Genomic DNA, 113887 nt, shown 5'->3' with positions numbered 1-113887 from the left:
CAGCGCCGCTTACCAGGGCGGGCCCTTGCTGCCCGAGGCATTTGCCCTGGGGACCGGCGAGGCCCTGGCGCGCTTCAACAGCGACGGCTTTGTACCCCGGGAGATCGAATGGCGGCGGATCGGCGGCCAGGGTTATCTGCTGGCCCGGGATGGCGCTGGCGCGGTGCGCCTGCTGGACGGCGACGGCCGCCTGCATCGCCGCCTGGAGCCCCAGGCCCTGGCCCGTGCCGCCTCGGCGATGTGGCCGGCCGGCACGCTGCAAGTCGACACCCTGGAGACCTACGACGCCTATTACTACGGCCGCGCCGAGCACAGCATGCTCGGCCACCTGGACAAACCCTTGCCGGCCCTGCGCTTGCGTTTCGACGACCCGGCCAGCACCTGGCTACACCTGGACCCGCGCAGCGGCGCGCTGATCGAGCAACTGGACGAGCGTCGCCGGGTCTATCGCTGGCTGTTCAACCTGCTGCACAGCTGGGACTGGCTGCCGCTGCTGGAGCGTCGACCGCTGTGGGACGGTTTGCTGATCAGCGCCAGTCTCGGCGGCTTGCTGCTTAGCCTGAGCGGCACCTGGCTCGGTTGGCGTCGGCTGCGGCCGCGCAAACCTTCGGCCAGGCGCCGGGCGGCGTCGCGACAGTAAGGGGCGTTTGCTCCCCCAGGTCGGGCTGGCGCGCCGGGGCGAAGTGGCCCCAGAACAGGACTGCTACGCAGTCCGGCGGGAGCAAGCTCCCTCGCCACGGGGGGCTAGAACGTCTGCCCCAGGTTCAGGTACAGCGCCTTCTGCTCGTCGTCGTTGACGCCGTAGCTGAAGTTCAAGGGCCCCAGGGGGGTGTCGAAGCCGAGGAAAATACTCGCCGCATTGATGTAGCCGCTGTCGAATTGATTGTCATTGTTCCAGGCCCGGCCTCGTTCCAGAGAGCCCCCGATGTACAGCGGGAAGTCCAGCGGCAGGTAGGCCCGAGGCGTCAGTCGGCGGTAGTAGACGGCCCGTGCCAGGCTGATGTTCTGTCCGGAAAGGGCGTCCTGGCGAAAGCCCGAGAGCTGGCGCGCGCCGCCCAGCACAAAGCTCGACGACACCACGTCGGCCCGGTCCAGGGTCCGGCCATAGCGGCCGCCAAGAATGAAGGTGTTGGGGCCGCTGCTGAGCGCCTTGTCCAGTTTGAATTCCCACTGCCGGTAGCGTTTGTCCGAGCCCAGGTTGGGTTCGAACTGGCGCAGCGAGAGGCCGATGTCTTCGCCGCTGTGGGGGAAGTAGACGTTGTCCAGGGAGTCGAAGGAGTACTTGAGCTGGTAGTAGCCCTCGCTGAAGTTTTCGCTGGGCAGGTCCTGCTCGCCGATGCGCACCTTGGCCTTGCCCCAGGCCTCGCCGACACCGAAGCGGATCTCGCCGCTGTTGCCGATCTGCCGCCCCAGGTTGAGGCCGAAGCCGTAGCGTTCCAGGCGGTATTCGGCGATCGGGTCGTTGTCCTGCACCGACTCGATGTTCTGCGATTCGGCGGCGATGTACGGGGCGATGAAGTAGCGCGAACCCACGTCCAGTGGTTGGTAGAACTCGCTGTACAGCTCTTGTTGATCGCCGAACTGCATGCGCGTCAGCCATTCCGCCCCGAGGCTGTTGATGCCGTTGACCCGGTAGCTGGCGCCGATATTGAAGGCACTGTCGCCGCGCAGGTCATCGGACAGGTTCAGCCCCAGGCGCAGGTAATCGGTGCCGTTGCGCTTGCCGCGGGCGGTGATCACCAGGGTGTTGTCCGCGCCCTTGTGCACCACCCGGTAGTGCACCTGCTCGAAGTAGTCCAGGCCATACAGGGTGCCCATGTCGGTTTGCAGGCGGCCCAGGTCCAGGGGCTCGCCGATGTGCTGGCGAATGTAATAGCGGATCACGTCATCGCTGACTTTCGAGTCGTTCTCGACCTTGATCGCGCTGATGATCGGTGTGCGCTGGCTCGGCGCCCGGGCTGCGCTCAGCTCGGCATCCACGGCCTGGGTCGGGCGCAGGCGGGCCAGGCGCGCATCGAGGATGCGGGTGGCGCGGTAGCCGGCATCGATCATGTCCTGGGCGCGGCCGAAATCGGTCACGCCGTAGCTCGACAGGGGCGGCTGGATCAGGATGTCGTCCGGGTGCAGGGTGGCCAGTTGTTCTTCGGAGTTGCGCCGGGTCATCAGGGTGATCGACTGGGTCAGCACATCGACCACGGTGGTCAACTGCTTGCGCGAGCGCAGCGGCGAGCCGATGTCGACCACGATGGCGATGTCGACGCCCATGTCCCGGGCCACGTCCAGCGGGATGTTGTCGGTCATGCCGCCGTCCACCAGCAGGCGGCCGTCGATCTCCACCGGGGCGAACACGGCCGGGATCGACATGCTGGCGCGAATCACCTGGGGCAGGTGGCCTTTGCTGAACACCACTTTCTCGCCCCTGGCGATATCGGTGGCCACCGCGCGAAACGGAATCGGCAGTTTGTCGAAGTTGCGGGTGTCGCTGACGTGGGCGAACTTGCTCTCCAGCAGCAAGGCCAGGTTCTGGCCCTGAATCACCCCCAGGGGCAGGCCCAGGCTGCCGTCGTCGCGGAAACTGAGCTTCTGCTTGACCAGAAAGTCGCGGTCATCCTGCTTTCGGCGAAAGGGCACGTCCTCGCGCGGCGGGGCATCGGACAGGGCTTGCTGCCAGTCGATGCCCAGGGCGAGTTTTTCCAGCTCGTCGATCTTGTAGCCCGAGGCGTACAGCCCGCCGATCACCGCCCCCATGCTGGTGCCGGCAATCGCGTCGATGCGGATGCCTTGCTCCTCCAGTGCCTTGAGCACGCCGATATGGGCCAGGCCCCGGGCGGCGCCCCCCGACAGCACCAGGCCGACGGTGGGACGGGGGATTTCTGCGGCCTGGGCCATCAATGGCAACAGGCACAGCAACAGGCAGGACAACAGGCGGCGCATCACGGCTCTCGGGACAGCGGAAAAAGGCGGCTATTATAGCGGCCGAAATCCAGGAGTCTGCCGAACCATGACTGAACGTAAACCCGAAGTGGTCATCACCTATTGCACCCAATGCCAGTGGCTGTTGCGCGCCGCCTGGCTGGCCCAGGAACTGCTGAGCACGTTCAGCGACGACCTGGGGCGCGTGGCCCTGGAACCGGCCACCGGCGGCGCCTTTCGCATCACCTGCGACGGCGTGCAGATCTGGGAGCGCAAGGCCGATGGCGGCTTCCCCGAGGCCAAGGTGCTCAAGCAGCGGCTGCGCGACCAGATCGACCCGCAGCGCGACCTGGGCCATAACGACCGCACTCAGCACCCGCCTACGCTCTAGCCTCTGTCCCCAAAGGCGCTGCGCGGCGAGCATGGGCCGTCAGTGAGAGGGGACGTGCTCGTTGCCGGCCTTGCGGGTTGAAGCCGCGCCCAGTTGGCTGGAGACCACGATGGCGACAATGATCAAGGCCCCGCCGAGCAACATGCGCAGGGTCGGGGTTTCGCCGAACAGCAACCAGGCCACGCTGATCCCGTAGACCGGCTCCAGGGCGAACACCACCGCCGCCGTGCGAGCCTTGATCACCGCCAGGCTGGCGACGAACAGGCTGTGGGCCAGACCGGTGCAGAACACCCCGAGCAGGGCCAGCCACAGCCAGTCCAGCGCCCGCACCTCGCCCAGCCCCGGCGCCGCCACCGGCAGCAGGCAGGCGGCGACCACCAGGTTCTGGCACAGGGCGGCCTGGACCGCCGGAATGCGCCCGGAACTGACCCGGTTGTTCAGCGACAGCAGGGCGAACAACAGCCCCGAGGCCACGGCCCACAGCAGGCCGGTGGTGGCTTCGCTGGCCAGGTCGAAGTCCGGCGTGACCAGCACCAGGCCGATGCTCACCAGCAACACCAGCACCATCTCGTTGAGGCGGATGCGCTCGCGAAAGATCAGGCCTTCGAGGATCACGGTGAACGCCGGAAAGCTGGCGAAACCCAGGGTCGCGATGGCCACCCCGGCCACCTTTACCGCGATGAAGAAGCTCACCCAGTGCCCGGCCAGCAGCAGGCCGCTGAGCAGCAGGCGCGAGCAGTCGCCGCGGGTCAATGGCTGCCAGCGGGTGTTGCTGGCCAGGCGTGCAAAACAGGCCAGGGCGAGGACGGCGAAGGCGGCGCGGCCAAACACGATAATCGCCGGCGAGGCGGCGGCCAGTTTGCCGAACACCCCTGTCAGGCCGAACATCAGGGCGCCGATATGCAGGGCACCGAGGGCGGTACGCGGAGTCATCTCAATCCTTAAACAATAGAGCCGGGCCCTCAGGCGGGCACTGCGGCAGGGCAGCAGTTTACGGGCCTGGCCGATGCGCTGTCTGTCGCGGGGCTCGCGTCTTTTGTCGAGGAACTAGCGCGGCTCGGCGGCGCGCCGCAGCTTGCCGGGGCTGGTGCCGTATTCGCGCAGGATGGCGGCGGCAAACGCGCTCTGGGAGCTGTAGCCCACCCGCTGGGCGATTTCACCGATGGCCAGGGGCGAGTCGCGCAACAGGTTGACCGCCATGTGCAGGCGGCGGCTGCGGATGTAGTCCATGGGCGTCTGCCCGCATTCGGCAACGAATCGCGCATGCAGGCGTGCGCTGGACAGGCCGGCGAGCCGTGCCAGATCGGCGACTTGCAGCGGGTGGGCGGCGTGCTGGTCGATGTGGGCATTCAAGGCGGCGTAGGGCAGGCGCCGACCGCCCCCGACCGGCAGCGCGCTGTTGAGGCTGGCCAGCAACAGCACCGCGCCTTGCTGGGCAATCAGCGGGTCGGTCACCGGGCTGGCGGCCAGCCAGTCGACCAGCTGGCTCTGGGCCGGGGCCAGCAGCAGGCGCCCGGGGGTGTCGAGCAAGCGCCGGCTGGCCTCGGCGTGTTCCCCCAGCGATTGCATGACCCAATGCTCGCTCGGCACATCGAGCACCAGGCAGTGGCTGCCGTCGGGGCTGCCGCAGGCATGGTGGGCGCCGGCCGGCACCACCACGAAACTCTGCTGGCCGACCTGGCTGCCCTGGCCGTCGACTTCGAAGTCGAGCCGGCCCGACAGGCCGAACACCAGTTGGGCATGGTCATGGCTGTGGACGATCAGGTCGTGGCTGTAGTGGCGCAGGGTGAGGATCGGTCGCATCCCGGTCTCCTTGGCAGAGGCGGCAGTCTACACCGGCCGTCGGCGGGGGCGGGCTGTCATCGGACGGTCGTATTTGTGTCATGGGCTATTAATCGCCACGGAGCAAGCTCGCAAAAACAGCAGGAGAGTGCCCATGACCAGCGCCGAACTCGTCAAACCCAGTCGCAAGCAGCGGGTACGTACTTTATGGATCTCCGATGTGCACCTGGGCACCCGGGATTGCCAGGCCGAGCATCTGTCGCAGTTTCTCAAGGGCTACCAGGCCGACCGCATCTACCTGGTGGGCGACATCATCGACGGCTGGAAAATGCGCGGCGGCATGTATTGGCCCCAGGCCCACACCAATGTGATCCGCCGGCTGCTGACCATGAGCAAGCGCGGGACCGAGGTGATCTACGTCACCGGCAACCACGATGAATTCCTGCGCCGCTACTCCAAGCTGATCCTGGGCAATATCCAACTGGTGGACGAGGCGCTGCACACCACCGCCGATGGCCGGCGCCTGCTGGTGATCCACGGTGACCAGTTCGATGTGATCACCCGCTACCACCGCTGGCTGGCCTTTCTCGGCGACTCGGCCTACGAATTCACCCTGACCCTCAACCGCTGGCTCAACCACTGGCGCGCTCGTTACGGCTATGGCTACTGGTCGCTGTCGGCCTACCTCAAGCACAAGGTGAAGACCGCGGTCAGCTTTATCAGCGACTTTGAACAAGCCATCGCCCATGAATGCGTCAAGCGCGGCTTGCAGGGCGTGGTTTGCGGGCACATTCACCATGCCGAGATCCGCAAGGTCGGCGACGTGGACTACCTCAACTGCGGCGATTGGGTGGAGTCATGCACGGCGCTGATCGAGCATTGGGACGGCACCATCGAGCTGTATCGCCTGGCCGATGCCCAGGCGCGCGAAGCCCAGCTCAAGGCCGAACAGCAAAAGGTGGCGGAGCCGGCATGAGCTCCGCTGGCGCGGTTCAGGCCGCGTGGTGTTCTTGCATGGCGGTTTTGTAGATCGAGTTTTTCGGCTGGGCGAACAGGCGCTCGAGCATGGGTTCGAAGAAGCTCAGGGGCAGGCTGTCGTAGTCCGGGTCGAAGGCCGCAGCATCGTACTTGGCGCAGAACTCGGCGGTGCGCTGGTACTGCGGGTGATCCTTGAATTGTTCCCGCAGGTGCCGGTCCATGCCCAGGTGATGGAAGAAGTAGTAGCCCTGGAAAATCCCGTGCTGCTGCACCATCCACAGGTTTTCCGGGCTGACGAAGGGCTTGAGGATGGCGGCGGCGATATCCGGGTGGTTGTAGCTGCCCAGGGTGTCGCCGATATCGTGGAGCAGGGCGCAGACCACGTACTCCTCATCCTGGCCATCACGCCAGGCGCGGCTGGCGGTCTGCAGGGAGTGGCTCAGGCGATCCACCGGGAAACCACCGAAGTCGCCTTCGAGCAGCCGCAAGTGGGTGACGATGCGCGATGCCAACTGCCGGGCATAGGCGCTGAAGTCGGCGGCGATGATCGCCCAGTCCTGCTCGGTTCCATCCTGCATATGGGTAAAGCGGGCGTGATCGCTCATGGGCCATCTTCTTGTTGTGAATGATGGTTCGAGTCTATGCCCTGTGATCGCCCGCGCAGTGGCTGTGGGAGACGGCTTGCTGACCAGGCGAGCCGCGTGGCCCGCAGGGGAATCTGGACTAGAAGGGCACCTTGCCGAGGATCATGTCGCGGTACATGACGAAATCCCCCAGCAGGCTGTAGAAGGGGTGCTGGAAGGTGGCGGGGCGGTTGTTTTCGAAGAAGAAGTGCCCGGTCCAGGCGAAGCTGTAGCCCGCCACCGGCAGCGCCAGAAGCAGCAGCCAGGCACCTTTGCCAATGGCCAGGGCCAGGATGAAGATCACCAGGCTGGTGCCGATGAAGTGCAGGCGGCGGCAGGTGCTGTTGCCGTGTTCGCTCAGGTAGTACGGATAGAATTCGGCAAAGCTGTTGAATCGCTTGATGTTTTCCACGCCTACGGCCTCGCTGGTAGTTGTTTTGATAATGGGATGTGCCGCGGGGAGCCTATTTGAGTCTAGAGTCATCAATGGATGTAGCCAGTGACAATGGGCGCCACTTTAGTATCCTTGCAAATCTGGCCGTAGCATGCGGCTCACCATGTAAGAAAACGCCATGAGCGAACGAACGACTTCTGCAAGCTGGGCGATGGGAATTGTCAAAGCGCTGGAGATGGACGGCCTCGACTGCCGTGCATTGTTCAAGCAGCTGGGCCTCGACTACGGATCGCTGGACGACCCTGATGCGCGTTTCCCCCAGGACTCGATGACCCGCCTGTGGCAGCGCGCGGTCGAGCTGTCGGGCAACCCGGCGATCGGCTTGAACATGGGCAAGGTGGTGCGCCCGGCGTCGTTTCATGTCGCCGGTTATGCCTTGATGTCCAGCCGTACCCTGGCCGAGGGGTTCGAGCGGTTGGTGCGCTATCAACGCATCATTGCCGAAAGCGCTGATTTGAGTTTTCGACTTTTACCTGAAGGCTATGCGCTGATTCTGACCGTGCATGGCGATCACCTGCCGCCGACCCGGCAAAGTGCCGAAGCCTCCCTGGCCTGCGCCCTGGCCCTGTGCGGCTGGTTGACCGGGCGCACTTTGCAGCCGCGCAAGGTGTTGATCCAGGGCGCTCCGCCTGCGGACCTGGAGCCCTATAAACATGCCTTTCATGCGCCGCTGGTGTTCAACGCACCCTACGATGCACTGATTTTCGAGCGGGCCGACATGGAAGCGCCGCTGCCGACGGCCAATGAGGCCATGGCCCTGTTGCACGATCGCTTTGCCGGCGAATACCTGGCGCGGTTTTCCGAAAGCCGGGTCACCCACAAGGCGCGTCAGGTGTTGTGCCGGTTGCTGCCCCAGGGCGAACCGAAGCGCGAGATGGTGGCCCAGACCCTGCACCTGTCCCAGCGCACCCTGCAACGGCGGCTGCAGGAAGAGGGCACCAGCTTCCAGACCCTGCTCGATGACACCCGCCGTGAATTGGCCGAGCAGTACCTGGCCCAGCCAAGCATGACCTTGCTGGAGATCGCCTATTTGCTGGGGTTTGCCGATCCGAGCAACTTCTTCCGCGCATTCCGCCGCTGGTTCGATGCCACGCCCGGCGAGTATCGGGCGCGGCTGTTGCAGGATTCAGCCCTGGTCAGTGACGCCAGAACGCCGGAATACACAGCACGAACACCGTAATGATTTCCAGGCGCCCGAGCAGCATGCCCAGGGACAGGATCCACTTCGCCGCGTCCGGCAGGGTCGAGAAGTTGCCGGCCGGGCCGATGGTCTCGCCCAGCCCCGGGCCGACGCCGGACACCGTACTGGCGGCACCGGTCAGGGCCGTCATCCAGTCCACCCCGAGCAGGGACAGGGCCAGGGCGATCATGCAGATGGTGATGGCAAAGAAAAACGAAAAGGTCAGGATCGAGCGCACGATCTCCTCGTCGAGGCGATGGCCGTTGTATTTCTGCTTGATCACCGCGCGCGGGTGAATCAGCTGGTTAAGGTTGGCCTTGAGCAGGATATAGGCCACCTGGAAGCGGAAGATCTTGATCCCGCCAGCCGTCGAGCCCGAGCAGCCGCCGACAAACCCCAGGTAAAAGAACAGCATCAGCGAGAAGTTGCCCCACAGGCTGTAGTCGCCCAGGGCAAAACCGGTGGTGGTGACCACCGAGGTCACGTTCAACGCCACGTGGCGCAGGGCATCCAGCCAGTGCAGGTTGGTGGTCCACCAGTACCAGGTGCCGAGCACCAGCCAGGTGACCAGCAGCAGGCCGAGCAGGCCTTGCACTTGCTGGTCCTTGAGCAGCGCCCGGCGGTTGCCACGCAAAGTGGCGACATACAGGGTGAACGGCAGGCTGCCCAGAATCATCACCACCACCGCGACCCAATGCACCGCCGGTTGTTTCCAGTGGGCCAGGGATTCGTCGGACGTGGAGAAACCACCGGTGGAAATGGCCGACATCGCGTGGTTGATGGCGTCGAACGGGGTCATCCCGGCCCACCAGAAGGCCAAACTGCCGAGGATGGTGATACCGACATAAGCCGCCACAATCAGCCGCGCCACCATGTGCGAGCGGGGCATGACTTTCTCCGAACGGTCCGAAGACTCGGTCTGGAACAGGCGCATGCCGCCGATGCGCAGCAGCGGCAGGATCGCCACCGCCATGCCGATAAAGCCGATGCCGCCGAGCCAGTGCAGCAGCGAGCGCCACATCAGGATGCCTGGGGACATGGTGTCCAGGCCGCTGAGCACCGTGGAACCGGTGGCGGTGATGCCGGACATGCTTTCAAAAAACGAATCGGTGTAGCTGATGTGCTGGGTCAGCAGAAACGGCAGGGCGGCGAAGATGCACACCACCAGCCAGCTCGACACGGTCAGCAGGTACATGTCGCGCGGACGCAGGTGCACATGCTCCGGGCGCCCGGGGATCACCAGCGCCAGGCCGGCGATAAAGGTGATCATGCTGGCCCAGAGGAACGACGGCAGATCGCCCGTGCGCTCGAAAATCACCAGGGTTGCCATCGGGATGACCATGGCGATGGCCAGGGTGATCAGGAAGATGCCGATGATGAAACCAATGATCCGTAAGGTCGGCAACGCCATGAAGTCCGCTCGGGCTGATAACTGAAGGGCGCCCATTCTACCTGCGGGGCGGGGCATGTAAACCGGGGCTCCCTCGGCGTTTGCCCGTGGGGCACGGTCGCGGCCTGTCGCCAAACGTCAACTGCCCCTAGAATGGCCGGACATTTTTTGCAGGAGGTGGCCGATGGAGGCTCTCGACGTTTTGCTCAACCGTGTTTCCGTACCGCGCCTGCTCGACCCGGCGCCGGATGCCGCCCAGCGTGAAGCGCTGTTCGCCGCGGCGCTGCGTGCTCCGGATCATGGCCAATTGCGGCCGTGGCGGTTTCTGACGGTCGAAGGCGCGGCTCGCGAGCAGATGGGCGAGTTGCTGGCCGAAGCCGTGCAATTGCAGGGCGGCGAAGTGACTCAGGCGGCCCTGGACAAGGCCCGTGCCATGCCGTTGCGCGCGCCACTGGTGGTTGTGGTGGTGGCCCGCTTGCAGGAGCACTTCAAGGTGCCCAAGAGCGAGCAACTGCTGGCTGCCGGCTGCGCCGCCCACGGTATTTTGCTGGCGGCCTACGCCCAGGGCATCGGTGCCGTATGGCGTACCGGAGAGTTGTCCTATTCGGCCCACGTCGCCAAGGGCCTGGGCCTTGGGGAAGGCGAGGAGATCATTGCCTTCCTGTACCTGGGCACGCCGCAGAACGAACCGCGGGTGGCGCCCAAGGTCGACACGGCGGAGTTTGTCAGCGCCTGGTCGGGCCAGGACTGACTCAAGCCATTGGGTTTAATGCTGCTGATCGCTGAACGGGCCCCTGCCACTCCAGGCAGGGGCCCGTTGCATTCAGCACTAGGCCACCGCCCCCGGCTCCAGTGGCAACTCCAGGCTGGCAATAAAACCGCCCTCCGGGTGATTGGCCAGGATCAGGCTGCCGCCGTGGCGCTCCGCCGCGCGCCGCGCAATGGCCAAGCCCAGCCCATGACCCGCCGCCGTTTGCCCGGGGGCGCGGTAAAACGGCTCGCCCAGTTGCCCCAGGTGTTCGGCGTCCACCCCGGGGCCATGATCGCGCACGCTGAGCACGATCTTTTCGCCCTGGCGCAACGCCAACACTTCGATCGATTGGCCATCCGGGTTGAACCGCTGGGCATTGCGCAGCAGGTTGTCCATGGCGCGCTCGATCATGGTCGGCCAGCCTTTGAGCTGCAGGTTGGGTTCGGCTTCGATGCGCACGCTTTGCTCGGGGCAGGCCAGTTGGGCGTCTTTCTGCAGGTTGCCGAGCAAGGCGTTGAGGTCCACTTCTTCAGCACTGGCGTTGTCGGCGTCGACCCGCGCCAGGACCAGGATTTCGCTGATCAGGGCTTCCAGGCGGTCGCATTCCCGAGTCAATCGCGGCCACAGCCGTTCGCGCTCCGCAGGCTCGGCGCGTTCGGCCAGGGCCAGGGCGATGCGCAGCCGGGCCAGGGGCGAGCGCAGTTCATGGGAGACATCCCGCAGCAACTGGCGCTGGCTGCCGATCAGGCTTTGCAGGCGCGAACCCATGCGGTTGAAGTCGTTGGCCAGTACGCCGAACTCGTCACGCCTGGCAGCCAGCCGGGCCAGGCTGTTCTGCTGGTAGGTGGCCTGGCCCAGGTCATGCACCGCGACCCGCAGGCGGCTCAGGGGGCGGGTGATGGACAGGGTCACCAGCAGGCTGAACAACGTCAGCACCACCAGGGCGATGGCCAGGGCGCTCAAGGGCCACATCAGGCTGTCGCGGTGCCAGGCGTCGAGCTCTGGGTGCGGAATACGGTAAATCAGCAGGTAGGTGTCGCCGGTCTTGGGGCTGGTGTATTCGTCGGTCAGGCGGCGCCACGGCAAATGCCTATCATCGCTGTTCTGACGCGCCTCGAAGGCCGCGGCACGCTTGGGGAAGGTGCCGCGTACCACCGGATCACCGCTGTCATTGAGAACCTGCACGTCGATATGGTACTGGCGCTTGCGTTGCTGGAGGATCTCCTGGGCGGCATCCTCGCCCTGGGCCTCGTAGCTTTGCGTCCACTCCTGGGCCAGGGTATTGAGGCCCGGATGACGGCTGAGAATCCAGGCGTCCTGATTCAACATGTGCCCAAGCAGGATCGACAGCCCTGCAACCAGGGCGATGGCCAGCCAGAAGCTGGCCAGGATGCGCCAGAACAATGAACGCACAGGAAATCCTCAAACAGGAAAAGCCCAGTGGGGGGGCCACTGGGCTGGGGGAAACGCTAACGCATTATTGCGCTTTTTGCGGTTGCTGCGCTTTCCAGGCCTTGAACTCGGCCCATTCGGCGCGACGCTCGGCCTGTTTCTTCTGGATCGCGTCGAACTCTTTCTGCTGATCCGGCTTGAGCACTGCCCGGATGTCCGCTTCGGTTTTCTGTTTCTTGGCGGCGATCTCGTCTTTCATAGCTTTCTGATCGGCTGGCGACAGTTTCTCCAGGTACTTCTCGACCAGTTGCTTGCGTTCGTGCATCTGCTCACCCATCAGCTTGCCAATCTGCTGGCGCTGTTCACGGCTCAGATCCAGTTGGCTGAAAGGGCCTTTGCCGCGCATGTGCTCGCTGTGGCGTGGGCCGTCCATCGGCCCCATCGGGCCTGCGCCTTCAGGCATGGCCATGGCCACGGTTGGCAGGGCAGCGGCGAACATCAGAGCGATAAGGGTCTTGCGCATGGTGTGTCTCCTTGTCTCATTCCCGGTCAGTTCCGGATGAGTTCAGGTTACGCAGATCAAGGTCAGCGGCAGTCAGCGAAGGGTAAAGCTTGGGTAAAGACGAAAATCCCCGAACCTGACAATTCTCCATCGGGGATGAACGCCTGTAGCCGCTGCCGGTAGGCTCGGGCCGCGTTCGGACGCTGCCTTCATGGGCGCCCGGAGGGAGACGGTAGTGGGTGGGGCGGGCCTATCGGCAGCGGCTACAGGGTGTGCGCCACGGCGCCCGGCAGCGCACGGTCTTACAGGCTGTAGTAGTAGCCGCGGCTGCGCAGGGCCACGATCCGCGGGCGGCCGTCGGGGTAGGGGCCGATCTTTTTACGCAGGTTGCTGACGTGCATGTCCAGGCTGCGGTCGTACAGGGTCAGCTTGCGGCCCAGGGCGATCTGCGCCAGTTCCTGTTTATCCAGCGGTTCGCCGGGCTGCTTGAGCAGGGCTTCGAGCAGGCGGCTTTCGGAGACGGTGAGGGTGATGTCCTGCTGATCGATGCTGACCACGCCGCGGATCGGGCTGAAGCACAGGTCGCCCAGCTCCATCTGGCTCGACACCGCGGCCGGATGGCTGCGACGCAACACGGCGCGCAGGCGGGCGGTGAGCTCGCGCGGGTCGCACGGTTTGGCCAGATAGTCGTCGGCGCCCAGTTCCAGGCCGAGGATGCGATCCAGCGGCTCGCCGCGAGCCGACAGCATCAGCACCGGCAGGTCAGGGTGATCGTTGCGCAGTTGCTTGAGCAACTCCAGGCCGCTGCCGTCGGGCAGCATCACGTCCAGCACCACGGCAGCCGGTGCACTGTCGGCCAGGGCGCGGCGGGCACTCTGGCCATCATGGCAGGCCCGTACCTGGAAACCTTCCTGGCTCAGCCAGCTGGTCAGGAGCTCGCACAGCTCCTGGTCGTCATCAATCAGTAACAGGTCGCTCATTCATCACTCAATTTAGCCATTGTCGACGCTTTCGATGCCCACCACTGGCGAAGATACCGCAGAGCAGGGCCAATAGCGCCACTCCTGCGCCTGTCACGAACCATTGCTGCTGATCGGTCAGCAGGCGGGGTACCGGGCTGGCCTGGGCTTCCTTGAGTTGCAGCTTGAGGCGCTGGTTCTCCTGGCGCAAGCGGGCGAGCTGGGCACTTTCGCGTTCGGCATCGGCATTTTGCAGTTGTTTGCTCAACTCATCACGCAGCCGCTCGCTTTCTTTCAAGCGTTGCTGCAACTCGGTGATCTGGCTGCCGGCACTCAGGGACAGAGGCGTGGAACGGCCCGAGTCCTGGGTTTCTTCGGCATGGGCAACGGCCCCGATCGATAACATGACCAACAGCAGACACAACGGACCTTGGCGCATCGGAACTCCTGATTCCAATCGAGTGTTGGGCAGGTTGTCGGCCGTTAAACGAGAATAATGAGCGATTGAGAACGCGATGAACCGACAAGGTTCATCGCGTGGAGGAGGATTTACGGCAGGACTTGCTTGAACGGCTTGACCGAGACACTGGCGTAGACGCCTGCCGCGATGTACGGGTCGGCATCGGCCCAGGCCTGGGCGGCGCTCAACGAATCGAATTGAGCGACGATCAGGCTGCCGCTGAAACCGGCGGCACCCGGGTCATTGCTGTCGACGGCCGGGTGCGGCCCGGCCAGGACCACGCGGCCTTCAGCCTTGAGCTGCTGCAGCCGTTCCAGATGCGCCGGGCGGGCGGCCAGGCGGTTTTCCAGGGAGTTGGCGACGTCTGTGGCAATGATTGCGTAAAGCATGTCAGTCCTCGGTTTTCGGCGTGGTGGGTTCGGTGTCATGCATATGGCGCGACAGGTAGATGCCTTGGGCAACCAGGAACAGCAGGGTCATGCCCAGGCTGCCGAACACCTTGAAATCGACCCAGATGCTCTGGAAGGTGAAGGCGACGAACAGGTTGGCGGCGCCGCAGAACAGGAAAAACCCGATCCAGGCGATGTTCAGTCGGGTCCAGACCGGGTCCGGCAGGGTCAGCGCGTGGCCCATGATGCGCTTGATCAGCAGGCGGTCACCGATGAAATGGCTGCCGATAAAGGCCAGCGCGAACAGCCAGTTGACCACCGGGGCTTTCCACTTGAGGAAGGTTTCACTGTGGAAAGCCAGGGTCAGGCTGCCGAAGACCAGGCAGGCGACCAGGGTCAGCCATTGGCTTTTTTCCAGTTTGCGCTGGGAGATGAACAAGGCTCCGTAGACCACCAGGGAGCTGATAATCAGCATCGCCGTGGCGCTGTAGATGCCGCCCAGGGTCACTTGCTGACCGGCAATGTCGACCACGCGGGGATCGATTTTGTAGACGATGAAAAACAGGAACAGCGGGATGAAGTCGATGAATTGTTTCACAGTGGCAGCCAGAAGCAGGATGTGGCGGCATAATAACAAACATCCATGGTAGCGAAAGCGCCAGCTGACTTGAGGTTGAACAGTCCCGTGAATGTTGATTTGCACTGCCACAGCACGGCCTCCGACGGCGCTCTTGCGCCTGCGGTACTGGTTGCGCGTGCGTTTGAAAAAGGCGTGCGAGTCCTGGCCCTGACCGACCACGACACCCTGGAAGGGCTTGATGAGGCCCGTCGCGCGGCGGTTGAGCTGGGCATGCAACTGGTCAACGGTGTTGAATTGTCTTGCACCTGGGGCGGCGCGACCATCCATGTCCTGGGTTACGGTTTTGACGTCAACGCCCCCGCGCTGGTCGAGGCCATCGCCAAATTGCACGATGGGCGCTGGCTGCGGTCAGAAGAAATAAGCCGCAAGCTCGCGCTCAAAGGCATGCCGGACGCCCTGGAAGGGGCCCGGGCCATTCAGCAGGAGTTGGGCGACAGCGGCAATGCCCCGGCGCGGCCGCACTTTGCCGACTACCTGGTGCGTGCCGGCTACGTCAAAGACCGCGCCGAAGCATTTCGCAAGTGGCTGGGGGCCGGCAAGCTGGGGGACGTCAAGCAGCATTGGCCGACCCTGGAAGACACCGTCGGCACCCTGCGTGCAGCGGGTGCCTGGGTCAGCCTGGCGCACCCCTGGCATTACGATTTCACCCGCAGCAAGCGTCGGCGCCTGATTGCCGACTATATTCAAGCGGGCGGCCACGCTATCGAAGTGGTCAATGGCCATCAGCCTGCGGAACAAGTGGGCAGCCTGGCGATTCTTGCGCGTGAGTTCGGTCTGCTGGTCAGTGCCGGCAGTGATTTCCATGGTCCTGGAGGCTGGTCCGAAATAGGCGAGTACCGCCCGGTTCCGGAGGATCTGCCGCCGCTTTGGTGTCGATTCAAACATGACCCAATTATTGCCGCCTGAACAGGTAGAGACAGTGAGTCAATTTTTCCAGATACATCCGGAGAACCCCCAACCGCGCCTGATCAAACAGGCGGTTGAAATCATCCGTGCCGGCGGGGTGGTGATCTACCCCACCGATTCGTCGTATGCCGTCGGTTGCCAGATGGGCGACAAGGGCGCCATCGAGCGGGTGCGACGCTTGCGTCAATTGGACGATAAGCACAACTTCGCGCTGATCTGCAGCGACCTGTCGCAATTGGGCCTGTTCGCCAAGATCGATACCGGCACGTTCCGCCTGCTCAAGGCCTATGTGCCGGGGCCTTACACCTTCATTCTCAACGCCACCCGCGAAGTACCGCGCCTGCTGCTGCACCCCAAGCGGCGCACCATCGGCCTGCGGGTGCCGCGCAACCCGATTGCCCTGGCCTTGCTGGCCGAGCTCGGCGAGCCGCTGATGAGCGTCAGTCTGATCATGCCCGGCGAAAGCGAGGCGTTGAACGATCCCTATGAAATGCGCCAGTTGCTCGAGCATCAGGTGGACCTGATCATCGATGGCGGTTTCGGCAGCACCGAATCGTCGACGGTGATCAACCTGGCCGATGGCGAGCCGGAAGTGATCCGCATCGGTTGCGGCGACCCTGCGCCGTTCATGGCCGAGGCCTAGATGTCCGCAGTACAAACCGTCGACGACCAGGCAGGCGCCCAGCAAGAACTGCCCTTCGCCATGGTCTATGGCCAGGCGGTGCTGGAAATGCCCCTGGACCTGTATATCCCGCCGGACGCCCTGGAGGTCTTTCTCGAGGCTTTCGAGGGGCCGCTGGACCTGCTGCTGTACCTGATCCGTAAACAGAACATCAACATCCTCGATATCCCGGTGGCGGAAATTACTCGCCAGTACATGGGGTATGTCGAGTTGATGCAGTCGGTGCGCCTGGAGCTGGCCGCCGAGTACCTGGTGATGGCGGCCATGCTGGCCGAGATCAAGTCGCGGATGCTGCTGCCGCGCTCCGCCGAGATCGAAGAGGAAGAAGACGATCCGCGCGCCGAGCTGATCCGTCGCCTGCAGGAGTACGAGCGCTTCAAGGCTGCCGCCGAAGGCATCGATAACCTGAGCCGGGTCGGCCGTGACGTGGTCGTGCCCAAGCTGGACGCCCCCGAGGCCCGTGCCCGCAAGCTGCTGCCGGACGTGAGCCTGGAAGAGTTGCTGATGTCCATGGCCGAGGTGCTGCGCCGGGGTGACATGTTCGAGAGCCACCAGGTCAGCCGCGAAGCGCTGTCGACCCGCGAGCGCATGAGTGATGTGCTGGAGCGGCTCAAGGGCGGCGGTTTTGTGCCCTTCGTCGAGCTGTTCACCGCCGAGGAGGGGCGCCTGGGGGTCGTGGTGACCTTTATGGCGATCCTCGAACTGGTCAAGGAATCCCTGGTCGAGCTGGTGCAGAATGAGCCCTTTGCGGCGATCCATGTGCGGGCGCGAGCCGAATAACGAGCTGAAACAATGAATCTGACTGAACCCCGCGAGCTGGCGCCGCTGCTTGAAGCCTTTCTGTTGGCCTCGGGAAAGCCCCAATCCCTGGATCGCCTGTTCGAACTCTTCGAGGAGGGTGAGCGGCCGGAGCCGGCCGTGTTCAAAAAGGCGCTGACGCTGCTGGCCAAGTCCTGCGACGGCCGGGCCTTCGAACTCAAGGAAGTGGCCTCCGGTTATCGGTTGCAGATCCGCGAGAAATTCAGCCCCTGGGTCGGGCGTCTGTGGGAAGAGCGCCCGCAGCGGTACTCGCGGGCCATGCTCGAAACCATGGCGCTGATCGCCTACCGCCAGCCGATTACCCGGGGCGAAATCGAGGACGTGCGTGGGGTTGCAGTCAACAGCCATATCGTCAAGACCCTGCTTGAACGTGAGTGGATCCGGGTCGTCGGCTACCGTGATGTACCGGGCAAACCGGCGATGTTTGCCACCACCAAGGTGTTTCTCGACCACTTCAACCTGAAAAACCTCGACGACCTGCCCCCCCTGGCGGAGTTGCGCGAGATGGAAGTCGAGCCGGTGCTCGAGTTCGACGACGCTCCGGTGCCCGAGAACCTGCAGGCCCTGGCCGATGCCAGTGCCGAGCCGGAGGAGCCCAAGGAAGAAACCAGCTTCCACACCTTGCTGCTGGAGCTGGATTCGATGGAGGAGGGGATCAAGACCGACTTCGATGATTTGCTGCGCGATGGCGCGCCGGATTCCTCCGAGTCCAGCGTCGAGAGCGGGCTCGCGCCTGACCCCGATATCCCGGCGGAGGTGGCTGTTGAAATGGCCGTCGAGGTGGAGGCGGTGCTTGAGGTCGAACCTGACGCCACCCCGGAAGTCGAAACCGATGACGACGTGCTGGGCGTGGCAGAGGCCCGCGCCAGGTTGCTGGCCGCCGTGGCTGCCCTGGAGCCCCCGGCACCCAGCCTGAGTGATGAAGAAGCCGAGGCCCTGGCCTTGGCCGAAGCCATCGAGAATGAAAGGCGCTCGCTGGAAGACTGATCCTTGTCCTGGGTCGGGCTGCCGGCCATCGCGAATACTGGAGAAGGCCCATGAGCTCCACCAAAGACCCCTGCATCAGTGTCTGCAAGTTCAGCGACGATATCTGCATCGGGTGTGGGCGCAGCAAGCGCGAGATCAAGGCCTGGAAGAAGCTCGACAAGGTCGACAAGCGCGGCGTGCTGGCCGAAGCCGAGTTGCGCCTGTTGGCCCTGGGCGCCACCGGTCGGCGGAAAAAGTAGCCCCTCGCGACATATCAACTAGTCTGTGATGCGCAACCGGCGCCATGAGCGTATGATTCGCGACCCTTTGGCGATCCCTTCGCCACAAGACCTGTTTTTACACGTTTCAGGCCACTCACCGCCTGAATCGACACACCGGGAGGTGCCCAGATGAGTGACAACGACCAGAAAGACAGCCAGGAAATCGGCCCAGCAGGCGAAAAACTGCAGAAAGTCCTCGCCCGTATCGGCGTCGGCTCGCGCCGCGACGTAGAGTCCTGGATCAGCCAGGGCCGGATCAAGGTCAATGGCAAAGACGCCACCCTTGGCCTGCGCGTCGACCTGCATGACGCCATCTCCATCGATGGCAAGGTGATCAAGCGCGAAGAGGCCGCCGAATCGGTGCGCCGCGTGATCATGTACAACAAACCCGACGGCGAGATCTGCACCCGTGACGACCCTGAGGGCCGTCCAACCGTGTTCGACAAGCTGCCACGCCCGAAAGAGGGCCGCTGGATCAACATCGGTCGCCTGGACATCAACACCACGGGCTTGCTGATGTTCACCACCGACGGTGAGTTGGCCAACCGTCTGATGCACCCTTCCTACGAGATGGACCGTGAATACGCGGTGCGTGTGCGTGGCGAAGTCGACGACGAGATGATCGAACGCCTGAAAGCCGGTGTTGTGCTCGAAGACGGCCCGGCCAAGTTCACCGACATCAAGCAGGCGCCAGGGGGTGAAGGTTTCAACCACTGGTACCACTGCGTGGTGATGGAAGGCCGTAACCGTGAAGTGCGTCGTCTGTGGGAATCCCAGGGCCTGGTGGTCAGCCGCCTGAAGCGCGTGCGTTTCGGTCCGGTGTTCCTCAATTCCGACCTGCCGATGGGCCGCTGGCGTGAAATGACTCAGTACGAGGTGGATATCCTCAGTGCCGAGGTTGGTCTGACGCCGGTGGCAATGCCGCAGTTGAACGCCAAGAGCAAGGACAAGCTGGAACGCATGCAGCGTAAATCCTCGCGCCCGGTGGGCAAGAGCGAGCGCGTGCGCACCCTGCGTCCTGCTGCTGGTGCTCCAGCCGCAGGCGGCGCCCGTCCCGCGCGTGAGCCGCACATCGAAGGCGAGCGCCCAGGGCGCAAGCCGGCAGCGCGTCAGGATGGCGAGCGCGGACCACGCACTCCACGTCCGGCGGCCGGTCGTGGTGAGTCGGGTCGCGGCACGCCCGTGGCTGACCGTCCAAGCGACACCAAGCGTCCGGCCAAGCCGGCGCCGAAGTCCAAGCGTCCGGGCATTGTCCTGGTCGACCGCGATGCGCCCTCGGGCAAGCGTCGGGGCGCACCTGCCGGTTCCGGCCAGCGTCCGGGCTTTGGTCGTCGCAAGCCGGAGTGAGGCAGGCCTAAGCCGCAAGCCTCAACGCTGCATGTGAAAAACGCCAACCTCAGGGTTGGCGTTTTTTTTTGCCTGGGCAGAGCACAGGGGCGCTGATGTCGCAGTGTCTGGCAGCAGGGGATCAGGGGTGTACAATGCGCGGCGTTTTAACTGTGACCCAACTGCGTATCCGCGCATTTTGCGTCTGATCCACTGGTGCCGACGCGGTTCGGGGGCTTGTCCTCCGCCGCCTGGCTACCAGCTCGACGAGCAATACATTCAGGGCTATCCGCCTTGTTCATTCCGCCGCGTCACAAGCGTGGCGGGTTCGATTTCGTCACAGATAAAAACAAACAGGTGACGTATGACCGTTAAACAAACGCTGAACTCCTGGTGCCTGCGCTGGGGTTTGATCTGCGCTGCTTAGCCAACGCCTTCAGCAACGCCTATCGAACATCATCAAACCTTGCGTGAGACCTTTTCAATGAGTGAACAGAACTCGCATTCAGGCGAGCTGAAACGCGGCCTGAAAAATCGACATATTCAACTGATCGCCCTGGGTGGCGCGATCGGTACCGGCTTGTTCCTCGGATCGGCCGGCGTGCTCAAATCCGCCGGCCCGTCGATGATCCTCGGCTACGCCATCTGCGGCTTTATCGCCTTCATGATCATGCGCCAGTTGGGCGAGATGATCGTCGAGGAGCCGGTTGCCGGCTCTTTCAGCCACTTCGCCCATAAATACTGGGGCGGCTTTGCCGGCTTCCTGTCGGGTTGGAACTGCTGGATCCTGTACATCCTGGTGGGCATGTCGGAGCTGACCGCGGTCGGCAAGTACGTGCACTACTGGTGGCCGCACGTGCCGACCTGGGCTTCGGCTGCGGTGTTCTTCGTGCTGATCAACGCGATCAACCTGGCCAACGTCAAAGTCTTCGGCGAGGCCGAGTTCTGGTTCGCCATTATCAAAGTGGTGGCGATTGTCGGCATGATCGCCCTGGGCAGCTACCTGCTGGTCAGCGGCCACGGCGGCCCGCAAGCCTCGGTGAGCAACCTGTGGGAACACGGCGGCTTTTTCCCCAATGGCGTCAGCGGCCTGGTCATGGCCATGGCGATCATCATGTTCTCCTTCGGCGGCCTGGAGATGCTCGGTTTCACCGCAGCTGAAGCCGACAAACCGAAGACCGTGATCCCCAAGGCGATCAATCAGGTGATCTACCGCATCCTGATTTTCTACATCGGCGCCCTGGTGGTGCTGCTGTCCCTGACCCCCTGGGACAGCCTGCTGGTGAGCCTCAACGCTTCCGGCGATGCCTACAGTGGCAGCCCGTTCGTCCAGGTGTTCTCGATGCTGGGCAGCAATACGGCGGCGCACATCCTCAACTTCGTGGTCCTGACCGCGGCCTTGTCGGTGTACAACAGCGGCACCTACTGCAACAGCCGCATGTTGCTGGGCATGGCCGAACAGGGCGATGCGCCCAAGGCCCTGGCCAAGATCGACAAGCGCGGCGTTCCGGTGCGCTCGATTCTGGCCTCGGCCCTGGTGACTTTCGTGGCCGTGGTGCTCAACTACCTGATTCCGCAGCACGCGCTGGAGCTGTTGATGTCGCTGGTGGTCGCGACCCTGGTGATCAACTGGGCGATGATCAGCTACTCGCACTTCAAGTTCCGCCAGCACATGAACCGCACCGGGCAGACCTCGCTGTTCAAGGCGCTGTGGTACCCCTATGGCAACTTTGTCTGCCTGGCGTTCGTGGCGTTTATCCTCGGCATCATGCTGCTGATTCCAGGGATCCAGATCTCGGTGTACGCGATTCCGGTGTGGCTGGTCTTTATGTGGGGCTGCTACCTGATCAAAGGCAAGCGCAGTGAGCAACCGGGTGTGCAAACCCTGAGTTCGTCGATCAAGTAAGCCCTTGAATGACTCCGAAAACCCGGCCCTGGCGCCGGGTTTTTCGTTTCTGGGGGTTGGCTTGCGGGCGCTCAGTGGTCTTGGCTGGCGTTTGCCGGCGAGCCTGCGGCGATACAAATGGGTATCCTGTGGGCCCTGAACGCGGATGGTTTTTCATGCTGGTGATTTCCAACAACGTGCATCTGCCGGATGCCGAGATCGAATTGACGGCGATTCGTGCCCAGGGCGCGGGCGGGCAGAACGTCAACAAGGTTTCCAGTGCCGTGCACCTGCGCTTTGATATTCCGGCTTCGTCCCTGCCGCCGTTCTACAAGGAGCGGCTGCTGGCGCTGCGCGACAGTCGCATCACCAGCGACGGCGTGATCGTGATCAAGGCCCAGCAGTACCGAACCCAGGAGCAGAACCGCGCCGATGCCCTGGAGCGCTTGACCGAGTTGATCCTCAGCGCGACCAAGGTGGAAAAGAAGCGCCGCCCGACCAAGCCGACCCTGGGCTCGAAAAAGCGCCGCCTGGAATCCAAGTCCAAGCGCAGCGACATCAAGGCCGGCCGCGGTCGGGTGGACTTCTAGCGGCCCGCGCGTTCCTGGCGGTACTTCGGCGCCTGACGGTACAGACAGACGCTGAGGATCAGGCCGCTGCAGGCGGCAATGGCGGCGAACAGAAAGATCGAGGCAAAACCGAAACCGGCGGCAATCGCCCCGGCCAGCGGCCCGGTGATGCCCAGGGACAGGTCGATGAACAGCGAGTAGGCACCCACCGCCGCCCCGCGACTGGAGGCCGGCACCAGGTTGACCGCCTCGACCCCCAGCGCCGGGAATACCAGGGAAAAGCCAAAGCCGCTCAGCGCCGCTCCGGCCAGGGCCCAGTGGGCATCGGGTGCTAGCCACAGCAGCAAGAGCCCCAGGGTTTCCACCGACAGGCAGGCAATCGCCACCCGAAAGCCCCCCAGGCGGTTGATCAGGTTGCCGAACAGCAGGCGCGCGCCGATAAAGCTGGCGCCGAACAGGCTCAGGCACAGCACCGCGTTCGACCAGTGCTGCGTGGCGTAATACAGCGTGATAAAGGTGGCGATGGTGCCAAAGCCGATCGAGCCCAGGGCCAGGCCGCAGCCGTGGGGCAATACCCGGCCCAGCACATGCATGAACGGCAGGCGTTCGCCGGCCACGATCGGCGCCGCGACTTTCGGCCAGGCCAGGGCCAGGCCGAGCAGGGCCAGGAGAATGATGCTGACCCCCATGCTCCACAAGCCCAGCTGACTCACCAGAAACACGCCGAACGGCGCACCGATGGCCAGGGCGCCATAGCTGGCAATGCCGTTCCAGGAAATGACCTTGGCCGTGTTCTGCGCACCGACCCGACCGATGCCCCAGCCAATGGCGCCGGAACCCACCAGGCTCTCCGCGCTGCCCAGCACCAGGCGACCCACCAGCAGGCAGGCCAGGCTCAGGCCCGGCAGAGTGTGCAGCCAGGCCGAAAGCAGCATGAACACGCCGCTCAGGCCGCAGCCGGCCAGGCCGACCATCACTGCGCGCTTGCTGCCGAGGTTGTCGATCATGCGTCCGGCATAGGGCCGGCTGAGGAGGGTGGCCAGGTACTGCACGCTGATCACCAGCCCGGCGATCACGGCGCCAAACCCCAAATCGCTGTGCACGTAACCGGGCAACACGGCCAGGGGGATGCCGATGTTGAGGTAACCGATAAAGGTGAAAAGGACGATGGAAACGACTTGCAGCGTGACCTCCATGGGTCGCTGGGTATCTGGCATGGGTAAAGGTCCACTGGCACGGCAGGATAGATAGGCTGCTTATGATACCGATGCTTGCAGGGATGCAGGGGGAGAAATCGACGTGGCGCAGCGATGTTTCTAAGGCCGGGGCGGCATCAGCGTGTTGCTGGGGCCAGCAATTGAGTGGTCACCAGGGCCGCGAGGGCGTTTTCCTGGGTGCCAAAGCGCGCCAGCAGGGCGGCCTGTTTTTCCGGGGAGAGGCGGTTCCAGATATCGATCATCTTCTCGGCGGTGCCGAGCAGCACGCTGGCCTGGGTGTCGCTGGAGGAGTCGGTCATGGTTTGGGGCTCGCGGGGCAGGGGATTCAGGCTGTGTGGAAAGCGCATCAGTTTGCGCTTTCCACACGGTCTGGGCAGTGCTCTTTAGTCTTTGCTGTCGGCCTTGCGGCTTTCGGCTTCTTTCACTTCAGGTTTTTGCGCACTGGCTTGTTGCGGGGTTGTCTGCTCAGTTTCGTGCAGGCTTGGGAAGGGGAGATTAGGAATCTCATGCATGTTCGTTGCTCCTCGCAAGGTCTGTTTTTTAAATCGCTGGGTAGATCCGCGCTTTTAAAAAGCTTGGGCAGGATACAGCAGTGCAAATGACAAAAAGATGTTTATTGCGCCTCTGGAGATGAAAGGGATTTCACCAAGGCTCGATTTCGGCATGGGGCGGGGGCTGTCGGCGGCCCCTGGAAAAGGTCATTCCGCCCGTACCTGCCGGGATCGGGCAGGCACTGGCGGATGACGAGGATCAGGCCTTGCAGACCTGAGCGATGGCGTCGGCCAGCAGGTCGAGACGGGTGGCGTCGATGCCGGCGACGTTGGCCCGGCCGGAGCTGACCATGTACACGCTGTGGTGGTCGCGCAGTTCCTTGACCTGGGCTGGCGACAGCCCGGTGTAGGAAAACATCCCGCGCTGCACACCGATATGGGCAAAGCGCTCGGCCAGCCCGTGGGGTTGCAGGGCTTCGACCAGCCCGGCACGCAATTGGGCGATGCGTTGGCGCATGGCTTCCACTTCGTCGGCCCACAGGCTTTTCAGCTCGGGGTCGCCGAGGATGGTCGCCACCACCGCCGCGCCGTGATCCGGTGGGGTGGACCACAGGTTGCGCGCGATATGGGCCAGCTGGCTGCGGATGTCCGTGAGTTTTTCCGCGTTGCTGGCGCAGACGATCAGCGCGCCGGTGCGGTCGGAGTACAGGCCGAAGTTCTTCGAGCAGGAACTGGTAATCAGCAGTTCCGGCAGCTCGGAGGCCATCAGCCGTACCGCCCAGGCATCCTGTTCCAGGCCATCGCCAAAGCCCTGGTAGGCGAAGTCGATCAGTGGCAGTAGCTCGCGAGCGCGCACCACTTCCAGCACCCGGCGCCAGTCGTCATGGGACAGGTCAAAGCCGGTCGGGTTGTGGCAGCAGGCATGCAGCAGCACCACGTCGCCCTTGGGGGCCTGTTTCAGGGTGGCGAGCATCGCCTCCACGTCCAGGCGGTTGTCACTGCCGACGTAGGGGTAATGGCTGACCTTGAGCCCGGCGGTGGCGTAGATGGTTTCGTGGATCGGCCAGGTCGGGTTGCTCAGCCAGATGCCGCGGCCGGGCAGGCATTGGGCGATAAAGTCGGCCGATAACCGCAGGGCGCCCGTGCCGCCCGGGGTCTGGGTAACACCAGCGCGTTGCTCGGCGATCAACTTGGAATCGGCGCCCAGCACCAGTTCATTCACCAGCTTGCCGAAGGCCGCGTTGCCGTGGCCGCCGATGTAGGTCTTGGTGGTCTGGCGCTCCACCAGGCGTTGCTCGGCCAGTTTCACCGACTGCGGGATTGGCGTCAGGCCCTGGGAGTCCTTGTAGACCCCCACGCCGAGGTCGAACTTGCGCGGGTTGCTGTCCGAGGCGTAGGCCTCCATCAGGCCGAGAATCGGGTCGCCGGGTACGCGGCCGATGGCGTCGAAGTGCATTACTTGCGTCCTTCTGCGGTCTGGGCCACTTGGTCGGTGCGTGCGGCCATGATGAAGTCGTTGCGGTGCAGGCCCTTGATGGAGTGGCTCCACCAGGTCACGGTGACTTTGCCCCACTCGGTGAGCAAGCCTGGGTGATGACCTTCGGCTTCGGAAATTTCACCCATGGCGTTGGTGAAGGCCAGGGCAAATTTGAAGTTTTTGAACAGGAAGACTTTTTCCAGCTGCATCACGCCGTTGCGTACTTCGATGTTCCAGTCGGGGATCTGCTTGATCAGTACCGGCAGTTCTTCGTCGCTGACTTGGGGGGCATCGGCACGGCAGGCTTCGCAATGGGCTTGGTTCAGAGCGGTCATGGTGTATTCCTGAAAACGATTCTTGTTGGAAATTACTATCTTTCGCGGCACGTCGCGAGTGTGATCTGCTCAGGCCGCCTTGGGCTTGGGCGTGAACTTGGGTGGATGCAGGCCCAACTGCATGCCCTGGTGGACCATGGCCATGATGTCTTCATGGGCCAGGTCGAACAGGCGCTCAAGGCTTGGCAGGACGAAATACAAGGGCTGCAGGATATCGATGCGATAAGGCGTGCGCATCGCTTCCAGGGGATTGAAGGCCTGGTGCTCGGGCTCGTCGGAGAGGCTGTAGACGGTTTCCTTGGGCGAAGAAAGAATCCCGCCGCCATAGATGCGTTTGCCGTGCGGGGTGTCGACCAGGCCGAACTCGATGGTCATCCAGTACAGGCGCGCCAGGTATACCCGTTCTTCCTTGGTCGCCTGCAGGCCGAGCTTGCCGTAGGTGTGGGTGAATTCGGCGAACCAGGGGTTGGTCAGCAATGGGCAGTGGCCAAAGATCTCGTGGAAGATATCCGGCTCTTGCAGGTAGTCCAGTTCTTCGCGGGTGCGAATGAATGTGGCGACGGGAAACTGCTTGCTGGCGAGCAGTTCAAAAAAGGTCTGGAAGGGGATCAGTGCCGGAACCCGGGCCACCTGCCAGCCGGTGGTTTCACCGAGCACCTTGTTGATTTCGCCCAACTGCGGGATGCGGTCGTGGGGCAGGCCGAGCTTTTCGATGCCGTCCAGGTATTCCTGGCACGCGCGACCTTCAAGCACTTTGAGTTGGCGGGTGATCAGGGTGTTCCACACCGCATGTTCTTCGGCCGGGTAGTCGATAAAACCGTGCGCGTCGGGCTCGCGGGCCACGTACTGCGTCTGCTTCATGCTGCTCTCCTGCAAGGGGCTGCGTTCTTGTTATGTATGACGCTAGAGATACTCCAAGGTGCCGCAGCCTGCAGCAGGTCGCCGGCGCCGTGCAGGCGCTTTTTAATCCATAATCGTAAAGTATTCGTTACGAATTTCCCTGGGTGGCGTAATCATGGCGGTTTTGTGAGTTGATAACGGCGATCACTGTCACATAATCTTTACGTCTATTTGCGCCAGGCCTGAAAAAAGTCGGCGCTGCCGGCCGCTGTTTTTGGCGCTCATGCCTCTCTTTACCTGTTTCGGGTCTTTTATATGCGGATCAAAGTCCACTGCCAGAATCGCATCGGCATCCTGCGCGACATTCTCAACCTGTTGGTGGAGTACGGGATCAACGTGGCCCGGGGCGAGGTGGGCGGGGAGCACGGCAATGCGATCTACCTGCACTGCCCGAACCTGATCAACCTGCAGTTCCAGGCCTTGCGCCCCAAGTTCGAGTCCATTACCGGGGTGTTCGGGGTCAAGCGGGTGGGGCTGATGCCCAGCGAGCGTCGGCATATGGAGCTCAACGCCCTGCTCGGTGCCCTGGAGTTCCCGGTGCTGTCGATTGATATGGGCGGTTCGATCGTGGCCGCCAACCGCGCGGCGGCGCAGTTGCTCGGGGTGCGGGTGGACGAGGTGCCGGGGATCCCGCTGTCGCGTTACGCCGAGGATTTTGATTTGCCGGAGCTGGTGCGGGCCAGCAAGTCGCGAATCAACGGCCTGCGGGTCAAGGTCAAGGGCGATGTGTTCCTGGCGGATATCGCGCCCCTGCAATCGGAGCATGACGACAGCGAGGCGCTGGCGGGCGCGGTCCTGACCCTGCACCGCGCGGATCGGGTCGGTGAGCGCATCTATAACGTGCGCAAGCAGGAGTTGCGTGGCTTCGACAGTATTTTCCAGAGTTCCAAGGTCATGGCGGCAGTGGTGCGTGAGGCGCGGCGCATGGCGCCGCTGGATGCGCCACTGTTGATCGAAGGCGAGACCGGCACCGGCAAGGAGTTGTTGGCCCGCGCCTGCCATCTGGCCAGCCCCCGTGGGCAGTCGCCGCTGATGGCGCTCAATTGCGCCGGCTTGCCGGAGTCGATGGCCGAGACCGAGCTGTTCGGTTACGGCCCGGGTGCGTTTGAGGGCGCGCGGGCTGAAGGCAAGCTCGGGCTGCTGGAGCTGACCGCTGGCGGCACGCTGTTTCTGGATGGGGTCGGGGAGATGAGCCCGCGGCTGCAGGTCAAGCTGTTGCGCTTTTTGCAGGATGGCTGCTTCCGCCGGGTAGGCAGTGATGAGGAGGTGTACCTGGATGTGCGGGTGATCTGTGCGACCCAGGTCGACCTTTCCGAGCTTTGCGCGCGTGGCGAGTTTCGCCAGGACCTTTACCACCGGCTCAATGTGTTGTCCCTGCACATCCCGCCATTGCGCGAATGCCTCGACGGCCTGGCACCGCTGGTGGAGCACTTTCTTGATCAGGCCAGCCGGCAGATCGGCTGCCCGCTGCCGACCCTGGCCCCGCCCGCCCTGGAGCGGCTCAGCCACTACCATTGGCCGGGCAATGTGCGGCAGTTGGAAAACGTGTTGTTCCAGGCGGTTTCGTTATGCGACGGGGCGTTGGTCAAAGCCGAGCATATTCGCTTGCCGGACTATGGCGTGCGTCAGCCGCTTGGCGATTTCTCCCTGGAGGGCAGCCTGGAGGATATCGTTGGGCGCTTTGAAAAGGCGGTGCTTGAGCGCCTGTATGCCGAGCATCCGAGCAGCCGCCTGCTGGGCAAGCGCCTGGGGGTTTCCCACACCACCATTGCCAATAAATTGCGCGATCATCAGCTCGGCAAAAACCCTGTCGACGTGTAGTTGCTGTCGATAGGTCTGGGCCGAGGTCGGACGGGTGCTGAAGTGATGCCTGAAGAAGCGGGTCGTTGCGGATGGCCAGCGCAGCCTCGTGCCTCGGCAGCGGCTACAGGTTTAGCGGTGGGTGTCGTAATACCTTGGGTTCGATTGTGTATCCAGGCCGTTACTTGCCGTTAGCGGCATAAGACCGCCGTTTTTCCGTCTCTCGCCGCGCTCCGAATTTCCTCCCAAACCCGCCAAAGCCTTGCTCCGCCTGGGGATTCATCGCTCTAAAACAAGTTGGTGCGCTTATTGCTTATGGCTCATCAGTACAGCGGTGGGCGGCAAACGTCCGGCAGACAGAGGAAAGACTGTGGACAAGTACCTTTACGTGGCAATGACCGGCGCCAGCCAGAATGCTCTGGCGCAAAAGGCTCATGCCAACAATCTGGCGAACATCTCCACCAACGGTTTTCAGCGCGACCTGGAGCAGGCGCGTTCGATGCCGGTGTTCGGTGACAGCTTTCCGGCGCGCGCCTTTGCCATGTCGGAACGTCCTGGCACCGACTTCACGCCTGGCTCCCTGGTGGAAACCGGTCGCGAGCTGGATGTGGCCGTCAGCGGCAAGGGTTGGATTGCCGTGCAGAACCCCGATGGGGGTGAAAGCTACGTGCGCACCGGCAGCCTGAATGTTGACGCCCTGGGTGTGTTGCGGGCGGGCAACGGCATGGCCGTGATGGGCAATGGCGGTCCGATCGCCGTGCCGCCCGAGCAGAAGATCGAAATCGGCCAGGACGGCACCATCAGCATCCGCGCCATGGGCGAAGGCCCGCGAGTGATGGCTGAAGTCGACCGCATCAAGCTGGTCAACCCGGATTTGAAAAGCATGACCAAGGGCCTCGACGGTTCGATCCAGACCAAGGACGGCCAGGCCGCACCGGCTGATGCCAATGTGCAGTTGGTGTCGGGTTTCCTGGAGTCGAGCAACGTCAATGCCGTTGAAGAAATGACCGCGGTCCTGGCTTTGTCCAAGCAGTTTGAATTGCACATCAAGATGATGAGCACCGCGAAAGAAGACGACCAGGCCATGGCTCGGGTCTTGCAGATCAGCTAATCACCAGTACGTAGCGCCGTAAAACAGGCGCACGAGGAGAATCGAATGCTTCCGGCTCTATGGGTTGCCAAAACCGGTCTGTCCGCCCAGGACACCAACCTGACCGTTATTTCCAACAACCTGGCGAACGTCTCGACCACGGGTTTCAAACGTGATCGCGCCGAGTTCCAGGACCTGCTGTATCAGATCAAGCGTCAGCCTGGTTCGCAGTCTACCCAGGACAGCGAGCTGCCATCGGGCCTGCAAGTCGGTACCGGTGTGCGCATCGTCGGCACCCAGAAGAACTTCACTGCCGGCAGCCTGCAGACCACCGAGCAGCCGCTCGACCTGGCGGTCAACGGTCGTGGTTTCTTCCAGATCCTGCAGCCGGATGGCACCACGTCCTACACCCGTGACGGGACCTTTCACCTGGACTCCAATGGCCAGATCGTCACCGCCAACGGCTTCACCCTGGAGCCTGCGGTTGTGGTTCCCAACGATGCCCAGACCTTCACCGTAGGTCAGGACGGCACTGTTTCCATCACCGTGGCCGGCAACCCGGCTTCGCAAGTGATCGGCAACCTGCAAACCGCCGACTTCATCAACCCGGCCGGTCTGCAAGCCGTGGGCAACAACCTGTTCCTGGAAACCGCCGCCAGCGGCGCGCCGCAGATCGGTACTCCGGGCCTCAACGGTTTCGGCACCACGCTGCAGAACACCCTGGAAACCTCCAACGTCAGCACCGTTGAAGAGATGGTCAACATGATCACCACTCAACGTGCCTACGAGATGAACTCCAAGGTGATTTCCACCGCCGACCAGATGCTCTCGTTCGTAACGCAGAATCTGTAATCAAGTCTTCGAGGCGGCCTTGAACGGCGCGCCTGCAACACCGTGAGGTAGGGTCATGAATCGGTTTGTGTGTGTTCTAACGCTGAGTGGGATCACTGTGCTCGCGGGCTGTGTCAGCCCGCCGCCCAAACCCAATGACCCGTACTACGCGCCGGTGTTGCCGCGCACGCCGCTGCCTTCGGCCGCCAATAACGGCTCGATCTACCAGGCCGGCTTCGAGCAGAACCTTTATGGCGACCGCAAGGCGTTCCGGGTCGGTGACATCATCACCATCACCCTCAACGAGCGGACCCAGGCCAGCAAAGGCGCCAACTCGGCGCTGACCAAGACCAGCAACAACAGCATCGGCCTGAGTTCGTTGTTCGGCGCCGTGCCCAATACCAACAACCCGCTGGGCGATGGCGACCTGACCCTGAATGCCGGATACAGCGGCAACCGCGCCACCAAGGGCGACAGCAAGGCCGCCCAGAGCAACAGCCTGACCGGTTCGATCACGGTCACCGTGGCCGACGTGCTGCCCAACGGCATCATCGCCGTGCGCGGCGAGAAGTGGATGACCCTCAATACCGGCGATGAGCTGGTACGGATTGCCGGGCTGGTGCGGGCTGACGATATCGCCACCGACAACACCGTGTCTTCGACCCGGGTCGCCGATGCGCGCATTACCTATTCGGGCACCGGTTCGTTTGCCGATGCGAACCAGCCGGGCTGGTTCGACCGTTTCTTCTTAAGCCCGCTGTTCCCTTTCTAGGTGATGAAAAATCAAATGCTGAATTTCAAGCACCTGATGGCGGCCGTGTTGTTGCTGTCCACCTCCCTTGGCGTACAGGCCGAGCGGTTGAAGGACATCGCCAGTATTTCCGGCGTGCGTTCCAACCAATTGATCGGCTACGGCCTGGTGGTCGGGCTTAATGGTACGGGTGACCAGACCACCCAGACGCCGTTCACCCTGCAGACCTTCAACAACATGCTGTCGCAGTTCGGCATCAAGGTGCCCGCCGGTTCCGGCAACGTGCAGTTGAAAAACGTCGCCGCGGTGTCGATCAGTGCCGACCTGCCGGCGTTCGCCAAGCCGGGGCAGGTGGTGGATATCACCGTGTCCTCCATTGGTAACTCCAAGAGCCTGCGTGGCGGCACCTTGCTGCTGACGCCGCTCAAGGGTATCGACGGCAACGTCTACGCCATCGCCCAGGGCAACCTGGTGGTGGGCGGTTTTGACGCCGAGGGGCGCGACGGTTCGAAGATCACCGTCAACGTTCCGTCGGCCGGTCGCATCCCGGGCGGGGCCTCGGTCGAGCGTGCGGTGCCGAGCGGTTTCAACCAGGGCAACAGCCTGACCTTGAACCTCAACCGCTCCGACTTCACCACCGCCAAGCGCATCGTCGACAAGATCAATGACATGCTCGGCCCTGGCGTGGCCCAGGCCATCGATGGCGGTTCGATCCGGGTGACCGCGCCGCTTGATCCAAGCCAGCGCGTGGACTACCTGTCGATTCTCGAGAACCTGGAAGTCGATCCGGGGCAGGCGGTGGCCAAGGTCATCATCAACTCCCGCACCGGCACCATCGTGATCGGCCAGAACGTCAAGGTTTCGCCGGCCGCCGTGACCCACGGCAGCCTCACCGTGACCATCACCGAAGACCCGATCGTCAGCCAGCCGGGCCCGCTGTCCAATGGGCAGACGGCCGTCGTGCCGCGCTCGCGGGTCAACGCCCAGCAAGAAGCCAAGCCGATGTTCAAATTCGGCCCGGGCACCACCCTGGACGAAATCGTGCGGGCGGTGAATCAGGTCGGCGCAGCGCCGGGTGACTTGATGGCGATCCTTGAAGCGTTGAAACAGGCCGGCGCCTTACAAGCCGACCTGATTGTGATTTGAGGTAGGCGAGCATGGATATTCGCAAGAGCGGCCTGGTGGGCGGTGGTGATTCGGGGTCGTATTCGGACCTCAACCGGCTTAACCAATTCAAGGTCGGCGACAAGAACAGTGATGCCAACATGCGCAAGGTGGCGCAGGAGTTCGAGTCGCTGTTCCTCGGGGAAATGCTCAAGTCCATGCGCTCGGCCACCGAAGCCCTGGGCAAGGACAACCCGCTCAACACGCCAGCGGCCAAGCAGTACCAGGAAATGTACGACCAGCAGTTGGCGGTTTCCCTGTCGCGCAATGGCGGCGGTATCGGCCTGGCCGATGTGCTGATGCGCCAGATGTCGAAGAATAAACCTGTGGTTCCGGGCGCGGCGGCTGCCGTGCCGGGGGCCACTGCCGAAACCAAGGCGACGCCCACCGCCATTGCCGCCGGCACCACCGCCATTGGCGGGCCGCTGACCCGGGTCAACGGCCAGCGTCCGCTGTGGGCTTCGCGCGCTGTCGATCCGCACACCTCCGGTGCCGTGCACAACGATATGGCCTTGCTCAATCAGCGGCGGATCTCGCTGCCGAGCAAGCTGACCGATCGCTTGTTGGCGGGCATCGTGCCTTCCGCTACCGGCACCGATGCCACCGGCAAGAACGTCGCGCCAGGGCGCACTACCGCCGCCACTGACGCTGTGATCAAGGGTGACTGGCAAAGTGCGCAGACCTTCGCCGCGCCCCGTGGACGAATGCAGATCTACGGTCGCGCCGTGGCCCAGCCGCCATTGGCGCCAGCCAAGAGCGCCTTCAGTTCAGCCGATGATTTCGTCGCCACCATGCTGCCGATGGCAGAGCAGGCGGCCAAGCGTATTGGTGTCGATCCGCGCTACCTGGTGGCCCAGGCCGCCCTGGAAACCGGCTGGGGCAAGTCGGTCATGCGCCAGCAGGATGGCTCCAGCAGCCACAACCTGTTTGGCATCAAGGCCGGCAGCAGTTGGAAGGGCGATCAGGCACGCGCGATCACCAGCGAATTCAGAAATGGCGAGATGGTCAAGGAGACGGCAGCGTTCCGTTCCTACGATTCCTATCAGGACAGTTTCCATGACCTGGTGACCTTGTTGCAGAGCAACAATCGCTATCAAGAAGTGCTGAAGTCGGCCGATAAGCCTGAACAGTTTGTACGCGAGTTGCAAAAAGCCGGGTATGCAACCGACCCGGATTACGCAAGCAAGATTTCGCAGATTGCCAAGCAGATGAAGAGCTACGAGAACTACGCTGCGGCGGGCGCTTCCACGAATTTATAAGGTCTGAACCATGAGTTTGCTCAATATCGGGATGTCGGGGCTGTCAGCCAGCCAATCGTCGTTGATGACTACGGGTAACAACATCGCCAACGCCGATACCGCCGGCTATTCGCGCCAGCAAACCGTGCAGGGCACCAAGGCCTCGCAGCAGTTCGGCAATGTGTTTATCGGCACCGGCACGACGCTGGCCGATGTGCGTCGGGTATACAACAGTTACCTTGATGCGCAGCTGCAGACCTCCACCTCGTTGAACAGCGATTCGGCGGCCTATTTGAATCAGGTCACGCCGCTGGACAAGCTGCTCTCCGATACCGGCACCGGCCTGAATGGCGCACTCACCAAGTTTTTCGCCTCGGTGCAGAACGTCAATGCCAAGCCAGGTGACGACGCCTCGCGCCAATTGCTGCTCAGCGATACCCAGGCCTTGAGCAATCGTTTCAACTCGATCTCCACGCAACTGACACAACAGAACGCCAACATCAACGGCAATCTGACGAACATGGCGGATCAGGTCAACAAACTGGCTACTACCGTGGCGCAGTTGAACAAGAAAATTACCGAGATTTCCAGCGCTGGCGGCATGCCCAACGAGCTGCTCGACGCCCGCAATGAAACGGTGCGCCAGCTGTCGACCTTCACCAGTGCGCAAGTGGTGGAGCGTGAAGGCAACCTTGATATTTACCTGGGCAGCGGCCAACCGCTGGTCATGGGTAGCACCACCAGCAAAATCGAAGTGGTCCCGGGCAAAGATGATCCGGGGCGCTTGTCGCTGCAACTCGATCGTGGTGCGAGCACCATCGATATCACATCGCTCATGACCGGTGGCGAGATTGGCGGTCTGCTGCGTTATCGCAGCACCGTGCTGGATCCGGCCATGAACGAACTGGGTCGTGTCGCGCTGGTTGTCGCTGATCAGATGAACAGCCTTCAGGCCCAGGGCATCGACAAGAACGGTGCCTTCGGTTCCAACCTGTTCAACAGCATCAACTCGGCGACTCAAAGTTCTCAGCGCAGCATCGCCAGCACCAGTAACGTGGGTGCAGGCAACTTTGATGTGAGCATCAAGGACACCGGCAAGCTGACCATCAACGATTACAAGGTCACGTTCACCACCGCTACCGATTACATCGTTCAGCGTCTGCCGGACAACACGTCCATGGGCTCCTTCAGCACTGCACCACCGGCAACGGCAGCGGTCATCGACGGCGTTGAGATGAAGTTCACTGCAGCTTCAGCCTCCCCCGGCGATAGCTTCAGGATCACTCCGACCCGCAATGCGGCGGCGAACATCAAGACCGAGATGACCGACTCCAAGCGTCTGGCTATCGCGGCGCCGTTGGGCGCCGCAATCGCAGCGGGCTCCAGCGGCACACTGACAATTCCGGCCAGCGGTCAACCGACCCTGACCACCAAGTTCGATATCTACGACACGGCCACCAGCACCGCGATGCAGACCGGGCTGAAAAACTCCACGCCGGCCAAGGTTGTGTTTGGAGCGGTGTCCGCCGACGGCACCAGCCAGACCTATCAGTTCCTCGATGCCAAGGGTGGACTGATCAGCAGCGGAACGATCAAGCCGGGTGAGAGCAACACGCTCAACCTGAGCATTCCGCTCAAGGACGCCACGGGTGCGCCAATGCCGCCCGCCCCAGCGACTCAATACACCGCTGACTTCAGCATGACCATCGCCGGCGCCCCAAGCGACGGCGCCGGGATCAACGTCTCGCTCAGTCAGCCGGGCACCCTGGATAACCGCAATGGCACCGCACTGGCCGGTTTGCAGACTGCGCAGACCGTGGACACGGGTTCGGCCAGCAAGGGTATTTCTCTGAACGACGCTTACGGCAAACTGGTCGAGGGCGTAGGTTCCAAGGCCGCACAGGGTAAGCTCGACAGTGCCGCGACCGATGCCATCCTGGCGAACGCCAAGGGCGCGCGCGACTCGCTTTCCGGGGTCGACCTCGATGAGGAAACCGGCAACCTGGTCAAGTATCAGCAGTACTACACCGCGTCTTCGCAGATCATCAAAGCTGCGCAGGAAATCTTCAGCACACTGATCAACAGTCTTTAAGGAGTCGTAGCCCATGCGCATTTCTACCGCCCAGTTTTACGAGTCCTCGGCTGCAAACTATCAGAAGAATTTCTCGAACGTGGTCAAGAGCAGCGAAGAGGCGAGCAGCCTGGTTCGCGTCAATACCGCCGCCGATGATCCTGTCGGCGCTTCGCGCCTGCTGCAATTGGGTCAGCAGGCTTCGATGCTCGATCAATATAAGACCAACACCAGCACCATCAAGGCGACACTGGCCCAGACCGAGTCAGTGATGACCAGCATCAGCAACGTGCTGCAACGTGCAAAAGAGCTGGCCATCGGCGCCAATAACGCCGGTTATACCGACGCCGACCGTCAGTCCAACGCCTCGGAGCTGGGACAGATCGAAGAGCAGCTGTTGAGCCTGATGAACAGCCAGGATGAAAATGGCAAATACATTTTTTCCGGCTCCAAGGGCGATACCGTTCCGTTCACCCGCAACTCCGATGGTACTTACAGCTATAACGGCGACCAGGTGACGTTGAACCTGCCTGTTGGCGACAGCATGTCGATGGCCACCAACAGCACTGGCTGGGAGGTGTTCCAGCAAGCGATCAACACCAGCCGCACTCAGGTCACCGGCTCAATGAATGATGGTCTTGTGACGTTGTCCGACGGGCACGTGACCTCGAATGTGACCTATAACGACAAGTTCCGCGCCGGCGAACCGTACGTGGTGGATTTTGTCAGCGGCACCCAGTTGCGGATCACTGACCGATTCGGTACCGACCGGACCAATGAAGCCACTCAGGGCGGCGTCATCACCTCTGACAAGAATCAGAACGTCAACTTTCGTGGTGTCGATCTGACCTTGAACTTCAACGACCCCAACGCGGCGCTGACCGGTCGTACGTTCTCCCTGGCGGCCAAGCCGGATACATTCAACGTTTCTCGTGGCCCAGGCAATCCGAGCGTGGTACAGGCGACCAGTACCAAGATTACAAATCCAAGTGCTTACCATGCCAGCTTTCCAAATGGTTCTGCGGTGCTGAAATTCACCAGCGACACCGCGTTTGATTTGTACGCTGCGCCGATCACCTCCGACAGCAAGCCGGTCTCCAGCGGCACGATGGTGGGCAATACTGCGACCGCGTCCGGTGTGGAGTTCACGCTGAACAATACGGCGGCTGACCCTCTGGCTGCCGGCGACCAGTTCAATGTGGCGGTCAATACCCACGAGACCCAGAACATTCTGGACACCGTGAGCCAGCTGAAAACAGCGCTGAACACACCGACTAACGGTGATGTTGTCGCCATCCAGAAGCAACAGGCAGCGATGACCTCAGGCATGGGCAACCTCGCCAGCGGCCTCGATCAATTGTCTTCCGGTGTCAGTTCGGTCGGCGGCCGTGGTTCGGCGTTGAATACCCAGAGCGATACCAACGAGGCGTTGGTGCTGGCGAACGCTCAGACGCAATCGGGCATCCGTGACTCGGACCCTGCCGAAGTCATGACGCGGTTAACCTTGCAGCAAACCATGTTGCAAGCCTCTCAGTTGGCGTTCAGCAAAATCGCGCAGTTGGGTCTTTTCAATAAGGTCTGATTTAGCCAAGAGATCGCGGCTGTGCGCGCGATCTCTATCCTTTCCCTTTTGTGGTTCAGGACGTTCTGCTCTCACATGAGTCGACGCCAACCGGTCGAGAGTTACGCGTGTGAAACCTACCCCTCTTGTCAGCATTGCCATCCCTGCCTTTAATCCTGAGTTCTTTCAATCAACGCTACTCAGTGCGATTGCGCAGGATTATGCGAATCTGGAGATCGTCATTTGCGATGACAGCCTGGGAGATGAGATCAGCGCGATTGTCGATGAGGTGCAACGGCAATCTCCGATAGCCTTGCGCTACGTGCGAAACCCTAGAAATCTGGGCTTTGCTCGTAACTTGCAGGCTTGCCTTGAGCATTCTCGAGGCATGTTCATCAAGTTCCTGTGTGATGACGACACCTTGTTTTCGACCTGTATCACCGAGCAGGCCAAGGTGCTCTCCACCTGTGAGCGCGTCAGTGTCGTGATCAACCAGAGGTTGTTGTTCGATGCCGGCGACAACCTGCTTCCTTCCAGGCCCATAAATTGTGTGATGTCCCCAGGCAGTGCCGTGCTCAATGGCGGGGACGTGTTGGAGGTCATGGAAGGTTCGGCGGTCAATATGCTTGGCGGCATCAGTCATGCCTTGTTTCGCAGGGAGCAGGTCGAAGCATGTCTGGCGACGCTGGTGCAGGAGGGGCAGGGGTTTGTCGCACGTCTGGACTCGGCGCTTTATATCTGCCTGATGCGGCGTGGGTTCCTGGCCTGCCTGAGCAATGTGCTGAGCCTGGAACGCATCCATCCCGGACGTCTCAGTTTCCGTGCGGCCATGACGTTGGCGTTCAAAAACGAGACCCAATGGCTCCTCCAGATGCTGGCTGCGAGAGTGGGAGAGCCAGCTCCGGCCAAGGGTTGGGTGCGTTACTTGCCACTGGATGGCTATCGAGATGGTGAAGATAAAGTCTGGGACGAGTTTGAAATGGGCCGCCTGTTCACTGCCCAGACGGCCGACTACCTGCAACAGGTGGGCACCAACAGCCTGAGCTTCGCCGAGCTGTACGATGAATGGCTGACCTGCCGCTCGTTGTCCGCCGGACAGTTGCGCGTGTTGCCAAAGCGTATTGGGCAATGGCCGAGCCAGCCCCGAATCGCCCCGGTGATCCTGGCTTCTGAGGGCGATGAACTGGCCTTGCGCACGACCTTGGAAAGCCTGGCTGCACAATCCTATGCCGCCACTCAGGTCTGGTTGCTGGCACCCGTTGATTTTCACGTGCCACCGGTAGCAGGTGTGCAGGTGCAGCACATTGCGTTGCAGGGCAATGGTTTTGGGCAGCTCAATCAACGCTTGGCGGATGAGCTGGGTATTGACTGGATTTTCCTGATGAAAGCAGGTGATCGACTGCATCCTGCTGCATTGGTCATCATGGCTGAGCGGATGGCGTTGCTGCCCAATCGCCTATGCCTTTATACCGATGAAGGTGGGCTCGACAACCTTGAAGCGAGCGCGCCGGTGTTCAAGCCGGATTTCAACTTCGATCTGATGCGCAGCTTTCCGTATGTGGGACGCCTGCTGGCATTCCAGTGCGTTGCGTTGCGTGACCTGGGCGGTTTTACCGAAGAGTTTGAGGTGCTGGCGCCCCATGACTTGCTGTGGCGGATGGTGGAAGCCAAGGGCCCGCATGTGGTGGAGCACATCGCCGAGGTGCTGGTCCAGTGCCTTTCTGGTTATGGCGTATTCCTGAACGATCCGATCGGGCATCAACAGTCATCCAAAGTAGTTGCCGCCCATTTGCAGCGTTTGGGGGTGGACGCACAGGTACAGAGCACTGAAGGCGCGTTGATCTCTCATGTGCACTACCGGCATGACGCGACGCCTCTGGTGTCGATTTTGATGTGTGCAGGCAATGATTTGCAGTCATTGGTACGTTGCGTCGAGTCAATCGTCGAGCACACGGCTTACGAAAACTATGAAGTACTCGTGATCACGGCAGGGGACGAGTCACCTGCCGTCCAGTCTTGGCTGATGGCGATGAGGCAGTTGGGTGACAGTCGATTGCGCATTGTTTCGGTCGACGCGCAGGGCACGGCGCAGCGGCTGAATGAAGTCGGTCTACACGCTCACGGTGATTATTTGTTGTTGCTCGACGCCCGGTGTGTTGTTTTCGAAAAGCACTGGTTGAGCGAACTGGTCAGCCAGGGCCAGCGTTCAGAGGTCGGCGTAGTCGGGCCGATGATATGCAAAGAAGACGGCAAGATTCACAGCGCTGGTTTGGTCCTTGGTTTGCGTGGCCCGGCTGGCACGCCTTATCTGGATAACCCGCTCGACACAACTGGCTATATGAACCGCATGCAGTTGGTACAGAACTGGAGTGCCGTCAGTCTCGAATGCTTGTTGGTTCGCCGGGATATCTTCGTTGCGGTTAATGGGTTGGATGCAGCGCATCTGGATGCGGGCCTATTTGACGCTGATTTATGCCTGCGGGTGGCTGAGCAGGGCTACCTGGTGGTATGGACGCCTTTTTCGAGGGTTGTCCGTATGGCGACGGCCGGAGATCTTGCCCCAGCGAACCACATCCTTGCTCATGATAAAGACCGCTTCTATCAACGATGGCTGCCCAAGGTGGCTCAGGATCCTGCCTACAACCGCAACTTCAGTCTCAAACTGAGTGGCTTTGGTTTTGAGTCAGGCAAGCGTGGTGGTTGGGACCCTTTCATCAGTCGTACGCTGCCTAGCGTTCTAGGGTTGCCTATCAACGTCGGTGCTGTGGGGCACTACCGTGTCACTCAACCCTTCAATGAGTTGGAACGCGCTGGCTGGATTCAGGGGCGAATCACTTACGGGGTGCCGGATACGATCGAGCTGCAGCGCCTGCAGCCGGATACAGTGATTTTTCAGTGTCGTTATAGCGCCGATTCGGTCCCCGAATTCCAAGGCGTCAAGCGTTTCTCCAATGCGCGTCGAATCTATGAGCTGGATGATTACATCATCGAGGTTCCTGAAAAGAACGCCCACGCGCGAAACATGCCGACCAATATGCGCGAACGGGTCAGCCAGGGCATCGCCCTGTGCGACCGGGTAGTGGTATCCACCGAGCCTTTGGCCGACGCCCTATCCAGCATGCACTCGGATATTCGTGTAGTCCCCAACATGTTGGCGGCGTCTTTGTGGGCTGGGTTGCAAGGGCAGCGTCAAACCTCTGCACGACCACGGGTTGGTTGGGCGGGGGGCACCAGTCACCGCGGAGACCTCGAATTGATACTTGATGTGGTCAAGACGCTGGCCGATGAAGTGGACTGGGTGTTCTTTGGCATGTGCCCGGAGTTGCTCAGGCCTTATGTCAAAGAGTTTCATCCGTCGGTTCCTTTGCAGATGTATCCGCGAAAACTGGCCAGTCTTAATCTTGACCTTGCGCTGGCGCCGCTGGAGATCAATCTGTTCAATGATTGCAAGAGCAATCTGCGTTTGCTCGAGTATGGCGCGTGCGGCTTCCCGGTGATCTGCACGGATACGAAAGCGTATCGCGGTTATCTGCCCTGCACGCGAGTGAGCGATAACTCGACTCGCGAGTGGCTGGACGCGATCCGGATGCACCTTGCCGACCCGGGCGCCAGTTATCGCCAGGGCGATGCGTTGCGCGAAGTCGTGCTTAGCGACTATGTGCTGACCGAGAACAATCTGCAGCTCTGGGCCAATGCCTGGTTAGCTGATTGAAGTCCTTGTGCTGATGCAGGGCAAAGAACAACGTGAGTATCGGGTGTGCTATGGGTGAACAGGCTGGCGAACAAAAGTGGCCACTGCAGAATGTGACAGTGGTGTTGCTCGGGCATGAAGATGAAGAGTGCCGGGCACGGGCAACCCGTTACTACGATATGCAGGGCATCCGCTGGTTGGCTGTTGAGTCACGTCTCGGCGATGGCGGTCAGGCCGCGTTACGCCAGGCTTTACAAGGCGTCGATACACCGTATGTGGTGCTGGCTCAAGCGACTGATGTGTTGTTGCCGCAGATGCTCCATGCATCCGTAGACTGGCTTCAGCAAAACCCCGGCGAACAAATGGCGCAGGGTTATGCGCTGGGTTATCGCCCGGGTAACGGTGTGGTGGCTTACTTCAAAATCGGCGAAGCGATCGCGGATGAAGTGGTTGCAGATGCTCGTGCACGTATTGATCGACATGCAGCCAGTGGCTTGCAAGCGTGGCGCGCAGTGGTTCGACCGGAGGCGCTTGATATCGCGTTGAGCGCTTTGCCCTGCGCACTGGCATTCGATGAGTGGCTGGTTGCGTTGTCCTATGCGCTATTGGCGAACGGCCCGGTGAAAGTGCTGGATTGCACCGGTGTATTGGTCCAGTGCGCCCCTGATACGGTTGATCAGGTCGCCCGGGAACAGACATTGGCCGATCTGGTTCGCACCCTTCGGCATTGGGAGGGTGAGCAACATGGGGTGTGTGCTGACGATGACGGCTTTGTCATTCTGCGCAAATTCGTCCACAACACTTATCCGGCTTGCGACGCCGTCCAGCTGTTCACCTCGCCATGGACCCGTATTGGCTCTGAGCCAGAGCGCAGCTTCGAGGCGCGGCAGTTTGTCGAGTTGCCTTACTACAATGCGCGTTTGTTCAAGCAATTGACGGTTGTTGAGTTTCTGCTGCACGCCTGGCCGGTGGGGAATCTTCACACCCACGCACTGGAAGGTGTTTGGGTGCAGGTGCACGATTTACTACAGGCCCAGGCCAGTGACACCGCCGAGAGCCTGCTGCATCGTTACCGGCAAGCGCTGAGTTTGTACCGATTCAGTCCGCATGTTTGTCGCCTGCTGTTGAATGCCTTGGATGATTCGGGCATCGAAGCGGGCACTGTCGAGCTGAGAGATTGGTTGAGTCGCCTGGAGCAAGTTGTGTCGATCGACATTGAGTCGCGCCTGGCGTCGACCCCGTCGGGAAGGATTCTTCAGGCGATCAGCGTGGCAACTCCGGACTCCGCTGAGAAACAGCGTATAGCGCAGCATTTCGCCAGCCTTCAAGTGCCCGAAATCGCGTTGGTGGTCTTCGATCCTGACGACAATAATGATGCTCTGCAAAGCACCTTCGACAGCATCCTGGCAAGCGGTCTGCAGCGTTTTCGCATCGTTGTGCTCAAAAGTGGCGATTTACCAGCTATTACCACTGCACGTGACACCCTTCACTTCATCAAGGTGACGGCTGAGAACCAGGTGTCGCACCTGAATCAACTCTTGCGTCAATTGCCCAGCGAGTGGCTCATTCTGCTTGATGCCGGAGATTTGCTTTGCGCAGCAGGTGTGTTGCGTTTGCAGGATGCGTTAGGCAACTCACCGGCGTGTCTGGCGATTGCCGCCAACGAGGTGCAGCGTGATCCTGATGGCCGCTTGATCAGCGTCGTGCGACCAGGTGCCGATATTGATCTGCTACGCAGCCGTCCCGATGTCATGTCCAGGCACTGGCTGGTTAAGCGTCAGGCGGCGCTTGAGGTCGGAGGGTACAGCGAGGTTTATCGACAGGCACTGGAGTTTGACGTGCTTTTGCGACTGATCGAGACCCAGGGACCGGCATGCCTCTCGCATCTAGACGAGTATCTGGTGATTGGACAGCAAAGCGAGGAGGCGGTGACGGACCACGCGATGTCCAGCCTCAATCGCCATCTCACTCAGTTGGGGTACCGAGCGCAGGTCAGTGATCAGGGAGAGCGTCGCCTACACATTGATTTTCGCCATTCAACCACACCGTTGGTGAGTATTCTGCTCAGCGCAGGTGCGGATCCTGCGCGACTTCAGGCCAGCCTCAACAGTGTGGTCCAGCGGACACGTTACCCTCGGTATGAAGTGTTGGTGGTGTGTACGCCTGATACCGTTGCAAGCTGCGAGCAAGCCCTGCTGGGGATGGGTAGCAAAGTCCGCCTCGTGTGTGCTGAAGACGGCTGTACTGAAGGCCAGTCGCTCAATATCGCCTCAGCTCAGGCGCGGGGCGACTATCTGGTGTTTCTCTCCAGTCGCTGCCAGGTGGTGACTCCCGCATGGCTCGAAGCGTTGCTGAATCAGGCAGAGCGCCCTGAGGTCGGTGTTGTTGGTGCCAGGTTGGTCGCAGGCAATGGTGTCATCAGCCATGCAGGTTACGAGTTGCTGAGCAGTCGCGAGGTGGATTCCGTTTGGCTTGGGTTGAAACAGGCGACTGCACGTGAATTAGGCGTGCGCGAGGTGCGCAGCTATCAGGCGGTTTCTGCCGATTGCCTGATGGTGCGGCGCGAGGTCTTTGAGCAGTGCGGCATGTTGTCAGCGGCCAACGGCGCAGATATTGAACTTTGCCTGCGAGTCGCGGCTGCTGGCTTATTAGTGCTTGGCTCGCCTTATGCACAGCTATGCAATGAAACAGTGCCGACGTTGACCGAAGAACAGATTCAGCCATTGTTCGATCAATGGCCTGAGGCGTTTTACCGTCGGCGTGTGGCACTGGCAACTTGTCACAACGGACTCGACGAAAACTGTAGCAACTAGAACATATCGATGAATAAAAGGTCGTCTCTCAACGAGCGACAGGTTCTCAGGCGTGTCGGGTTGGCCGCATTATTAGATTTGGGGGATGAACATTGAACACTGAAAAAGTAAAAGGTATGGCTCTTGCGCACAAGTATTGCCTGGGGAGCGGTATCGAACTCGGTGCGGCAGCGCACAACGCATTCTATTTGCCTGATTGCCTCAATGTGGCGCCAAGCAACGGCACGGACTATGTACATGAACGTGATCTGGCGGATTACGTCAAGTACCGCGATGCGCAACTTCAACGCACCGGCACTGTATTGCCAGTGCACTTGGTCGGGGATTTCCAATCCATTAAATGCCCCGATGAGTCCTTTGACTACCTGGTCAGCTCCCATGTCATCGAGCACTCGCCAAACACCTTGGCGGCTTTCGTCGAGTCGTCGCGCGTACTCAAGAACTTTGGCGTGTTCTTCTGCATTTTCCCCAAGCGTATTGCTGCCGCAAGTGATGCCCTGCGTGCATTGACCCCGCTGTCGCTACTGGAGCAGGCATTCGAGGAAAAACTGGATATTCACGGAATGCCGGAAGCGGACTGGCGTGAGCACTACCATGTGTTTTCCCTGCAGAGCATGCTCAAGATTGTCAATTACCTGAATACTAATGAATTGGGCAGTTGGTACATCGAGTGCGTTGAGGAAACCGACAGTAAGGTGGGTAACGGCCACACGATTGTACTGCGCAAGTTTGATGGCCTGTCCGGTTCTCGTTGGGCTGACAACGATGCTTTTGCGAAAGAGTTCACTGATCAGTACAACGCTGGGAAGCTGGGAGAGGCGCTAGTCATGCTCAAGGTCTCCTTGTCCTATGACTTTTTTGACCCGGTAAAGCTGCACCTCGCTGCGTGCCTGAGTCGTGAGTTGGACGACGAGTATGAAAGTGTCGAGTTCTTGCGCCAAGCCTTGATACTCGAGCCCGAGAACGAGGATTTCCGCAGTGACTTCTTCAGCTGGACAGGTCGTTATTACACCAATCCGGTTCTCTGAATGTAACCGCAGCCCTTTGCGGATGTGCCCTGAGCGCCAGCCACGGCGCGGTATGGGGGTGATTTGAAGACGAGCCCACCGTCATAGTGTCCTCTGGACCCCGTGCGGGTGGGCTTGCCTCGAATCAATTTTGTGGCCAGTGTGTGTGGTCGGTGATTGCGGTCTTGGGGCTACCTGTAGATTGAGCTCCGCCATTGATGGCATTTCCTAGGCGTTGTAAGAGTGACTTGGCAGTCGAAACGCGCATCTCTAAGCTAATCAGTCATCTGGCGGTGAGGTTGGTGCGGTATGCGAATTCCTGTTGCCAAGGTTCCCTGCCTCCCTGAAATTCCGCCATATCTATCGGGAAGCCACAATGATTGGCATCAAAAGCATCGCGAGTTACGTTCCTGTTGAGGGCGTCGATAATTACGCCCAGGGTGCGAAATTCGGCAAGGACCAGGATTTTATTTTCGGCAAGATCGGTTCGACCTTCCTGCCGCGCAAGGATGCAAGTCAGGAAACTTCGGACCTCTGTGTGGAGGCGGTGAATGCTCTTTTCGCCGCGAATCCGTCGCTGGATCCGGCGTCAATCGATGCGTTGATCGTCGTTACCCAGAATGGAGATGCTGAAGGTCTGCCGCATACATCCGCTATCGTGCAGCACAAGCTAGGCCTCTCAACCGGGGTTGCTGCGTTCGACATTTCCTTGGGTTGCTCTGGCTATGTTTATGGCCTTTACGCCATGAAAGGCTTTATGGAAGCGGCCGGCTTGAAGAATGGCCTGTTGATCACGGCCGATCCCTATTCAAAAATTGTCGATCCCGAAGATCGCAACACCACCATGCTCTTTGGTGACGCGGCAACGGTCACCTGGATGGGTGAGGATGCCCGCTGGAGCTTGGGCAAGTCGCGCTTTGGTACGGATGGCAGTGGTGCGGAGTTCCTCAAGGTCAACGATGGTCTGTTCTTCATGAACGGTCGCCAGGTCTTCAACTTTGCATTGCTCAAGGTCCCTGCGCATCTGCACGAGTTGATCGAGGCGAGCGCACTGGTCGAAGCAGATATTGACTTGTATTGCATTCACCAGGGCAGTGCGGCGATTGTCGATGCCGTGGCTCGACGCTTTGAAGAAGAACCGGCCAAATTTATCAAGGACATGACAGAGACTGGCAACACCGTGTCTTCCAGTATTCCGCTGTTGCTGGAAAAGCATGTACTTGGCTCGCCGCACAAGCGTGTTGCGTTGAGTGGTTTTGGTGTTGGGTTGTCTTGGGGTTCTGCGATTATCGAGCGGGTGGAGAACTGATGTACCGTCGCCTGGATAGACCCGCCTTTTAAGGAGGGCCTGTCCAGGCAGATGTCAGTTCATATCCACACTGAGCAAGCGTGTAGCAAGATTTTTGATGCTGGTCTGTGGTGCCTTCTTAAAGGGGATGTTGCCTCTCTGGAAGACGATGACGCTGTCGTAGTAACTGATGCTGAACGTAAATCGTGTGATGAAGTTCGGTTCAACGGTCCCGCGAGAGTGGTCGGCATTCAGGTCGTCGATGAAATGCTTGCTGATGTTGATGAATGTCTCTGGGTTATCCTTCCCGCCACCGTATTCCTGCCAGTAGGCGGTATGCAGGTCTTCGACGATGTAAATGCCGTTCTTCGACACTTTTGGATAGAGGAACTCGAACGTCTTGTTTATGTGCGCCATTTGATGGCTGCCGTCATCCAGTACGATGTCGAAGCTGCCAAACTCGGTGATCAGCGCCTCCAGGAATGCAGGATCCGATTGGTCGCCAATCCGCACGTGAATGCCGTCTTCCTCGAATGCCTTGCAGTTCGGGTCGATATCAATGCCGACAATCGTGGCGAGCGGTCCGAAGAAGCGCTTCCACATTTGCAATGATCCTCCCTTCGAAACACCTATCTCCAGGATTGTGATGGATTTGTTGCGCCACTCCATCAGATGCTTTTCGTAGATCGGAAAGTAATGAGTCCATTTGTGAATCAAACGATCATCGTTAGTGAGGAAATCTTGCCAAAGGTTCATTAGGGGGGCTTCGCTAGAGTCCGGTATAACCACCGGATATTGTTAGGGGGGGATTTGGCGCGACGTCGGGAAAATGCCGGCCTTGGACTAGCGTAGGCTCATAAGCAAGGTCTGTTCCAAAGACTCTCAAGCCCTTGGTTTTATTGAAGTGGCTAGGTGCCAGTAAAAAAATCTCAAATAAGCCCTAAAGCAACCTGAGTTCCCGACGATAACCATTACGAAGGTTCTCTAGGCCACACCCGGCGGATGCCAGGGCCGGAAGCCGTAGTCCCCATCCAACGAGGAATTCGTCATGGCATTAACCGTAAACACTAACGTCACGTCTTTGAGCGTTCAGAAAAACCTGAACCGTTCTTCCGATGCGCTGAGCACCTCGATGACCCGTCTTTCCTCGGGCCTGAAAATCAACAGCGCTAAAGACGACGCTGCCGGCCTGCAGATCGCTACCCGCATGACCTCGCAGATCCGTGGTCAGACCATGGCGATCAAAAACGCCAACGACGGTATCTCGATCGCCCAGACCGCTGAAGGCGCGATGCAAGAGCAGACCAACATTCTGCAACGTATGCGTGAACTGGCTCTGCAATCGGTGAACGACTCGAACAGCAAGCTGGATCGTGATGCTCTGGATAAAGAATTCAAGGCGATGATCAGCGAGATCGGCCGTATTGCTGACAGCACCCAGCTGAACGGCAAGAACCTGCTCGACGGTAGCGCTGGCACCATGGTTTTCCAGGTGGGCTCCAACACCGGTACTCAGAACCAGATCTCCATCGACATGTCGAAAGGCCTGAGCTCCGCAACTTCCGGTGCACTGAGCGACTTGGCAACCCAGACCATCTCTGGTGCCGTGAGCTCTGATGCCCAGGCAACCTTCAGCGCCGCAATGAGTGCAATTGATACTGCACTGGACACCATCAACAGTGTGCGTGCTGACCTGGGTGCTTCCCAAAACCGTCTGTCCAGCACCATCAGCAACCTGCAAAACATCAACGAGAACGCTGAAGCTGCTCGTGGTCGCGTACAAGATACCGACTTCGCTGCTGAAACTGCGCAGTTGACCAAGCAACAAACTCTGCAACAAGCTTCCACCGCAGTTCTGGCTCAGGCCAACCAACTGCCATCCGCTGTACTGAAACTGCTTCAGTAATAGCTGATGCGTTTTAGGCGGGGGAGTGCGCTAGTCGCACTCTCTCGCTTTTTTAGTTCAAGAGGTGATGGACATGGATATGAGCGTCAAGCTGAACTTGTCTTATCCTGCTGCGAAGCACGCAACGCCTGTTGCTGAGCCCGTGGCGGAGAAGCCTCAAGCCGCTGCTGCGGTTGTGGCAACGGTCAAGGATGAAGCAAAAGATACGACCAGCGAGCGAGACAAACTTAAAATGGCCGTTCAGGAAATTGAAAAGTTTGTGCAGTCGGTCAAGCGAAACCTGGAGTTCTCGATTGATGAACCCTCAGGCAAAGTCGTCGTCAAAGTCATAGCCAGTGACTCCGGTGAGGTGATCCGTCAGATCCCCAACGAAGAAGTTCTGAAATTGGCCAATAGCTTGAATGACGCAAGCAGTCTGCTGTTCAGCGCTCGAGTCTGACAGCTGGCACAAATTTTGTTGCTATGTTCTTTTGGGCGTTGTAGTGGTCAAAAGACCGGCGAGACACTAAAAGGGAGTTCCTCATGGCAAGTCCAATTCTACCAGGCACGGGTTTAGGCTCTGGTCTGGACACCGGTGCAATCGTCAAGGCTCTGGTCAACGCTGACAAGGCGGCCAAGCAAGGGCAGATTGACCGTGGCACCACCACCAATACTGCGTCCATCTCCGGTATCGGTACTCTCAAGTCGCTGATGGCGACATTTCAGACGACCTTGGCGACGCTGGGTAACACCACTGAGCCTCAGTTCAATGGGTTTGTTGCGACCCCTTCCGATTCTAAAGTCCTTTCTGCCACGGCCAAAAACTCGGCGATCAATGGTGTTTACAACATCAAGGTCGATCAAATTGCGACCGGCTCGAAGATTGCGTCGGCTGCGTTCAAGGATGGTCCAAAGAGCGCGATAACCGCCGGCACCTTGGTGATCTCCGTAGGTGCCTCCCCCGACAACGCCTATAACCTGGAAGTGCCTGAAAACGCCACTCTAGAGTCGGTCGCCAAGTCGATCAACGACAAGTATCAGTTCAGTGGCCTGAGTGCCAACATCGTGACCGACAGTTTCGGTTCGCGCCTGGTGGTCAGTTCGTCTAACACGGGTTCCGGTTCTGATATTTCTCTGAGTGGGATTCCTGGGCTGGAAGTCGATGGCACGAAGGTGATGGCCGGTACTGGCGGGAAAGATGATGCCTCGGTGGCATCGGCTACATCGTCGGGCGCTGTCGGGGCGGTCGCCAAGGATGCGAAGTTCAGCATCGATGGCATGCCGATTACCAGTGCGAGCAACAAGCTTGATAATACGGTGTCCGGGTTGTCGATGACGCTGTTTACGGTGGGTGAGTCGCGGGTTGTGGTCAGTCCGAACAATGATGGCCTGAAGGCTTCGGTGCAGAAGTTCGTCGATGCCTACAATGCCGTGGCCAACGCCATTACTTCGCTGACCAAGCCTTCTCTGGATGACGACGGCAAGCCGACTATTCCAGCGGCGCTGACAGGCGACGCTCTGCCACGTTCAATCCTCGCAGCCATCCGCGGCCCCTTGACCGAAACTGGTAGTGGCGACAAGTTGACTGTGCTTTCGCAGTTGGGTATCACGACTGATCAGAAAACCGGTGCCTTGAACTTCAATACCGTCAAGTTCGATGCCGCGATGAACGACAAGAAGCTGGGTGGTGAAGTGCAAACCCTGTTCTCGGGCGATAACGGTCTGATGAGCCGCATGACCAAGGCCATCACGCCCTACACTAAGACGGGTGGCATTCTAACCACGCGTAGTGATGACTTGAACAAGGCCAAGACCAAGCTTGCAAACGATCAATTGGCGCTGGATCGCCGCATTGAATCCCTGACCGCTATGCTGACCAAAAAGTACAACGACATGGATACTCTGGTCGGCAAGCTCAAGGCCACTGCCAGCAACATCACCTCGATGTTTGATGCGATGAACGCGCAAAAGAAAGGCTGATAGCCGCTAGTGCCAAAAGCCCGGCGGCGCCTTTCGGTGTTCCGGGCTTTTGTGTTTCAGGTCTAAAGATTTTTGACGCGTTGTCGATACACTGGTTATACGAACCACAGAATTTGCATGAGGTAGAGCATGAATCCAATGTTAGCCCTTCGCCAATATCAGAAAATTGGTGCCCAGGCGCAGACCTCCGAAGCCAGCCCGCACCGTCTGGTACAGATGCTGATGCAGGGCGGCCTGGACCGTATCGCTCAGGCCAAAGGCGCCCTGGAACGCAAGGACATTCCCAACAAAGGCATTTTGATCGGCAAGGCTATCGGTATTGTCGGCGGCTTGCGCGAGGGTCTGGATCTGGAGAACTCGCTCGAGAGTCTGGGCGAGCTGGACAACCTCTACACCTACATGATGAAGCGTCTGGCAGAAGCCAACGTGAAAAGCGATCCCCGGATTCTCGATGAGGTCGCAGGTTTGCTCCGCACGGTCAAAGATGGCTGGGATGCCATCGCCGAGCCTGGTCCGCAGTTTTAAGGAGATCGCCATGAGTCTTGTATTGCAGCGAATCGAACACACCCGTGATGCCCTGGTCGGAGCCCTGGCCGAGCGTAATTGGGAAGCCATTGGTGAGTTGGACCTGGCGTGCCGTTCCTGCATGGAAGACGTCTTGAGTGAAGCTTCAGTGGACGAGGCGGCGTTGCGCAATAATCTTGAGGAGTTGCTTGGGGTCTACAAGCAATTGCTGGAGGCGGCGAGTGGTGAGCGTCAGGCGATTGTCGACGAGATGTCGCAGATCCATCAAGCACAGAGCGCGGCAAAGGTTTACCATCTGTTCGGTTAATGTTGAGTTAATCCGAACCTGGCGCGCCATAAATTTGACTGTGCACGCTTTTTTGACTTAACTAGTGCTGTTTTCAGATTTCAGACGTCTATAAGGCAGATAATGCCTACAAGCGTCTAGCTTGCCCCTCATTCTGGGCATTGAGTTGACTAGGGAAGTTGCTATTGCATGTGGCGTGAAACCAAAATTCTGCTGATCGATGACGATAGCGTCCGCCGCCGCGACCTGGCGGTAATTTTAAATTTTCTCGGCGAAGAAAATTTACCCTGCGGCAGCCATGACTGGCAGCAGGCGGTCGGCTCTTTGTCATCAAGTCGTGAAGTCATTTGCGTACTGATCGGGACGGTAAGTGCTCCTGGCGCGCTTTTGGGCTTGTTAAAGACACTCTCAACCTGGGATGAGTTCCTTCCAGTTTTGTTAATGGGCGATAATTCTTCCATTGACCTGCCTGAAGACCAGCGTCGGCGAGTGCTTTCGACCCTGGAAATGCCCCCCAGCTACAGCAAGCTGCTCGACTCCCTGCACCGTGCCCAGGTCTATCGTGAAATGTACGATCAGGCCCGCGAGCGCGGTCGTCATCGTGAGCCGAACCTGTTCCGCAGCCTGGTAGGCACCAGTCGCGCGATCCAGCATGTGCGGCAGATGATGCAGCAGGTGGCCGATACCGACGCCAGTGTGCTGATCCTTGGCGAGTCCGGCACGGGCAAGGAAGTGGTGGCGCGCAACCTGCACTACCATTCCAAGCGCCGCGACGCGCCATTTGTGCCGGTCAACTGTGGGGCGATTCCTGCGGAACTGCTTGAAAGCGAATTGTTCGGCCATGAGAAGGGCGCCTTTACCGGGGCGATCACCAGCCGGGCCGGCCGTTTCGAGTTGGCTAACGGCGGCACTCTGTTCCTCGACGAAATTGGCGATATGCCTCTGCCGATGCAGGTCAAGCTGCTGCGGGTCCTGCAGGAACGTACCTTTGAGCGCGTGGGCAGCAACAAGACCCAGAGCGTCGATGTGCGCATCATTGCGGCGACCCACAAGAACCTTGAAAGCATGATCGAGGTCGGCAGCTTCCGCGAAGACCTGTACTACCGCCTGAACGTATTCCCGATCGAGATGGCCCCGCTGCGCGAGCGCGTCGAGGACATCCCGTTGCTGATGAACGAGCTTATCTCGCGCATGGAGCATGAGAAGCGCGGGTCGATCCGCTTCAACTCCGCCGCCATCATGTCGCTGTGCCGCCATGGCTGGCCGGGCAACGTTCGTGAACTGGCCAACCTGGTGGAGCGCATGGCGATCATGCACCCCTATGGGGTCATTGGCGTGGTCGAGTTGCCGAAGAAGTTCCGCTACGTCGATGACGAAGACGAACAACTGGTCGATAGCCTGCGCAGTGACCTGGAAGAGCGCGTGGCGATCAATGGCCATGCGCCGGACTTCGCGTCCACCGCGATGTTGCCGCCTGAAGGCCTGGACCTGAAGGACTACCTGGGCAGCCTTGAGCAGGGCTTGATTCAGCAGGCGCTGGACGATGCCAATGGCATTGTTGCGCGTGCAGCGGAGCGCTTGCGTATTCGTCGCACCACCCTGGTGGAGAAGATGCGCAAGTACGGCATGAGCCGGCGTGAGGGTGATGAACAGGCGGATGATTGACGCCTGTTTTTCAACTCGTTGAAATAGCTGCGGTTTTTTTTAGGCACGGGTATTGCTAAGTCTCTTGCAACGTTCCGTTTAACTGACGGTCAGCCAAGCGAGAGAGCACGATGCCCCAAGCCGCCCAGATGTCTCCTGTCCCTGACGCTCCGGGGCAATCGTCGTCCGTAGAGCAGGCAAGCCGGCTTGGCCTTGAGCAGGCGTTTGCCTTGTTCAACCAGATGTCGAGCCAACTTACCGACTCCTACAGCATGCTTGAAGCGCGAGTCACCGAACTCAAGGGTGAGTTGGCGGTGGTCAGTGCCCAGCGCATGCAGGAGTTGGCGGAAAAAGAACGCCTGGCCAATCGCCTGCAAAACCTCCTTGATCTGCTGCCGGGTGGCGTCATCGTCATCGACGGCCAGGGCATGGTCCGTGAGGCCAACCCGGCGGCCTGCGAATTGCTCGGCCTGCCCCTCGAAGGGCAGCTGTGGCGCCAGGTCATTGCCCGCTGCTTTGCACCGCGTGAAGACGACGGTCATGAAATCTCCCTCAAGGACGGGCGGCGCCTGTCGATTGCCACGCGCTCGCTGGATGCCGAGCCGGGGCAGTTGGTGCTGCTCAACGACCTGACTGAAACCCGTCACCTGCAAGATCAGCTGGCGCGCCACGAGCGCCTGTCCTCCCTGGGGCGTATGGTTGCCTCCCTGGCCCACCAGATTCGTACGCCGTTATCGGCGGCTTTGCTGTACGCCAGTCATTTGACTGAGCAGGAGTTGCCGCTGGCCACCCAGCAGCGTTTCGCCGGGCGCCTGAAGGAACGTTTGCACGAGTTGGAGCATCAGGTGCGCGACATGTTGGTGTTCGCCCGGGGCGAGCTGCCGCTGACCGATCGCATCACCCCCAAATCCTTGTTGCAGTCGCTGCAGGCCGCCGCCTCGACCCAGGTCCAGGATGTGCCGGTCCGTTGGCAGTGCGACAGCCATGCCGGCGAGTTGCTGTGCAATCGCGACACCCTGGTCGGCGCGGTGCTCAATCTGATTGAAAATGCGATCCAGGCCAGTGCCGGCCAGGCGCGGCTCAAGGTGCACCTCTACACCCGCGATAACACCTTGCGTCTGTGCGTCAGCGACAGCGGCAGTGGTATCGAAGAGGCGGTGCTGGCGCGCCTTGGCGAGCCGTTTTTCACCACCAAGGCCAATGGAACCGGCCTTGGCCTGACGGTGGTCAAGGCGGTGGCCCGTGCCCATCAGGGAGAATTGCAGCTGCGCTCGCGTTCGGGGCGTGGAACCTGTGCGCTGGTGACCTTGCCGTTGTTCTCCAGCGCTCACGCAACGGAGTGAAAGTAATGGCGATCAAGGTGTTACTGGTTGAAGACGATCGTGCCCTGCGCGAGGCCCTGGCGGACACGCTGCTGCTGGCGGGTCATGACTACAAGGCGGTCGGCAGTGCCGAAGACGCCCTGGACGCGGTGGCCAGCGAATCGTTCAGCCTGGTGGTCAGTGACGTCAACATGCCGGGTATGGACGGCCATCAGTTGCTCAATGTGTTGCGCTCGCGCCAACCGCAATTGCCGGTGTTGTTGATGACTGCCCACGGCGCTGTCGAGCGCGCGGTGGATGCCATGCGTCAAGGCGCCGCGGATTACCTGGTCAAGCCCTTCGAACCCAAGGCTCTGCTCGACCTGGTGGCACGCCATGCCCTGGGCTGTCTGGGGGCTGCGGAAGGCGAGGGGCCGGTGGCGTTCGAGCCGGCCAGTGCGCAGTTGCTGGAATTGGCCGCGCGGGTCGCCAGAAGTGACTCCACGGTGTTGATTTCCGGCGAGTCGGGCACGGGCAAGGAGGTGCTGGCGCGGTATATCCACCAGCATTCCGGCCGTGCCAGCCAGCCGTTTATCGCCATTAACTGTGCGGCGATTCCCGACAACATGCTCGAAGCGACGTTGTTCGGTCACGAGAAAGGCTCGTTTACCGGCGCCATCTCGGCCCAGGCCGGCAAGTTCGAGCAGGCCGATGGCGGCACTATTCTGCTCGATGAAATTTCCGAAATGCCCCTGGGCCTGCAAGCCAAATTACTGCGTGTGCTGCAGGAGCGAGAAGTGGAGCGGGTCGGGGCGCGCAAGCCGATCACCCTGGATATCCGCGTGGTGGCTACCACCAACCGGGATCTGGCCGCTGAAGTGGCGGCCGGGCGTTTCCGTGAGGATCTGTACTACCGGTTGTCGGTGTTTCCCCTGGCCTGGAGCCCGCTGCGCGAGCGCACCGCCGACATCCTGCCGCTGGCCGAGCGGCTGCTGGCCAAGCACGTCAATAAAATGAAACACGCCGCGGCGCGGTTGTCGCCCGAGGCCCAGGCCTGCCTGATCGGTTACCCATGGCCGGGCAACGTGCGTGAGTTGGACAACGCCATTCAGCGCGCGCTGATCCTGCAGCAGGGCGGCCTGATTCAACCCCAGGACTTCTGCCTTGCCGGCCCCGTGGCCTGCGCCCCGCTGCCGTCGCTGGCGCCCCGGACCCAGGTTGCGGAGCGGGCGCAGGTGAAAGAGCTCGAGGCAGGGGCGGGTGAATCGGCGGGTGCGCTGGGGGATGACCTGCGGCGGCGCGAGTTCCAGATGATCATCGACACCTTGCGCTCCGAGCGCGGGCGTCGCAAAGAGGCGGCCGAGCGCCTGGGCATCAGCCCACGCACGCTGCGCTACAAGTTGGCGCAGATGCGTGATGCGGGAATGGATGTCGAGGCCTATCTGTTTGCAACATGAATCGTTTCACACTAGGCCCGGGATGGGCTTTTGTTCGGCGTGGCCATGGAGCTGGCACCCTTGTTGCTAACACCTCACTAACCGCTGAGTGAGTGTCAAAAAATTGCGGGTCGTCAGAGAGAGTAGAGCATGAGCCAGGGTATTGAATTTAATCGATTGATGTTGGACATGCGGGCCATGCAAATGGACGCCATGTCTCAGCCAAAATCGGCCGCCGTGCCACAAATCAGCGGCAGCAGCTTCTCCGACATGCTCGGGCAAGCGGTGAACAAGGTCAGCGATACCCAGCAGGCTTCCAACCAGTTGGCCAGCGCCTTCGAGATTGGCAAAAGCGGCGTGGATCTGACCGATGTGATGATTTCCTCACAGAAAGCCAGTGTGTCGTTCCAGGCGTTGACCCAGGTGCGCAACAAGCTGGTTCAGGCGTACCAAGACATCATGCAGATGCCGGTTTAAGGACGAGATTGAGTCATGGCAGAAGCAGTCGCCGATAACGTACCGGCCAAGGCCACCCCGATAGACGGCAAACCGCCGCTGTTCGGGCTGTCCTTCCTGGAAAACCTCTCCGAGATGACCATGCTGCGTCAGGTAGGCCTTCTGGTCGGTCTGGCGGCGAGCGTGGCGATTGGTTTTGCCGTGGTGCTGTGGTCTCAGCAGCCCGATTACCGTCCGTTGTACGGCAGCCTTGCCGGCATGGATGCCAAGCAGGTGATGGACACCCTGGCCTCCGCTGACATTCCCTACACCGTCGAGCCCAACTCCGGGGCTTTGCTGGTCAAGTCCGAAGACCTGTCCCGTGCGCGCCTGAAACTCGCCGCTGCCGGCGTGGCTCCGGGTGACGGCAATATCGGCTTTGAAATTCTCGATAAGGAACAAGGCCTGGGTACCAGCCAGTTCATGGAAGCGACTCGTTATCGTCGCGGCCTGGAAGGCGAACTGGCGCGGACCATTTCCAGCCTGAACAACGTCAAGGGCGCCCGCGTGCACCTGGCGATTCCGAAAAGCTCGGTGTTTGTGCGCGACGAGCGCAAGCCCAGCGCTTCGGTACTGGTGGAACTGTATTCCGGTCGCTCCCTGGAGCCCGGCCAGGTGCTGGCGATCATCAACCTGGTGGCCACCAGCGTTCCCGAGCTGAGCAAGTCGCAGATCACCGTGGTCGACCAGAAGGGCAACCTGCTCTCCGATCTCGCGGAAAACTCCGAACTGACCATGGCCGGCAAGCAATTCGATTACAGCCGCCGCATGGAAAGCATGCTGACCCAGCGGGTGCACAACATCCTGCAGCCGGTGCTGGGTAACGATCGCTACAAGGCTGAAGTGTCCGCTGATGTGGACTTCAGCGCGGTCGAATCGACGTCCGAGCAGTTCAACCCGGACCAGCCTGCGCTGCGCAGCGAGCAGTCGGTCAACGAACAACGCACCGCCAGCAATGGCCCGCAAGGTGTGCCGGGGGCCTTGAGCAACCAGCCGCCGGCGCCCGCTTCGGCGCCGCAAACCACCGGCGGCGCCACCGCTTCGGCCGGCATGGTGCAGCCAGGCCAGCCACTGCTCGACGCCAACGGCCAACAGATCATGGACCCGGCCACCGGCCAGCCGATGCTGGCACCGTATCCGGCCGACAAGCGTCAACAATCGACCAAGAATTTCGAGCTCGACCGTTCCATCAGCCACACCAAGCAGCAGCAGGGTCGCCTCAATCGCCTGTCGGTCGCCGTTGTGGTCGACGATCAGGTCAAGGTCAACGCTGCCAACGGCGAAACCAGCCGTGCGCCGTGGAGCGCCGATGAATTGGCGCGCTTCACGCGCCTGGTGCAGGACGCGGTGGGCTTCGATGCCAGTCGTGGTGACAGTGTCAGCGTGATCAACGTGCCGTTCTCGGCCGAGCGCGCTGAAGTGATTGCCGATATTCCGTTCTACTCGCAGCCGTGGTTCTGGGACATCGTCAAACAGGTGTTGGGCGTACTGTTCATCCTGTTGTTGGTGTTCGGTGTTCTGCGTCCGGTGCTCAACAACATCACCGGCGGCGGCAAAGGCAAGCAATTGGCAGGCCTGGGCAGCGATGTCGAACTGGGTGGCATGGGCGGTCTGGATGGCGAGTTGGCCAACGACCGTGTCAGCCTCGGCGGTCCGCAAAGCATCCTGCTGCCTAGCCCGAGCGAAGGCTATGACGCTCAATTGAACGCGATCAAGAGTCTGGTGGCTGAAGACCCGGGTCGTGTGGCTCAGGTCGTGAAAGAGTGGATTAACGCAGATGAGTGATAACCGAGTCGCTACCGCCAAACTGACCCGGGTCGACAAAGCCGCGATTCTGCTGCTGTCCCTGGGCTCCACCGATGCTGCGCAAGTGCTGCGCCACATGGGGCCCAAGGAGGTCCAGCGGGTGGGTGTGGCCATGGCCCAGATGGGCAACGTGCACCGCGAGCAGGTCGAACAGGTGATGAGCGAGTTTGTCGACATCGTCGGCGATCAGACCAGCCTGGGCGTAGGTTCCGATGACTACGTGCGTAAAATGCTCACCCAGGCGCTGGGCGAAGACAAGGCCAACGGCCTGATCGACCGCATCCTCCTGGGCGGCAACACCAGCGGCCTGGACAGTCTGAAGTGGATGGAGCCGCGCGCCGTGGCGGACGTGATCCGTTACGAGCACCCGCAGATCCAGGCCATCGTCGTGGCGTACCTCGACCCCGACCAGGCCGGTGAAGTGCTGGGCAACTTCGACCATAAGGCGCGCCTGGACATCATTTTGCGGGTTTCCTCGCTCAATACCGTGCAGCCTGCCGCCCTGAAAGAGCTGAACCAGATTCTCGAGAAGCAGTTCTCCGGCAACTCCAATGCCTCGCGCACCACCTTGGGTGGCATCAAGCGCGCGGCCGACATCATGAACTTCCTCGACAGCTCGATCGAAGGTCAGTTGATGGATTCGATTCGCGAAGTCGACGAAGACCTGTCCGGTCAGATCGAAGACCTCATGTTCGTCTTCAATAACCTGTCCGATGTCGACGACCGTGGAATCCAGGCGCTGTTGCGCGAAGTGTCTTCCGATGTGCTGGTGCTGGCCCTCAAGGGGTCGGACGAAGGCGTCAAGGAAAAGATCTTCAAGAACATGTCCAAGCGGGCTGCCGAACTGTTGCGCGACGACCTCGAGGCCAAGGGCCCGGTGCGCGTCAGCGATGTGGAAACCGCGCAGAAGGAAATCCTCACCATTGCCCGCCGTATGGCCGAAGCCGGAGAAATCGTTCTCGGCGGGAAGGGCGGCGAAGAAATGATCTAAGGTCGCTTTATGTCGTCCAGCAGTGATGAATCCCCCAGCGACCTGATTCGCGCCCGGGACGTCGGAGGTTTCGACGTCTGGTCGCTGCCCAGCTTCGACCCGCATCAACCCGAACCCGAGCCTGAGCCGGAAGAAGAACCGCCGGCGCAGATGGAAGAAGTGCCGCTGGATGAAGTCCAGCCACTGACCCTGGAAGAGCTCGAAAGCATTCGTCAGGAAGCCTACAACGAAGGTTTTGCCACCGGCGAAAAAGAGGGTTTCCACAGCACCACGCTCAAGGTTCGCCAGGAAGCCGACGCGGCCCTGGGCGTCAAGCTGCAAAGCCTTGAGCTGCTGATGAGCAACCTGTTCGAGCCTATCGCCGAGCAGGACGCGCAGATCGAGAAGTCCCTGGTGGGCCTGGTCAAGCATGTCGCCCGGCAAGTGATCCAGCGTGAGCTGGCGATGGACTCCACGCAGATCGAACACGTCATGCGCGAAGCCCTCAAGCTGCTGCCGCTGGGTGTGGGCAATGTGCGCCTGTACGTCAATCCGCAGGATTTCGAGCAGGTCAAAAGCCTGCGCGAACGCCATGAGGAAACCTGGCGCATCGTCGAGGACGAAGCCATGTTGCCGGGCGGCTGCCGGGTCGAGACCGAGCACAGCCGGATCGATGCGACCATCGAGACGCGTATTGCCAAGATCATGGACCAGCTCGATGACCAGTTGCACGAGCAGGTGCTGCATCCGGCGCCGGCCGACCTGAGCCTTGAGCTGGGGGCGACGGCAACGCCGGTCGCCGAGGCCGAGCCGGCCACCGAGGGCACGCCAGCGATGCCGTCGGAGCCGGGCTCGGAGCCGGATTCGGAGCCTGCCAATGCGCCTTGAGCGCACCAGCTTCGGCAAGCGCCTTGGCAGTTATGCCGAGGCCAGCGAATTGCCTGGCCAACCCATTCTCGAAGGGCGCCTGTTGCGCATGGTGGGCCTGACCCTCGAAGCCGAGGGCCTGCGCGCCGCCATGGGCACTCGCTGCCTGGTGATCAACGACGACAGCTACCACCCGGTACAGGTCGAGGCCGAGGTCATGGGCTTCTCCGGCGCGAAGGTGTTTCTGATGCCGGTGGGCAGCGTCGCTGGCATCGCCCCGGGAGCCCGCGTGGTGCCCCTGGCGGATACCGGGCGCCTGCCGATGGGCATGAGCATGCTCGGGCGGGTGCTTGACGGTGCCGGTCGCGCCTTGGATGGCAAGGGCGGAATGAAGGCCGAAGACTGGGTGCCCATGGATGGCCCGACCATCAACCCACTCAAGCGCGACCCCATCAGCCAGCCCCTTGACGTTGGCATTCGTTCGATCAACGGTTTATTGACGGTCGGCCGCGGCCAGCGCCTGGGCCTGTTCGCCGGTACCGGCGTGGGCAAGAGTGTGCTGCTGGGCATGATGACCCGCTTCACAGAGGCCGACATTATCGTGGTCGGGTTGATCGGCGAGCGGGGTCGTGAGGTCAAGGAATTCATCGAGCACATCCTCGGTGAAGAAGGGCTCAAGCGTTCGGTGGTAGTCGCTTCGCCCGCCGACGATGCGCCGCTGATGCGCCTGCGTGCAGCCATGTACTGCACGCGGATCGCCGAATATTTTCGCGACAAGGGCAAGAATGTCCTGTTGCTGATGGACTCCCTGACCCGTTTTGCCCAGGCCCAGCGGGAAATCGCCCTGGCCATCGGCGAGCCGCCGGCGACCAAGGGCTATCCGCCTTCGGTATTCGCCAAGCTGCCGAAGTTGGTGGAGCGCGCCGGTAATGCCGAGGCCGGGGGTGGTTCGATCACCGCGTTCTATACCGTGCTGTCCGAAGGCGATGACCAGCAGGACCCGATCGCCGACGCGGCGCGGGGCGTGCTCGACGGCCATATCGTGCTGTCGCGGCGCCTGGCCGAAGAAGGTCATTACCCGGCCATCGATATCGAAGCCTCCATCAGCCGGGTCATGCCGGCGGTGGTGACCCCCGAGCACATGAATCGGGCCCAGTACTTCAAGCAGCTGTGGTCGCGCTACCAGCAGGCGCGCGACCTGATCAGCGTCGGCGCCTATGTGCCGGGCGGCGACCGGGAAACCGATACCGCAATCGCCTTGCAGCCGTCGATGGTGGTGTACCTGCGCCAAGGCCTGAACGACAGCATCAGCCTGGGCGAAAGCGAGACCCATCTGGAGATGGTCTTCGCTCCCGCGCCCGGGGGTTGATAGGCCATGGCTAACAGCCGCGCCGCGCGCCTGGCGCCGGTGGTCGACATGGCGCAAAACGCCGAACGCACCGCCGCCCAGCGCCTGGGGCACTTCCAGGGCCAGGTGCGTCTGGCGGAAAGCAAGCTCGGCGACCTTGAGCGCTTCCGTAGCGAATACCAGCAGCAATGGATCGACCGTGGCAGCCACGGCGTGTCCGGGCAGTGGCTGATGAATTACCAGCACTTCCTCAACCAGCTGGAAACGGCCGTGGCCCAGCAGCGCCAGAGCCTGGTCTGGCACCAGACCAACCTCAATCGTGCGCGGGAGACCTGGCAGCAGGCCTATGCCCGGGTCGAAGGGCTGCGCAAGCTGGTGCAGCGTTATGTCGATGAGGCCAGGCAGTTGGAAGACAAGCGCGAACAGAAGCTGCTCGATGAACTTTCCCAGCGCCTGCCCCGTCAAGATCAGTACTGATCCGCGCATTTTGCTACTGCGAGTTGTCCATGTGCCGTGGGGGTGCTAAACCTTCTGCACGTTGCCAATGACAAGGAAGCAGTCTTATGTCAGTCGTTACTGAAGTGTCCCCGGATGGGCAAACGCTTACGATCTCCATCAAGGGCCGGTTCGATTTCGGTCGGCATCAGGAGTTTCGTGAGTCCTACGAGCGCCTGAATCAGAAGCCCGACTCCATCGTGGTCGACCTCAAGGACGCCACCTACCTCGACAGCTCGGCCCTGGGCATGCTGTTGCTGCTGCGTGATCACGCCGGGGGCGACGACTCCGACGTACGGGTGATCAACAGCAATTCGGATGTGCGCAAGATCCTGGCGATTTCCAACTTCGACAAACTTTTCGATATCAGTTGATCGATATGCGTTCGATGGCGCGGCCGTTGTGTGTCCTGATTGCCGAGGACGGCGCGGCCGATCGCCTGTTGCTATCGAGTATCGTCCGCCGCCAGGGGCATGAAGTGCTGACCGCCGCCAATGGCGCCGAAGCGGTGGCGCTGTTCGAACGCGAGCGGCCGCAGTTGGTGCTGATGGACGCGATCATGCCGGTGATGGACGGTTTCGAAGCGGCCCGGCAGATCAAGCAATTGGCCGGCGAAGCGCTGGTGCCGATTATTTTCCTGACCTCGATGACCGAGAGTGAAGGCCTGGCCCAATGCCTGGAGGCGGGCGGCGATGACTTTCTGGCAAAGCCCTACAACCCGGTGATCCTGGCGGCCAAGATCAAGGCCATGGATCGCCTGCGCCGCTTGCAGGACACGGTGCTCCAGCAGCGCGACCAGATCATCCGCCACCACGACTACCTGCTCAACGAGCAGCGGGTGGCCAAGGCGGTGTTCGACAAGGTGGCGCACTCCGGCTGCCTCGACGCGCCGAATATCCGTTATCTGCAATCGCCCTACGCGCTATTCAATGGCGACCTGCTGCTGGCGGCGTTCACCCCGGCCGGCGACATGCATATCCTGCTGGGGGATTTCACCGGGCACGGCTTGCCTGCGGCTGTTGGCGCCATGCCCCTGGCCGAAGTGTTCTATGGCATGACGGCCAAGGGTTATGGCCTGGCGGAAACCCTGCGGGAGATGAATGCCAAGCTCAAGCGCATCCTGCCCGTGGACATGTTCTGTTGCGCGACCCTGCTCAGCCTGAGTTTCCAGCGGCGCGCAGTGGAAGTCTGGAACGGCGGCATGCCCGATGGCTACCTGCACTGCCTGGAAAGCGGAGTGCGCACGCCGCTGGTGTCCCGGCATCTGCCCCTGGGCGTGCTTGGGGCCGACGCCTTCGACGATCGTACCGAGGTCTGGCCCATGGCCCGGGGGGATCGGGTGTTCCTGTTGTCCGACGGGGTCATCGATACCGGCGATGCCGACGATCAATTGTTTGGCGCCGAGCGCTTGCAGCAGGTGTTTGCCGCCAACCGGCACATCGACAGCCTGTTCGAGGAGATCCAGCAGGCCCTGGCCGATTTTGGCGGCCAGGTGCGTGATGATGTGAGCATGGTCGAAGTCGGCCTGCTGGAGCCGACGCAACTGCGACCGCCGAGCCTGGTGTATTCCGACAGCGGCCAGTCCTGTCCCCTGGACTGGTCGCTGAGTTTCGAATTTCGCGCGGCCACCCTCAAGCGCTACAACCCGTTGCCGTACTTGCTGCAGTTGCTGTTGGAGGTGCATGGGCTGCGGGCCCAGAGCGGGGCGCTCTACAGTGTGCTGGCCGAGTTGTATTCCAATGCCCTGGAGCACGGGGTGCTGGGCCTGGATTCGAGCCTCAAGCGAGACGCCCAGGGTTTTGCCCGTTACTACCGTGAACGTGGCGCGCGCCTGGCCGAGTTGCAGGAAGGTTTTGTCCGGGTGCATCTGCAAGTGGTTCCACAAGCGACCGGTGGTTGCCTGACCATCCGGGTCGAAGACAGTGGCAAGGGGTTTGATATCGAACGGGTCATGGCCAGGCCTCACGACACCGACCGGCTGTCCGGGCGAGGGGTGAGCCTGGTCCGGCAACTGAGCCGCCGGGCCAGTTGGTCAGACAATGGTCGCAGTGCCTGCGTGGAGTTTTCCTGGGAGGCTCAGGCATAATCCGTCGATTCTTGATCAAGGAGTGAACAAGTGGCTGAGATTCATCTGGACCACAACGTATTGAGCGCATTGCAGGAGGTCATGGAGGAGGAGTATCCGGTGCTGCTGGAGACCTTCCTCTGTGATTCCGAGGAGCGCCTGCGTGTGCTGCGTCACGCCGACGATGCCGGCGAGCTGGTCGCCACTGCCCACAGCTTCAAGGGCAGCAGCAGCAATATGGGTGCGACTCGCCTGGCGCAGTTGTGCCATGAGCTGGAGCAGCGCGCCAAACAGCCGTCGCTTTCGGGGATCGAAAAGCTGGTCGGCGAAATCGACGGTGAATTCGCCATTGTCCGCAGCCTGTGCGAGCAGGAGCGGCAGCGCTTTCACTGCTGAAGGCTTCGTGGCTGGGGAATTTATCGGGGTAAGGCAAAAGCTGGCTCGACCTTTGCAGTCTTGTCTTCTACCTGTACCTACGATCCCAGTGCAGCGGAGACCGTGTTATGCCACTTGCCCCCAATCTGCTTCTTCAGGCCGCTACACAGGCCAAGACTCAAGCCGCGTCCGCCAATACTGTGGCGAACGCTCCTGAGCCCGGGGATAAGGCCTCAAGCTTCGCCCAGGTGTACGCCAACCAGTCCCCCAGCAAGGCTCAGAGCGCCAGTGATGGCCCGCTCAAGCCGGCGCGCGACAAGGGCGCGGACACCAGTGTCAAGAAGGATGTCGCCAGCGACAAGGCTGCCGCCCCCGAGCCTGCGGTTGCCGATAGCGGCAAATCCTTGCCTGCCGACAAGGCCGCCAGCAGTGATGACAAAGCCGCCAGCGACGATTCGAGTGCCAGCGATACGCCGGTGGCCGATGCGCTGCCCGTGGATCCGACCCTCGACCCGGCCCTGCTGCAAGCCGCGCAAGCCGTGCCTGCGGTAGTGGTGGCTGAAGCAGCGCCGGCTCCGGTGGCCACGCCGCCAGAGGTTGAAGTGGCGCCGCTGGTGGCGGCGACGGTGAGCAATGCCGCGCCGGCAGTGGCGGCCGAGCCTGCGTTCGATCCCGAAGCTGATCCGCTCGATGCCTTGCCGGTCGTGCGCCTGGCCATGGAGCAGGGTGGGCATGTGTCGGCGAGCAGCCAGGCGCAACCTAAAAACGCACCGGCGACGCCAACCGATGCCGAGCCGACGTCAGCGCAGAACTTCGCCAATGGCATGGCGGGCATGCTTGACCTGCAGTCGGCCAAGGACAGCACCGAGCAAGGCGGCGACAAGGCCTTCAGCGGCCTGATCGACGATGGCCTGAAGGACCTGAAAAGCGCCTCCAGCGATACCCGGGTCGACGACTTCGCCAACCGCCTGGCGGCACTGACTCAGGCGGCCACGCCCAAGACCGCCAATGCGATCCCGGTGAATCAGCCATTGGCCATGCACCAGAGCGGCTGGACCGAAGAAGTGGTGAACCGGGTCATGTACCTCTCTGCCACCAACCTCAAGTCGGCGGAGATCCAGTTGCAACCGGCTGAGCTGGGGCGCCTGGACATCCGGGTCAATATGATTCCGGACCAGCAGACCCAGGTCAGCTTCATGAGTGCCCACGCCGGTGTGCGTGAGGCTCTGGAAGGGCAGATGCACCGCCTGCGGGATATGTTCAGCCAGCAGGGCATGGGCCAGGTTGACGTCAACGTGTCTGATCAGTCCCGTGGCTGGCAGGGGCAGGAGCAGCAGGCCCAACAAGGCCAGAACCGCAGCAGCGGCAGCAGTGCCAATGGTGGTCGCCTGGACGCCATGGATGATGAAACGCCCCAGGGCGTCGCGGAAATCGCCGCCAGCACCACGTCCGTGGTTGGCTCCAGTGCCGTGGACTATTACGCCTGACGTCCAGCGCACCACCTTGTTCGCCGTGCGGGTCGCCCTGACCCGCGCGAGCCGCGTTGCCTGCCGAATATCACGACCGTTGTAGCGGCTGCCGAAGGCGGCGCCGGCCCGCCTGAGCACCGTCATGCGCTCGGTGGATACCGTCGTTCATCACCACCGGCGTCCGCTGCCGGCTGCGGCGATGGTGGGGCGTGTATCAAGGCAATGACCGTTCTGACAAATCTGGCATAACACTTGCTCTTGCCTAGGCGTGCAACTGTGAAAACCCGAATAGTGACGGATTATTGGCATGGCGAAGAGCGAAGCAGCAGAGAAACCCCCCGCAGGGAAAAGCAAACTCAAGCTTATCCTCTTGATTGTTGTCGCTTTGTTGTTGGCGATCGGCTTGTCCGTCGGGGCAACCTGGTACTTCATGCACAGTGCCCAGAGCAAGCCCGCGCCGACCCCGGAAGCGGCCAGCAACGTCAAGCCGGCGGCGATCTACGAGTCGATGGCGCCAGCCTTTGTGGCCAACTTCAACCAGAACGGTCGGCAGCGTTACATGCAGGTGAGCATTACCCTGCTGGCGCGTAACCAGGCCGATCTGGATGCGCTCAAAGTCCACATGCCGGTGATCCGCAATAATTTAGTGATGCTGTTCTCCGGGCAGAGCTTTGACACCCTTGCGACCCCGGTCGGCCAGGAAATGCTGCGCCAGAAGGCCACCGCCAGCGTGCAGGAAGTGGCGCAGAAAGAGGTCGGCAAAGTGGTGGTCGAACAGTTGCTCTTCACTAACTTCGTACTGCAGTAGGAACTCGACATGGCCGTGCAGGACCTGCTGTCCCAGGATGAGATCGATGCGCTGTTGCATGGTGTCGATGATGGTCTGGTACAGACCGATAGTGCTGCCGAGCCCGGCAGCATCAAAAGCTACGACCTGACCAGCCAGGATCGCATCGTCCGTGGACGCATGCCGACCCTGGAAATGATCAACGAGCGTTTTGCCCGTTACACCCGTATCAGCATGTTCAACATGCTGCGCCGTTCGGCGGATGTGGCGGTGGGCGGTGTGCAGGTGATGAAGTTCGGCGAGTACGTGCATTCGCTGTACGTGCCTACCAGCCTCAACCTGGTGAAGATCAAGCCCTTGCGCGGCACGGCCTTGTTCATCCTCGACGCCAAGCTGGTGTTCAAGCTGGTGGACAACTTCTTCGGCGGTGACGGCCGTCACGCCAAGATCGAAGGTCGCGAGTTCACCCCGACCGAGTTGCGTGTGGTGCGGATGGTGCTGGAGCAGGCCTTCATCGACTTGAAGGAGGCCTGGCAGGCGATCATGGAAGTCAATTTCGAGTACATCAACTCGGAAGTGAACCCGGCCATGGCCAACATCGTCGGCCCGAGTGAAGCCATTGTGGTGTCGACCTTCCATATCGAACTCGACGGCGGTGGCGGCGACCTGCACGTGACCATGCCGTACTCGATGATCGAGCCGGTGCGCGAGATGCTCGACGCCGGCTTCCAGTCCGACCTCGATGACCAGGACGAGCGCTGGAGCAAGGCGCTGCGTGAAGACGTGCTGGATGTCGATGTACCGCTAAGCGCCACCGTGGCCCGTCGCCAATTGCGCCTGCGGGACATTCTGCACATGCAGCCGGGTGATGTGATCCCGGTTGAATTGCCGGACGAAATGATCATGCGCGCCAATGGCGTGCCGGCCTTCAAGGTCAAGCTGGGCTCCCACAAGGGCAATCTGGCCCTGCAAGTGGTCGAGCCGATCGGGCGCCGCTAAGCGGCGCCTCACTCTTTTGCTTTTAAACGACTGCTTCTGATTGAAGAGTTGCCCGCCGAGGACAAATGATGGCTAACGATATGAATTCCCAAGACGACCAGGCCCTGGCCGATGAGTGGGCTGCGGCCCTGGAAGAAACCGGTGACGCTGGCCAGGACGATATCGATGCCTTGCTGGCCGCCGATGCCGGCAATGCGTCGGCCCCCGGCCGCCTGCCGATGGAAGAGTTCGGCAGCGTGCCGAAGAACCACGAACCCGTAACCCTGGAAGGCCCGAACCTGGACGTGATCCTGGATATTCCAGTGTCGATCTCCATGGAAGTGGGCAGCACCGATATTAATATTCGCAACCTGTTGCAGCTCAACCAGGGGTCGGTGATCGAGCTCGATCGTCTGGCCGGCGAGCCGCTGGATGTGCTGGTCAATGGCACCCTGATCGCCCATGGCGAAGTGGTCGTGGTCAACGAGAAGTTCGGCATCCGCCTGACTGACGTGATCAGCCCCAGCGAACGCATCAAGAAGCTGCGCTGAGTGAAAAGGTTTCTCGGTGTGTTGCTGGCCCTGCCGGCCATGGTCATGGCGGCCGAGCCCGTGGCGTCGACCGCGGCGCCCTTGCCTGTCGGCAGTGGCAGCGTGGCCGGGCAATTGAGTCAGCTGGTGCTGGGCCTGTTGCTGGTGCTGGGGCTGATTTTCTTCCTGGCCTGGTTGCTGCGCCGTGTGCAGCGGGCAGGGCCTGCGGGCAAGGGCCAGGTGATCGACCTGATCGGCTCCCGCGCCCTGGGGCCGCGTGATCGGCTGCTGCTGGTGCAGATCGGCAACGAGCAGATCCTGCTTGGCCTGACGCCGGGCAGCATCACCGCCTTGCACGTGATGAAAGAGCCGGTGCAGGTGCCCAGTACCGAGCAGGCGACACCCGAGTTTGCCCAGCGCCTGATGGAGCTGTTGGGCAAGGATCAGAAGGATAAGAAGTAATGGCATTGCGCATCATCTTTACCCTGGCGCTGATGCTGGCCGCGCCGTTGGTGTTCGCGGCCGACCCGCTGTCGATTCCGGCCATTACCCTGGGGACCGGGGCCAACGGCCAGCAGGAGTACTCGGTCAGCCTGCAAATCCTGCTGATCATGACCGCGCTGAGTTTTATCCCGGCGTTCGTCATGCTGATGACCAGCTTTACCCGGATCATCATCGTCTTCTCGATTCTGCGTCAGGCCCTGGGCTTGCAGCAGACGCCGTCGAACCAGATTCTCACCGGCATGGCGCTGTTCTTGACCATGTTCATCATGGCCCCGGTATTCGACCGGGTGAACCAGGATGCGCTGCAGCCTTACCTCGCGGAAAAGCTCTCGGCTCAGGATGCGGTGGCCAAGGCCCAGGTGCCGATCAAGGACTTCATGCTGGCGCAGACCCGCAGCAGCGACCTGGAGCTGTTTATGCGTCTGTCCAAGCGCACGGATATCGCATCCCCCGATCAGGCGCCGTTGACCATCCTGGTGCCGGCCTTTGTCACCTCGGAGCTGAAGACCGCGTTCCAGATCGGTTTCATGATTTTCATCCCGTTCCTGATCATCGACCTGGTGGTGGCCAGCGTGCTGATGGCCATGGGCATGATGATGCTGTCGCCGCTGATCATTTCCCTGCCGTTCAAGATCATGCTGTTCGTCCTGGTGGATGGCTGGGCCCTGATCATCGGCACCTTGGCGGGCAGTTTCGGTGGTGTCTAAACCTTGTTTTCGGGTAATGCACAATGACTCCTGAAGTTGCGGTAGACCTGTTTCGTGAAGCGCTGTGGCTGACCACCATGATGGTTGCGGTGCTGGTGGTCCCCAGTCTGCTGGTGGGGCTGGTGGTGGCGATGTTCCAGGCCGCGACCCAGATCAACGAACAGACCCTGAGCTTTCTGCCGCGCCTGATCGTGATGCTGATCACGCTGATCGTCGCCGGCCCCTGGCTGGTGCAGACCTTCATGGAATACATCCTGCAGCTGTACGGCAGTATTCCGCAGTTGATCGGCTGACCCATGTCCTTGCTGGCGTTGACCGACACCCAGATCAGTACCTGGGTCGCGACCTTCATGTTGCCGCTGTTTCGCATCACGGCGGTGCTGATGACCATGCCGATCTTCGGTACGACTCTGGTGCCGCGGCGGGTGCGCCTGTATTTCGCGGTGGCGATCACTGTGGTGTTGGTGCCTGCCTTGCCGCCGATGCCCGAGGTCCGCGCACTGGACTTGAGCGCGCTGTTGTTGATCGGCGAACAGGTGATCATCGGCGCGCTGCTGGGCTTTTCCCTGCAGCTGTTCTTTCAGGCCTTTGTGGTGGCCGGGCAGATCATTTCGATTCAGATGGGCATGGGCTTCGCCTCGATGGTCGACCCTACCAACGGCGTCTCGGCGGCGGTGATCGGGCAGTTCCTGACCATGCTCGTGACCTTGCTGTTCCTGGGCATGAACGGCCATCTGGTGGTGTTCGAGGTGCTGACCGAAAGCTTCACCACCTTGCCGGTGGGCAGCGGCATGCTGGTCAATCATTTCTGGGAGCTGGCGGGCAAGCTCGGCTGGGTGCTGGGGGCGGCGATGTTGCTGGTGTTGCCGGCGATCACCGCACTACTGGTGGTGAACATCGCCTTTGGCATCATGACCCGCGCCGCGCCGCAACTGAACATCTTCTCTATCGGCTTTCCCTTGACCCTGGTGCTGGGCTTGGTGATTTTCTGGGTCACCCTCGGCGATATCCTCAATCAGTACCAGCCGCTGGCCGTTGAAGCCTTGCAGCTGTTGCGCAGTTTGGCTCAGGCGCGTTAGCCATGGCAGAGAGCGAGAGCGGTCAGGACAAGACAGAAGACCCCACGGACAAGCGCAAGAAGGACTCGCGTGAGAAGGGCGAGATTGCCCGTTCCAAGGAGCTCAACACCCTTGCGATCATGCTCGCGGGAACCGGTGCTCTGCTGGTCTACGGCGGCGGCCTGGCGTTGGATCTGCAAGAAATCATGCGCCTGAACTTTTCCCTGCCGCGCGAAGTGGTGCTCGACACCGGAGCCATGGCTCGTTACCTGCTGCATTCGGGCAAGATCGCGATTCTGGCGGTGCAGCCGGTGCTCCTGACCTTGGTTCTGGCGGCGGTGATCGGCCCGATTTCCCTCGGCGGCTGGTTGTTTGCTGGCAAGAGCCTGGCGCCGAAGTTCAGCCGCATGAATCCTGCCAGTGGCCTGAAGCGGATGTTCTCCTCGACGGCGCTGATCGAGCTGCTCAAGGCCTTGGCCAAGTTTCTGCTGGTGCTGTTCGTGGCGTTGTCGGTGCTCTTGGCGGACATCGACGATCTGCTGCAAATTGCTCACGAGCCTCTGGAGCGGGCGCTGGTCCACAGCCTGCAACTGGTGGGCTGGAGCGCCTTGTGGATGGCCTGCGGGCTGATCTTGATTGCCGCGGTCGATGTGCCGGTGCAGCTCTACCAGAGCCACAAGAAACTGCTGATGACCAAGCAGGAAGTGCGCGACGAACACAAGGACAACGAGGGGCGGCCGGAGGTCAAGCAACGCATTCGCCAGTTGCAGCGCGAGATGTCCCAGCGGCGGATGATGGCGGCGATTCCCGACGCCGATGTGGTCATTACCAACCCGACTCACTACGCCGTGGCGCTCAAGTACGACGCCGAGAAGGGCGGGGCGCCGGTGCTGCTGGCCAAGGGCAGTGATTTCCTGGCGCTGAAGATCCGCGAAATCGCAGTGGCCAATGAGGTGCTGCTGTTGGAGTCGCCGGCCCTGGCGCGCTCGATTTTCTACTCCACCGAACTTGAGGAAGAGATCCCGGCCGGCCTGTACCTGGCGGTGGCCCAGGTGCTGGCGTACGTCTACCAGATCCGCCAGCACCGTGCGGGCAAGGGCAAGCGCCCGGATCCGCTCACGGACCTGCCGATTCCGCCGGATTTGCGGCGCGACTCCTGACGCCCGAGGTGATTGGTAGCGCGGTCCGCCAAATGGCCTATGGCCTGTATCTGCCTATTCGCCGTTCCCGGCGCCCTTCCTCAGCCCTGTGGCCCGCGACTTAGCGGGCCTTTTGTCGCATGGGCAAAAGTTGGAAGGCTTCTTGCAATACCCGTCCTGCGGCGCTTCCAGGCGTCAAAAGTTTGCTTAAGGAACGGGGAAAACCGGTGGATCGTACTCAGTTATTCAACAGCGCTCGCAGCAACCTGACTGACCTCGGACGAGGCAATCTGGGTGTGCCGGTGTTGCTGTTGGTCATGCTGGCGATGATGATGTTGCCCGTCCCGCCGTTTCTGCTGGACGTGTTCTTCACCTTCAACATCGCGCTGTCGATTGTGGTCCTGCTGGTCTGCGTGTACGCCCTGCGTCCGCTGGACTTCGCCGTGTTCCCGACCATCCTGCTGGTGGCCACGCTGCTGCGCCTGGCGCTCAACGTAGCGTCGACCCGGGTGGTGATGCTCCACGGCCAGGACGGTCATGCCGCGGCCGGCAAGGTGATCCAGGCCTTCGGTGAGGTGGTGATCGGCGGTAACTACGTGGTCGGTATCGTGGTGTTCGCGATCCTGATGATCATCAACTTCGTCGTGGTGACCAAGGGCGCCGGGCGGATTTCCGAGGTGAGCGCACGTTTCACCCTCGATGCGATGCCTGGCAAGCAGATGGCGATCGACGCCGACCTCAACGCCGGCCTGATCGACCAGCCCCAGGCCAAATTGCGCCGCCAGGAAGTGGCGCAAGAGGCCGAGTTCTACGGTTCGATGGACGGTGCCAGCAAATTCGTGCGTGGCGACGCCATTGCCGGCCTGCTGATTCTGTTTATCAACCTGATCGGCGGCATGGCGGTCGGTATCTTCCAGCACGGCATGAGCTTCGGTGACGCCGGCCGGGTCTACGCCTTGCTGACCATTGGTGACGGTTTGGTGGCGCAATTGCCATCACTGCTGCTGTCGACTGCGGCGGCGATCATGGTGACCCGTGCTTCGGGCTCCGAAGACATGGGCAAGCAGATCACCCGCCAGATGTTCACCTCGCCCAAGGCCCTGGCAGTCGCTGCCGGCCTGATGGCGGTGATGGGCCTGGTGCCCGGCATGCCGCACTTTTCATTCCTGACCATGGCGGCGGTGGCCGGTGGCGCCGCCTACCTGCTGTGGCGCAAGCACAACGTGGTCAAGGTTCAGGCATTGCAAGAGGTCAAACGCCAGCAGGAACTGCTGCCGTCGCCGGCCCGGGCCATGGAAACCAAAGAGCTTGGCTGGGATGACGTGACGCCGATCGACATGATCGGCCTGGAAGTCGGTTACCGCCTGATCCCCCTGGTGGATCGCAATCAGGGTGGGCAGTTGCTGGCGCGGATCAAGGGCGTGCGCAAGAAGCTGTCCCAGGACCTGGGCTTCCTGATGCCGACCGTGCACATCCGCGACAACCTTGACCTGGCGCCCAGCGCTTACCGTTTGACGCTGATGGGGGTGATCCTGGCCGAGGCCGAGATCTACCCTGATCGCGAGCTGGCGATCAATCCGGGGCAGGTCTACGGCTCGCTCAATGGCATCACCGCCAGGGATCCGGCCTTTGGCCTGGAGGCGGTGTGGATCGAGATCAGCCAGCGGGCCCAGGCGCAGTCCCTCGGTTACACCGTGGTCGACGCCAGTACCGTGGTCGCCACTCACCTCAACCAGATTCTGTACAAGCACTCCAGCGAGTTGATCGGCCACGAGGAAGTCCAGCAGTTGATGCAACTGTTGGCCAAGAGCTCGCCGAAACTCGCCGAGGAGCTGGTGCCGGGCGTGCTGTCGCTGTCGCAGTTGCTCAAGGTGCTGCAGGCGTTGCTCGCCGAACAGGTGCCGGTACGGGACATTCGCAGCATTGCCGAGGCCATCGCGAACAATGCCGCCAAGAGTCAAGATACTGCCGCTTTGGTGGCCGCCGTCCGCGTCGGATTGTCGCGTGCCATCGTCCAAAGCATTGTAGGCACTGAGTCCGAGCTGCCTGTGATCACCTTGGAGCCAAGGTTGGAACAAATATTGCTCAATAGTCTGCAGAAGGCAGGACAAGGCCAGGAAGAAGGCGTTCTGCTGGAGCCAAGCATGGCTGAAAAGCTGCAACGTTCGCTGATCGATGCGGCGCAGCGTCAAGAGATGCAAGGTCAACCGGTGATTCTGTTGGTGGCAGGTCCGGTACGCGCAATGCTTTCACGGTTTGGACGTTTGGCAGTCCCCGGTTTGCATGTGTTGGCGTACCAGGAAATCCCTGACAACAAACAAGTGACCATCGTTGCGACAGTAGGGCCCAACGGCTGAGGTAACGGGTTATGCAAGTTAAGCGTTTTTTCGCCGCCGATATGCGTCAGGCCATGAAACTGGTTCGTGATGAGCTGGGCGCAGAGGCCGCCATTATCGGCAACCGCCGCATTGCTGGCGGTGTCGAGCTGACGGCTGCCCTCGACTACAAGCTGTCGGCGCTGGCGCCGCGCGTGCCGAACATGGAGCTCGAGGATGAGCTGCGCAAGACCCAGTCGCGGATCGTGACCGCCCAGGCGGAATTGAGCCTGCGTGGCGACAGCGATGCCATGACCAATCGTCAGCTGTTCGCCGGCCTGCCACTGACGGCAGCCGAGCCGCTGATCGAACCGACTTTTTCCGAGCCGCACCGTCCGGCGCCGGCCCCTGTTGCGGCAGATGGCGTGGACCAGCGGGCGTTCGATTCGATGCGCTTCGAACTCAATGGCCTGCGCGAACTGCTGGAAGTCCAACTTGGTTCCCTGGCCTGGAGTCAGCTGCAAGGCAGCCGTCCGGAGCAGGCCAACCTCTGGCGTCGCCTGCAGCGTATCGGCTTGTCCGGCCCCCTGGCCCGTGACCTGCTGGCGCTGGTGACTGAAATCGACGAACCCCGTCAGGCCTGGCGCATGCTGCTGGCGCACCTGGCGCGGATGATCGTGACCCCTGAGGTCGAGCCTTTGGAAGAGGGCGGTGTGATCGCCATGGTCGGCCCTGCCGGCATGGGCAAGACCACCACCCTGGCCAAGCTGGCGGCGCGTTATGTGCTCAAGTACGGCGCGCACAATATCGCGCTGGTGAGCATGGACAGCTTCCGTATCGGTGCCCAGGAACAGCTCAAGACCCTGGGGCGCATCCTCAATGTGTCGGTGACCCATGTCGACCCGGGCCAGTCCCTGGCGCAGGCGCTCGACCCACTGTTGCGCAAGCGTGTGGTGCTGATCGATACCGCCGGCCTGCAAGCCAGCGACCCGGCCCTGCGCATGCAGCTCGAAAGCCTGGCCGGTCGCGGGATCAAATCGAAGAATTATCTGGTCCTGGCCACCACCAGCCAGAAACAGGTGCTCACCGCCGCCTATCACAGCTACAAGCGCTGCGGGTTGGCCGGTTGCATCCTGACTAAACTGGATGAAACAGCCAGCCTCGGTGAAGTGTTGAGCCTGGCGATCAGTCATGAATTGCCCGTTGCCTATCTGACCGATGGGCCACGGATTCCTGACGATCTGCACCTGCCGCGCCGGCACCAGTTGGTCAGCCGCGCAGTGAGCGTGCAGATGCAGGAAGAACCCAGCGAAGAAGCCATGGCCGACATGTTCGCGGACCTCTATCACAACCCCGCAAAACGGGTTGGATGAGGGTGGCCATGAAGAGATTGCACCGTATCTACATCGATGGTCTGCCATGCATTGTTCCAACGGTGAACGCGCAGCCAGTTATGTGGCCCCGTCTAAGTAAGACAAGGTAAAGAAAGAACATGGGCAGCATGCATCCCGTACAGGTGATTGCGGTGACCGGCGGCAAGGGTGGCGTCGGCAAGACTAACGTGTCAGTGAACTTGTCACTGGCCCTGGCTGAGCTCGGCCGGCGCGTCATGCTGCTGGACGCCGACCTGGGCCTGGCCAATGTCGACGTCCTGCTGGGCCTGACCCCCAAACGTACCCTGGCTGACGTCATCGAGGGCCGTTGCGAGCTGCGCGACGTGTTGCTCCAGGGCCCGGGCGGGATCCGTATCGTGCCTGCCGCCTCCGGCACCCAGAGCATGGTGCACCTGAGCCCGGCCCAGCATGCTGGCCTGATCCAGGCCTTCAGTGATATCGGCGACAACCTCGATGTGCTGGTCATCGACACCGCTGCGGGTATTGGTGACTCGGTAGTCAGTTTTGTCCGCGCGGCCCAGGAAGTCCTGCTGGTGGTCTGCGACGAACCGACTTCGATCACTGACGCCTACGCGCTGATCAAACTGCTCAATCGCGACTACGGCATGAACCGCTTCCGGGTCCTGGCCAACATGGCGCAAAGCCCGCAGGAGGGTCGCAATCTGTTCGCTAAGTTGACCAAGGTCACGGATCGCTTCCTGGACGTGGCTTTACAATACGTCGGTGCAGTTCCTTACGACGAATGCGTACGCAAGGCCGTGCAAAAGCAGCGTGCGGTCTATGAAGCCTTTCCTCGTTCGAAGTGCTCGCTGGCGTTCAAGGCCATTGCGCAAAAAGTCGATACCTGGCCGTTGCCTGCCAACCCACGTGGGCATCTGGAGTTTTTTGTCGAGCGTCTCGTGCAGCAAACAGCAGGACCGGTGCTATGACAGCCAGCGGCTACAACCTGTACAAGAAGTCGGCGCGTGACAGCCAATATGAATTGATCGAGCGTTATGCGCCTCTGGTCAAGCGTATCGCCTACCACCTGCTGGCACGGCTGCCGGCCAGTGTCCAGGTCGAAGACCTGATCCAGGCCGGGATGATCGGTTTGCTCGAAGTGTCGACCAAGTACGATGCGAGCAAGGGCGCAAGTTTCGAGACTTATGCCGGGATTCGTATTCGTGGGGCGATGCTCGACGAAGTGCGCAAGGGCGATTGGGCACCACGTTCAGTACACCGCAATACACGAATGGTCAGTGATGCCATTCGCTCAATTGAAGCTAAAACCGGTCGTGACGCTAAAGATCATGAAGTTGCGGCCGAACTTGAATTGAGCCTCGACGATTATTACGGGATTTTGAACGACACCTTGGGCAGCCGCCTGTTCAGCTTCGACGACCTTTTGCAGGACGGCGAGCATGAAGGGCTGCATGAGGATGGCGCGAGTGCTCATCTCGAGCCGTCACGCGATCTGGAAGATGAACGCTTCCAGGCGGCGCTGGCGGACGCGATTGCCAATTTGCCGGAGCGTGAGCGACTGGTCTTGGCGCTGTACTACGACGAAGAGCTGAACCTCAAGGAAATCGGTGAGGTCCTGGGGGTCAGCGAATCGCGGGTCAGCCAGTTACACAGCCAGTGCGCGGCCCGCTTGCGGGGGCGTTTGGGGGAGTGGCGAGCGCGCTGACAGGCAGTGTGGGGACACTGCGAACGGGACCGGTAAGGCGTGATGCCGCACCGGTCTTGCAGTGTGTATTCCATGCAGTCGTTGAGTGTTACGTCGTATTGATTGAATGGCGCGTTCAGGTGCTGGGCGCGTTTAAGACTGCTTGGAGGTCGAATTGGACAAGAACATGAAAATCCTCATCGTTGATGACTTCTCAACGATGCGGCGGATCATAAAAAACCTGTTGCGTGACCTGGGTTTCACCAACACGGTCGAGGCCGATGACGGTACTACCGCGATTCCGGTCCTCAACAGCGGGAGCATCGACTTTCTGGTAACGGACTGGAACATGCCTGGCATGACCGGTATCGATTTGCTGCGCCACGTGCGCGCCGACGAGAAGCTCAAGCACCTGCCGGTGCTGATGGTGACTGCCGAGGCCAAGCGTGAACAGATCATTGAAGCGGCTCAGGCCGGCGTCAATGGCTACGTGGTGAAACCATTCACGGCTCAGGCGTTGAAAGAGAAGATCGAAAAAATCTTCGAACGCATCGGTTGATGCGCGAAGACATTGCGCCACGGGGGAGCTATGGAGCATAACGAATCTTCATTGGGCGATTTTGAGTCGACCCTGAAAAAACATGCCCACGAACTGGTCGAGAGCCTTGAAAAAGGCAAGTTTGGCGAGGCTGTGCAACTGATCCATGAGCTCAATCAGACCCGTGACCGCGGCCTGTACCAGGAAGTCGGCAAGCTCACCCGCGAGCTGCATAGCGCGATCGTCAATTTTCAGATTGACCCGCATATGCCGCAAGCCGAGGAAGTTTCACAGATCACGGATGCCACCGAGCGCCTGTCCTATGTGGTCAGGCTGACCGAGGCCGCGGCCAATCGCACCATGGATTTGGTGGAAAGCAGCACCCCGCTGGTCAACGGCCTGAGCAACGATGCCCAGGCCTTGAGCGCTGACTGGGGGCGCTTCATGCGTCGCGAAGTCGGGGCTGAAGAGTTTCGCGAGCTGGCACGGCGCGTCGACAGTTTCCTGACGCGTAGCGAACAGGAGACCCGGACCGTTTCCGGCCATCTCAACGACATTCTGTTGGCGCAGGATTACCAGGACCTCACGGGCCAGGTGATCAAGCGTGTGACCCAGTTGGTCACGGAAGTCGAAAGCAATCTGCTCAAACTCGTCTTGATGGCCAGCCAGGTCGACCGTTTTGCGGGCATCGAACATGACCGCGAATCGATCCTGGCCGAAAAAGATCCGCAAAAACATCTCGCCAAGGGTGAAGGTCCGCAGATTCATGCCGATAAACGTGAAGACGTTGTGTCCGGTCAGGACGATGTAGACGATTTGCTTTCCAGCCTTGGATTCTAGGAGCACCCATTAATGAGCTTCGGCGCCGATGAAGAGATCCTTCAGGATTTCCTGGTTGAGGCCGGCGAGATTCTAGAGCAACTGTCCGAACAACTGGTCGAGCTGGAAAGCCGACCGGATGATGCGGATCTGCTCAATGCAATTTTTCGCGGTTTTCACACTGTTAAAGGGGGCGCCGGCTTCCTCCAGCTCAATGAGCTGGTGGAGTGCTGCCACATCGCCGAGAACGTCTTCGACATCCTGCGCAAGGGTGAGCGTCGTGTCGACTCGGAGCTGATGGATGTGGTGCTCGAAGCGCTGGACGCGGTGAACGGCATGTTCGGCCAGGTCCGCGAACGGACTCAGGTCACGGCCGCGACTCCGGAGCTGCTTGCGGCCCTGGCGCGGCTGGCAGAACCTGCGGCGGCGGTAGAGGTGGCGGCGGAGCCCGAAGTGGCCGAAGCGGTGGCCGAGCCGGTGGCTGAAAGCGAATCGGGGGATATCACCGATAACGAATTCGAGCTGCTGCTGGACTCGCTCAACGCCGCCAAGGCCGAAGCCGAGGCGCCTGCGGCGGCTCTGGTGGCCAGCAGCGATGCGGCCAGCGACGAAATCACCGATGCCGAGTTCGAGTCCTTGCTCGACCAGTTGCATGGCAAGGGCCAGTTCGCCCCGGATGCCGTCGCAGCGAGCGAACCCGCCGCGGCGAAAGCAGCGACGCCGGGTGCGAGCGACAGCAACGAAATTACCGATGATGAATTCGAAGCACTGCTCGATCAGTTGCATGGCAAGGGCAACTTTGCCGTGGACGCGCTCGAGTCTGCCGTCGCTTCGGTGCCGGCAGCTGCCGCGCCCGCCGCGGCTGCAGCCGGCAGCGACCTGATCAGCGATCACGAATTCGAATCCCTGCTCGACGAGTTGCACGGCAAGGGCAAGTTTTCCGAAGTGGCGGGTGCCGGTTCTGCCGCTCCAGCCGCTGCGACCGCGGCTGCGGTAGCGCCCAAGCCCGTGGCGAAAAAGCCCGAGCCCAAGGCCGAAGCTCCCAAGGCTGCGGCTCCTGCCGCCGCTGCCGCACCTGCTCCGGCACGTGCCGCCGCAGCGCCACCGCCAGAAAAGCCCGCCAGTGAAGCCGAGACCACCGTACGGGTTGATACCGCACGCCTGGACGAGATCATGAACATGGTCGGCGAACTGGTGCTGGTGCGTAACCGCCTGGTGCGCCTGGGTCTCAACAGCGGCGACGAAGCCATGCAAAAGGCCGTGTCGAACCTCGACGTGGTCACGGCTGACCTGCAGACCGCGGTGATGAAGACCCGGATGCAGCCGATCAAGAAAGTGTTCGGGCGCTTCCCGCGCCTGGTTCGCGACCTTGCACGGCAGCTGAAGAAAGAGATCAACCTGGAGCTGGTCGGCGAAGAAACCGACCTCGACAAGAACCTGGTGGAGGCCCTGGCCGACCCGCTGGTCCACTTGGTGCGCAACGCGGTCGACCACGGTATCGAGTCACCGGAAGAGCGCGAAGCCTCGGGCAAGGCGCGCGGTGGCAAGGTGATCCTGGCCGCTGAGCAAGAGGGCGACCATATCCTGCTGTCGATCTCCGATGACGGCAAAGGCATGGACCCGAATGTGCTGCGCGCCATCGCCGTCAAGCGTGGGGTGATGGACAAGGATGCCGCTGATCGCCTGAGCGACACCGAGTGCTACAACCTGATTTTCGCCCCGGGGTTCTCGACCAAGACCGAGATCTCCGACGTCTCCGGACGCGGCGTGGGCATGGACGTGGTGAAAACCAAGATTTCCCAGCTCAACGGTTCGATCAACATTTACTCGACCAAGGGCCAGGGCTCGAAGATCGTGATCAAGGTGCCGTTGACCTTGGCGATCATGCCGACCCTGATGGTCATGCTGGGCAACCAGGCGTTTGCGTTCCCTCTGGTCAACGTCAACGAGATCTTCCACCTGGACCTGTCGCGCACCAACGTGGTCGACGGCCAGGAAGTGGTGATCGTGCGCGACAAGGCGTTGCCACTGTTTTACCTCAAGCGCTGGCTGGTCCGTTCCGCCGCTCATGAAGAGCAGCGTGAAGGCCATGTGGTGATTCTTTCGGTGGGCACCCAGCGGATCGGCTTTGTCGTCGATCAACTGGTCGGCCAGGAAGAAGTGGTCATCAAGCCATTGGGCAAGATGCTGCAAGGGACCCCGGGCATGTCCGGCGCCACCATTACCGGTGACGGCCGCATTGCACTGATCCTCGATGTTCCAAGCATGCTCAAGCGTTACGCCGCACGGCGTATTTGATTCGGGGTGGCGGGGCGATTTGCCTCGCCCCGCCTAACGGAGTGTTTATGGCAGTCAAAGTCCTGGTGGTGGACGATTCGGGGTTTTTCCGCCGCCGCGTCTCGGAAATTCTTTCAGCGGATGCGAACATCCAGGTCGTCGGTACGGCGACCAATGGCAAAGAGGCGATCGATCAGGCCCTGGCACTCAAGCCGGACGTGATCACCATGGACTACGAGATGCCGATGATGGATGGCATCACGGCGGTGCGGCACATCATGCAGCGCTGTCCAACCCCGGTATTGATGTTTTCCTCGCTGACCCATGAAGGCGCCCGGGTAACCCTGGATGCGCTGGATGCCGGTGCGGTCGACTTCCTGCCCAAAAACTTCGAAGACATCTCGCGCAACCCCGAGAAGGTCAAGCAGCTGCTGTGCGAGAAAGTCCACAGCATCTCGCGCAGTAACCGTCGTTTCAGCAGCTACAGCACTCCGGCTCCGCAGCCGGCTGCCGCCCCGGCGCCTGCGCCATCGGGTATCAGCAGCTTCGGCAGCAGCAGTGCTGCGCCGCGTCCGTCCGCGCCGGCACCAGCGCCTGCCCGGGCTCCGGCGGCCAGCGCTTCGTCGCCGGCACCGAAACGCAAAGCCTACAAACTGGTGGCCATCGGTACGTCCACGGGCGGTCCGGTTGCCTTGCAGCGGGTGTTGACCCAGTTGCCGGCCAACTTCCCGGCACCGATCGTCTTGATCCAGCACATGCCGGCAGCCTTCACCAAGGCTTTTGCCGAGCGTCTGGACAAGCTGTGCCGGATCAGCGTCAAGGAAGCCGAGGATGGCGACATCCTGCGTCCGGGCCTGGCCCTGCTGGCGCCGGGTGGCAAGCAGATGATGATCGACGGCCGTGGCGCGGTGAAAATCCTCCCCGGCGATGAGCGTCTGAACTACAAGCCTTGCGTGGATATCACCTTCGGTTCGGCAGCCAAGTCCTACGGTGACAAAGTTCTGGCGGTGGTGCTCACCGGCATGGGCGCCGACGGTCGCGAAGGCGCACGCCTGCTCAAGCAGGGCGGCAGCGCGATCTGGGCCCAGGATGAAGCCAGCTGCGTGATCTACGGCATGCCAATGGCCATCGTCAAAGCCGACCTCGCAGACGCGGTGTACGGCCTGGATGACATCGGCAGGCATCTGGTCGAGGCCTGCATCTGATGGATGTCTTGAGCCTTATCGGGATCATCATGGCGTTTGTCGCCATCATTGGCGGCAACTACCTGGAAGGTGGTCACCTGTCGGCCCTGGCCAACGGTCCGGCGGCGCTGATTGTGTTGGGTGGCACCATCGGTGCGGCCTTGTTGCAGTCGCCGATGAGCGCATTCAAGCGTGCCGTGCAGATTCTGGGCTGGATCCTCTTTCCGCCCCGGGTCGATCTGCCCGGCGGCATCGATCGGGTCGTCAACTGGAGCCTGACCGCGCGCAAGGAAGGCCTGCTGGGCCTGGAAGGCGTGGCCGATGCCGAGCCTGACGCCTATTCGCGCAAAGGCCTGCAACTGCTGGTGGATGGCGCCGAGCCGGAAGCCATCCGCAGCATCCTGGAGGTGGACTTCTACACCCAGGAAAGCCGCGACATCGAAGCGGCCAAAGTCTTTGAAAGCATGGGCGGCTATGCGCCGACCATCGGCATCATCGGTGCGGTGATGGGCCTGATTCACGTGATGGGCAACCTCGCCGATCCGTCCCAGCTCGGCAGCGGCATTGCCGTGGCCTTTGTCGCCACCATCTACGGTGTGGCCAGTGCCAACCTGGTGCTGCTGCCGGTGGCGGCCAAGCTCAAGTCGATTGCCTTGCGCCAGTCGCGTTATCGCGAAATGTTGCTGGAAGGAATCCTGTCGATTGCCGAAGGTGAGAACCCTCGTTCCATCGAGTTGAAGCTGCAAGGCTTCATGGATTGATGGGAGGAATGGAGCATGGCCCGTCGCCGCAAGCCTGAAGAACACGTCAATCACGAACGCTGGCTGGTGTCCTACGCCGACTTCATCACCTTGCTGTTCGCGTTTTTCGTGGTCATGTACTCGATCTCGTCGATCAACGAAGGCAAGTACAAGGTGATTTCCGAGGCGCTGGTCGGTGTATTCACCGACTCCGATCGGGCTCTCAAGCCGATCCCCATCGGTGATGAGCGGCCCAAGACCGTGACCCCGGCCAAGCCGCTGGTCAAGGACAGCGACGAGACCGACGCCGGCATCGCCGGGGCCAACGACCCGCTCAAGAGCATCGCCGACGATATCAGTGCAGCCTTTGGCGACCTGATCAGCTCCAACCAGATGACCGTGCGCGGCAACGAGTTGTGGGTCGAGATCGAACTCAATTCCAGCCTGTTGTTCGGCAGCGGCGACGCCATGCCCAGCGACCTGGCGTTCAATATCATCGACAAGGTGGCGGCGATTCTGAAGCCGTTCGACAACCCGATCCACGTCGAAGGTTTTACCGATAATCAACCGATTCAGACCGCCCAATACCCGACTAACTGGGAGCTGTCCTCGGCCCGTTCGGCGAGTATCGTGCGCATGCTGGCCATGCAGGGGGTCAACCCCGCGCGCATGGCCTCGGTCGGCTATGGTGAGTTCCAGCCAGTGGCCAACAATGCCACCGCCGAAGGCCGGGCGCGCAATCGCCGGGTGGTGCTGGTGGTGTCGCGCAACCTCGATGTACGACGCAGCCTGACCGGTACCGGCACCGCCAATGCGACACCGGATGCCGCATTGAAGCGGGCTGGCACACAAACTGCACCAACCCCGGTCAAGACGCCGGTACGACAGAGCGCCGTCAATTCTCCGTCACCCGCTTTATAACTAGTGCTATTTCTCGGCCGGTCTTCTGGCTTGTCGAGAGGAACAATCCGAATGAGAGTCTGGGCAGTCGCCAATCAAAAGGGTGGTGTCGGTAAAACCACCAGTTCCATCGCTTTAGCCGGTTTGCTGGCCGAGGCGGGCAAGCGCGTGGTCGTGGTTGACCTCGACCCCCATGGCTCGATGACCAGTTACTTCGGTTACGACCCCGACACCCTGGAACACAGCAGCTACGACCTGTTCCTGCACCGGGGCAGCGTGCCCCAGGATCTGCCGGGCCAGCTCCTGCTGCCCACCAGCGATGAACGTATTTCCCTGCTGCCGTCGAGCACCGCGCTGGCGACCCTTGAGCGCCAGTCGCCGGGGCAGAGCGGCCTGGGCCTGGTGATTGCCAAGAGCCTGGCGCAGCTGTGGCAGGATTTTGATTACGCCGTGATCGACAGCCCGCCGCTGCTCGGGGTGTTGATGGTCAATGCCCTGGCGGCCAGCCAGCAGTTGGTGATCCCGGTGCAGACCGAGCATCTGGCGGTCAAGGGCCTGGAGCGCATGGTCAATACCCTGGCGATGATCAATCGGTCGCGCAAGCAGGCGCTGCCATTCACCATCGTGCCGACCCTGTTCGACCGCCGGACCCAGGCTTCCCTGGGCACCTTGCGGGTATTGCGCGACAAGTTTCCCGACGACATCTGGCAGGGCTATATCCCGGTCGATACCCGCCTGCGCGATGCCAGCCGGGCCGGCCTGACACCTTCGCAGTTCGACGGCAAGAGCCGTGGCGTCCTGGCCTACCGGGCGCTGCTCAAGCACCTGCTGGCGCAACAGCTTGTCGCGCAGGTGGCCTGACGTGCGCCTTCATTCAAGCCGGACCCCGATCTTGCCGATAACCCCTACAGGTCACTGTGTCGGGGTCGCTCCATGGGCATTCATATGAACCGTCCTCTGGACATAAAAAGTCGGCCGCAATTGGCGCTGCAGTCCTATCTGGACGCGCTGTTGCAGGACGCGACCGAAGAAGAAGCGGCACCGCTGGCGCCCCCTGTGGCCGTGATCGAAGAGCCCGTCGCGCAGTTGGACGAGTTCCAGCTGGCGGTGCTCGAAGAGCAGGCCCATGACGCCAAGGTGATCAAGGCCGCGCCGCCGGCGGCGCGGGCCGAAGTCCAGGTCAAGGCGGCTGCCGTGGTGGCGCCGGTGCTGGACGCGCCGGCTCCGGTCCTGCCGTCGATTTCAACGGTCGCGCCGATGCTCCAGGCATTGGTCGCGCCGGTGGTCGAAGTGCATTTGCCACCCAGCAATACGCCGCCACCCGTGGTGGGGGACGACCGTCCCAGCTGGGCCGCCGAGCCGTTCGAATGTTTGTTGTTCGACGTTGCCGGTTTGACCCTGGCAGTGCCGCTGGTGTGCCTGGGTTCGATCTACTCCCTGGCTGGCCAGGAGTTGACGCCGCTGTTCGGCCAGCCGGAATGGTTCCTGGGCATCCTGCCGAGCCAGGCTGGCAACCTGAAGGTGCTGGACACCGCGCGTTGGGTGATGCCTGATCGCTATCGCGATGATTTCCGCCAGGGCCTGCAATACGTGATCTCGGTGCAGGGCTACGAGTGGGGGCTGGCGGTGCATCAAGTCAGCCGCTCGTTGCGCCTGGACCCCAATGAAATCAAATGGCGCAGCCATCGCGGCCAGCGTCCGTGGCTGGCCGGTACGGTGATCGAGCACATGTGTGCCTTGCTCGACGTCGCCGCACTGGCAGAACTGATCGCCAGCGGCGGCGCCAAGCAGATTGCCTTCAACAAACCGGCCAACAAGCCGACATAGACAAATAACAGGCGGCGCCGGTGGCGCTGCCCGATAGAACACACACCGTTTTCAACGGTTTTTTGAGGGGTCAGGGGTATGAATAAGTCGTCGTCTGCACAGAGTTCCGAAGATCCGATCCTGCAATGGGTAACCTTCAAGCTGGATAACGAGTCCTACGGCATCAATGTGATGCGTGTCCAGGAAGTCCTGCGCTACACCGAAATCGCCCCTGTGCCGGGTGCGCCGAGCTACGTGCTGGGCATCATCAACCTGCGCGGCAACGTGGTCACCGTGATCGACACCCGCCAGCGCTTCGGCCTGGTGCCGACCGAGGTCAACGACAACACCCGTATCGTCATCATCGAAGCCGACAAGCAAGTGGTCGGGATCATGGTCGATAGCGTGGCGGAAGTGGTTTACCTGCGTCAGTCGGAAGTCGAAACCGCGCCTAACGTCGGTAACGAAGAGTCGGCCAAGTTCATCCAGGGCGTGTGCAACAAGAACGGCGAACTGCTGATTCTGGTTGAGCTGGACAAGATGATGAGCGAAGAAGAATGGTCGGAACTGGAGAGTATCTGATTGATTCTTGAGGTTGCTGTGATTGTCCTGGCCATCCTCTGGATAGCCTCCGTGGCGCTGTTTGTGTCCTATACCCGCAACCAGCGGCAGATTGCCGCGCAGCAGGCCGAGGGCGATGCGCTGCGAGACCAGCGCATCAAGGAACTGTCCCGGCGCGTCGACAATTACCAGAACGGTACGGTGCGCATGGGCGAGGACTTGCACGAGTTGCGCGCCGTGGTCGGGCCGTTGCCGGACAAACTGGCGCAGCTGGAGCAGCGTGATCCTTCCAGCCTGTCGTTTGCCCAAGCCGCGCGCCTGGTGGGCATGGGGGCCAGCGTCGATGAGCTGACCCAGTCCTGCGGCCTGACCCAGGCCGAAGCCGAGCTGATGAGCAAGTTGCATAAGAACTAGCGGCAAGCTTGAAGCTTGAAGCTTGTGGCTTACAGCTGGCGGCTGCTGTCCGGCGTTATGTCCCTCTCCTGTGCCACCGCATCCGGATCATGCCCCGCCGGGAACTTGCCCTTGAGGTTCCAGGCGAAGGCAATGATCTCGGCGATGGTCCGATACAACTCCTCGGGGATACTGTCCCCCAACTCCATTCGTGCCAGCAGCTTCACCAGCTCGGCGTTTTCGTAGATCGGCACTTCATAGTCGCGGGCGATTTTCAGGATCGCTTCGGCCAGGGCATCGTCACCTTTGGCGGTCAGGGTCGGGGCTTGCCGGCCGTCGTACTTGAGGGCGATGGCTTGGCGGGGCGTGTTGGGGTTGTTCATGCGGTTTCGTCGACCCAGCGTTGTTCCAATCGGGTTTTCGTGCCCTGGGGCGGAGTGCCGAGGTGGCAATCCAGATCGCCCACCGTCAGGCCTGATGCCAGCAGGCGCTCGCGCAGGCTGCCCAGGTGGCTCTCGATCAGGCTCGCGGTATAGGCCCGTTCAGCCCACAGCTGGCTGGATAGCCGGCCCTGAATCAATTGCGCCTGCACGTGCAGCGGGCCCAATGGCTCAAGATCGAACGCCAGTTCGACCCGCCACAGTGCCTGCTTGGGTTCGCGCTCTTCGCGTTTTTCGTTGGGCTCCGGCTCGACGGGCTCTTCGCGCTGGAACTTGACCTGCAGCGGCACGATGTCTTGCAGGGTGCGCATGGGGATTTCCAGTTGCCAGGTGGTTTGCAAGCGTCCGTCATCGGTCAGCCCGGATTGCTCCAGGCTGGACAGTTGATGGCTTTGCAGGCGCGACACAGCCGCCGCGGCCAGGCGCAACAGGTGTTCCAGGTCGCCTTCGCCTTCCAGGCTCTGCAGCAGCCGCGAGGGCAGGGGGAAGCCGCCGGGCTGTGGCTTGGCGCTGACTTGACCAAGGGTGCCCAGGGCGCTGCGCACAAAGCTCGGCAGGACCTGGGCCAGGGTGTTGGCGGCAATGATCGCGTTGAAGTTGCTGCCGGCGGGGAGCGCCGGGGCCAGTTGCGCGATCAGGCGCAGCAGGTTGCCCTTGAGGTCCGGGGGCTGCAGCGGGTTGTCCCCGGCCAGCAGCTTGGCTTCCAGGAACATGCCGCTATTGGCCAGCGCCAGCGCCAGGCCCTTGGGATTGCTCAGTTGTTGCAGGTCGGGAAGCCCGGCCAGGAGCTTGTCCACAGCCAGGCGCAGGTCATTGGAGGTGGCATCGTCGGCCGGCAGGTTCTGCAGGGCGCTGAGCAGCCCGGTCAGCGAGGCCTGGCGGCTTTGCTGGGTGCCGAGTTGCTGGGCGATCGCCAATTGCTCCTGGCGTCCGCTCAGGGGCACGAAGTTCAACGTCTGGGCATCCTGGACCATGGCGCTCAACAGGCTGCCGATGCGCAGCGGCTGAGGGCTGTCGATGCTTAGGGTGCTGCCGCTCAGGGCGGTGTTGAGCAGGCTCACCAGGGAGCGGTAGACCGCCGGTTGCCCGGCGGCCTGGGGCAGCACCTGGCTGGTCAGGACCTTGCCCTGCAGCAGGGTGCCGACCGGCAATTGTGCGGTGTCGAGGCGGGTCAGGGTGGCGACGCTGGATGCCAGGGCCTGCTGCACGCTGATCGCCAGGTTGCCGGCGGACGGCTGGCTGATGGCAAGGCTGGTGCCTTGGGGCAATGGCTGGTTGCTGGTGGCCTGGAGGGTGGTCTGCTTGCCGCTGTCGAGGGTGACCTTGAGCAACAGTTCGAAGGTCTGGTCCGCCTGCTTCAGTGACAGGACTTCGGCGCGGGCCGTCTGGCCGGCGGCGATCAGGCCTTCCATGGGCTGCAACAGCTTGAGCAGCTCACCGCCGACCCCCGGCGCGCGCGTGGCCGAGGGCGTCGCCTGGGGCAGCGGGAGGATGTTGATTTCACCTGACATCTGGACACAACCTGAGGAAATTAGCCCTCTTTAGAGTAGGGCATCACATGTATAATGCCGCCCGTCTTTGGATGCGCGGTAAAAACATGGCAAATGTTTGACGCAGCTCTCTAGAACCGGCTGCCAATGCATTTATTCTGCACCTCTTTAACGGCCGCTCGACAGCCGACTTGAACCGTAAAGGCCTGCTATCTCTTGACCAGCCCTCTTCTAGAAGCCGTCGCCCTTGCCTGTGAGCGAGACTTGCGCCTGCTGTTTGAAAACCTCGAATTGCGCGTGCAGGCGGGCGACATGCTGCAGATCAGCGGCCCCAATGGCAGCGGCAAGACCAGCCTGCTGCGCTTGCTGGCCGGGCTGATGCAGCCCACCGACGGCAAGGTGCTGCTCAATGGCCAGCCATTGGCCTCCCAGCGCATCGAACTGGCGCGCAATCTGTTGTGGATCGGCCATGCCGCCGGCATCAAGGATGTGCTGAGCCCGGAAGAGAACCTCTCCTGGCTCTGTGCCCTGCACCAGCCGGCGCAGCGCGAGGCCATCTGGCAGGCGCTGGCGGCGGTCGGGCTGCGAGGCTTCGAGGATGTGCCGTGCCACACCCTGTCGGCCGGTCAGCAGCGCCGTGTGGCCCTGGCCCGTTTGTACCTCGACGGGCCGCCGCTGTGGGTGCTCGATGAACCTTTCACCGCCCTCGACAAACAGGGCGTGGCCCAACTTGAAGAACACCTGGCCGGGCATTGCGAGCGGGGCGGCATGGTGGTCCTGACCACTCACCATACGTTGGCGCGGGTGCCGGTCGGTTATCGCGACATCGACCTGGGGCAGTGGGCGGTATGAGTGTGTTTGCGCTATTGGTGGCCCGCGAGGCCCGTCTGTTGTTTCGCCGTCCGGCGGAGTTGGCCAACCCGTTGGTGTTTTTCGCCATCGTTGTCGCATTATTCCCATTGGCGGTGGGACCTGAGTCTCAATTGTTGCAAACCTTATCTCCGGGACTGGTCTGGGTCGCGGCACTTTTGTCAGTCCTGCTCTCGCTGGACGGGCTGTTTCGCAGTGATTTCGAGGACGGATCCCTGGAGCAGTGGGTCCTTTCGCCGCACCCCCTGGCTCTTCTGGTATTGGCCAAGGTGCTGGCACACTGGGCGTTTTCCGGCCTGGCACTGGTATTGCTTGCGCCCCTGTTGGCCTTGATGCTCGGATTACCTGCGGCGGCCATTCCGGTGCTGCTGTTGTCATTGCTGCTCGGCACCCCCGTACTGAGCCTGCTCGGCGCAGTGGGCGCCGCGCTGACAGTGGGGTTGAAACGCGGCGGGCTGTTGCTGGCGCTGCTGATTCTGCCTCTGTACATCCCGGTACTGATTCTCGGCAGCGGCGCCTTGCAGGCAGCGTTGCAGGGCATGCCGGCAACCGGTTTTCTGCTATGGCTTGGTAGCCTGACCGCCCTGGCAGTAACCCTGACACCCTTTGCAATAGCGGCTGGCCTGAAGATCAGCGTCGGCGAATAATAATGCGGTCTGATCGTTTTTTGATCACTTCTTGGTACAAGAACAGACCCTGACTTTTCGTGATAACGAAGAGCAACCGTGATGGAAACAGTATGAACTGGACCTGGTTTCACAAGCTCGGCTCACCCAAATGGTTTTATGGCATCAGCGGCAAGCTGCTGCCCTGGCTGAGCGTCGCCGCCTTGTTGCTGATTGGTATCGGCGTGGTCTGGGGCCTGGTCTTCGCGCCGCCGGATTACCAGCAAGGCAACAGCTTTCGGATCATCTATATCCATGTGCCGATGGCGATGCTGGCCCAGTCCTGCTACGTGATGTTGGCGGTGTGCGGGGTGGTCAGCCTGGTATGGAAAATGAAACTGGCCGATGTCGCCCTGCAGTGCGCGGCGCCCATCGGGCATTCGATGACGATTATCGCGCTGTTGACCGGGGCGATCTGGGGCAAGCCGACCTGGGGCTCGTGGTGGGTCTGGGATGCACGACTGACGTCGATGCTTATCCTCCTGTTTCTGTACGCAGGTCTTATTGCGCTGAACCAGGCCATCAGCAATCGTGAGAGCGCCGCCAAGGCCTGTGCGGTGCTGGCCGTCGTCGGGGTGATCAACATCCCGATCATCAAATACTCGGTGGAGTGGTGGAACACCCTGCACCAGGGCGCGACCTTCACCCTGACCGAACGCCCGGCGATGCCTGCCGAGATGTGGCTGCCGCTGCTGCTGACGGTGCTCGGTTTCTATTGCCTGTTCGGCGTGCTGCTGCTGTTGCGCATGCGCCTTGAGGTGCTCAAGCGTGAAGCCCGGACCAGCTGGGTCAAGGCCGAAATCCAACGCAGCCTGGAGGTGGCGCCATGAGTTTTGCATCCTTCGACGATTTTCTCGCCATGGGCCATCACGGCCTGTATGTCTGGTCGGCCTATGGCATTTGCCTGGTGATCCTGGCTCAGGAACTGGCGGTGCCGATCGTGGCCCGCAAGCGTTATCTGCAACAAGAGGCGCGTCGTTTGCGCCGGGAGAACGGCAAGTGAATCCGCTGCGTAAAAAGCGTCTTTTGATCATCCTCGCGATCCTGGCCGGTATCGGCATTGCCGTGGGCCTGGCCCTCAGCGCGCTGAAGGAAAACATCAACCTGTTCTACACCCCGACTCAGATCGCCAACGGCGAGGCGCCGCTGGACACGCGGATTCGCGCCGGCGGCATGGTCGAGCAGGGTTCGTTGCAACGCTCCGGCGATTCGCTGGACGTGCGCTTTGTGGTCACCGACTTCAACAAGTCCGTGACCATCTCCTACCGCGGCATCCTCCCGGATCTGTTTCGCGAAGGGCAGGGCATCGTTGCCCTGGGCAAGCTCAATGCCGAGGGCGTGGTGGTGGCCGATGAAGTTCTGGCCAAGCACGACGAGAAGTACATGCCCCCCGAGGTGACCAAGGCCCTGAAAGACAGCGGCCAATCGGCACCGACACCCGCGAAGGAGGGTTAACCCATGACTTCCGCACTTTTCATTCCTGAACTGGGGCATCTGGCGATGATCCTGGCCCTGTGCTTTGCCCTGGTCCAGGCGGTGATCCCGCTGCTCGGCGCCTGGCGCGGCGATCGGCTGTGGATGAGCCTGGCCCAGCCGGCCGCCTGGGGACAGTTCGCCTTCCTGCTGTTCGCCTTCGGCTGCCTGACCTATGCCTTCATGAGCGACGATTTCTCGGTCGCCTATGTGGCCAGCAACTCCAACAGCGCCTTGCCCTGGTACTACAAGTTCAGCGCGGTATGGGGCGCCCACGAAGGCTCGCTGCTGCTCTGGGCCTTGATTCTGGGCGGCTGGACCTTTGCCGTGTCGGTGTTCTCGCGGCAGTTGCCGCAGGTGATGCTGGCCCGGGTGCTGGCGGTGATGGGCATGATCAGCACCGGCTTCCTGCTGTTTCTGATCCTGACCTCCAACCCTTTCGCGCGGATCTTGCCGCAGATCCCGGCCGACGGCCGTGACCTCAATCCGTTGCTGCAGGACATCGGCCTGATCGTTCACCCGCCGATGCTGTACATGGGTTATGTCGGTTTCTCCGTGGCCTTCGCCTTTGCCATTGCCGCGCTGCTCGGCGGGCGTCTCGACGCCGCCTGGGCGCGCTGGTCGCGGCCCTGGACCATCGTCGCCTGGGCCTTCCTCGGAATCGGCATCACCCTGGGCTCCTGGTGGGCCTACTACGAACTCGGCTGGGGCGGCTGGTGGTTCTGGGACCCGGTGGAAAACGCCTCCTTCATGCCGTGGCTGGTGGGGACGGCCCTGATTCACTCCCTGGCCGTCACGGAAAAGCGCGGCGTGTTCAAGAGCTGGACCGTGCTGCTGGCCATTGCCGCGTTTTCCCTGAGCCTGCTGGGCACCTTCCTGGTGCGTTCCGGGGTGCTGACCTCGGTGCATGCCTTTGCCTCCGACCCTGAGCGCGGCGTGTTTATCCTGATCTTCCTGCTGTTTGTGGTTGGCGGTTCGCTGACCCTGTTCGCCCTGCGCGCGCCGGTGGTCAAGAGCCATGTCGGGTTCAACCTGTGGTCGCGGGAAACCCTGCTGTTGGGCAACAACCTGGTGCTGGTGGTGGCCGCGTCGATGATTCTGCTGGGCACCCTGTACCCGCTGGTGCTGGATGCCCTGACCGGGGCCAAGCTGTCGGTCGGCCCGCCGTACTTCAATGCGCTGTTCATTCCGCTGATGGCGCTGCTGATGGTGGTGATGGCGGTCGGTGTGCTGGTGCGCTGGAAAGACACCCCGGTCAAGTGGCTGGTGAGCATGCTGACCCCGGTGCTGCTGGGCAGCGCAGCCTTGGCGGTGGTGGCCGGTATCGCCTATGGCGACTTCAACTGGGCGGTGCTGGCGACCTTTATGCTGGCGGCCTGGGTGTTGTTGGCCGGTGTGCGCGACATCGTCGACAAGACCCGCCACAAAGGCCTGATCAAAGGCCTGCCAAGCCTGACCCGCAGTTACTGGGGCATGCAGATTGCGCACCTGGGCATCGCGGTCTGCGCCCTGGGCGTGGTGCTGTCGAGCCAGAACAGCGCCGAGCGCGACCTGCGCCTGGCGCCGGGCGAATCCATGGACCTGGCCGGTTATCACTTCATTTTTGAAGGCGCCAAGCACTTCGAGGGGCCGAACTTCACCTCCGACAAAGGCACCGTGCGCGTGGTGCGCAACGGCAAGGAAGTGGCGGTGCTGCATCCCGAGAAACGCCTGTACACCGTGCAGAGCTCGATGATGACCGAAGCCGGGATCGACGCCGGTTTCACCCGCGACCTGTACGTGGCCCTCGGCGAGCCGCTGGGCGATGGCGCCTGGGCGGTACGGGTGCACGTCAAGCCGTTCGTGCGCTGGATCTGGTTCGGCGGCCTGCTGACCGGCTTCGGCGGCTTGCTGGCGGCGCTGGACCGGCGTTACCGGGTCAAGGTGAAAAGCCGCGTGCGCGAAGCGCTGGGCATGACAGGAGTCACTGCATGAGACGTTGGATGATGTTGCTGCCGCTGGCACTGTTCCTGGTGATGGCGGTCTTCCTTTACCGCGGGCTGTACCTGGATCCGGCCGAGTTGCCGTCGGCCATGATCGGCAAGCCGTTCCCGGAGTTCTCCCTGCCGGCGGTCGAGGGTGAAAAAACCCTGACCCGCGCCGACCTGCTGGGCAAACCGGCACTGGTCAACGTCTGGGGCACCTGGTGCATTTCCTGCCGGGTCGAGCACCCGGTGCTGAACAAGCTGGCGCAGCAGGGCGTGGTGATCTATGGCGTCAACTACAAGGACGTCAACGCCGACGCCTTGAAGTGGCTGGCCGAGTTCCACAACCCGTATCAGCTGGATATCCGCGACGAAGAGGGCACCCTGGGCCTGAACCTGGGGGTTTACGGTGCGCCGGAAACCTTCTTTATCGACGCCAAGGGCATCATCCGCGACAAATACGTCGGCGTGATCGACGAGGTGGTCTGGCGTGAAAAACTGGCGGCCAAGTATCAGTCGCTGGTCGACGAGGCCAAGCCATGAAGCGCTGGTTCGCCGCCCTCGTGCTGGGCCTGGGCATGGCCTCGGTTGCCCAGGCCGCCATCGACACCTATGAGTTCGCCAATGACGCCGAGCGTGAACGTTTTCGCGAGCTGACCAAGGAGCTGCGCTGCCCCAAGTGCCAGAACCAGGACATCGCCGATTCCAATGCGCCGATTGCCGCCGACCTGCGCAAGGAAATCTTTCGCATGCTGGGCGAAGGCAAGGACAACCAGCAGATCATCGACTTCATGGTTGACCGCTACGGCGACTTCGTCCGCTACAAGCCGGCCCTGACCGGCAAAACCGCCTTGCTCTGGTTCGGCCCCGCCGGGTTGCTGCTGGGGGGAGTGGTGATCATCGCCGTGATCGTCCGGCGTCGTCGTGCCGAGTGCACTGACAGCCCGAACACGCTTTCTGCCGAGGAGCGTCAGCGCCTCGACCACCTGTTGGAAAAAGACTCCGAATGATTGATTTCTGGCTCGCTGCAGGTCTGCTGCTCCTGGTAGCCCTGAGTTTTCTGCTGATCCCGGTTTTACGCGGCCGCCGTGCCCAACGTGAAGAGGATCGTACCGCGCTGAACGTGGCGCTCTACCAAGAACGGGTTGCCGAGCTGCAAGGGCAGCAGGCCGAGGGTGTGCTGACCTCGGACCAGATGGACAGCGGCCGCGCCGAAGCGGCCCGCGAGTTGCTGGCGGATACCGAAGGCGTGGCCCCAGCCAGGGTTTCCCGGCTGGGCAAGCCCCTGCCGTTGCTGGCGGCGATCCTGGTGCCGGTGCTGGGCCTGGGCCTGTACCTGCATTTTGGCGCCGTGGACAAGGTCGAACTGACCCGCGAATTCGCCCAGGCGCCGCAGTCCATGGAAGACATGACCCAGCGCCTCGAACGCGCGGTGGCGGCCCAGCCGGATTCCGCCGAGGGCCTGTACTTCCTCGGTCGCACCTATATGGCCCAGGACCGGCCAGCGGACGCGGCGAAGCTCTTCGAGCGCACCGTGGCCCTGGCGGGTCGTCAGCCGGAGCTGCTCGGGCAATGGGCCCAGGCGCAGTATTTTGCCGACAACAAACAGTGGTCGCCCAAGCTCCAGGCCTTGACCGACGAAGCGCTCAAAGCTGACCCCAAGGAAGTCACCAGCCTTGGGCTGTTGGGCATCGCGGCGTTTGAAGGCGAGCGTTATCAGGACGCCATCGATTACTGGAACCGCCTGTTGGCCCAATTGCCGCCGGACGACAGCTCCCGCGCTGCGCTGCAGGGCGGTATCGCCCGGGCCAGCGAGAAGCTGGTCGCCACCGGTGGCAAGGTCGCCCAGGCCCCGGCGCCGGCCAAGAGCGCGGTGCTTAAAGTCCGGGTCGACCTCGCGCCTGAGCTGAAGGCCAAGGTCCAGCCGGGTGACAGCGTGTTCATCTTTGCCCGGGCCGTGACGGGTCCACCCGCGCCACTGGCGGCCAAGCGCCTGACCGTGGCTGACCTGCCGGCCACCGTCGAGCTGGGGGATGCCGACGCAATGATGCCGCAGTTGAAACTGTCGAACTTCCCTGAAGTCCAACTGGTTGCGCGCGTGTCCCGCGCCGGCCAACCGACAGCCGGTGAATGGGTCGGTCGCAGCCAGCCCCTGGCCAGCAGCACCACCGCGCCGCAACAGCTGACCATCGACAGCCCGGATCAATAACCAGAGAAGCCGCCATGACCGCCATCGCACGTATCACCCTGTTATCACTGGTTGTGGGGTTGAGTGCATGTACGGTCCAGCGGCCGCAGCCCACCAGCTCCGAACCCATCCCGCCGTCGGTGCCGAGTACACGCTCGGTGCCCTCGACGGCGCCTGGGGCACCGGCGACGCCCAACCGTCCGGCCAAGCCCTTGCCACGCACCTCCGCCAGTTTCGCCCCACCTCCCGGCGGCCATAGCCATTGGGATGCGCGGCTGGGGGTGTATGTGCTGGATGACCAGAGCAACACCTTCTATCGCCAACGCACCTATTACCGCTGGAACAACGGCTGGAGCCGCTCCATCGGACCGGACGGCCCCTGGGAAGACACCGATATCCATGGCGTACCGTCCGGCCTGGGGCGTCAGTTCAAATAAGCCGGCGCGGGGCGCGGACCACGGTGCTTATTGTTCAAGCCCTCAGGCTCACGGCCGATACAGCGCCATGTCCCTGAGTATCGTTGTCTGAGCACCTGATGAAGATAAAACCCAACAAACTGTATTTGGCCCGGCTGCTGCTCTGCCTGTATGCCTGCCTGTGTTTCGTGGTGCTGTATTACTGGCAAAACACCGACGTCCCGGGGCTGATTTATCTGTTGCTGACGCCGATCTTCCTGGTCGCGCTCTACGGTTTTATCTATTACCTGTTCTGCTGGCTGTTTATCGCTTACCGGCCCCGGGATGAGACGTGGTGGAAGCGTATCGACTATGTCTGGCTGTTTTTCGCCTCGTTGGCGCTGATCGGGCAGACCCAGAGCGTGCGCGAGATGTGGTTTCAGTCGCCTTACGAGATGGCCCAGGTCTCCAAGGCCGGCATCGACAAAAGCCTGCGCGCCCAGATCAATGACATGCTCGACCCGGCGCAATGCGCCACGGCCGCCAGCCGCTACGAAGCGGCCGATGCGCAGCAGGTTGCCAGCCTGTGCCAGCGCTATGCCGACGTGGCCCGGCCGTTGTCCGAGGTGGCGCTGGTCAATCTGTTGCAGGAACTGCCGGCGCTGGGCGCCGAGTACTCGGCCGAGCCGGTACAACGCTGGTTGGCGGGGTTGCAGGAGACGCTCAAGGAGCGGGACCTGCGGCGTGCAGAGGTGCTCAAGTACCAGAACCTGATCAGCGAAACCGAGTTCGAACAACTCTTCCGCTACTTTGCGCCGTTGCTGGTGGTGATCGCCCTGGCCCTGCGCGCATCCAAGGTCTCCGGCGAGCTTTATCTGAAAGCCCCGAAGCAACGCAAGTTCTGGCTGATCATCAACCAGCGGGTGGTGGTCGACAGCCTGGGTTTCAGCGATGTCGCGCACAAACGCTTTACCCAGGCCCTGGGCAGCTGGCGCAAGGCGCAATGGGGCGTGGTCCATATGGCCTGTGATTTCATTGCCCAGAGCAGCCTGCGCGGCAGCAACGAACCGGTGCTGCCCGGGGCCTGTGAAAGTGAATTTCAGTTGGCGAACGCCGATGACTTCAATACGTCGGGCTTTGTGCAGTGGGCCGCCGGCCAGTCGATGGAGCTGTTGTACCTGGTGGGCGAAACCGACCCTGAGCTGATCCGTCGGCTACGGCAGTGGGGCGAGGCAACGAACACTGAAGTGCTGGTGCGCGAGCACATCTGAGGCCGCTCAACGGCTGGCCATCAACCCCTCGACATAGGTGACAAAGGCCCGGGCCTTGGCGCTGGCCAGGCGCCCGGTAGGAAACACCGCCCACAGTTGCTGGGGCGGCAGCTGCCAGTCGCCCAGCAGCTCCTGGACCTGGCCTCGGGCCAGCTCCGGGGCGAACATCCAGTACGAGGCCACGGTCAGCCCCAGGTGGGCCAGCACCGCCTCGCGCAGCCCTTCGGCGGCGTTGACCCGCATCCTGCCCGCCAGTACCACCGCCTGTTGTTCACCGTGACGGGTGAAGGTCCAGTGGGCGCCACCGCCCAGGCTGTAGACGATGGCCGGCAATCGGGGCAACTGCTTGGGGGCCGTCGGCGTGCCATGCCGTGCCAGGTACTCAGGCGTCGCCACCACCACGCGCCGGCACTGGCTGATCTGGCGTGCGGTCAGCGCCGAATCTTCCAGGCTGCCCATGCGCAGGGCGACATCGATCCCGGCCTCCACCAGGTTGCTGTTGTGGTCGTCCAGTACCACGTCGATCGACAGGTCCGGGTGCTGCTCAAGAAAGGGGCCCAGGTTCGGCACGATGTGCATGCGGGCGAAGGTCACCGCCGCGGCGATGCGCAAGGTGCCGCGCAGGCCGGCCGCCGAGCCCCGTGCCGCGCGCTCGGCCTCATCGGCCTCTTCCAGGGTGCGCCGGGCCCGTTCGAAAAACGCCAGGCCGGCCTCGGTGGGCGTGAGACCGCGGGTCGAACGCAGCAACAGCCGCACCGCCAGGTACGTCTCCAGTTGCGCGATGCTTTTCGAGACGGCCGGCTGGCCGATGTTGAGGTGCTGGGCGGCGGCGGAAAACGAGCCGGTTTCCACCACCTTGATAAAAGTTTCCATGGCAGCCAGGCGGTCCATCAGCGTTGCTCCAGTCGGGGGGCAGGGCGCGGGCCAGCCCGCGCAGGTGGGTTTCAGGCGCTGGCCGGCAGCGGCTTCTCGGACACCCGCAAAAAGCGCAGCAGCGCCAGCAGCGGGAACAGGCTGCCGACCAGGATCACCCCCAGCCAGCCGCCGTGTTCGTACACCGCGCTGGCGATGGACGAGCCAAAGGCGCCGCCGATAAAGATGCTGGTCATGTACAGCGCATTCAAGCGGCTGCGGCTCTGGGCATCCAGGGCATACACCGCCCGCTGGCCGAGGACCATGTTCATCTGCACGCAGAAATCCAGGACCACGCCGGTCACCGCCAGGCCAATGACGCTGTAGGCCGGATGCACCAGGCCGGGAAGAAAACTCAGCGCCGCGAACAGCATGGCCAGCAGCGAGGCGATGCGGGTGTGGCCGGCATCCGCCAGGCGACCGCTGATGGGGGCGGCGATGGCGCCGATGGCACCCACCAGGGCGAAAAGTGCGATCTGGGTCTGGGACAGGCCGTGATTACGCGCCAGCTCCAGCGGTGCGGCGGTCCAGAACAGGCTGAAGGTGGCGAACAGACAACCCTGGTAGAACGCCCGCTGGCGCAATACCGGCTGGCGGCGCAGCAAGGTGCCCAGGGAGCGCAGCAACTGGCCGTAGCTGGCACTGTGCTCGGGCTGGCGCTTGGGCATGGTCAGGGCCAGCACCGCACTGATGGCGACCATCAGCACCGCAGCGGTAATAAACATGGCGCGCCAGCCGAAGTGATCGGCCACCACGCTGGCCACCGGCCGCGCCAGCAGTATCCCCAGCAACAAGCCGCCCATGATCCCGCCGACCACCCGCCCGCGAGTCTCGGCCGGGGCCAGGTGTGCCGCCAGGGGGATCAGGATCTGCACCGACACCGAGCTGAAGCCGATCAGCAGCGATACCAGCAGGAAGGCATTGGGGGCGGTGGTGAAGGCCGCCACCAGCAAGCTGACAATGGCCACCAGGGTGGTGGCGATCATCAGGCGCCGGTTTTCCAGGAGATCGCCCAGGGGCACCAGGAAAAACAGGCCCAGGGCATAGCCGATCTGGGTCAGGGACACGATCAGGCTGGCCAGGGTGCTGGACAGGCCGACGTCCGGGGCGATCAGCTCGATGATCGGCTGGGCGTAATAGATGTTGGCGACGATCGCGCCGCAGCAGAAGGCAAACAGCAGCACCATGCCCCGGGTCATTGTCGCGCTGGTGGCGTGCAGCGCTTGGGAAGTTGTAGTCATCGCGGTTCTCTTGGCGGCGAAAGGATGTGGGCGAGGTTAGGAGGCTGGCCCGTGACGCGGTAGAGAGGCTCGGGTGATAGCATTTATTCCCGTGGGGAATAGGGGGGGGCGAAGCGGCTTGAACGCAGCGCTGAGAAGGGCTCCCTGGGCCGATGATACATTTACTTACAACTGCTTCGATAGCCGGCTTATAGTTGGGCAGGAAGTCGTGAGCCTCGCTCCGATTGATCTTCAGCCTTTCAGCACGGGAAGCCTGCCCAATGAAACTGTCCTTGCGTCGATTGTTCGACGCTGTCGCGAGCATCGTTTTGGCCAGCCTGATACTGATCGGCCCGGCCCAGGCCCAGGATGCGCCGGGGATGCGCATCGCGGTCCGGGGTGAAATCACCGGCATCAGCGGCGATGTGCTGCGGGTGCATGCCAACAGCGGTGAGGTGGCCAGCGTCGAGCTGACGCCCCAGACCCAGGTGCGGGCGGTGAGCCTGGCCAATATCGAAGACATCAAGCCCGGCAGCTACATCGGCTCGGCGGCGGTGCCCATGGCCGATGGCACCCTCAAGGCCCTGGAAGTGCATGTGTTTCCTCCACAGATGGTCGGTACGGGCGAAGGCCATCGGCCATTTGACCTGGTCAAGGGCAGCAGCATGACCAATGGCAGTGTCGGCGACCTGGTGGTGAGCAACGGCCGCACCCTGACCGTCAACTACAAGGGTGGCCAGCAGAAGATCCTGGTGCCGGACGATGTGCCCATCGTCAATCTGGCGCCGGCTGATCGCAGCCTGCTCAAGGCCGGGGTCAAGGTGGTGATGTTCGTGACCCAGGGCGCCGATGGCAAATTGACCGCGCAATCGATCTCGGCCGGCAAGGACGGGGTTACCCCGCCGATGTGAGGCACGCCCGCGCTGCACGGCGGCTGTTGCGTTGCCAAGTGTTGCTAGGGCGGGGTTTGGGTGGAACTCCAGGCGGGCTTGGTTTAGGGTTTTCGGTCGCTCATCGCGTCGGGAGGCCCCATGCAAAAGTCCACGTTCAATCCACCCAATATCTTCAACTCTCTGCAATACGGTTTCAGCCAGGCTGTCGAGGTTCGCGGCGGGCGGCGCTTGCTGCTGTCGGGCCAGGTTGGCGTCGACGAGCACGAATCCACCGTCGGCCCCGGGCTGCGGGAGCAGACCGAGCAGGCCTTCGACAATATCGAACGGGTGCTGGCCGACGCCGGTGGCGAGCTGGGGGATGTGGTGATGCTGCGCATCTACATCGCCGAAGCGGCCCGTGACCAGCAGGAGCAGATCAGCCAGGTCCTGCTGCAACGTTTCCCCAATGACCCGCCGGCATCGTCATGGATCATCGTCAGCGGCTTGTCGTTGCCCGAGTGGCTGATCGAGGTCGAGGCCGAAGCCATGCTCGCCGAACGGCAGCCGGCCCAGGAGGCGGCGTTGCTGAGCCCGGTGGTGGGGCTCTAGCCGTTGCGCCTCAAACCGCAGGCATAAAAAAGCGACTCTTACGGTTAATGCTGATCAGTTAAGGGCGAACACTTCATGTGTGGCGAGGGCGCTTGCTCCCGCTCGGATGCGCAGCATCCGCAAAACCTGAGTCCACGGTTGGCCTGGCAGCGCGCGGTTGCAGGGTTTGGGGCCGCTGCGCGGCCCAGCGGGAGCAAGCTCCCTCGCCACAGGTTGGTTTTCGCTCGCTCCATCACTTAACTGAACGGCATTACCCTTAAGGTCGCTTTTTTTAAGCGTTAACCCTTACTTGGCGTCGCCGTAGATCTGGTCGAAGATCCCGCCGTCATTGAAGTGGGTCTTCTGCACGGTGCGCCAATCACCGAAGGTTTTCTCCACCGAGAGGAAGTCGACTTTCGGGAAGCGGTCGGTGTACTTGGCCAGGACTTTCGGGTCCCGTGGGCGCAGGTAGTTGTTGGCCGCGATTTCCTGGCCTTCCGGCGACCACAGGTACTTCAGGTATTCCTCGGCCGCGGCGCGGGTGCCTTTCTTGTCGACCACTTTGTCGACCACCGACACCGGTGGCTCGGCTTCGGCGGAAACGCTTGGGTAGATCACTTCGAACTGATCGCGACCGAACTCGCGGGCGATCATCTCGGCTTCGTTTTCAAAGGTCACCAGCACGTCGCCGATCTGGTTGGTCATGAAGGTCGTGGTGGCGGCGCGGCCACCGGTATCCAATACCGGAGCCTGGCGGAACAGTTTGCCGACAAAGTCCTTGGCCTTGCTTTCGTCACCGCCGTTCTTCAGCACGTAACCCCAGGCCGAAAGGTAGGTGTAGCGGCCGTTACCCGAGGTTTTCGGGTTGGGCACAATCACCTGCACGCCGTCCTTGAGCAGGTCGGGCCAGTCTTTCAGGGCTTTCGGGTTGCCTTTGCGCACGATGAAGACGGTGGCCGAGGTGAACGGCGCGCTGTTGTTTGGCAGGCGGGTCACCCAGTTGTCCGGGACCAGCTTGCCGTTGTCCACCAGGGCATTGATATCCGTGGCCATGTTCATGGTGATGACGTCGGCCGGGAGGCCGTCGATGACCGAACGCGCCTGTTTGCTCGAACCGCCGAAGGACATCTGCAGGGTGATGTTCTCCTTGTGCTCGGCTTGCCAGTGCTTCTGGAAGGCGGCGTTGTAGTCTTTATAGAAGTCGCGCATCACGTCGTAGGACACGTTCAGCAGGGTCGGTGCGGCCTGGGCCGCGCTGCCCAGTGCCAGGCCGGCAGCCAGAAGAGAGGCGCTCAAAAGTTTTTTCACTGCACATTCCTTTTATTCGAGAGTGAAGGCATTTTGCCGCCGACTATAGCCGGGGCGTCATAGTGGTTTAAAGATTAAAAAGCACTTTGCTTATTCCATTTTCTTGAACAGTGCATTCCCGCAGCGCGAGCAGAATGCAGCGCTGGGTTCATGGTTGCCCTTGTTGCACACCGGGCAGTCATGCTTGAGTTGTTCGCCGCGCATGGCACTGGCCAGTTCAGCGGTAAAGATCCCGGTGGGCACGGCGATGATCGAGTAACCGGTGATCATCACCAGCGATGAAATCACCTGGCCCAGTGGGGTTTTCGGCACGATATCGCCGAAGCCCACGGTGGTGAGGGTGACGATAGCCCAATAGATGCCCTTGGGAATGCTGGTAAAGCCATGCTCCGGGCCTTCGACCACATACATCAAGGTGCCGAACACCGTGACCAGGGTCGACACGCTGAGCAGGAACACAATGATCTTCTGCTTGCTGCCCCGCAGGGCCGACATCAGGTAGTTGGCCTGCTTGAGATAGGGGCTCAGCTTGAGCACACGGAAGATCCGCAGCATGCGGATCACACGGATGATCAGCAGGTACTGGGCGTCGCTGTAATACAGCGCGAGGATCCCCGGGACGATGGCCAGCAAGTCCACCAGGCCATAGAAACTGAAGGCATAGCGCAACGGTTTGGGCGAGCAGTACAGGCGCAGGCCGTACTCGATCGCGAAAATCAGGGTAAAGCCCCATTCGATGTAGGCCAGCACGTTGGCGTAGTCGCGGTGCACCTGGTCGATGCTGTCGAGGATCACGATCACCAGGCTGGCGAGGATGATCAGCAGCAAGGTGCTGTCGAAGCGGCGACCGGCCACGGTGTCGGTCTGGAAAATCATGACGTAGAGACGGTCACGCCAGTGGTTGCTGCTGTCCATGTAGATCGCCTGAAACAAATATCAGCGCAGCCTAGGTGGATTGCCCCTTGCAGTGCAAGGCGCACTGTCCCGTGCCGCCTGGCGCATGACCCGGACCGTGGCGCGTACCAGCCAGGCAGCGAGGATAAAGGGGGCGGTCAGGGGCGCCAGGCCCAGGGCGGCAAAGCCCGGCGTCAGCAGCAGGGCCAGGGCGACACCGGGTATTGGCAGCCAGCACAGGGCTCGGGGTTGCTGGCTGAGGGCGATGGCCACCAGCGCGGCGTTGTAGCCGCCCAGGCCAAGCAGGGCGCCGGGGGGTTCATGATGCAGCAGGCTAAACCCCAGGCCGGCCGCCGAACCGAACACGGCCCAGGCCGCAGCGCGGCGGTTGGCCAGGAACAGCCCGAGGGCAATCAAGGCACCGGCCAGGGGCTGGTCGAGGAACATCACTTGCCCCAGGCCCTTGGCGGTCGCCCCCAGCAGCTCGAGCAGGCCAGGTTCGGTCAGGGCCGGGGTGGCCGGCAACAGGGGTTCGGCAACGCTCAGCAGCAGCCAGCTCAAACCGACAAAAGGCGCGGTGTAGGCCGGCAGGCAATGGTGGTCCCGTGAGCGCTTGAGCCACTGCTGGGTCAGGATCGCGCTGATCCCGCCGCAGGCGACAATCAACGGCGGCAACAGCGCCGACCAGGGGAAATAAAGGCTCAGCAACAGGCCGAGCAGCACCCCGTTATAGCTGAACAGCCCGGCCTGGCGGTCGGCCTTGGGGTAGCCGCGTCGTTGCGCGGTAAGCAGGCCGGCGACGCCACCGAGCAGGGCGCCGCCGAGCAGGGCCGGAGCACCGATCAGGATTGCCAGCAGGCACAGCAGGCCACACAGCGGGTGGCGCTGGAGAAAGATCTGACTGAAGCCATTGAGCACGGCGCTGGCCCAGTCGGGGCAATAGGCGTTGAACGACTCTGAAGGCATGAGCGATTCGTCAGGGCGGGCCATGGCCGTCGCCGGCCATGGCGGTAGGGGCCGAGGGTCAGATCAGGGTTTCGATCCGCAGCGAGTTGGTCGAGCCCGGCTGGCCGAATGGCACGCCGGCGGTGATCAGCAAGGTGTCGCCGCGTTTGGCCAAGCCCTGGGCCTGGGCGATCTCCAGGGCCGTGGAGCAGATCTCGTCGACCTGGCGCAGGCGGTCGTTGACCACCGAATGCACACCCCAGGCCACGCTCAGGCGGCGCGCGGTGGCCAGGTTCGGCGTGAGGTTGAGGATCGGCACCCGTGGTCGCTCGCGGGCGGCGCGCAGGCTGGAGCTGCCGGACTCGCTGTAATTCACCAGCACCGCCACCGGCAGGATGCTGCTGATACGGCGGATCGCGCAACTGATGGCGTCCGACTGGGTGGCTTCGGCCTGGGGCCGGCTGACGTCGAGCTGGGCCTGGTAGTCGGGGCCGCCTTCGACCTGGCGGATGATCTTGCTCATCATCTGCACCGCTTCCAGCGGGTATTCGCCGGAGGCGGTTTCCGCCGACAGCATCACCGCGTCCGCGCCTTCGGCCACCGCATTGGCCACGTCCGTGACTTCGGCCCGGGTCGGTGCCGGCGAGAAGCGCATGGATTCGAGCATCTGGGTCGCCACCACCACCGGTTTGCCCAGTTGGCGGCAGGTGCTGATGATGTCTTTCTGGATTTGCGGCACGCTTTCCGCGGGCACCTCCACCCCCAGATCACCGCGGGCGACCATGATCGCGTCGCTCAATTCGGCGATTTCCCGCAACTGGGTGACGGCCGAGGGCTTCTCGATCTTGGCCATCAGGAAGGCTTTGTTGCCGATCAGGACCCGCGCCTCATGGATATCCTCGGGGCGCTGGACAAAGGACAGCGCCACCCAATCCACCCCCAGCTCCAGGCCGAAGCTCAGGTCGCGGCGGTCCTTGGCGGTCAGTGGGCTCAGGTCGAGCACGGCCTGGGGCACGTTGACGCCTTTGCGGTCCGACAGTTCGCCGCCGTTGAGCACCGTGGTGTCGATGGCGTCGGCGTGTTTGCCGGTCACTCGCAGGCGCAGCTTGCCGTCGTCCAGCAGCAGGTCCATGCCCGGCTCCAGGGCCGCGATGATTTCCGGGTGCGGCAGGTTGATCCGACGCTGGTCGCCCGGGGTCGGGTCCAGGTCCAGGCGCAGGGCCTGGCCGCGCACCAGTTGCACCTTGCCGGCGGCGAACTTGCCAACCCGCAGCTTCGGCCCTTGCAGGTCCATGAGGATGCCCAGGGGGTAGTTCAGCTGGCGCTCGACCTCGCGAATCCATTGAAAGCGCTGGGCGTGGTCGGCGTGGTCGCCGTGGCTGAAGTTGAGGCGAAAGATATTGACCCCGGCCTTGACCAGTTCACGGATGTCCTCGATGCCGTCGGTGGCGGGGCCCAGGGTGGCGAGGATTTTGACCTTTTTATCAGGCGTCATGTGTCGGGTTCTCAAGAATCAGGATGGCGCGGAAGTCATTGACGTTGGTGCGGGTCGGCTCGGTGACGATCAACGCGTCCAGCGCGGCGAAGTAGCCGTAACCGTTGTTGTTATCCAGCTCGTCGCTGGCGTTCAGGCCCAGGGCGGCGGCGCGGCTGTAGCTGTCGGGGGTCATGAGGGCGCCGGCGTTGTCTTCCGAGCCGTCGATGCCGTCGGTGTCGCCGGCCAGGGCATAGATCCCGGGCAGGCCCTTGAGGCTGTCGGTCAGGCTCAGCAGGAACTCGGCGTTGCGTCCGCCGCGACCGTTGCCGCGTACGGTGACCGTGGTTTCGCCACCGGACAGAATCACGCAGGGCGCCGCCAGCGGCTGGCCATGCAGCAGTACCTGGCGGGCGATGCCGGCGTGGACCTTGGCCACCTCACGGGATTCGCCTTCCAGGTCGCCCAGGATCAGCGGGCTGAACCCGGCCTGGCGCGCCTTGACGGCGGCGGCCTCAAGGGACTGCTGGGGCCGGGCGATCAATTGGAAGTGGCTGCGGGCCAGGGCCGGATCACCGGGTTTGACGGTTTCCGACTCGGGGCTTTGCAGCCAGTGGCGCACGGCAGCCGGCACCTCAATGGCGTAGCGCTTGAGGATGGCCAGGGCTTCGGCCGAGGTGCTGGGGTCGGCCACCGTCGGGCCGGAGGCGATGACCGTGGCCAGGTCCCCCGGTACGTCGGAGATCGCGTAGGTGTACACGCTGGCCGGCCAGCAGGCCTTGGCCAGGCGTCCGCCCTTGATCGCCGACAGGTGCTTGCGCACGCAATTCATCTCGCCGATGGTGGCGCCCGACTTGAGCAGCGCCTTGTTGATCGACTGCTTGTCGGCCAGGCTGATGCCGGCGGCGGGCAGGGCCAGCAAGGCCGAGCCACCGCCTGACAGGAGGAAGATCACCCGGTCCTGTTCCGACAGGTTGCTGACCAGCTCCAGGACCCGCTTGGCCACGGCCAGGCCGGCGGCGTCGGGGACCGGGTGGGCGGCTTCGACCACTTCGATTTTCTGGCACGGCGCGCCATGGCCATAGCGGGTCACCACCAGCCCGGACACTTCGCCCTGCCAGCAGCGTTCAACCACCTGGGCCATGGCGGCTGCGGCCTTGCCGGCGCCAATAACGATCACCCGGCCGCTGCGATCGCGGGGCAAGTGGGCTTCGAGCACGTGTTGCGGATGGGCGGCGTCGATGGCTGTGGCGAACAGCTCGCGCAGGAATTGTTGCGGATCGACCGACATGGCGGGCTCCCGGTGTTCTTGTTATGGGGGGCTTGAAACTGCCTGCGGGCGCAGGCGGTGCCGAGGGGCGGCTGATGCACCCTCCGGCGGCCTGCGCCTACAGCCGAGGCTTAGTGCTTGTCGCGGATTGAGAAGTTGGCCATGTGCTCCAGGCCCTTGATCAGCGCCGAGTGGTCCCAGTTGCTGCCACCGATGGCGGCGCACGTGCTGAACACTTGCTGGGCGTTGGCCGTGTTCGGCAGGTTGATGCCCAGCTCGCGCGCGCCGGCCAGGGCCAGGTTGAGGTCCTTCTGGTGCAGGTTGATACGGAACCCCGGGTCGAAGGTGCCCTTGATCATGCGCTCGCCATGGACCTCGAGGATCTTCGATGAGGCGAAGCCACCCATCAGCGCTTCACGCACCTTGGCCGGGTCGGCGCCGTTTTTTGCGGCGAACAGCAGGGCCTCGGCCACCGCCTGGATGTTCAGGGCGACGATGATCTGGTTGGCCACCTTGGCGGTCTGCCCGTCGCCGTTGCCACCGACCAGGGTGATGTTCTTGCCCATGCTCTGGAACAGCGGCAGGGCGCGTTCGAACGCCTGGCCGTCACCGCCGACCATGATGCTCAGGGTCCCGGCCTTGGCGCCGACTTCACCACCGGACACCGGGGCATCCAGGTACTGCGCGCCTTTTTCGTTGATCTGGGCGGCGAAAGCCTTGGTCGCGGTGGGCGAGATCGAGCTCATGTCGATCACGATCTTGCCTTTGCCGACACCGGCGGCGATCCCGTCGGCACGCAGCAGCACGTCTTCGACCTGCGGGGTGTCGGGGACCATGATGATAATGAACTCGGCTTCCTGGGCCACTTCCCTGGGGTTGGCCAGGGCGACCGCGCCCGCGGCGATCAGGTCGGCCGGTGCCTGGCCGTGATGCTCGGACAGGAACAGGTTGTGACCGGCCTTTTGCAGGTTCGAGGCCATTGGGTGGCCCATGATGCCGGTGCCGATAAATCCGATTTTAGCCATGAAGAAATCCTCGTGTGGGGGCCGCTCGATAAGGGCCGGGGTAGGGCTGCCGGGTCAGATCGCGTTGTGGCTCTTGAGCCAGCCGAGACCGGCCTGGGTGGTGGTCAGCGGTTTGTATTCGCAGCCGACCCAGCCCTGATAACCGATGCGCTCCAGGTGTTCGAACAGGAAGCGGTAGTTGATTTCGCCGGTGCCCGGCTCGTTGCGCCCGGGGTTGTCGGCGAGCTGGATATGGTTGATGGCCGGCAGGTGGTTTTCCAGGGTCCGGGCCAGGTCACCCTCCATGATTTGCATGTGGTAGATGTCGTATTGCAGGAACAGGTTGGCGCTGCCGACCTGCTCGCGAATGGCCAGGGCCTGGCGCGTGTTGTTCAGGTAGAAGCCCGGGATGTCACGGGTGTTGATGGCTTCCATCACCAGTTTGATGCCCACCGCCTGCAGTTTGTCGGCGGCGTACCTGAGGTTGGCGACCAGGGTTTTTTCCAGGGTGGCGTCATCGATGCCGTGTGGCCGAATGCCGGCCAGGCAGTTGATCTGGGTGTTGCCCAGGACCTGGGCGTAGGCGATGGCCAGGTCGACCCCGCCGCGGAACTCCTCGACCCGATCCGGCAGGCAGGCGATGCCCCGTTCACCCTTGGCCCAGTCTCCGGCCGGCAGGTTGAACAGCACTTGGGTCAGGCTGTTGGCATCCAGCTGGGCCTTGATTTCGGCGGAGCTGAACTCGTAGGGGAACAGGTATTCGACCCCGCTGAATCCCGCCTCGGCAGCGGCCTTGAAGCGGGCAAGGAAATCCTGTTCGGTGAACAGCATGGACAGGTTGGCGGCAAAACGCGGCATGGTGATCTCCGGTAAAAATGAAGCGCTGCGGCAGTGGCTGCCTGAAGGTGCGCCCGCTTTCGCGGTTGGTCGCAGCCTTCGGCAGCGGCTACAGGGCGGGTCAGTCGAGCATGGAAATGGCGGTGGGCGCGTCGTTGCCCACCAGGGCCAGGTCTTCGAACTCGTTGACGGCGTTGATCTCGGTGCCCATGGAAATATTGGTCACGCGTTCGAGAATGATCTCGACGATCACCGGCACCTTGAATTCCTCGATCAACTCCTGGGCCTTGCGCAGGGCCGGCTGGATCTGGCCCGGCTCGAATACGCGCAGGGCCTTGCAACCCAGGCCTTCGGCGACGGCGACGTGGTCGACGCCATAACCGTTGAGCTCTGGTGCATTGAGGTTGTCGAAGGACAGCTGCACGCAGTAGTCCATCTCGAAACCGCGCTGCGCCTGGCGGATCAGCCCCAGGTAGGAGTTGTTCACCACCACGTGGATGTACGGCAGCTTGAACTGCGCGCCCACTGCCAGCTCTTCGATCATGAACTGGAAGTCATAGTCGCCGGACAGCGCCACCACCTTGCGGCTCGGATCGGCCTTGACCACCCCGAGTGCGGCGGGGATGGTCCAGCCCAGCGGGCCGGCCTGGCCGCAGTTGATCCAGTGCCGTGGTTTGTAGACGTGGAGGAACTGCGCCCCGGCGATCTGCGACAGGCCGATGGTGCTGACGTAGCAGGTGTCCTTGCCGAACACCTGGTTCATCTCTTCGTACACCCGTTGCGGCTTGACCGGCACGTTGTCGAAGTGGGTCTTGCGCTGCAGGCTGGCCTTGCGCTGCTGGCAGTCCCGGAGCCACGCACTGCGGTCCTTGAGTTTGCCGGCGGCGTGCCATTCACGGGCCACTTCGAGGAACACGGTCAGGGCGAAGCCGGCGTCGGAGACAATCCCCAGGTCCGGGTTGAACACCCGGCCGATCTGGGTCGGCTCAATGTCGACATGGATGAACTTGCGACCTTCGGTGTACACCTCCACCGAGCCAGTGTGGCGGTTGGCCCAGCGGTTGCCGATGCCCAGCACCACGTCCGACTTGAGCAGGGTGGCGTTGCCATAGCGGTGCGATGTCTGCAGGCCGACCATGCCCACCATCAGCGGGTGATCGTCAGGAATGGTGCCCCAGCCCATCAGGGTCGGGATCACTGGAATCCCGGTCAGCTCGGCGAATTCCACCAGCAGCTCGCTGGCATCGGCATTGATGATGCCGCCCCCGGCTACCAGCAATGGACGTTCGGCCTGATCCAGCAGGGCCAGGGCTTTTTCCACCTGGATCCGGGTCGCGGTGGGCTTGGCCAGGGGCAGGGGCTGGTAGGCGTCGATGTCGAATTCGATCTCGGCCATCTGCACGTCGAACGGCAGGTCGATCAGCACCGGGCCTGGGCGGCCGGAGCGCATTTCATAGAAGGCTTTCTGGAAGGCGTAGGGCACCTGGCCCGGCTCCAGCACGGTGGTCGCCCACTTGGTCACCGGCTTGACGATGCTGGTGATGTCGACGGCCTGGAAATCTTCCTTGTGCATGCGGGCCCGTGGCGCCTGGCCGGTGATGCACAGGATCGGGATCGAGTCGGCCGAGGCGCTGTAGAGGCCAGTGACCATGTCGGTGCCGGCCGGGCCGGAGGTGCCGATGCACACGCCGATGTTGCCGGCCTTGGTGCGGGTGTAGCCCTCGGCCATGTGCGAGGCGCCCTCGACGTGGCGAGCGAGCACGTGATCGATGCCGCCGACCTTCTGCAGGGCGGAGTACAGCGGGTTGATGGCGGCCCCGGGGATGCCAAAAGCGGTGTCGACCCCTTCACGGCGCATCACCAGAACGGCGGCTTCGATTGCTCTCATTTTGCTCATGGTTTTGTGCCTCTTACGTTTTGTAATTGTATACAAGTGGCTTTGCGCAAAGTGTATTCACGGCGGACGGCGCAGGTCAATCCATTTTCTCAAGCGGCTGTGGCTTTCGTCGGAAGCCTTTAAATCAGCGGTTTTTTGTCGCAGGCAGCGTTTTTCGATAATTATTGTATACAAAATAGATTGTAATTGTGTTCTATTTATCCCATTCGGCTTCGTACAACGAATAGCCCGACAGCTTTCCCATAACAAAATAAGGACGGCACCCATGAGCGCTTTAACCTTGAAAGTCGCAGTCAACCTGGCCAGCCAGGCCATCGCAGCGGGGCGTGCAATAGGCGCCGCGCCGCTGACCATCGCGGTGCTGGATGCCGGTGGGCACCTGGTGACGTTGCAACGGGAGGATGGGGCCAGCCTGCTGCGCCCGCAGATCGCCATTGGCAAGGCCTGGGGCGCGGTGGCCCTGGGCAAGGGCTCGCGTCTGCTGGCGCTGGACGCGCAGCAGCGCCCGGCCTTTATCGCCGCGCTGAACAGCCTGGGGCAGGGCAGTGTGGTGCCGGCACCGGGTGGGGTGCTGATCCGTGATCGGGAGGGCAGGGTGCTGGGGGCCATCGGCATCAGCGGCGACACGTCCGACCTCGACGAGCAGTGCGCCATCACCGCCATCGAAGCCCTGGACCTGACGGCGGACGCCGGTGTAAGCGCCTGACCCCAAAACCCGTAGCCGCTGCCGAGCCCACGAGGCTGCGCTGGCCCAATAGGGCGCCGTGGAGTGTCAGACGGAAGGATGTTGTCTAGCAGGCCCAGCGCAGCCTGGCGGCAGCGGCTGCAGCGGTTGGGGTATCAGGTCGACGCAGGCTGGTCGGGTTCGCAGCCTTTGAGCACCAGGCGGATGATGGTTTGCGCGGCGGCTTCGTAATCGGACTCGTCGAGCTTGGCCTTGCCGGTGACGACCGAGATCTGCCAGTCGAAGTCGGCGTAGGTCTGGGTCGCGGCCCAGATGCTGAACATCAGGTGGTTGGGGTCGATGGCGGCGATCTGGCCACGGTCGATCCAGGTCTGGATGCAGTCGATGTTGTGCCGGGCCTGGGCGTTGAGCTGCTCGGTTTGCTCGGCGCTCAGGTGCGGCGCGCCGTGCATGATTTCGCTGGCGAAGACTTTGGAAGCGAACGGCAGGTCGCGGGAGATGCGGATCTTGGAGCGGATATAACCGCTGAGCACTTCGCTGGGCACACCCTCGGCATTGAACGGGGTCGAGGCCTGGAGAATCGGCTCGATGATGCTTTCCAACACCTCGCGATAGAGGTTTTCCTTGGACTTGAAGTAGTAGTAGACGTTGGGTTTGGGCAACCCGGCCTTGGCCGCGATATCGCTGGTTTTGGTCGCGGCGAAGCCCTTGTCGGCAAATTCTTCGCTGGCAGCACGCAGGATCAATTCTTTATTGCGCTCGCGGATGGTGCTCATAAATCCGGTGATTCCTTGCCTGGGGCGGCGGTTGCGCATGGTAGCACCGGCTTTGCGCGGGGCTCAAGAATGCCTCCCGGAGTGCTTCGCCGCGCGGTATGCTGCGCGCCTTGATCACCGAATGGGACTTTGATTCATGGCAGGAAGCAGTTTGTTGGTGCTGATCGACGATATCGCGGCAGTGCTCGACGATGTGGCGTTGATGACCAAAATGGCGGCCAAGAAAACCGCCGGTGTACTCGGCGATGACCTGGCGCTCAATGCCCAGCAGGTTTCCGGGGTTCGTGCCGAGCGTGAAGTGCCGGTGGTCTGGGCCGTGGCCAAGGGGTCGTTCCGCAACAAACTGATCCTGGTCCCGGCGGCGCTGGCCATCAGCGCGTTCGCCCCCTGGCTGGTGACCCCGCTGCTGATGCTCGGTGGCGCCTACCTGTGTTTCGAGGGCTTTGAAAAGCTTGCCCACACCTTCCTGCACAGCAAGGCTGACGATCAGGCCGGGCATGAGCAGTTGCTGGAGGCGGTGGCCAACCCCGAAGTCGACCTGGTGGCCTTCGAGAAGGACAAGATCAAGGGCGCGGTGCGCACCGATTTCATCCTGTCGGCGGAAATCATCGCCATCACCCTGGGCACCGTGGCCGATGCGCCGCTGATGCAGCAGGTGGTGGTGCTCTCGGGGATCGCGATTGTCATGACCGTGGGCGTTTATGGCCTGGTGGCGGGCATCGTCAAACTCGACGACCTGGGGCTGTGGCTGACCCAGAAGCCTGGGCAATTGGCGAAGAGTGTCGGCGGGGTAATCCTGCGCGCCGCACCGTACATGATGAAAAGCCTGTCGGTGATCGGCACGGCGGCAATGTTTATGGTCGGCGGTGGGATCCTCACCCACGGCGTACCGGCGGCGCACCACCTGATCGAGGGGCTAACCGGGCAAACCGCCGCCGTGATCGGCGGCTTCTCGGTGATCATGCCGACCCTGCTCAACGCAGTGGCCGGGATCATCGCCGGCGCCGTGGTGCTGGTGGGCGTGACCCTGTTCAGCAAGCTGTGGAAAGCAGTCAGGGCCTGAGCCCGGGCGCTGCCCCAGCCATGAAAAAAGGCCATTCGGAGTTCCCGAATGGCCTTTTTTTGTAGCGCAGGAAGGGGGTTATTCGGCGATCTGCAACTTGCGCGACTCGGTGTAGACGTAGCGCACCTTCTCGTATTCGAACGGCGAGTTCAGCTGGCCGTAGCGGAAGCTGGTCTGGTAGCGCTTGTCGACGCCGCGCAGGACCCAGACCTCCGGATGGTTGCTGCTGACTTCCGAAACGTTGAGGAAGTTGATTGCCGATTCCGCGGTGAAGTCCACCGCGAGACCGGCGGTGTCACGCAGGTTCGACGGACCGAAGATCGGCAGCACAAAATAGGCGCCCCCCGGAACCCCGTAGAACCCCAGGGTCTGGCCGAAGTCTTCGCTCTGGCGCGGCAGGCCCATGGCGGTTGCCGGGTCCCACAGGCCGGCGATGCCGATGGTGGTGTTGAGCAACAGGCGCCCGGTGGTCTCCATGGAGCGGTGACCCTTGAGCTGCAGCAGGCTGTTCATCAGGTTGGGCACATCGCCCAGGTTGTTGAAGAAGTTGCTGACGCCAGTGCGCAGGAAGCTGGGGGTGACGTAGCGGTAGCCGTCGACCACCGGCAGGAACACCCATTGATCGAAGCGGTAGTTGAAGTGGTAGACCCGACGGTTCCACGACTCCAGCGGGTCGTACACGTTCAGCGCGTTGAGGGTTGAGCGCTCGAATTCGCGCTGGTCCAGCCCGGCATTGAACTTGAGTTTTTTCAACGGCTCGGTGAAGCCGTCCGAGTCAACCACGGTCGGCGCGTTGGCCTTGCTGTTGTCGGCTTGGGCATAGCCTGCGCAGAGCAACGCAGCGATTAGCAGGAGATGTTTAGCCACGGAAGAACTCCAGCATGGCGTCGCTGTTGACGCGGTAGTTGAGATTGCCGCAATGGCCGCCATGGGGGTAGACGGTCAGGCGGTCGCCGAAGGTGGTGCGCAGGAAACCCAGGTCGCCAGGGCCGAGAATCACGTCGTCGGCGTTATGCATCACGGCGATTTTCGGGCTGTCGTGCAGGTAATCCTTGAGTGCATACAGGCTGACCTGGTCGATCAGTTGCAGCAGGCTGCCGCCGTCGGTGCGTGCGCGCCACATGGGGATCACTTGTTCGGTCAGGTAGCAGTCGAAGTCGCACTGCAGGGCCCGCTTGAGGAATGGCGTCAGGCTGGTGCCTTCGCTGATCGGGTATTTGGGCGGGGTGATCAGGCCGCGGCGGTTGATCAGGTCCGAGGTAAAGGCGATATCAGCCGCCGAGAACCGGAACGAGGTGCCAATCAGCATCGCCATCTGTTCGTTGGTCAGGTGCTGTTTGGACTGCTGGAAGTCGTAGAGCAGCGCATCGTTGAGGTCGATGTAGCCTTTTTGCTGGAAGTAGCGGGTCAGTTTGTTCAACACCAGTTCATAGAAGGTGGTGCTGTTGTTGATGCCTTTGACTTCGGTCTGCACCAGTTTGTCGAGGTTGCTGATCGAGGTGTACAGGTTGACCGGAGGATTGAGCAGCAGGACTTTCTTGAAGTTGAAGCTGCGCCGGGTTTCATCCAGCTTGCTGACGAAGGCCGCATCCAGGGCGCCCAGGCTGTAACCGGTGAGGTAGTACTCGGTGATCGGCAGCTTGGGGTTTTGCGCGCGTACCGCCTGCATCACCCGGTACATATCCTCGGCATCTTCCTGGGTGACCCCGGGGGTGGCGAAGCGCGAGGCGGCGCTGATGAAGTCGAAGCTGGTGGGCGACGACAGCTGCACCACGTGATAGCCGGCCTTGTAGTAGAGCTTTTTCAGGTATTCGTTGAGGCTGCTGTCATAACGCGCGCCGGTGCCGGCGATAAGGAAGATCAGCGGGGCGGCGTGATCCTGCTCGGCGATGCGGTAGGTCAGCTTCTTCACCGCCCAGAAGTTGTCCGGGAGGATGAACTCGCGCTCGGGGCGCAAGGTCAGGCTGCGGTCGGACTGATTGATATCGTCGTTGGACGGCAGCTCCGGGCGCAGTTCCGGCGGGGTGGTGGCAATGGTCGCTTCGAACGGATTGGTCAAAGGATAGCCATAGCTGGCAGCGTCGATATCGACTGCCAGTGCGGACGCACTCAAGATAAGGCCGCCAAACAGGGCAGCGAAGCGCAAGGAACGGAGCATGACTGAATCCCTTAGAGGAAGGTGCCGGGAGAGGTTCGCAGGC

Annotated in this window: 114 protein-coding genes (1 of these 114 only partly in view); 80 read left to right on the top strand and 34 right to left on the bottom strand. The window is 61.9% G+C overall.

Annotation, left to right across the window (positions count from 1 at the left end):
* Positions 1–640, top strand: the final stretch of a protein-coding gene (locus CF161_RS24665) for a PepSY domain-containing protein (protein WP_020299348.1). Its footprint begins 854 nt before the window's first position; the window shows 640 of its 1494 coding nt (coding positions 855–1494); its start codon lies off the left edge, out of view; the stop codon is at positions 638–640.
* 104 nt (positions 641–744) lie between these two features.
* On the opposite strand, the gene CF161_RS24660 is transcribed toward CF161_RS24665, so the two are convergent.
* Positions 745–2934 (bottom strand): patatin-like phospholipase family protein, encoded by a 2190-nt coding sequence (locus CF161_RS24660; protein ID WP_020299347.1) that lies wholly within the window; start codon positions 2932–2934, stop codon positions 745–747.
* Positions 2935–3001: 67 nt separating this feature from the next.
* On the opposite strand from CF161_RS24660, the gene CF161_RS24655 reads away from it, so the two are divergent.
* Entirely contained in the window at positions 3002–3304 is a 303-nt protein-coding gene (locus CF161_RS24655) for a SelT/SelW/SelH family protein (protein WP_020299346.1), read from the top strand.
* A gap of 39 nt (positions 3305–3343) precedes the next feature.
* Here CF161_RS24655 and CF161_RS24650 read toward each other — a convergent pair whose 3' ends face one another.
* On the bottom strand, positions 3344–4237 hold the full coding sequence (locus tag CF161_RS24650; RefSeq protein ID WP_020299345.1) for a DMT family transporter: 894 nt from the start codon (positions 4235–4237) through the stop codon (positions 3344–3346).
* A gap of 114 nt (positions 4238–4351) precedes the next feature.
* Positions 4352–5107: an AraC family transcriptional regulator gene (locus tag CF161_RS24645; protein ID WP_020299344.1), complete on the bottom strand. Its 756-nt coding sequence runs from the start codon at positions 5105–5107 to the stop codon at positions 4352–4354.
* 133 nt (positions 5108–5240) lie between these two features.
* Between CF161_RS24645 and CF161_RS24640 the strand changes: the two genes are divergently transcribed.
* Positions 5241–6062, top strand: coding sequence for a UDP-2,3-diacylglucosamine diphosphatase (locus CF161_RS24640; protein ID WP_020299343.1), 822 nt, complete (start codon positions 5241–5243; stop codon positions 6060–6062).
* Between the two features lie 16 nt (positions 6063–6078).
* On the opposite strand, the gene CF161_RS24635 is transcribed toward CF161_RS24640, so the two are convergent.
* Entirely contained in the window at positions 6079–6669 is a 591-nt protein-coding gene (locus tag CF161_RS24635; protein WP_020299342.1) for an HD domain-containing protein, read from the bottom strand.
* A 118-nt stretch (positions 6670–6787) separates the two neighbouring features.
* Positions 6788–7099: a DUF962 domain-containing protein gene (locus tag CF161_RS24630; protein WP_020299341.1), complete on the bottom strand. Its 312-nt coding sequence runs from the start codon at positions 7097–7099 to the stop codon at positions 6788–6790.
* 160 nt (positions 7100–7259) lie between these two features.
* Between CF161_RS24630 and CF161_RS24625 the strand changes: the two genes are divergently transcribed.
* Positions 7260–8321 (top strand): AraC family transcriptional regulator, encoded by a 1062-nt coding sequence (locus CF161_RS24625; RefSeq protein WP_084471752.1) that lies wholly within the window; start codon positions 7260–7262, stop codon positions 8319–8321.
* Here the strand turns inward: CF161_RS24625 and CF161_RS24620 are convergent.
* Positions 8278–9732, bottom strand: a complete 1455-nt coding sequence (locus CF161_RS24620) for a TrkH family potassium uptake protein (RefSeq protein ID WP_020299339.1) — start codon at positions 9730–9732, stop codon at positions 8278–8280. The two genes, CF161_RS24625 and CF161_RS24620, sit on opposite strands and share 44 nt — an antisense overlap.
* A gap of 163 nt (positions 9733–9895) precedes the next feature.
* Between CF161_RS24620 and CF161_RS24615 the strand changes: the two genes are divergently transcribed.
* Positions 9896–10462, top strand: a complete 567-nt coding sequence (locus CF161_RS24615; protein ID WP_020299338.1) for a nitroreductase family protein — start codon at positions 9896–9898, stop codon at positions 10460–10462.
* A 78-nt stretch (positions 10463–10540) separates the two neighbouring features.
* Here CF161_RS24615 and CF161_RS24610 read toward each other — a convergent pair whose 3' ends face one another.
* From CF161_RS24610 to CF161_RS24585, 6 genes are all read right to left on the bottom strand, one after another.
* Positions 10541–11875 (bottom strand): HAMP domain-containing sensor histidine kinase, encoded by a 1335-nt coding sequence (locus CF161_RS24610; protein ID WP_020299337.1) that lies wholly within the window; start codon positions 11873–11875, stop codon positions 10541–10543.
* Positions 11876–11939: 64 nt separating this feature from the next.
* On the bottom strand, positions 11940–12377 hold the full coding sequence (locus tag CF161_RS24605) for a hypothetical protein (RefSeq protein ID WP_020299336.1): 438 nt from the start codon (positions 12375–12377) through the stop codon (positions 11940–11942).
* A 281-nt stretch (positions 12378–12658) separates the two neighbouring features.
* Complete coding sequence (locus tag CF161_RS24600; RefSeq protein ID WP_020299335.1) at positions 12659–13336, bottom strand: response regulator transcription factor; 678 nt, start codon at positions 13334–13336, stop codon at positions 12659–12661.
* Positions 13337–13343: 7 nt separating this feature from the next.
* Positions 13344–13754, bottom strand: coding sequence for a hypothetical protein (locus CF161_RS24595; protein WP_020299334.1), 411 nt, complete (start codon positions 13752–13754; stop codon positions 13344–13346).
* Between the two features lie 110 nt (positions 13755–13864).
* On the bottom strand, positions 13865–14164 hold the full coding sequence (locus CF161_RS24590; protein ID WP_020299333.1) for a YciI family protein: 300 nt from the start codon (positions 14162–14164) through the stop codon (positions 13865–13867).
* 1 nt (position 14165) lies between these two features.
* Complete coding sequence (locus CF161_RS24585) at positions 14166–14762, bottom strand: septation protein A (RefSeq protein WP_020299332.1); 597 nt, start codon at positions 14760–14762, stop codon at positions 14166–14168.
* An 87-nt stretch (positions 14763–14849) separates the two neighbouring features.
* Here CF161_RS24585 and CF161_RS24580 point away from each other — a divergent pair, with 87 nt between their 5' ends.
* The 8 genes from CF161_RS24580 to arfB all read left to right on the top strand — a co-directional run bounded on the left by CF161_RS24580 (position 14850) and on the right by arfB (position 22259).
* Positions 14850–15710: a PHP domain-containing protein gene (locus CF161_RS24580; protein WP_020299331.1), complete on the top strand. Its 861-nt coding sequence runs from the start codon at positions 14850–14852 to the stop codon at positions 15708–15710.
* Between the two features lie 13 nt (positions 15711–15723).
* Entirely contained in the window at positions 15724–16353 is a 630-nt protein-coding gene (locus tag CF161_RS24575) for an L-threonylcarbamoyladenylate synthase (RefSeq protein WP_020299330.1), read from the top strand.
* Between the two features lie 120 nt (positions 16354–16473).
* Complete coding sequence (locus tag CF161_RS24570) at positions 16474–17172, top strand: ScpA family protein (protein WP_177326802.1); 699 nt, start codon at positions 16474–16476, stop codon at positions 17170–17172.
* A gap of 12 nt (positions 17173–17184) precedes the next feature.
* Complete coding sequence (gene scpB / locus CF161_RS24565) at positions 17185–18198, top strand: SMC-Scp complex subunit ScpB (RefSeq protein ID WP_020299328.1); 1014 nt, start codon at positions 17185–17187, stop codon at positions 18196–18198.
* A gap of 50 nt (positions 18199–18248) precedes the next feature.
* Complete coding sequence (locus tag CF161_RS24560; protein ID WP_020299327.1) at positions 18249–18437, top strand: DUF1289 domain-containing protein; 189 nt, start codon at positions 18249–18251, stop codon at positions 18435–18437.
* A 150-nt stretch (positions 18438–18587) separates the two neighbouring features.
* Positions 18588–19805 (top strand): 23S rRNA pseudouridine(2605) synthase RluB, encoded by a 1218-nt coding sequence (gene rluB / locus CF161_RS24555; protein WP_020299326.1) that lies wholly within the window; start codon positions 18588–18590, stop codon positions 19803–19805.
* Between the two features lie 463 nt (positions 19806–20268).
* Positions 20269–21690, top strand: a complete 1422-nt coding sequence (locus CF161_RS24550; RefSeq protein ID WP_020299325.1) for an amino acid permease — start codon at positions 20269–20271, stop codon at positions 21688–21690.
* A 155-nt stretch (positions 21691–21845) separates the two neighbouring features.
* Positions 21846–22259: an alternative ribosome rescue aminoacyl-tRNA hydrolase ArfB gene (arfB, locus tag CF161_RS24545; protein WP_020299324.1), complete on the top strand. Its 414-nt coding sequence runs from the start codon at positions 21846–21848 to the stop codon at positions 22257–22259.
* On the opposite strand, the gene CF161_RS24540 is transcribed toward arfB, so the two are convergent.
* From CF161_RS24540 to phhA, 6 genes are all read right to left on the bottom strand, one after another.
* Positions 22256–23455 carry an MFS transporter gene (locus CF161_RS24540; protein ID WP_043230291.1) on the bottom strand — a complete coding sequence of 400 codons (1200 nt, stop codon included), beginning with the start codon at positions 23453–23455 and terminating at the stop codon, positions 22256–22258. The two genes, arfB and CF161_RS24540, sit on opposite strands and share 4 nt — an antisense overlap.
* Before the next feature lie 116 nt (positions 23456–23571).
* Positions 23572–23754 carry a hypothetical protein gene (locus CF161_RS24535; RefSeq protein ID WP_043230307.1) on the bottom strand — a complete coding sequence of 61 codons (183 nt, stop codon included), beginning with the start codon at positions 23752–23754 and terminating at the stop codon, positions 23572–23574.
* A gap of 84 nt (positions 23755–23838) precedes the next feature.
* Positions 23839–23967, bottom strand: coding sequence for a hypothetical protein (locus tag CF161_RS33485; protein WP_020299321.1), 129 nt, complete (start codon positions 23965–23967; stop codon positions 23839–23841).
* Positions 23968–24205: 238 nt separating this feature from the next.
* Positions 24206–25402: an amino acid aminotransferase gene (locus CF161_RS24530; RefSeq protein ID WP_020299320.1), complete on the bottom strand. Its 1197-nt coding sequence runs from the start codon at positions 25400–25402 to the stop codon at positions 24206–24208.
* Complete coding sequence (locus tag CF161_RS24525) at positions 25402–25758, bottom strand: 4a-hydroxytetrahydrobiopterin dehydratase (protein WP_020299319.1); 357 nt, start codon at positions 25756–25758, stop codon at positions 25402–25404. Before CF161_RS24525 ends, CF161_RS24530 begins: the two co-directional genes overlap by 1 nt.
* Positions 25759–25827: 69 nt before the next feature.
* A complete protein-coding gene (gene phhA, locus CF161_RS24520; RefSeq protein WP_020299318.1) occupies positions 25828–26619 on the bottom strand; it encodes a phenylalanine 4-monooxygenase in 792 nt (263 codons plus the stop codon).
* A gap of 294 nt (positions 26620–26913) precedes the next feature.
* Between phhA and CF161_RS24515 the strand changes: the two genes are divergently transcribed.
* From CF161_RS24515 to CF161_RS24460, 12 genes are all read left to right on the top strand, one after another.
* Entirely contained in the window at positions 26914–28479 is a 1566-nt protein-coding gene (locus tag CF161_RS24515; protein WP_020299317.1) for a sigma-54-dependent phenylalanine hydroxylase transcriptional regulator PhhR, read from the top strand.
* A gap of 349 nt (positions 28480–28828) precedes the next feature.
* Positions 28829–29569 (top strand): flagellar basal body rod protein FlgF, encoded by a 741-nt coding sequence (locus CF161_RS24510; protein WP_020299316.1) that lies wholly within the window; start codon positions 28829–28831, stop codon positions 29567–29569.
* 45 nt (positions 29570–29614) lie between these two features.
* Positions 29615–30400, top strand: a complete 786-nt coding sequence (gene flgG, locus CF161_RS24505; RefSeq protein WP_020299315.1) for a flagellar basal-body rod protein FlgG — start codon at positions 29615–29617, stop codon at positions 30398–30400.
* 55 nt (positions 30401–30455) lie between these two features.
* Entirely contained in the window at positions 30456–31151 is a 696-nt protein-coding gene (gene flgH, locus CF161_RS24500) for a flagellar basal body L-ring protein FlgH (RefSeq protein WP_020299314.1), read from the top strand.
* Positions 31152–31166: 15 nt separating this feature from the next.
* Positions 31167–32276 (top strand): flagellar basal body P-ring protein FlgI, encoded by a 1110-nt coding sequence (locus CF161_RS24495; RefSeq protein WP_020299313.1) that lies wholly within the window; start codon positions 31167–31169, stop codon positions 32274–32276.
* A gap of 11 nt (positions 32277–32287) precedes the next feature.
* Entirely contained in the window at positions 32288–33553 is a 1266-nt protein-coding gene (flgJ, locus tag CF161_RS24490) for a flagellar assembly peptidoglycan hydrolase FlgJ (protein ID WP_020299312.1), read from the top strand.
* A gap of 10 nt (positions 33554–33563) precedes the next feature.
* Entirely contained in the window at positions 33564–35624 is a 2061-nt protein-coding gene (gene flgK / locus CF161_RS24485; protein WP_020299311.1) for a flagellar hook-associated protein FlgK, read from the top strand.
* A gap of 13 nt (positions 35625–35637) precedes the next feature.
* Positions 35638–37185, top strand: a complete 1548-nt coding sequence (locus CF161_RS24480; RefSeq protein ID WP_020299310.1) for a flagellar hook-associated protein 3 — start codon at positions 35638–35640, stop codon at positions 37183–37185.
* A gap of 109 nt (positions 37186–37294) precedes the next feature.
* Positions 37295–40876 (top strand): glycosyltransferase, encoded by a 3582-nt coding sequence (locus CF161_RS24475; RefSeq protein ID WP_043230288.1) that lies wholly within the window; start codon positions 37295–37297, stop codon positions 40874–40876.
* Positions 40877–40926: 50 nt separating this feature from the next.
* Positions 40927–43668: a glycosyltransferase gene (locus tag CF161_RS24470; protein ID WP_020299307.1), complete on the top strand. Its 2742-nt coding sequence runs from the start codon at positions 40927–40929 to the stop codon at positions 43666–43668.
* A 92-nt stretch (positions 43669–43760) separates the two neighbouring features.
* On the top strand, positions 43761–44696 hold the full coding sequence (locus tag CF161_RS24465; RefSeq protein ID WP_256206499.1) for a methyltransferase domain-containing protein: 936 nt from the start codon (positions 43761–43763) through the stop codon (positions 44694–44696).
* 355 nt (positions 44697–45051) lie between these two features.
* Positions 45052–45984: a ketoacyl-ACP synthase III gene (locus CF161_RS24460; protein WP_020299305.1), complete on the top strand. Its 933-nt coding sequence runs from the start codon at positions 45052–45054 to the stop codon at positions 45982–45984.
* Positions 45985–46038: 54 nt separating this feature from the next.
* Here CF161_RS24460 and CF161_RS24455 read toward each other — a convergent pair whose 3' ends face one another.
* The gene (locus CF161_RS24455; protein ID WP_084471751.1) at positions 46039–46719 is read right to left on the bottom strand and encodes a class I SAM-dependent methyltransferase; all 681 of its coding nucleotides are present in this window, start codon (positions 46717–46719) and stop codon (positions 46039–46041) included.
* Between the two features lie 292 nt (positions 46720–47011).
* Between CF161_RS24455 and CF161_RS24450 the strand changes: the two genes are divergently transcribed.
* The 40 genes from CF161_RS24450 to CF161_RS24255 all read left to right on the top strand — a co-directional run bounded on the left by CF161_RS24450 (position 47012) and on the right by CF161_RS24255 (position 85206).
* Positions 47012–47869 (top strand): flagellin domain-containing protein, encoded by an 858-nt coding sequence (locus CF161_RS24450; protein WP_020299303.1) that lies wholly within the window; start codon positions 47012–47014, stop codon positions 47867–47869.
* A 73-nt stretch (positions 47870–47942) separates the two neighbouring features.
* The gene (locus tag CF161_RS24445) at positions 47943–48308 is read left to right on the top strand and encodes a flagellar protein FlaG (protein WP_020299302.1); all 366 of its coding nucleotides are present in this window, start codon (positions 47943–47945) and stop codon (positions 48306–48308) included.
* Between the two features lie 83 nt (positions 48309–48391).
* Positions 48392–49828 carry a flagellar filament capping protein FliD gene (gene fliD, locus CF161_RS24440; RefSeq protein WP_020299301.1) on the top strand — a complete coding sequence of 479 codons (1437 nt, stop codon included), beginning with the start codon at positions 48392–48394 and terminating at the stop codon, positions 49826–49828.
* A gap of 129 nt (positions 49829–49957) precedes the next feature.
* On the top strand, positions 49958–50353 hold the full coding sequence (fliS, locus tag CF161_RS24435) for a flagellar export chaperone FliS (RefSeq protein WP_020299300.1): 396 nt from the start codon (positions 49958–49960) through the stop codon (positions 50351–50353).
* A 10-nt stretch (positions 50354–50363) separates the two neighbouring features.
* Positions 50364–50660, top strand: a complete 297-nt coding sequence (locus CF161_RS24430) for a hypothetical protein (protein ID WP_020299299.1) — start codon at positions 50364–50366, stop codon at positions 50658–50660.
* A gap of 168 nt (positions 50661–50828) precedes the next feature.
* Positions 50829–52304, top strand: coding sequence for a sigma-54 dependent transcriptional regulator (locus tag CF161_RS24425; RefSeq protein WP_020299298.1), 1476 nt, complete (start codon positions 50829–50831; stop codon positions 52302–52304).
* 128 nt (positions 52305–52432) lie between these two features.
* Complete coding sequence (locus tag CF161_RS24420) at positions 52433–53626, top strand: PAS domain-containing sensor histidine kinase (RefSeq protein ID WP_177326800.1); 1194 nt, start codon at positions 52433–52435, stop codon at positions 53624–53626.
* Between the two features lie 5 nt (positions 53627–53631).
* Positions 53632–55041: a sigma-54-dependent response regulator transcription factor FleR gene (fleR, locus tag CF161_RS24415; RefSeq protein ID WP_020299296.1), complete on the top strand. Its 1410-nt coding sequence runs from the start codon at positions 53632–53634 to the stop codon at positions 55039–55041.
* A gap of 129 nt (positions 55042–55170) precedes the next feature.
* Positions 55171–55497 carry a flagellar hook-basal body complex protein FliE gene (fliE, locus tag CF161_RS24410; RefSeq protein ID WP_020299295.1) on the top strand — a complete coding sequence of 109 codons (327 nt, stop codon included), beginning with the start codon at positions 55171–55173 and terminating at the stop codon, positions 55495–55497.
* A gap of 15 nt (positions 55498–55512) precedes the next feature.
* Entirely contained in the window at positions 55513–57300 is a 1788-nt protein-coding gene (fliF, locus tag CF161_RS24405) for a flagellar basal-body MS-ring/collar protein FliF (RefSeq protein ID WP_020299294.1), read from the top strand.
* Entirely contained in the window at positions 57293–58312 is a 1020-nt protein-coding gene (gene fliG / locus CF161_RS24400) for a flagellar motor switch protein FliG (protein ID WP_020299293.1), read from the top strand. Before fliF ends, fliG begins: the two co-directional genes overlap by 8 nt.
* A 9-nt stretch (positions 58313–58321) precedes the next feature.
* On the top strand, positions 58322–59179 hold the full coding sequence (gene fliH, locus CF161_RS24395; protein WP_020299292.1) for a flagellar assembly protein FliH: 858 nt from the start codon (positions 58322–58324) through the stop codon (positions 59177–59179).
* A complete protein-coding gene (gene fliI, locus CF161_RS24390; protein WP_020299291.1) occupies positions 59169–60527 on the top strand; it encodes a flagellar protein export ATPase FliI in 1359 nt (452 codons plus the stop codon). The genes fliH and fliI overlap by 11 nt, the downstream gene beginning before the upstream one ends.
* Before the next feature lie 6 nt (positions 60528–60533).
* The gene (gene fliJ, locus CF161_RS24385; RefSeq protein WP_020299290.1) at positions 60534–60983 is read left to right on the top strand and encodes a flagellar export protein FliJ; all 450 of its coding nucleotides are present in this window, start codon (positions 60534–60536) and stop codon (positions 60981–60983) included.
* A gap of 86 nt (positions 60984–61069) precedes the next feature.
* The gene (locus CF161_RS24380) at positions 61070–61375 is read left to right on the top strand and encodes an STAS domain-containing protein (protein ID WP_020299289.1); all 306 of its coding nucleotides are present in this window, start codon (positions 61070–61072) and stop codon (positions 61373–61375) included.
* A gap of 5 nt (positions 61376–61380) precedes the next feature.
* Positions 61381–63087, top strand: coding sequence for a fused response regulator/phosphatase (locus CF161_RS24375; RefSeq protein WP_043230303.1), 1707 nt, complete (start codon positions 61381–61383; stop codon positions 63085–63087).
* A gap of 30 nt (positions 63088–63117) precedes the next feature.
* Complete coding sequence (locus tag CF161_RS24370; protein ID WP_020299287.1) at positions 63118–63462, top strand: Hpt domain-containing protein; 345 nt, start codon at positions 63118–63120, stop codon at positions 63460–63462.
* Positions 63463–63569: 107 nt separating this feature from the next.
* Positions 63570–64928 carry a flagellar hook-length control protein FliK gene (locus CF161_RS24365; RefSeq protein ID WP_043230284.1) on the top strand — a complete coding sequence of 453 codons (1359 nt, stop codon included), beginning with the start codon at positions 63570–63572 and terminating at the stop codon, positions 64926–64928.
* A 289-nt stretch (positions 64929–65217) separates the two neighbouring features.
* A complete protein-coding gene (gene fliL / locus CF161_RS24360) occupies positions 65218–65718 on the top strand; it encodes a flagellar basal body-associated protein FliL (RefSeq protein WP_020299285.1) in 501 nt (166 codons plus the stop codon).
* Between the two features lie 9 nt (positions 65719–65727).
* Positions 65728–66696 (top strand): flagellar motor switch protein FliM, encoded by a 969-nt coding sequence (gene fliM / locus CF161_RS24355; RefSeq protein ID WP_020299284.1) that lies wholly within the window; start codon positions 65728–65730, stop codon positions 66694–66696.
* 68 nt (positions 66697–66764) lie between these two features.
* Positions 66765–67226, top strand: coding sequence for a flagellar motor switch protein FliN (fliN, locus tag CF161_RS24350; RefSeq protein WP_043230301.1), 462 nt, complete (start codon positions 66765–66767; stop codon positions 67224–67226).
* Between the two features lie 45 nt (positions 67227–67271).
* Entirely contained in the window at positions 67272–67667 is a 396-nt protein-coding gene (fliO, locus tag CF161_RS24345) for a flagellar biosynthetic protein FliO (RefSeq protein WP_371106542.1), read from the top strand.
* Entirely contained in the window at positions 67667–68416 is a 750-nt protein-coding gene (fliP, locus tag CF161_RS24340; protein ID WP_020299281.1) for a flagellar type III secretion system pore protein FliP, read from the top strand. The genes fliO and fliP overlap by 1 nt, the downstream gene beginning before the upstream one ends.
* Before the next feature lie 23 nt (positions 68417–68439).
* On the top strand, positions 68440–68709 hold the full coding sequence (fliQ, locus tag CF161_RS24335; RefSeq protein WP_020299280.1) for a flagellar biosynthesis protein FliQ: 270 nt from the start codon (positions 68440–68442) through the stop codon (positions 68707–68709).
* Between the two features lie 3 nt (positions 68710–68712).
* Entirely contained in the window at positions 68713–69495 is a 783-nt protein-coding gene (fliR, locus tag CF161_RS24330; protein ID WP_020299279.1) for a flagellar biosynthetic protein FliR, read from the top strand.
* Between the two features lie 2 nt (positions 69496–69497).
* Positions 69498–70634, top strand: a complete 1137-nt coding sequence (gene flhB / locus CF161_RS24325; RefSeq protein ID WP_020299278.1) for a flagellar biosynthesis protein FlhB — start codon at positions 69498–69500, stop codon at positions 70632–70634.
* 206 nt (positions 70635–70840) lie between these two features.
* Positions 70841–72970 (top strand): flagellar biosynthesis protein FlhA, encoded by a 2130-nt coding sequence (gene flhA, locus CF161_RS24320; RefSeq protein WP_020299277.1) that lies wholly within the window; start codon positions 70841–70843, stop codon positions 72968–72970.
* A gap of 11 nt (positions 72971–72981) precedes the next feature.
* Positions 72982–74301 carry a flagellar biosynthesis protein FlhF gene (gene flhF / locus CF161_RS24315; protein ID WP_020299276.1) on the top strand — a complete coding sequence of 440 codons (1320 nt, stop codon included), beginning with the start codon at positions 72982–72984 and terminating at the stop codon, positions 74299–74301.
* Positions 74302–74420: 119 nt separating this feature from the next.
* Entirely contained in the window at positions 74421–75251 is an 831-nt protein-coding gene (gene fleN / locus CF161_RS24310) for a flagellar synthesis regulator FleN (protein WP_020299275.1), read from the top strand.
* Positions 75248–75988 (top strand): RNA polymerase sigma factor FliA, encoded by a 741-nt coding sequence (gene fliA, locus CF161_RS24305; protein ID WP_020299274.1) that lies wholly within the window; start codon positions 75248–75250, stop codon positions 75986–75988. The genes fleN and fliA overlap by 4 nt, the downstream gene beginning before the upstream one ends.
* Before the next feature lie 166 nt (positions 75989–76154).
* On the top strand, positions 76155–76526 hold the full coding sequence (locus CF161_RS24300) for a chemotaxis response regulator CheY (protein ID WP_003183998.1): 372 nt from the start codon (positions 76155–76157) through the stop codon (positions 76524–76526).
* 30 nt (positions 76527–76556) lie between these two features.
* Positions 76557–77345: a protein phosphatase CheZ gene (locus tag CF161_RS24295; protein WP_020299273.1), complete on the top strand. Its 789-nt coding sequence runs from the start codon at positions 76557–76559 to the stop codon at positions 77343–77345.
* Positions 77346–77357: 12 nt separating this feature from the next.
* Positions 77358–79622 carry a chemotaxis protein CheA gene (locus tag CF161_RS24290; RefSeq protein WP_020299272.1) on the top strand — a complete coding sequence of 755 codons (2265 nt, stop codon included), beginning with the start codon at positions 77358–77360 and terminating at the stop codon, positions 79620–79622.
* 47 nt (positions 79623–79669) lie between these two features.
* A complete protein-coding gene (locus tag CF161_RS24285) occupies positions 79670–80806 on the top strand; it encodes a chemotaxis response regulator protein-glutamate methylesterase (protein WP_020299271.1) in 1137 nt (378 codons plus the stop codon).
* Positions 80806–81546 (top strand): flagellar motor protein, encoded by a 741-nt coding sequence (locus CF161_RS24280; protein ID WP_020299270.1) that lies wholly within the window; start codon positions 80806–80808, stop codon positions 81544–81546. The genes CF161_RS24285 and CF161_RS24280 overlap by 1 nt, the downstream gene beginning before the upstream one ends.
* Positions 81547–81561: 15 nt before the next feature.
* A complete protein-coding gene (gene motD / locus CF161_RS24275; protein WP_020299269.1) occupies positions 81562–82446 on the top strand; it encodes a flagellar motor protein MotD in 885 nt (294 codons plus the stop codon).
* 51 nt (positions 82447–82497) lie between these two features.
* Positions 82498–83286, top strand: a complete 789-nt coding sequence (locus CF161_RS24270; RefSeq protein WP_020299268.1) for a ParA family protein — start codon at positions 82498–82500, stop codon at positions 83284–83286.
* Between the two features lie 84 nt (positions 83287–83370).
* Positions 83371–84252 (top strand): CheW domain-containing protein, encoded by an 882-nt coding sequence (locus tag CF161_RS24265; RefSeq protein WP_043230279.1) that lies wholly within the window; start codon positions 83371–83373, stop codon positions 84250–84252.
* A 78-nt stretch (positions 84253–84330) separates the two neighbouring features.
* Positions 84331–84813, top strand: coding sequence for a chemotaxis protein CheW (locus tag CF161_RS24260; RefSeq protein ID WP_007922496.1), 483 nt, complete (start codon positions 84331–84333; stop codon positions 84811–84813).
* Positions 84814–85206: a DUF2802 domain-containing protein gene (locus CF161_RS24255; RefSeq protein WP_020299266.1), complete on the top strand. Its 393-nt coding sequence runs from the start codon at positions 84814–84816 to the stop codon at positions 85204–85206. It abuts the gene before it with no gap.
* Positions 85207–85235: 29 nt separating this feature from the next.
* Here the strand turns inward: CF161_RS24255 and CF161_RS24250 are convergent, their stop codons facing one another.
* Together CF161_RS24250 and CF161_RS24245 are read right to left on the bottom strand one after the other, a co-directional pair.
* Positions 85236–85568 carry an EscU/YscU/HrcU family type III secretion system export apparatus switch protein gene (locus CF161_RS24250; RefSeq protein ID WP_020299265.1) on the bottom strand — a complete coding sequence of 111 codons (333 nt, stop codon included), beginning with the start codon at positions 85566–85568 and terminating at the stop codon, positions 85236–85238.
* Entirely contained in the window at positions 85565–87136 is a 1572-nt protein-coding gene (locus tag CF161_RS24245; RefSeq protein ID WP_020299264.1) for a flagellar hook-length control protein FliK, read from the bottom strand. The genes CF161_RS24250 and CF161_RS24245 overlap by 4 nt, the downstream gene beginning before the upstream one ends.
* A 195-nt stretch (positions 87137–87331) precedes the next feature.
* Here CF161_RS24245 and ccmA point away from each other — a divergent pair, with 195 nt between their 5' ends.
* From ccmA to CF161_RS24190, 11 genes are all read left to right on the top strand, one after another.
* On the top strand, positions 87332–87967 hold the full coding sequence (ccmA, locus tag CF161_RS24240) for a cytochrome c biogenesis heme-transporting ATPase CcmA (protein WP_043230275.1): 636 nt from the start codon (positions 87332–87334) through the stop codon (positions 87965–87967).
* Positions 87964–88632: a heme exporter protein CcmB gene (ccmB, locus tag CF161_RS24235; protein ID WP_020299262.1), complete on the top strand. Its 669-nt coding sequence runs from the start codon at positions 87964–87966 to the stop codon at positions 88630–88632. The genes ccmA and ccmB overlap by 4 nt, the downstream gene beginning before the upstream one ends.
* Positions 88633–88724: 92 nt before the next feature.
* Complete coding sequence (locus CF161_RS24230; protein WP_020299261.1) at positions 88725–89480, top strand: heme ABC transporter permease; 756 nt, start codon at positions 88725–88727, stop codon at positions 89478–89480.
* Complete coding sequence (gene ccmD / locus CF161_RS24225; RefSeq protein ID WP_020299260.1) at positions 89477–89653, top strand: heme exporter protein CcmD; 177 nt, start codon at positions 89477–89479, stop codon at positions 89651–89653. Before CF161_RS24230 ends, ccmD begins: the two co-directional genes overlap by 4 nt.
* Positions 89650–90105: a cytochrome c maturation protein CcmE gene (ccmE, locus tag CF161_RS24220; RefSeq protein ID WP_020299259.1), complete on the top strand. Its 456-nt coding sequence runs from the start codon at positions 89650–89652 to the stop codon at positions 90103–90105. The genes ccmD and ccmE overlap by 4 nt, the downstream gene beginning before the upstream one ends.
* A gap of 3 nt (positions 90106–90108) precedes the next feature.
* Positions 90109–92097: a heme lyase CcmF/NrfE family subunit gene (locus CF161_RS24215; protein ID WP_020299258.1), complete on the top strand. Its 1989-nt coding sequence runs from the start codon at positions 90109–90111 to the stop codon at positions 92095–92097.
* A complete protein-coding gene (locus CF161_RS24210; RefSeq protein WP_020299257.1) occupies positions 92094–92630 on the top strand; it encodes a DsbE family thiol:disulfide interchange protein in 537 nt (178 codons plus the stop codon). The genes CF161_RS24215 and CF161_RS24210 overlap by 4 nt, the downstream gene beginning before the upstream one ends.
* The gene (locus CF161_RS24205) at positions 92627–93097 is read left to right on the top strand and encodes a cytochrome c-type biogenesis protein (RefSeq protein WP_020299256.1); all 471 of its coding nucleotides are present in this window, start codon (positions 92627–92629) and stop codon (positions 93095–93097) included. The genes CF161_RS24210 and CF161_RS24205 overlap by 4 nt, the downstream gene beginning before the upstream one ends.
* Entirely contained in the window at positions 93094–94296 is a 1203-nt protein-coding gene (gene ccmI, locus CF161_RS24200; RefSeq protein ID WP_020299255.1) for a c-type cytochrome biogenesis protein CcmI, read from the top strand. The genes CF161_RS24205 and ccmI overlap by 4 nt, the downstream gene beginning before the upstream one ends.
* A gap of 14 nt (positions 94297–94310) precedes the next feature.
* Complete coding sequence (locus tag CF161_RS24195) at positions 94311–94712, top strand: hypothetical protein (protein ID WP_043230272.1); 402 nt, start codon at positions 94311–94313, stop codon at positions 94710–94712.
* A gap of 98 nt (positions 94713–94810) precedes the next feature.
* Positions 94811–95941: a hypothetical protein gene (locus CF161_RS24190; RefSeq protein WP_020299253.1), complete on the top strand. Its 1131-nt coding sequence runs from the start codon at positions 94811–94813 to the stop codon at positions 95939–95941.
* Between the two features lie 6 nt (positions 95942–95947).
* Here CF161_RS24190 and CF161_RS24185 read toward each other — a convergent pair whose 3' ends face one another.
* Entirely contained in the window at positions 95948–96832 is an 885-nt protein-coding gene (locus tag CF161_RS24185) for a LysR family transcriptional regulator (protein ID WP_020299252.1), read from the bottom strand.
* Positions 96833–96885: 53 nt separating this feature from the next.
* Positions 96886–98094, bottom strand: a complete 1209-nt coding sequence (locus tag CF161_RS24180) for an MFS transporter (protein ID WP_043230270.1) — start codon at positions 98092–98094, stop codon at positions 96886–96888.
* Between the two features lie 260 nt (positions 98095–98354).
* On the opposite strand from CF161_RS24180, the gene CF161_RS24175 reads away from it, so the two are divergent.
* Complete coding sequence (locus tag CF161_RS24175) at positions 98355–98984, top strand: hypothetical protein (protein WP_020299250.1); 630 nt, start codon at positions 98355–98357, stop codon at positions 98982–98984.
* 120 nt (positions 98985–99104) lie between these two features.
* Positions 99105–99554 carry a RidA family protein gene (locus CF161_RS24170; RefSeq protein ID WP_020299249.1) on the top strand — a complete coding sequence of 150 codons (450 nt, stop codon included), beginning with the start codon at positions 99105–99107 and terminating at the stop codon, positions 99552–99554.
* Positions 99555–99839: 285 nt separating this feature from the next.
* Here CF161_RS24170 and CF161_RS24165 read toward each other — a convergent pair whose 3' ends face one another.
* The 8 genes from CF161_RS24165 to gcl form a co-directional block, all read right to left on the bottom strand.
* Positions 99840–100841: a sulfate ABC transporter substrate-binding protein gene (locus CF161_RS24165; RefSeq protein WP_020299248.1), complete on the bottom strand. Its 1002-nt coding sequence runs from the start codon at positions 100839–100841 to the stop codon at positions 99840–99842.
* A 90-nt stretch (positions 100842–100931) separates the two neighbouring features.
* Positions 100932–101756 (bottom strand): ion transporter, encoded by an 825-nt coding sequence (locus CF161_RS24160; protein ID WP_020299247.1) that lies wholly within the window; start codon positions 101754–101756, stop codon positions 100932–100934.
* Between the two features lie 21 nt (positions 101757–101777).
* Complete coding sequence (locus tag CF161_RS24155) at positions 101778–102701, bottom strand: urea transporter (protein WP_043230299.1); 924 nt, start codon at positions 102699–102701, stop codon at positions 101778–101780.
* Between the two features lie 58 nt (positions 102702–102759).
* Complete coding sequence (gene pyk / locus CF161_RS24150) at positions 102760–104175, bottom strand: pyruvate kinase (RefSeq protein ID WP_020299245.1); 1416 nt, start codon at positions 104173–104175, stop codon at positions 102760–102762.
* Positions 104165–105445: a glycerate kinase gene (locus CF161_RS24145; RefSeq protein WP_020299244.1), complete on the bottom strand. Its 1281-nt coding sequence runs from the start codon at positions 105443–105445 to the stop codon at positions 104165–104167. The genes pyk and CF161_RS24145 overlap by 11 nt, the downstream gene beginning before the upstream one ends.
* A gap of 110 nt (positions 105446–105555) precedes the next feature.
* Positions 105556–106449, bottom strand: coding sequence for a 2-hydroxy-3-oxopropionate reductase (locus CF161_RS24140; RefSeq protein ID WP_020299243.1), 894 nt, complete (start codon positions 106447–106449; stop codon positions 105556–105558).
* A 54-nt stretch (positions 106450–106503) separates the two neighbouring features.
* Positions 106504–107286, bottom strand: a complete 783-nt coding sequence (hyi, locus tag CF161_RS24135) for a hydroxypyruvate isomerase (RefSeq protein WP_020299242.1) — start codon at positions 107284–107286, stop codon at positions 106504–106506.
* Between the two features lie 100 nt (positions 107287–107386).
* Positions 107387–109162: a glyoxylate carboligase gene (gcl, locus tag CF161_RS24130; RefSeq protein ID WP_020299241.1), complete on the bottom strand. Its 1776-nt coding sequence runs from the start codon at positions 109160–109162 to the stop codon at positions 107387–107389.
* Positions 109163–109427: 265 nt separating this feature from the next.
* Here gcl and CF161_RS24125 point away from each other — a divergent pair, with 265 nt between their 5' ends.
* On the top strand, positions 109428–109868 hold the full coding sequence (locus CF161_RS24125) for a heme-binding protein (RefSeq protein WP_020299240.1): 441 nt from the start codon (positions 109428–109430) through the stop codon (positions 109866–109868).
* A gap of 134 nt (positions 109869–110002) precedes the next feature.
* Here the strand turns inward: CF161_RS24125 and CF161_RS24120 are convergent, their stop codons facing one another.
* Positions 110003–110623 carry a TetR/AcrR family transcriptional regulator gene (locus CF161_RS24120; protein ID WP_020299239.1) on the bottom strand — a complete coding sequence of 207 codons (621 nt, stop codon included), beginning with the start codon at positions 110621–110623 and terminating at the stop codon, positions 110003–110005.
* Positions 110624–110759: 136 nt separating this feature from the next.
* Here CF161_RS24120 and CF161_RS24115 point away from each other — a divergent pair, with 136 nt between their 5' ends.
* A complete protein-coding gene (locus tag CF161_RS24115) occupies positions 110760–111686 on the top strand; it encodes a DUF808 domain-containing protein (protein ID WP_043230268.1) in 927 nt (308 codons plus the stop codon).
* 78 nt (positions 111687–111764) lie between these two features.
* On the opposite strand, the gene CF161_RS24110 is transcribed toward CF161_RS24115, so the two are convergent.
* Positions 111765–112553 (bottom strand): VacJ family lipoprotein, encoded by a 789-nt coding sequence (locus CF161_RS24110; protein ID WP_020299237.1) that lies wholly within the window; start codon positions 112551–112553, stop codon positions 111765–111767.
* Positions 112546–113844 carry a lipoprotein gene (locus CF161_RS24105; RefSeq protein ID WP_020299236.1) on the bottom strand — a complete coding sequence of 433 codons (1299 nt, stop codon included), beginning with the start codon at positions 113842–113844 and terminating at the stop codon, positions 112546–112548. The genes CF161_RS24110 and CF161_RS24105 overlap by 8 nt, the downstream gene beginning before the upstream one ends.
* Between the last annotated feature and the right edge of the window lie 43 nt (positions 113845–113887).

The organism is Pseudomonas sp. CF161 (genome assembly GCF_000416215.1).
Lineage (GTDB): Bacteria > Pseudomonadota > Gammaproteobacteria > Pseudomonadales > Pseudomonadaceae > Aquipseudomonas.
Note: the sequence above shows the minus strand (reverse complement) of the source record. Positions and strands in the feature narration are given on the sequence as shown.

Excerpts from the sequence above, each read along its gene's own strand:
- CF161_RS24660 (WP_020299347.1), bottom strand. The coding sequence starts at position 2,934 with ATGCGCCGCCTGTTGTCCTGCCTGTTGCTGTGCCTGTTGCCATTGATG.
- CF161_RS24655 (WP_020299346.1), top strand. The coding sequence starts at position 3,002 with ATGACTGAACGTAAACCCGAAGTGGTCATCACCTATTGCACCCAATGC.
- CF161_RS24650 (WP_020299345.1), bottom strand. The coding sequence starts at position 4,237 with ATGACTCCGCGTACCGCCCTCGGTGCCCTGCATATCGGCGCCCTGATG.
- CF161_RS24645 (WP_020299344.1), bottom strand. The coding sequence starts at position 5,107 with ATGCGACCGATCCTCACCCTGCGCCACTACAGCCACGACCTGATCGTC.
- CF161_RS24640 (WP_020299343.1), top strand. The coding sequence starts at position 5,241 with ATGACCAGCGCCGAACTCGTCAAACCCAGTCGCAAGCAGCGGGTACGT.
- CF161_RS24635 (WP_020299342.1), bottom strand. The coding sequence starts at position 6,669 with ATGAGCGATCACGCCCGCTTTACCCATATGCAGGATGGAACCGAGCAG.
- CF161_RS24625 (WP_084471752.1), top strand. The coding sequence starts at position 7,260 with ATGAGCGAACGAACGACTTCTGCAAGCTGGGCGATGGGAATTGTCAAA.
- CF161_RS24620 (WP_020299339.1), bottom strand. The coding sequence starts at position 9,732 with ATGGCGTTGCCGACCTTACGGATCATTGGTTTCATCATCGGCATCTTC.
- CF161_RS24615 (WP_020299338.1), top strand. The coding sequence starts at position 9,896 with ATGGAGGCTCTCGACGTTTTGCTCAACCGTGTTTCCGTACCGCGCCTG.
- CF161_RS24605 (WP_020299336.1), bottom strand. The coding sequence starts at position 12,377 with ATGCGCAAGACCCTTATCGCTCTGATGTTCGCCGCTGCCCTGCCAACC.
- CF161_RS24600 (WP_020299335.1), bottom strand. The coding sequence starts at position 13,336 with ATGAGCGACCTGTTACTGATTGATGACGACCAGGAGCTGTGCGAGCTC.
- CF161_RS24595 (WP_020299334.1), bottom strand. The coding sequence starts at position 13,754 with ATGCGCCAAGGTCCGTTGTGTCTGCTGTTGGTCATGTTATCGATCGGG.
- CF161_RS24590 (WP_020299333.1), bottom strand. The coding sequence starts at position 14,164 with ATGCTTTACGCAATCATTGCCACAGACGTCGCCAACTCCCTGGAAAAC.
- scpB (WP_020299328.1), top strand. The coding sequence starts at position 17,185 with ATGAATCTGACTGAACCCCGCGAGCTGGCGCCGCTGCTTGAAGCCTTT.
- CF161_RS24560 (WP_020299327.1), top strand. The coding sequence starts at position 18,249 with ATGAGCTCCACCAAAGACCCCTGCATCAGTGTCTGCAAGTTCAGCGAC.
- rluB (WP_020299326.1), top strand. The coding sequence starts at position 18,588 with ATGAGTGACAACGACCAGAAAGACAGCCAGGAAATCGGCCCAGCAGGC.
- CF161_RS24550 (WP_020299325.1), top strand. The coding sequence starts at position 20,269 with ATGAGTGAACAGAACTCGCATTCAGGCGAGCTGAAACGCGGCCTGAAA.
- arfB (WP_020299324.1), top strand. The coding sequence starts at position 21,846 with ATGCTGGTGATTTCCAACAACGTGCATCTGCCGGATGCCGAGATCGAA.
- CF161_RS24540 (WP_043230291.1), bottom strand. The coding sequence starts at position 23,455 with ATGCCAGATACCCAGCGACCCATGGAGGTCACGCTGCAAGTCGTTTCC.
- CF161_RS24535 (WP_043230307.1), bottom strand. The coding sequence starts at position 23,754 with ATGACCGACTCCTCCAGCGACACCCAGGCCAGCGTGCTGCTCGGCACC.
- CF161_RS33485 (WP_020299321.1), bottom strand. The coding sequence starts at position 23,967 with ATGCATGAGATTCCTAATCTCCCCTTCCCAAGCCTGCACGAAACTGAG.
- CF161_RS24530 (WP_020299320.1), bottom strand. The coding sequence starts at position 25,402 with ATGCACTTCGACGCCATCGGCCGCGTACCCGGCGACCCGATTCTCGGC.
- CF161_RS24525 (WP_020299319.1), bottom strand. The coding sequence starts at position 25,758 with ATGACCGCTCTGAACCAAGCCCATTGCGAAGCCTGCCGTGCCGATGCC.
- phhA (WP_020299318.1), bottom strand. The coding sequence starts at position 26,619 with ATGAAGCAGACGCAGTACGTGGCCCGCGAGCCCGACGCGCACGGTTTT.
- CF161_RS24515 (WP_020299317.1), top strand. The coding sequence starts at position 26,914 with ATGCGGATCAAAGTCCACTGCCAGAATCGCATCGGCATCCTGCGCGAC.
- flgG (WP_020299315.1), top strand. The coding sequence starts at position 29,615 with ATGCTTCCGGCTCTATGGGTTGCCAAAACCGGTCTGTCCGCCCAGGAC.
- flgH (WP_020299314.1), top strand. The coding sequence starts at position 30,456 with ATGAATCGGTTTGTGTGTGTTCTAACGCTGAGTGGGATCACTGTGCTC.
- CF161_RS24495 (WP_020299313.1), top strand. The coding sequence starts at position 31,167 with ATGCTGAATTTCAAGCACCTGATGGCGGCCGTGTTGTTGCTGTCCACC.
- flgJ (WP_020299312.1), top strand. The coding sequence starts at position 32,288 with ATGGATATTCGCAAGAGCGGCCTGGTGGGCGGTGGTGATTCGGGGTCG.
- flgK (WP_020299311.1), top strand. The coding sequence starts at position 33,564 with ATGAGTTTGCTCAATATCGGGATGTCGGGGCTGTCAGCCAGCCAATCG.
- CF161_RS24480 (WP_020299310.1), top strand. The coding sequence starts at position 35,638 with ATGCGCATTTCTACCGCCCAGTTTTACGAGTCCTCGGCTGCAAACTAT.
- CF161_RS24470 (WP_020299307.1), top strand. The coding sequence starts at position 40,927 with ATGGGTGAACAGGCTGGCGAACAAAAGTGGCCACTGCAGAATGTGACA.
- CF161_RS24460 (WP_020299305.1), top strand. The coding sequence starts at position 45,052 with ATGATTGGCATCAAAAGCATCGCGAGTTACGTTCCTGTTGAGGGCGTC.
- CF161_RS24455 (WP_084471751.1), bottom strand. The coding sequence starts at position 46,719 with ATGAACCTTTGGCAAGATTTCCTCACTAACGATGATCGTTTGATTCAC.
- CF161_RS24450 (WP_020299303.1), top strand. The coding sequence starts at position 47,012 with ATGGCATTAACCGTAAACACTAACGTCACGTCTTTGAGCGTTCAGAAA.
- CF161_RS24445 (WP_020299302.1), top strand. The coding sequence starts at position 47,943 with ATGGATATGAGCGTCAAGCTGAACTTGTCTTATCCTGCTGCGAAGCAC.
- fliD (WP_020299301.1), top strand. The coding sequence starts at position 48,392 with ATGGCAAGTCCAATTCTACCAGGCACGGGTTTAGGCTCTGGTCTGGAC.
- fliS (WP_020299300.1), top strand. The coding sequence starts at position 49,958 with ATGAATCCAATGTTAGCCCTTCGCCAATATCAGAAAATTGGTGCCCAG.
- CF161_RS24430 (WP_020299299.1), top strand. The coding sequence starts at position 50,364 with ATGAGTCTTGTATTGCAGCGAATCGAACACACCCGTGATGCCCTGGTC.
- CF161_RS24425 (WP_020299298.1), top strand. The coding sequence starts at position 50,829 with ATGTGGCGTGAAACCAAAATTCTGCTGATCGATGACGATAGCGTCCGC.
- CF161_RS24420 (WP_177326800.1), top strand. The coding sequence starts at position 52,433 with ATGTCTCCTGTCCCTGACGCTCCGGGGCAATCGTCGTCCGTAGAGCAG.
- fleR (WP_020299296.1), top strand. The coding sequence starts at position 53,632 with ATGGCGATCAAGGTGTTACTGGTTGAAGACGATCGTGCCCTGCGCGAG.
- fliE (WP_020299295.1), top strand. The coding sequence starts at position 55,171 with ATGAGCCAGGGTATTGAATTTAATCGATTGATGTTGGACATGCGGGCC.
- fliF (WP_020299294.1), top strand. The coding sequence starts at position 55,513 with ATGGCAGAAGCAGTCGCCGATAACGTACCGGCCAAGGCCACCCCGATA.
- fliG (WP_020299293.1), top strand. The coding sequence starts at position 57,293 with ATGAGTGATAACCGAGTCGCTACCGCCAAACTGACCCGGGTCGACAAA.
- fliH (WP_020299292.1), top strand. The coding sequence starts at position 58,322 with ATGTCGTCCAGCAGTGATGAATCCCCCAGCGACCTGATTCGCGCCCGG.
- fliI (WP_020299291.1), top strand. The coding sequence starts at position 59,169 with ATGCGCCTTGAGCGCACCAGCTTCGGCAAGCGCCTTGGCAGTTATGCC.
- fliJ (WP_020299290.1), top strand. The coding sequence starts at position 60,534 with ATGGCTAACAGCCGCGCCGCGCGCCTGGCGCCGGTGGTCGACATGGCG.
- CF161_RS24380 (WP_020299289.1), top strand. The coding sequence starts at position 61,070 with ATGTCAGTCGTTACTGAAGTGTCCCCGGATGGGCAAACGCTTACGATC.
- CF161_RS24375 (WP_043230303.1), top strand. The coding sequence starts at position 61,381 with ATGCGTTCGATGGCGCGGCCGTTGTGTGTCCTGATTGCCGAGGACGGC.
- CF161_RS24365 (WP_043230284.1), top strand. The coding sequence starts at position 63,570 with ATGCCACTTGCCCCCAATCTGCTTCTTCAGGCCGCTACACAGGCCAAG.
- fliL (WP_020299285.1), top strand. The coding sequence starts at position 65,218 with ATGGCGAAGAGCGAAGCAGCAGAGAAACCCCCCGCAGGGAAAAGCAAA.
- fliM (WP_020299284.1), top strand. The coding sequence starts at position 65,728 with ATGGCCGTGCAGGACCTGCTGTCCCAGGATGAGATCGATGCGCTGTTG.
- fliN (WP_043230301.1), top strand. The coding sequence starts at position 66,765 with ATGGCTAACGATATGAATTCCCAAGACGACCAGGCCCTGGCCGATGAG.
- fliO (WP_371106542.1), top strand. The coding sequence starts at position 67,272 with ATGGCGGCCGAGCCCGTGGCGTCGACCGCGGCGCCCTTGCCTGTCGGC.
- fliP (WP_020299281.1), top strand. The coding sequence starts at position 67,667 with ATGGCATTGCGCATCATCTTTACCCTGGCGCTGATGCTGGCCGCGCCG.
- fliQ (WP_020299280.1), top strand. The coding sequence starts at position 68,440 with ATGACTCCTGAAGTTGCGGTAGACCTGTTTCGTGAAGCGCTGTGGCTG.
- fliR (WP_020299279.1), top strand. The coding sequence starts at position 68,713 with ATGTCCTTGCTGGCGTTGACCGACACCCAGATCAGTACCTGGGTCGCG.
- flhB (WP_020299278.1), top strand. The coding sequence starts at position 69,498 with ATGGCAGAGAGCGAGAGCGGTCAGGACAAGACAGAAGACCCCACGGAC.
- flhF (WP_020299276.1), top strand. The coding sequence starts at position 72,982 with ATGCAAGTTAAGCGTTTTTTCGCCGCCGATATGCGTCAGGCCATGAAA.
- fleN (WP_020299275.1), top strand. The coding sequence starts at position 74,421 with ATGGGCAGCATGCATCCCGTACAGGTGATTGCGGTGACCGGCGGCAAG.
- fliA (WP_020299274.1), top strand. The coding sequence starts at position 75,248 with ATGACAGCCAGCGGCTACAACCTGTACAAGAAGTCGGCGCGTGACAGC.
- CF161_RS24300 (WP_003183998.1), top strand. The coding sequence starts at position 76,155 with ATGAAAATCCTCATCGTTGATGACTTCTCAACGATGCGGCGGATCATA.
- CF161_RS24295 (WP_020299273.1), top strand. The coding sequence starts at position 76,557 with ATGGAGCATAACGAATCTTCATTGGGCGATTTTGAGTCGACCCTGAAA.
- CF161_RS24290 (WP_020299272.1), top strand. The coding sequence starts at position 77,358 with ATGAGCTTCGGCGCCGATGAAGAGATCCTTCAGGATTTCCTGGTTGAG.
- CF161_RS24285 (WP_020299271.1), top strand. The coding sequence starts at position 79,670 with ATGGCAGTCAAAGTCCTGGTGGTGGACGATTCGGGGTTTTTCCGCCGC.
- CF161_RS24280 (WP_020299270.1), top strand. The coding sequence starts at position 80,806 with ATGGATGTCTTGAGCCTTATCGGGATCATCATGGCGTTTGTCGCCATC.
- motD (WP_020299269.1), top strand. The coding sequence starts at position 81,562 with ATGGCCCGTCGCCGCAAGCCTGAAGAACACGTCAATCACGAACGCTGG.
- CF161_RS24270 (WP_020299268.1), top strand. The coding sequence starts at position 82,498 with ATGAGAGTCTGGGCAGTCGCCAATCAAAAGGGTGGTGTCGGTAAAACC.
- CF161_RS24265 (WP_043230279.1), top strand. The coding sequence starts at position 83,371 with ATGAACCGTCCTCTGGACATAAAAAGTCGGCCGCAATTGGCGCTGCAG.
- CF161_RS24260 (WP_007922496.1), top strand. The coding sequence starts at position 84,331 with ATGAATAAGTCGTCGTCTGCACAGAGTTCCGAAGATCCGATCCTGCAA.
- CF161_RS24250 (WP_020299265.1), bottom strand. The coding sequence starts at position 85,568 with ATGAACAACCCCAACACGCCCCGCCAAGCCATCGCCCTCAAGTACGAC.
- CF161_RS24245 (WP_020299264.1), bottom strand. The coding sequence starts at position 87,136 with ATGTCAGGTGAAATCAACATCCTCCCGCTGCCCCAGGCGACGCCCTCG.
- ccmB (WP_020299262.1), top strand. The coding sequence starts at position 87,964 with ATGAGTGTGTTTGCGCTATTGGTGGCCCGCGAGGCCCGTCTGTTGTTT.
- CF161_RS24230 (WP_020299261.1), top strand. The coding sequence starts at position 88,725 with ATGAACTGGACCTGGTTTCACAAGCTCGGCTCACCCAAATGGTTTTAT.
- ccmD (WP_020299260.1), top strand. The coding sequence starts at position 89,477 with ATGAGTTTTGCATCCTTCGACGATTTTCTCGCCATGGGCCATCACGGC.
- CF161_RS24215 (WP_020299258.1), top strand. The coding sequence starts at position 90,109 with ATGACTTCCGCACTTTTCATTCCTGAACTGGGGCATCTGGCGATGATC.
- CF161_RS24210 (WP_020299257.1), top strand. The coding sequence starts at position 92,094 with ATGAGACGTTGGATGATGTTGCTGCCGCTGGCACTGTTCCTGGTGATG.
- CF161_RS24205 (WP_020299256.1), top strand. The coding sequence starts at position 92,627 with ATGAAGCGCTGGTTCGCCGCCCTCGTGCTGGGCCTGGGCATGGCCTCG.
- ccmI (WP_020299255.1), top strand. The coding sequence starts at position 93,094 with ATGATTGATTTCTGGCTCGCTGCAGGTCTGCTGCTCCTGGTAGCCCTG.
- CF161_RS24195 (WP_043230272.1), top strand. The coding sequence starts at position 94,311 with ATGACCGCCATCGCACGTATCACCCTGTTATCACTGGTTGTGGGGTTG.
- CF161_RS24190 (WP_020299253.1), top strand. The coding sequence starts at position 94,811 with ATGAAGATAAAACCCAACAAACTGTATTTGGCCCGGCTGCTGCTCTGC.
- CF161_RS24185 (WP_020299252.1), bottom strand. The coding sequence starts at position 96,832 with ATGGACCGCCTGGCTGCCATGGAAACTTTTATCAAGGTGGTGGAAACC.
- CF161_RS24180 (WP_043230270.1), bottom strand. The coding sequence starts at position 98,094 with ATGACTACAACTTCCCAAGCGCTGCACGCCACCAGCGCGACAATGACC.
- CF161_RS24175 (WP_020299250.1), top strand. The coding sequence starts at position 98,355 with ATGAAACTGTCCTTGCGTCGATTGTTCGACGCTGTCGCGAGCATCGTT.
- CF161_RS24170 (WP_020299249.1), top strand. The coding sequence starts at position 99,105 with ATGCAAAAGTCCACGTTCAATCCACCCAATATCTTCAACTCTCTGCAA.
- CF161_RS24160 (WP_020299247.1), bottom strand. The coding sequence starts at position 101,756 with ATGGACAGCAGCAACCACTGGCGTGACCGTCTCTACGTCATGATTTTC.
- CF161_RS24155 (WP_043230299.1), bottom strand. The coding sequence starts at position 102,701 with ATGCCTTCAGAGTCGTTCAACGCCTATTGCCCCGACTGGGCCAGCGCC.
- pyk (WP_020299245.1), bottom strand. The coding sequence starts at position 104,175 with ATGACGCCTGATAAAAAGGTCAAAATCCTCGCCACCCTGGGCCCCGCC.
- CF161_RS24145 (WP_020299244.1), bottom strand. The coding sequence starts at position 105,445 with ATGTCGGTCGATCCGCAACAATTCCTGCGCGAGCTGTTCGCCACAGCC.
- CF161_RS24140 (WP_020299243.1), bottom strand. The coding sequence starts at position 106,449 with ATGGCTAAAATCGGATTTATCGGCACCGGCATCATGGGCCACCCAATG.
- hyi (WP_020299242.1), bottom strand. The coding sequence starts at position 107,286 with ATGCCGCGTTTTGCCGCCAACCTGTCCATGCTGTTCACCGAACAGGAT.
- gcl (WP_020299241.1), bottom strand. The coding sequence starts at position 109,162 with ATGAGCAAAATGAGAGCAATCGAAGCCGCCGTTCTGGTGATGCGCCGT.
- CF161_RS24125 (WP_020299240.1), top strand. The coding sequence starts at position 109,428 with ATGAGCGCTTTAACCTTGAAAGTCGCAGTCAACCTGGCCAGCCAGGCC.
- CF161_RS24120 (WP_020299239.1), bottom strand. The coding sequence starts at position 110,623 with ATGAGCACCATCCGCGAGCGCAATAAAGAATTGATCCTGCGTGCTGCC.
- CF161_RS24115 (WP_043230268.1), top strand. The coding sequence starts at position 110,760 with ATGGCAGGAAGCAGTTTGTTGGTGCTGATCGACGATATCGCGGCAGTG.
- CF161_RS24105 (WP_020299236.1), bottom strand. The coding sequence starts at position 113,844 with ATGCTCCGTTCCTTGCGCTTCGCTGCCCTGTTTGGCGGCCTTATCTTG.